Genomic DNA, 113,919 nt, shown 5'->3' on the forward strand with positions numbered 1-113,919 from the left:
AGAAGTGCCTTGGTACGTACCGCTCATTTTTTCCTTGAGTTGGGGACGCGCCTAGAGAAGGCGGATGCTGCAAAAAGCCATGGGTTTGAATGCCCCCTAACTCAATATGATCTCGCGGCCGCACTCGGGGTAACCCCGATCCATGTTAACCGGATGCTGCGCGAATTGAGACAGAGGAGCTATTTGGATTTCCGACAGGGTTCCGTTCATTTACTGAACAAAGAAGGCCTAGAGCACTTTGCAGATTTCGATCCAGGTTACCTCCGTTTGCCCGGTGAGACATGAAATGCGAATGCGAGATCAAATGTTTGCGATAACCCAAAATGGGTATAGTGCGAGCGGATTGTAAAATCGTATTAATCTGTAGAGTAGCCTGTAATTGCTCCATTTAGGTTAGATTTCCCATATATATACGAAATAATGGTGCATATTAACTTAGGTTAATGAACGATGACGTTTTAGGGCTTATTCTCGCTCACTATTGGGGATTGGCGCTTTACCGGCGCCCTTTCAAAAGTTGACATTTTTTTGTAGCGGGTGACGTGAACCGTTCAGCGCCACCTCATCATTTATTTGCGCCCGACTAATGTTGCGGTGGGGGTGTACCATGCATTCATTGACTCGAATTCACGAAAATGGCGCGCTTGAAGTCCACAGGCTGAGCTCACCTCTTCCTGGCAAGGCAATAAGTGAAACGCATAACAACACGGCAGCGGGCTCGGCTCTGCTCCTGCTGGACAACCGAACACTCGATAGGGAATGCCTGTCCCAATGTCTCGTGCTGCATGGTATCGGCATGCAAGTCTTAGCCTATGGTTCAGTTGATGAATGGCGCAAGGACAAAGAACCTCATCCGCCCATCGCGGCAATCCTGTTGAATATCGGTGGTCGAAAGGCTGTCGATACCACCAATTCGGCCGAAATCTCGGATCTGGTAAGGGAATTTGACCCGACCCCCGTCGTGCTCCTATCCGACTGGGATGAACTGCCTCAAATCCTCAAGGCACTTGAGTGCGGAGTCAGGGGCTATATACCATCCTCAATCGGGTTCGACGTCTGTGTGCAAGCCGTCAATCTCGCGCGAGCCGGCGGGATATTCGTCCCTGCCAGCAGTGTCCTGACCACACGAATGGACATGGTCGCTGGCGGGGAGGTGACACGGCCTCTGGGGGGGATGTTCACGCAGCGCCAGGAAGAAGTCATCCAAGCGCTCAGGCGCGGCAAGGCGAACAAGATCATTGCCTACGAGCTCAATCTGCGTGAGAGCACCGTAAAGGTCCACATCCGGAACATCATGAAAAAGCTGAAGGCTACGAACCGGACTGAGGTTGCTTACAAGCTCAGCGATATGTTCGTCGTCGAGGGCGGAGCACGGGACAAGCCGGGACTGCGGGAACCGCGATCCTGTTAATGGTTCCAACAATTGGCGGTGCGCGAGGCGGTGCAGATGAATTTTGCTCGTTTTGAATCGGCGTCGGCAAATGGGCGGGCCCAAGAATCCGGGCCCGACAAATTTACCTATGAGACGAGCCCGCTGATACGGGCGACGGGGTTTCGGGAATACGATGCGCGGTGGTGGTTCGGGCGCTCCGATGGCGGGACGGCGCCCGAACTTAACCTGATGGGCGCTCAGGCACTGGGCATGGGGCTTGGCACCTTCATCCAGCGCTCCGGCGCCGGTCCGGAGATCGTGACCGGGCACGACTTCCGTTCCTACTCGCTTAGCATCAAGCTGGCATTAGTTTGCGGGCTGATGGCCGCAGGCGCCCGGGTCAGGGACATCGGCCTGGCTTTGTCTCCGATGGCCTATTTCGCGCAGTTCGCACTCGACGTGCCGTCGGTCGCGATGGTGACGGCCTCGCACAACGAGAACGGCTGGACCGGCGTTAAGATGGGCATGGCCCGGCCGCTGACCTTCGGGCCGCAAGAGATGGCGGAGTTGAGAAGGATCGTACTGGAAGCTGACTTCGATCTGACCGGCGGCGGAGCCTATGAGTTTGTTCCCGACTTCCGTCGGCGCTATATCGACGATCTGACCCGCGGCAGGCGCATCGGCCGGAAGCTAAAGGTCGTTGCCGCCTGCGGCAACGGCACGGCCGGCGCTTTTGCGCCTGATGTGCTGCAACGGATCGGCTGCGAGGTGATCCCGCTCGACTGCGAGCTGGACCATTCCTTCCCCCGCTATAATCCCAATCCCGAGGACCTGAAGATGCTCCATGCCATCCGGGACAAGGTCTTGGAGAGCGGCGCCGATGTCGGCCTGGGCTTCGACGGCGATGGCGATCGCTGCGGGGTGGTCGACAACGAGGGCTGCGAGATCTTCGCCGACAAGATCGGTGTGATGTTGGCACGCGATATTTCCGCTTTGAATCCTGGTTCGGTTTTCGTGGTCGACGTCAAATCGACCGGGCTCTTCGCGAGCGATCCGGTGCTGAAGGCGAACGGTGCGCGCACCGACTACTGGAAGACCGGCCATTCCTACATTAAACGAAGGGTCGCTGAACTGGGTGCCATCGCGGGCTTCGAGAAGTCGGGCCACTTCTTCTTCAATCCGCCTCTCGGGCGCGGGTATGACGATGGGTTGATCACCGCGATGTCGATCTGTGAGATGCTCGACCGCAGTCCGAACAGAAGCATGGCCGACATCTACCGGGCGCTGCCGATGACCTGGAGTTCACCAACCATGTCGCCACCTTGCGCCGATGAGGTGAAGTATGCCGTGGTCGAACGGGTGGTGGAGCGGTTCCGGGCGATGCAGCGGGACGGAGTCCCTGTCGCAGGACAGATGATTGCCGATCTCGTCACCGTTAACGGCGTGCGCGTGGTGGCCGAGGACGGCACCTGGGGACTGGTGCGGGCATCCTCCAACAAGCCGGAGCTCGTCGTCGTGGTCGAAAGCCCGGTCTCGGAAGCACGCCAGCGCGTCATGTTCGAGGCGGTCGACTGCGTACTCAGGGAAAATCCGGAGGTCGGCGCCTACAACCAGACCTTCTAGCCGGAAGCGAGCAAGGGAAGAGGGCGAAGTTATGCCGGAACGGATTTCCTGCTTCGTAATGAGCGGCGGCGTCGGTTCGCGGCTTTGGCCACTTTCACGCGAGGACAATCCGAAGCAATTCCATGACCTTGCCGGCCACGGCTCGATGCTGGTCAACACCGTGCGGCGGCTGAAGGCTCGACCGGCTGGGGACACGCCAGTCCACGTGATCGCGTCGGAGCGCCATTCTGAGCGGATGCGTGCAGACCTGGCCGGCATCGATTTGGCGGGTGGTCACGCGATCTTCGAGCCGGTTGGCCGAAATACGGCTGCCGCGGTCGCTGTGGCTGCACTCCAGACGATTGCCGCTCACGGCGACGGACTGGTCTTGGTTGTGCCCTCCGACCACGAGATTTCGACCGAGGAGCAGTTCTGGAATACAGTGGAAAAGGGCGTGCCGGCGGCCGAAGCCGGCAGACTTGTTGTCTTCGGCATCCCGCCGGACCAGCCGGAAACTGGGTACGGCTACATTGAGTCGGTTGGTAAGGGCGATGTTCGTGATGTCGCCCGGTTTGTTGAGAAGCCTGGACTGGAGATGGCGAAGGCCTATGTCGCGTCCGGAACCTTTTTCTGGAACGCTGGCATTTTCCTGTTTCGCGCCGGCGCTATGCGCGCAGCCTTCCGCAAGCATCAGGCCGTGATCTGGCAAAAGACAGAGTGCGCCTTCGCGGCGGCAGCGACCGAGGTGTCGGGCACCTACCTTCCAATTGAGCAATATTCGACAATCCCCTCTGCCTCGATCGACTATGCGATCATGGAGCATGCGAGCGGCATCGCGATGGTGCCGGCGAGCTTCTGTTGGAGCGACCTCGGCTCCTGGCAGTCGCTGCTCGATATCAGCCCTACCGACGGGAACGGCAACGTGGTGATCGGCGACGTCGTCGCAATCGATTGCGAGCGCTCCTACCTGCGCAGCCAGGGTCGGCTGCTCTCGGTCATCGGTCTCCGAGACGTCGCGATCGTGTCCACGGCTGATGCCACCTTCGTGGCGCCGGTCGCCAAGAGCCAGGAGGTCAAGCGCATCGTCGAACAACTAGAGAAGAGCGGGCGTTTGGAGACGAAGTTCACCCCGGCTCACGGTCGCGTGCTTCAGCCCGGTGCCTGGCGTGAGCGGGTCGCTCACTGGCTGTTCGAGGAAACGCTGCCGCTGTGGTCTACGGTGGGTGTCGACGAGCGCCATGGCGGCTTCCACGAAGCCATGAGTTTCGAGGCTGCGCCGCTGATGAAGCCCAAGCGTATGCGCACCATGGCCCGTCAGGTCTACGCCTTTTCCGTGGCAAAGCTACGCGGCTGGGACGGCGATGCCGACCGGTTGATCGCGCATGGCATTGCGTTCATGGAGAAAGGACGTACTCAACGCGGCGGCTGGGCGCGGGTGCTTCAGGAAGACGGCACGATTGCCGATGCGTGTGAGGATGCTTACGATCATGCCTGTGTCCTGTTGATGCTCGCTCACGCACACCAAGCCGGCAATCCAGACGCTCTGCGGCTCGGCCAGGAGACCTTCGCCTTTCTCGACGAACACCTGGAGGACGACAGACTGACCGGTTTCCTCGAGACATCAGACGGTACCGAGCTGCGCCGGAGCAACCCGCATATGCATCTTCTCGAGGCTTTCCTCGCCTGGTACGCAGCAACGGGCGAGCGGGGTTATCTGCGCCGGGCTGCCCGCATCATCGATCTGTTCCGCAGCCATTTCTTCGATACCGAAAGCTGGACGCTCGGCGAATATTTCGACGAGGCCTGGAGGCCGGCCGCCGGTGAAAAGGGCCAGTGGACCGAGCCTGGCCACCATTTCGAATGGGCCTCGCTTCTCGTCGAGTTTGCCGCAAAAAGTAGGCAGACGGATCTGATTGCTTTTGCACGCAAGCTCTACGCTTCCGCGATAGCAACTGGGCTCAATCGATCCACAGGACTGGCTTACGGAGCGGTGTCGCGCGCCGCCCTCCCGCTTGACCTCATCTCGCGCAGTTGGCCGCAGGCCGAGGCGGTCAAAGCCGCGCTCGCGCTTGAAGGCACGGGTGGACCGGATCTCAAGCCGGAGATCGAGGCGCGTGTCGGTCGCCTGTTCCGGTGGCACATCGACCCGGCGCCGCTCGGCATGTGGATCGACCGTATCGACGGTAAGGGTAGGGCCGTTGCGACTGAAGTGCCAGCTTCCATATTCTATCACCTCGTGACCGCCCTTATGCAGTATCTCGATAAGACGGAAGAAGCTCTCTATCGATTGCCTTCATTTTCTCAAAGCGTCGGTGCCGCAGACCCTTCAGCCGCACTCAATAAGGAAACTGTGTCATGAAACCCCGAAGCGGCACCGACGTAGGTCGCTACCGGCATTCAACGGGTGGATGTTCTGTTGAGCTTTTCTTAGCGAGCGACTAGGCATTGTTGCCTCCCCGCGAAGATAATGTCCAAATCACAAGGGGTTTATGTCGTATAGACCTGCGCGCATATGTCCTGTTGATGCGGATGCTTATCACTGCCGCCAAAACGGTTCTCCGCAATCGGTGTGCTGGACCCAGGATTTGCCGTAGGTAACCGTGAGGCACCGCTGGGCTTCCCAACCCCACGCCAATCCGTTCAAGCCCAATCCATGCCGAAAGGTCGCCGATGCGACGCCGCTTCTGGTGCGCGCCAGATGCAAAGAAGCGCTACCGCTGTTCGACCTGATGATGATGGGAGGCGGAGGAGAAATCCCGCCTAGATCTGAGCAGCCGCAACCTCATGCCGCTGCCAGTACATCCGTGGTCAACGGCACGAGGGCACGAGGGAGGACTTGTAATCTGCGCGTTGATTGTGACGGTGGCAAGTTGAACGCAGTACGCAATTGTGCGTAGCCAGCGTTTCGCGATCGGAGAATGCCGCTAGCGACCACCTGATGAGTACCATCACCATTTCGGCGGCCCTGCTGCTCGCACCTTGGTGATGAAGCGTATTTCGCTTGCCCCAAAAGCTGAATAGTTTGGACGAGCTTCGGTTCTTCGGTTAGCGATATTGGTCACTTAGGCAACTTCGCACTCGTCTGTATCGGCTCGTCTTTCCCGGCTTTTGTTCGCCGCAGGCGGCCAGCAACTTCTCCAGCAAGTTGCAGCTCACTGCCTTCCTGCTCTTGCGCCGGCGTGGCCACATGGTGGGGCCAACGGCAAGCGCCAGGGCGGACTTGATAGGCGGTGCGCCGAAAGCGGCCGTGATCTCACGCCTTACATGAACCTTAGTGTCAGATAATAGACACTAATTCTGCGGTTTTCTTTGATGTGCGCTCAGCTTTAGTCTCTCAAATACGTCGGGACAGAACTCGAACTGCCTCGCAGTTCCGCGCCCCATGGAGTTCTTCACAATTGTCTCTGTAAGTATGCCTCGCTCAACGAGTGGATCGACCGATTCCGCCACGGCATTGCGCGTCAATCCGGTGATTTCAACGATATTTGAAAGCGTTAGCTTTTCGTGGCTCTGGTGCATCATGTAGAGGACCGTCATCATCCCAAGCTGCTTCAGCCGCGATTGCGGAGTCTCCCCGTCGATGGGTTTGTCGAGGACTTCTTGCAGGGCGTAGGCCGCAAATAACTGACTCTGCCAATGTGCGTTGAGTGCTCTTGCCATCTTTTATACTATCAGATATATGATTGTAAAACGAGTCGGGAAGCCGCAGAGCCTGCTAGGTTCCGCAAATGCTTGCGTCGGTGAAGGGTAGTGGTCATGGACAAGTCTCTCATGCAGGCAGTCATTGCTGCAGCCAGCTTAGCGTCATTCTATCTGGTTTTCGACGGTAAAGCGCGAGCGGATGAGTGGGGATGCCAGGTTATCCTGTGCCTTTCCGCGCCCGGCGGACCGACGCAGTATGCAGAGTGCCGGCCTCCGATCGAGAAGTTCTGGCGCGCGCTTGCAAAGGGACACTCTTTTCCGACCTGCAGCGGCGTTGGGTTCCAGGCCTCGCGCACCAGATACCAGCCGTATTACTGCAATGATGGCTACCGCCTGACGACGCGGTATGGAGATCGTGGGCGCGAGGCGAGCTGCGTCTCGACCACGCCACAAACCGTCTCAAGTGATGAATGCTATTCCGACAATGATCGGAGCACCTCGGCGATGTGGCGCCGGAGCGAGGGCCGCATGAAGTGCCAACGCTATGTGACGACGCGGCCGAACGTCCGCGCGCAACCCCATTATGTCGACGTGACCATCGACGGCGTCGGCAAACAAAGGGTGTGGTACTGAGCCATGCCTGTTGCGTTCCTCGATCTGGCGCAAACGTGCGCACCAATGGTTGCGGCCGAGACACTCGCCGGCGTCGTCAGTCTTGAGAGCAGATTCGAGCCGTTGGCCATCCGGATCAACAGCGGCGCCAAACTTTCGCAGCAGCCCGCGACCGAGGCGGAAGCGATCGACATCGCCACATCGCTGGTAGCCGAGCGGCAGGACATCCAACTCGGTCTCGGTGGTATTGGCACGGAGGAACTCCGGAACCTGAAGCTCTCGATCTCCGACGCCTCCGACCCGTGCCTCAACTTTCAGGCCACCGCGACGCTGCTCGACGGATATTACCGGCTCGCAGTGAAGGCCGGCGCGGATCCGTACCAGGCCGAACAGGTGATGCTGCAATCCTACTACGGCCGAGACGATCCGTCCGTTGGCGCGATGGTCCAGTACGACGAGCAGGTCCGCGAAGAAGTGAAGCGGCTCGGCAAAACCGTTGCGACTCTCGTGTTCGGAGATGGCGGACAGCAGAGGGAGGTCACCGAAGCTAGCGCCGGCGATGTGGCGGTCGCGGAGGCGGACGACGTCCGGCCCGTCGATGAGACGGCATCAGCGCCGTCCTGGGACGTTTTCAGTTCGCGGCGGAAGTCTTCCGTCCTCGTGTTTCAGAACTGTCAAATGGAGCAGAGTGAATGACTTTAAGTTCCCGTATCCGCCCAATAGCCGCCAGCGGTTTAATGGCCGTCGCCATTGTGGCCACTCTGGTCGAACCGGCCTTCGCGCAAGCCGCCGGAATCGAGACCGTACTGCAGAACATCGTCGACATGCTGACCGGCAACATCGCCAAGCTGCTGGCCGTCATCGCGGTGATCGTGATCTGCATCGCCTGGATGTTCGGCTACATGGATCTGAGACGGGCAGGGTTCTGGATCATCGGCATCGGCGGCATCTTCGGCGCCACCGAACTTGTGAACACCATCGTCGGAAGCTGATGTCATGGCGACCGCGCGGCCAACGCTCGAGGACGACACGCTGTTCATCGCCTGCACCCGGCCGGCGATGATCGCCGGCGTGACGATGGAAGCGATGGGCGTGAACATCATGCTGACGACCATTCTCTTCATCGTTGCCGGCTCGGTCGCCTACTTGGCTGTCGGCGTCGTCTTCCATCTGGTGTTTCGCGCGCTCGTCAAGCACGACCACAACATGTTTCGCATCCTGCTTGCCTGGGTGGAGACGCGCGGCCGGTCACGCAACGGCTCCTATTGGGGTGGGGCGACGCTTTCGCCACTGAGGCAGGCCCGGCGTTACGACGAAAAGGACCTCGGATTTGCCTAGTCTCGCCACACTCAGGTCTCGCGAGCTTGGCCCGGAGACCTTCATTCCCTATGTCCGCCACGTCGACGAATCCACGATCGCGCTCGATTCCCGCGCGCTCATGGTGATGATCGCGCTTGAGGGCGTCTCCTTCGAGACCGCGGACGTTCTCGACCTGAACGCGCTTCACCGCGATCTCAACACGCTTTATCGGAACATAGCCGACGAACGGCTTGCCCTTTGGACCCATCTCATCCGCCGTCGCGACAACAGCTATCCGGAAGGCACGTTCACCACGCCGTTCTCCGCCGCGCTCAATGACAAGTACCGCGCGCGCATGGTGGGCGAGGATCTGTTTCGCAACGATCTCTACCTGACGATCCTGTGGTCTCCGGCGCGCGATCCGGCCGACAAGGCGGCGAAACTGTTGTCCCGCCTGCGTCGGGCCCGCCGCGCCGGGGTCGAACTCGACGAGGAAGCTCTCAAGCATCTCCGCGACAAGGTCATCGACGTCACCGCGGCGTTGAAACGCTTCGAGCCGCGCGTGCTGTCCCTCTATGAGCATGACGGCCTCATGTTCTCCGAGCCGAGTGAAGTGCTGCATCAGCTCGTCGGCGGCCGACGCGAGCCGATCCCGCTGACCGAGGGCCGCATAGCGTCGGCGATCTACTCGGATCGTGTCATCGTCGGCCGCGAAACGATCGAAATCCGCCACGAGGCGACAAGCCGCTTTGCCGGCATGCTGAGTTTCAAAGAATATCCGGCCCGCACCAGGACCGGCATGCTCGACGGCGTGCTTACCAGTCCTTTCGAACTGATCCTGGCGCAGTCCTTCTCCTTCGTCTCGAAGGCGAACGCCCGCGTGATCATGGGCTGCAAGCAGAACCAGATGGTGAGCAGCGGCGACAAGGCCGCCTCGCAAGTCGAGGAACTTGATGACGCCCTGGATGATCTCGAGTCCAACCGGTTCGTACTCGGCGAGCATCATCTCTCGCTTTGCGTATTTGCCTCCTCCGTCAAGGAACTGACCGACAATCTCGCCAAGGCGCGCGCCAGTCTGACGAGCGGCGGCGCCGTCGTCGCGCGCGAGGACCTTGGTCTCGAGGCGGCCTGGTGGGCGCAGTTGCCGGGCAACTTCCGCTACCGCGCCCGGTCCGGCGCGATCACGTCACGAAACTTCGCCGCGCTGTCCCCCTTCCACTCCTACCCCATCGGCCAGAAGGACGGCAACGAGTGGGGGCCGGCCGTAGCCCTGCTCAAGACGGCGTCCGGGTCTCCGTATTATTTCAATTTCCACTATGGCGATCTCGGCAACACCTTCGTCTGCGGACCCTCCGGCACCGGTAAGACCGTGCTTCTCAACTTCATGCTGTCGCAGCTCGAAAAGCACGATCCGCATGTCGTGTTCTTCGACAAGGACAGAGGCGCCGACCTCTATGTGCGCGCCGCCGGCGGCACTTACCTGCCTCTCAAGAACGGCGTCCCGACCGGCTGCGCCCCCTTAAAGGCCATGGAGCTAACGCCGGAGAACAAGGTGTTCCTGACGCGCTGGGTCGGCAAGCTAGTCGGCTCGGCGACACGGGAACTGACCGTGACCGAACTCCGCGACATCGCCGCCGCCATCGACGGCCTCGCCGAACTGCCGGTGGAGAGCCGCACCATTGGCGCCCTTCGGACCTTTCTCAACAACACCGACCCGGAAGGGATCGCCGCGAGGCTTCGGCGATGGGAGAGGGGAGGGCCGCTCGGCTGGGTCTTCGACAACGTCATCGAGGATATCGGTTTCGGCGAATTCGGCATTGGCGGCAAGTTCGTCGGCTACGACATGACCGACTTCCTCGACAACGAGGAAATCCGGACCCCGTTGATGGCCTACCTCTTCCATCGCGTCGAGCAATTGATCGACGGCCGCAGGATCATCATCGTCATCGATGAGTTCTGGAAGGCGCTCCAAGACGAAGGCTTTCGCGACCTTGCCCAGAACAAGCTTAAGACGATTCGAAAGCAGAACGGACTCATGCTGTTCGCCACGCAGAGCCCGCGCGATGCGATCGTCTCGCCGATCGCCCATACCATCATCGAGCAATGCCCGACCCAGATTTTCCTGCCGAACGCCCGCGGCAACCACGCCGACTATGTCGACGGCTTCAAGCTGACGGAGCGCGAATACGAGCTGATCGCGCGCGAGCTCTCCCTCGAGAGTCGCCGGTTCGTGCTGAAGCAGGGGCACAACAGTGTCGTTGCCGAGCTGGATCTCAATGGCTTCGACGACGAGCTCGCTATCCTCTCCGGCCGGACCGCCAATATCGAACTCGCCGATGCAATTCGCGCGGAGGTGGGCGACGGTGCCAAGGACTGGCTTCCCGTTTTCCAACAACGAAGGAGTGCGAGCTGATGGCTTTCCATCGACTTCACGGTGCGGCAATCGCCGCGGCGCTGATCCTTTCCGCCGGCAGTGCGGCGGGGCAGGGAATCCCGGTGATCGACCAGACGGCGATCGCCAAGCACATCGAGAGCATTGCGCAGTTGAAGTCCCAGCTCGATGCCCTGCATCAGCAGATCGAGCAGGCGCAGCAGCTTTATGGTTCGTTGAATAAGCTGACCGACATGGGCGATGTCGCCAGCGTCCTGAACGATCCGGCGATCCGCAAGGCGCTGCCGGCAGATTTCAATGCCATTGAAGGATTGTTCAAGGGCAACGCCACCGGCCTCTTCGGCGATTCCGCGTCGAAATTCCTCGAAGGCAATACGACCTACCGGACCAGCGCCGACGACTTCTATGCGCAGGAGCTTTCCCGCATCCAGAACAGGAATGCCGGGCAGATGAGCCTTGGCGAGCAGATCTATGACGCCGCGACCAAGCGCATCGATGGTATCGACCAGTTGCGGCAAAAGATCTCCACGGCTGGCGACGCCAAGGATATCGCCGACCTTCAGGCGCGGCTTCAGGCCGAAACGGCTTTCCTCCAGACCGATGTGCTGCGGATGGAGGGGCTGCGGATGGTGCAGCAGGCTCAGGCGCAGGTGGACGAACAGCGTAAGGCCGAGGACTGGCGCCAACGCATGGACACGATGAAGGCGGCCCTGCAATGAGGAGACTGCTCCTTTTTCTGGCAATGCTTGGCCTGGCGGCCTGCTCGGAGCCGTCTGACCGGAGCTACACCGTCGATGAGTTGGTGGCCGACGAGGCGCTGCTTACCGACATCATCACGAAGTGCCGTAACAATCCAGGCGAGCTTCGCGACACCACGAACTGCAGGAACGCCGAAGCCGCCGACGGCAAGCTGCGGCTCCAGCGCATGCGTGACTCCTTGGGAGGCTGACGCGCATGTATGAGGTGTTCAGCTTTGTCGACGAGCAGTTCAAGACCCCCCTGGAGACCTTCATCTCCGACGGAACGTCGAACATCTCAGAGTGGGTCTCAGGCCCATTGACGGCGGCGGTCACCCTCTACATTGTACTCTACGGCTATCTCGTCCTTCGCGGTTCGATCCAGGAACCGATCCTCGACTTCGCCTTTCGGGCGATCAAGCTCGCCGTCATCGTCATGCTGGTGAAGAACGCCGGCGAGTATCAAACCTATGTCACGAACATCTTCTTCGATGTGCTTCCGCGTGAGGTGTCCCAGGCGCTGAACAGCGGCACGGCGCCGAGCGCATCGACCTTCGATAGCCTGCTCGACAAGGGACAGGCCTCAGCCACCGCTATCTGGTCACGTGCCTCCTGGCCGGTTGATATCGTCACCGGCGTTGGCGGCATGATGGTGATCGGCGCGAGCTTCATCGTCGCCGCCATCGGCTACGTCGTTTCGCTCTACGCGCGGCTGGCGCTCGCCATCGTGCTTGCGATCGGGCCGATCTTCGTGGCACTCGCCATGTTTCAGTCGACGCGTCGCTTCACCGAAGCTTGGATCGGGCAACTTGCGAACTTCGTAATCCTCCAGGTCCTCGTCGTCGCCGTCGGATCGCTGCTGATCACCTGCATAGACACCACGTTCACGGCGATCGAGGGATACAGCGATGTGCTGATGCGGCCAATCGCGCTTTGCGCCGTCTGCCTTGCCGCCCTCTATGTCTTTTACCAACTCCCCAACATCGCTTCGGCGCTGGCCGCCGGCGGGGCGTCGTTGACCTACGGCTACGGCGCCGCACGCGACGCCCACGAAAGCACGCTGGCTTGGGCAGCATCACACAGCGTCCGTGCGGCCGGGCGCGGTGTCCGAGCCGTTGGTCGAACCTTCGCCTCGAAAGGCTCGGGATCATGACGCCTTTCGCACGAACAAGAAAAAGGCTCTCCAGGAATGATCAGAATATTTTCGCTGTTCTGCATGGCGGCCGCCTTAAGCGGCTGCACATCGCTGACCTATCCGCTACCGAAATGCGACGGCTATTCGCGCCGGCCCCTTAATCGTTCGATGTGGCAGTGGGAAGACGATAGCAACCTCAACCAGAAGCATTCGAATACGCGGTCAACGACCTCCCAGCACGCGGCCACACCCTATGTCGAGGAAAGCAGGGAGCCGCCGGCTTTCGCACATCTCACCATTGATGCTTTTTACCGACGTTGCGAGGGGTGACGCCATGGTTTCAGGGGATGAACTCAAGACATATTTCGACAAGGCGCGGCGTTTCGATCAGGACCGTATGGCTCAGGTGGAACGATCGAACCGTATCGCCTGGACGATTGCCATCGTCGCCAGCATCATCGCCGGCGCCTCGATCTTTGCAGTCGCCGGTCTTACGCCGCTGAAGACGGTGGAGCCCTTTGTCGTGCGGGTCGACAATTCGACCGGAATCGTCGATGTCGTATCGGCGCTGACGTCGACGGCCGGGACCTACGACGAGGCGGTGACCAAATACTTCGCGGCCAAATATGTCCGTGCTCGCGAGGGTTATGTCTGGAGCGAGGCGGAGGAAAACTTCCGCACCGTCGCGCTTCTGTCGACCCAGCCGGAACAGTCCCGGTTCGCGGCCCTCTATCGCGGCGGCAATCCGGAATCGCCACAGAACGTCTATGGGCGCGGTGCCACGGCGCGCATCAGCATCGTCTCGATCTCGCTGATCAACTCGCACGTCGTCTCCGTCCGCTACATGCGGACGATTACCCGTGGCGAGGAAGTCCGTACAACCCACTGGGTCGCGACCCTCACCTATTCCTATGCCAACGCCCCTATGTCCTCGACAGACCGGCTGGTGAACCCCCTCGGCTTTGCGGTCAGCGAATACCGCGCCGATCCGGAGGCTATCAATTGATAAGAAAGACAATCTTCGTTACGGCTTTCCTTGTGGGAGCCGCCTCTACAGCCTTTGCACTCGACATCCCACGCGGCGCGTCACAGGACAGCCGTGTCCGGTTCGTGAACTACCAGCCGTACAACATTACCAGAATCGTCGGCACGCTGCGCTCCTCCGTACAGGTCGAGTTCGCGGCCGACGAGGAGATCGCCCATGTGGCGCTCGGCAACAGCGTTGCCTGGGAGGTGGCGCCGGCGGGAAACATCCTGTTCCTGAAACCGCGCGAGAACCAGCCGGTCACGAACATTTCCGTGGTGACGACGCGCCGGGATGGATCGACGCGCAGCTATCAGATGGAACTCACCGTGCGCGACGGCTCCGTCGCGGTCGGCCATAACACATACTTCTACGTGAAATTTCGCTATCCCGGTGATGAGGCGGAGCTCCGCCGCCGGCAGGCCGCCGCTCGCGCACTCGCCAATAAGGCGAAGGAAGCCGACAATGTGCTGGCTCTTCATGAAGCATTTGGGCCGCGCAACTGGCGCTATTCGGCACAAGGGGCGCAGGCGCTGGAACCGCAGAGCGTCTACGACAACGGCAAGATCACGACCTTCGCGTTCGTCGGCAACCAGGAGATGCCCGCCATTTACATGGAGAACTCCGACGGCTCCGAGAGCCTGGTGCCGAAGTCGGTCGATGGCAATCTGGTGATGGTTCACGCGATCAGCCGCAAGTTCATCCTGCGCCGCGGCAAGGATGTGCTGTGCGTTTTCAATGAGGCCTACGATCGTGTCGGCATCAACCCGGACACCAACACAACATCACCGTCGGTCGAGCGCGTCGTAAAAGCCGACGACGCTGTTCAATAGGGGAGGGGAATCATGGCTCAGGAAGACGAAATCCGCATTCCCGGAGAGCGTGCCGAAACGGTGACCGGCCGGCGCATCGACAATAGCCCCGTGTTCAAGCGCGGCGCGGTGGCGCTCGCCGCCCTGGCGTTCGTTGGTTTTGCCCTTTGGTCGACAACCGGGAAAGAAGCGAATGATGAGAACGCGCAACCCGAGCGCATCGTTATTCGGCAGACAAGCGACTTTGAGGCTGCCAAGGAGAAGGTCGAGTCGACGCAGGCGGTCCCGGAAGTGAAGCTGCCAACCCCGGTCGTAGAACCAGTCACCAAGGAGAAGGATGAACTGCTCGACTCTGCTCGTCGCGCGCCGGTCATGGCCTTCAGTGGTGGGCAGAAAAATGCGACGCAGCGCCGCGAGGCGGATAGTTCGGAGACGGCTGCGAAAAGCAATTTCCTGCCGTTCGATAGCAATATGATAGGGCAGAACCAGCAGAATAGCGACGAGCGTCGCTTCGACGGCCTGCTACGACCGACCAAGCTCGAAGGCTCGCGTGCCGGCACGCTTGGCAATCGGAATTACATTGTCGCCATGGGTACCTCGATACCCTGCGTGTTGGAAACGGCGATGGCGTCGGATCAGCCTGGCTTCACAAACTGCGTGATCAATCGCGACGTTCTTTCCGACAATGGCCGCGTCGTGCTGATGGAAAAAGGCACGCAGATCGTCGGCGAATACCGTGGCGGCTTACAGCGTGGGCAAAAGCGCCTGTTCGTGCTTTGGAACCGTGCGAAGACGCCGAACGGCGTCATCGTCACGCTGGCGTCACCGGCGACCGATGCGCTCGGCCGTGCCGGCGTTGACGGCGATGTCGACACCCATTGGTGGGAGCGCTTCGGCAGTGCCCTTCTCCTTTCCATAGTCGGAGACGCCACGAGTTATGCCAACAACCGCCTGCAGGACAGCGACGTCGATCCGCAGAACGCCACGAGCACGGCCCAGCAGGCCGCAGCGATTGCCGTGGAGCAGTCGATCAACATCCCGCCGACACTCCTGAAGAACCAAGGTGAGCTTGTATCGATCTTCGTCGCGCGCGACCTCGACTTTTCCGGCGTCTACACGCTTCGAATAACAGAACCGAAGAACAGAATACCTGACCGGGCGGTGCTCGGTGACTTCAGTCCGCAATCGGCGTTGGTGACAAAGTAGGGGTGGCAATATGACTGAGGGACCTGATGCAGCAGTCGTCCGCGAACTACTTGCTCCGTTTTCGCGGTTCCTAAAAGACACGTCCCTTTATGAGGTGATCGTAAATAGGCCCGGGCAGGTTTTGACCGAAGGCGCCGAAGGTTGGCGGACCCATGACACGCCGGAGCTGACCTTCGAGAAGCTGATGCGCCTTGCCCGGGCCGTGGCGTCGTTTTCCAATCAGTCCATCGACGAGAGGCGGCCGATCTTGTCAGCGACCCTGCCAGGAGACGAAAGGATCCAGATGGTCATTCCGCCGGCGACAAGTAACGGCATAGTCAGCATCACCATCCGGAAACCCTCTTCGGTGACACTGAGCCTCGAGGACCTCGAGAAGAATGGGCTGTTCGCGAACGTGACGCACGCTGGCAAAGGGGGTTCAGTGGACCGTAGAATTGTCGATCTTCATCGAAAGGGTGCTTATGCTGAGTTCCTGCGTGAGGCGGTGCTGGCGCGCAAGAACATCATAATTTCGGGAGCGACGGGGTCAGGTAAGACGACACTCTCCAAGGCGCTCATGCGTCATATTCCGATCCATGAGCGGATCATCTCTATCGAAGATACGCCGGAACTCATTATCCCGCAGCCGAACCATGTGCGGTTGTTCTATTCTAAGGGAGGGCAGGGGCTTGCCAACATCAGTGCGAAGGAGCTCCTCGAGTCCTGTCTGCGCATGCGGCCGGATCGTATTCTGCTTCAGGAACTGCGCGATGGAACCGCATTTTATTACATTCGCAACGTCAATTCCGGGCATCCAGGATCGATCACGACGGTCCACTCCGATTGCGCAGCGCTGGCGTTCGAGCAGCTAACGCTGCTCGTGAAGGAATCAGAGGGCGGCCGGGACCTCGGTAGGGATGATATTCATAAGCTTCTGAAGGTCGCAATCGACATAATTGTTCAATGCATGCGCATCGATGGGTGCTTCCGCGTGACGGAGATTTATTTCGACCCAGGCCATGCGGGGCATTGAGATAGCGGGTGCGGTCTGATTGTGTGAAGACCAGCCGCCCGCTGCAGCTGAAACCGACGACCGTGGACATCGGCGTGCCACGAATGCTGGCGCGGAAGTGGGGTCCGCGCCCGCGCGATGAGGCGCCCACCATAAGTCCTCAACGGTTCCGTCACCTCTCAGCACATCCGTCCTTTCCGAAGCTTCGAGCCGAAAAAAGATAGCGCACGCTTGTAATCTCCGTGGCGCTGATATCGCCGACGTCCTCTGTCGTTTGATCATTGAGCTGCAGTAGCGGCGGGACGGCGACACAAGCGCGTCCGTGAAGAGCAGCGAAGGGGGATAGACACTTCGGTCGCACTGGAATTGAGCAGAAAGGTAATTATCGCTGCCCTATATAGATTGGTATATTATAGAATGGCACCCTTAGATGGTATCCATAATGAGAAGTGTAGGTGTCTACATTTCTCGGAAGTGCTGACAATTGTGCAATACAATCAGCCGGTATTTCTCTCTTAGAGCAGAAATCATCTCGAAAACTCTGCAGCCGGCTGGAGCCGAGCAAGTGTGCAGCCGAGGTGCACAATGAAGGTCGCAAACCTTGCGATGGTCCTGATGACAGCTGCGTCCGATGCTCAGGCGTCTAAGAGTCGGACTCGAAAAGTGATCAACGATAGCAATATCTTGCAAGCCGCCTTGTGAGCATGCGGAGGTGGGCGATTGTGATCCAGGCCTGGGCTGAAGCGATGGACTTCTCGAAGTCTTTCGCCAGCCTGCGGCATCGCCCCAGCCACGCGAATGTGCGCTCGACAACCCACCGGCGGGGTAGGATCTCAAACGCCTTGGTCTTGTCGGAGCGCTTGATGATTTCGAGTGTCCACTTGCCGGTATTCTTCAGTCGGCTCTTCAGCTTTTCGCCCGCGTAGCCACCATCGGCAAAGACATGAAGCAGCCAAGGCCATCTGTGGCGGATGGACTTCAAGAGATCGGGCGCTCCGTCGCGATCCTGAACGTCAGCCCCGTGCACCATGAGGCCGACCATCAGGCCAAGCGTGTCGACGATGATATGGCGCTTGCGGCCCTTGATCTTCTTTCCCGCATCAAAGCCGCGAACGCCGCCGCTTTCGGTGGTTTTGACACTCTGGCTATCGATCACACCCGCTGTGGGAGAGGCCTGTCTTCCCTCCAATTCCCGTGTCTCCATGACGAGATGGTGGTTGATCCGGTTCCACAGGTCGGTCGCTCGCCATTCGTAGAAGTAGCCCTGGACAGTGGAAAATGGCGGGAAGTCCTTCGGCAGCATCCGCCATTGGCAACCGGTCGACGCGATGTAAAGCAGCGCGTTCACCACCTCACGCATATCGGTCTTGCGCGGTCTACCAAGCCGACGGGGCGGCGGCATGAACGGCGCGATTAAGGACCACTCGCGGTCCGTAAGATCACTTGCATATCGCTGCGCCCGTCGCGCATATTGCCGCCGGGTGAAATCAGTCCAAGCCATCGTGGCCTCCATCGAATCTTAGCAAATCCGACGGAATCACAACTTACTGATTTCACTCAACTCTTTTCCGGTCAGCCTCTAACGGCAATGAGATCAATCGGTGGTGTGAAAATGACCCTGCCATAGCACTGGCCTACGTCGACGGGATTATGGACGCATACGTCACGGTGGGACCTCCAATCGATTATTGCCCAGCCAGGGACGTGACTTATGGGCAAGTCCGCGACGTCGTCTGTAAATGGGTCAACAATAATCCAGAGGAGAGACATAGGTCAGGCGCCTTGCTGGTCCCTCTGGCGTTGAGCAAGGTTTGGCCCTGCCAGGACTAATCCCGAGCACTGAAAGCTGCCGACGCAGTCGCTGATAGCGACGAATTCATCCAGTATGTCAGCGACTTTAGCGCGGACAATGGCGCTCGAAGAGCCGCGGCCAGCACAGAAGCGAACCCCTCGATCAGACATGGCAATCCCTCGGCAACCTTGTCCCCTCACTCCAGTGCGACGAATGCAGCAACTACTTCGCCAACGTCCGGTATGCTTCCGTCAAAACCTGAGACTCCCTCGAGCTGGTTGGCGCGGCATCGCTGGACCGCTCCCGAAATGGTGAATTAGCTCCCGAAATGGGAAGCGGTTCTGGCGGCCACCGCTGCCGCCTCTGCTGCCCTTGGTATCACTGCCTGGTTGCAACAAACTCGCCTGATCAGCGATGAGCGACCCTCGCTTGCCGTGCTCCCGTTCCACAATCTCGGCGGTGACGCGAAGTGGGACAGTAGGACTGTCGGAAGACATCATCAGCGGGCTCTCCCACCCCCGAAGTCTCTTCTTGGTCGCGCGCACCTCTTCGGAGCATCAGGACACACGGCCGGCCCGCAAAAGGTCAGCAAGGAGCTTGGCGTGAAGTATCTCCTGCAGGGCAGCGTCAGTCTCGGACTAGATTAGATTGGCTAGTCCCCCGGTGTGCTCCGCGCTAAGCGGGGGCGGGGAGGAAGGATGAGCCGAATGGACTATACGCAAGTGGTGCCCTATTCGCGTATAGTGCTCCTCTGGAGACTGAACGCCGAGCAAGTTTGCTTCGTTCCGGAGCCCAGCCCTGCGGCGGGAGAGAGCGGCCATGTTCGATCAGCGGGAGAAGATCGCGCTCCTCATCGACGGCGCCAATCTGTTTGCCGCCGCGAAGGCGCTCGGCTTCGACATTGATTACCGCAAACTGCTCGGGGCTTTTCGCAAGCGAGCTTATCTGCTCCGGGCCAACTACTATTGCGCGCTGGCGGAGAACGAGGAAACGGCTACAATCCGGCCGCTGATAGACTGGCTCGACTACAATGGATACCAGGTGGTGACCAAACCTGTCAGAGAATTCACCGACTCGCTCGGACGTCGCAAGGTCAAGGGCAACATGGATGTGGAGCTAGCGATCGACGCCCTCGAAATGTCAAAGACGGCCGATCATATCGTGATTTTCTCAGGCGATGGCAACTTCACGAGTCTTGTCGTGGCATTGCAACGTAATGGGCGCAAGGTCTCGGTAGTGTCGACCATGGCGACGCGGCCACCAATGATTTCAGACGCACTGCGCCGCGAAGCCGATCACTTCATTGAGCTGGATAGGCTCCGGGGCGAGATAAGCCAGGCGCTTTCAGAAAGCGCCTCAAACGGCGGCGAAAATGGTCACGCAGTATCGGCACTTGGGGCGTGAGGAGCGTAGCGCGCTACCCCGCGCAGCGTACATAAAGTATGATTAAACAACAAACCCATTATTTTTTATTGTCTCTCTACGACTTTCGGATAATATCCTTGTTGCAGCGGCCCATCTTTCCTGAATTGCCCTTAGAACGTGATGTATTGGCGAGGGGGAAGAAGTATTGCGGAGTCGATGATTGATATTGCATCAGAATACAGTTTGAACATTGATTAAGCCCGGATCGCTACGATCCGGGCTTCTTTCGGCCTATTCTGAAGGAATAGGCAGGCAGCCATATACCACCCCGGACCGAACAACCGCCCATGTGAGATATAGATGTGAGATATAGCCGCCCCAAGGACCGCAAAAGCTTGTCGAACGCGCCGCCACCGGGCGAAGGCATGAGCGATGTGTGCCGGGAGTTCGGCATCTCGCGCAAGACCGGGTACAAGATCTTCAACCGCTACAAGGAAGACGGTCTGTATCCATCCGGCGAAGGCCACGGCACTTATGATTTCGGCTCGTCTGCCATGATGCGTTCGATCTTTTCGAAGAGGCGACTTGGCCTCGTTCATGACCTTCTTCCGGATTACCGTCTGGCTTATTATTTCAAGCATCTTCTGGATCACGGGAGGTCTGCCCGAACCGAATCTGCGCGTCGTCCTGTGGATCGTGGCACTTGCTCTGGAATACGTAGGTCCGATGGTCAGATACTGGGTACCGCGTCTCGGAGCTTCGCCGCGGGAAACGCTCGACATCGACGGGGAACTCCTCGCTGAACGCAGCGCGCTTTTTGTCATTATCGCGCTCGGCGGGGAGACCATACTGACGATCGGCAAACACACGTTTGAAAACCTGGACACTGAAGGTACGCCTCCGGTGCTGTGTCTTTCCTTCCTGACTACCGTTCTCATGTGGTGGATCTATTTTCACGACGGCCAGGAACGCGCTGCTGACAAGGCAGAGGACACGTCTAGCTAAACCGCAAACCACCGCGCAGTATCTCTTCACCTACGGTCACCTTCCGATCGTAGGCGGCATCATCTTTACCGCCTTCGCAGAAGACTTCAGACTTCAGCCTGGCGCATCCTCAATCCGGAACATACAATAGCGCGCTGGCGCAGCTCGGCGGACCGATCCTGTTCCTTGCAGGGACAATGTGGATGAAAGGGGTGCCTTCGCGCGTCCTGCCTTATTCGCATGCCTGTGGCATCGGCAAGCGCGAAATTCGACTTCGGCAAAAAGCAGCGGCACGGTAAATATCGCGTTGTTCCGCTTCAGTTAACAGTGGTTTCTTCGCGACGATCGCCTCGAGCAGCTTGCGTAACTCCGTCGACATCCGTCGCGAAAAGGCCGTACCGACTTCGCCGACATAGGCGAGCTCACCCCCTTGCGTGCTTCCATCCTGGTTCGGTTCAAAGGGGATCGCGCCCAGGCGGCTGGAGATATCGCTCGGTTGATCGCCATTGAAGAATTTAGGCATACGAGTATTATGGTACACCGTAATATCATTAGCGTCGGCAGACGAACCGATATTGAGGTAGAATGATGAACGCTGATTTGCGGGAGACCGACATCCGAGTAGAGCGTCCGGCCAAGACATTGAGGGAACTAGCACTCGAAAAGGTTCGGGATGCAATTGTAGACGGCTATTTCAAACCTGGCGAACGCCTCGTCGAGCGTGATCTCTGCGGTCAACTGGGCGTGAGCCGCACGGTCGTCCGTGAGGTGCTACGCCATCTCGAATCCGAGGGGCTCGTAGCGAGCTTACCGAACAAGGGACCGATCGTCGCGCTCCTCGACTTGGATGAGGCAAAGCAGATTTATGAAATCCGTGGTGCCCTCGAAGGAATGGCTGCGCGGCTGTGCGCGGAACGACGCGACCCGGCCATCGCGGAGGCTCTCCAAGCGTCGTTGAAGGGCATCCGCGAGAGCTATGCCGCCAAGGACATGCATGGCGTTCTCAACCAGACTTCCGCTTTCTATCAAACATTGTTCACCCGGGTTGATCGGCACGTCGCCTGGGGCGTCGTGAATCTTCTGACCGTCCGGATCAACCATCTGCGCTCCATGACGATCAAGACCAACAATCGCGACGTCGAAGGACCTGCGCAAATGGAAAAAATCGTCGATGCGATCAGAAGGGGCGACGGCGAAGCGGCCTGCAGAGCCGCCCTTGACCATGTCGCCCGCGCCGCTGCCATCGCGGAAACGCTCATCGCCGCTCAGCAGACGGGCGAGTGAATAGTTACGGTGGAAGGCAGAATGGCCCTGCCTTCCCGAGACGATGCTGTCGACCTGGCCCACTCCGGTTATCCGGGAGCTGGTCACCGATCGCTTCTGCCAAGGCGACGGCATTGTAATTGAGCCCGCGCACCTCCTTTTCCTGCAATAGCGCCCCACACACATCGGACGTCTGTGCAGCGGCCGCCGGCGACCAGTTTGGCGTTCGGCCCTGGGTCCATCTGACAGGCTTCGCGCACCCGCGCCGCGACAGGAGGTTGGCTTCTCTCCCGCCAGTCGCCGACGCAAGGCGATTTTCTTCAATGCCCATCCGTTGCTCCCGACGTTTCTGGCTCGGCTTCAAGGGACGCTTGACACTGCAATATTATGGTATACCATAAGACGTAATAGATATGGTTGGGAAGGATTTCCAATGCCCGTTCAGATCCGCAAAACGCTGCTCCAGATCGAAACGACCTTGATCGAAGGAGGCAAGGCCACCCCGCAGCCGTTGAAGCTGTTTTCGGCGCTGGCGGTGGTGAAAAATCCGTGGGCGGGGCGGGGCTTCGTGGAGGACCTCAAGCCGGAGATCCATGCGGCAGCACCTGTGCTTGGGGAGCTCCTGACCAGAATGATTATCGACGCCGTCGGCTCAGGCGAAGCGGTCGAAGGCTACGGCAAGGCCGCCGTTGTGGGGCTTGACGGTGAGATCGAGCATGCCTCGGCACTCATCCATACGCTGCGTTTCGGCAATCACTATCGCCAAGCGGTCGGCGCCAAGTCGTACCTCGCCTTCTGCAATACGCGCGGCCCCGCCAACGCCACCGTCATGATCCCACTGATGGACAAGAACGATGAGGGTCGCCGTTCTCACTACCTGACGATTCAGACGGCGATGCCCGATGCGCCGGCCGCCGATGAAATCGTCGTGGCTCTTGGCGCATCGGTTGGCGGACGCCCGCACCATCGGATAGGCGACCGCTATCAGGATCTGAAGGACCTCGGCCAGGACGCCGCCAATCCGGCCGGCGTGTAAACGGCAGGCACTTCGATGCAGACGGTCACATCAAATACGTCCGGGGAGGGCGGCACTGCGCTGCCGCGCAAGATGACTGTGCGCGGAGCCGCCTACCTCGAAGCCGGTGAGGGCGAGCCGTTGATCCTCATTCACGGCGTCGGCATGCGCCTCGAGGCCTGGGCGCCGCAGATCGAAGCCTTCGCCAAGACCCATCGCGTCATCGCGGTGGACATGCCCGGGCATGGCGGGAGCGAGAAAATCGCGGCGGGCAGCACGGTGCGCGACTTCGTCGACTGGTTCGGCCGCTTTCTGGACGATATCGGTATTGACCGTGCGAATCTCGCGGGGCACTCGATGGGTGCGCTGATTTCCGGCGGCGCGGCGGCAACCTTCGCCAACCGCATCACGCGTGTCGCTTATCTCAACGGCGTTTACCGCCGCGATCCCGCGGCAAAGGCGGCCGTTCTGGCCCGCGCAGCGGCAATCCGAACAAGCGGCGTGGACACGGCGGGACCGTTGCTGCGATGGTTCGGCGATGATCCGCAGAGCCAGCGAGCACGGGAATTGACCCGCGTGTGGTTAGAGGCGGTCGATCCGGAAGGCTACGCGACCGCCTATACCGCCTTTGCAAACGGCGACGAGGCCTATGCCGATTGCTGGCCTTCCGTCACTTGCCCCGCCCTTTTCCTCACGGGTTCGGGAGACCCGAATTCGACGCCGGAAATGGCTGAGCAGATGGCGTCGCTGACGCCGAACGGATGGGCTCGCGTCGTCGACGGTCACAGACATATGGTCAATCTGACCGCGCCGGAAAGTGTCAATGCGCTGATGGCGGAGTGGCTGAATTACCGGGAGGAGCCGGCATGAGTGTGGAAGATCCAAGAGCCTTGCGCGACGCCTTTGGCGCCTTTGCGACCGGAGTGACGGTGGTGACGGCGAACAATCCGGCGGGCCGGCCAATCGGTTTTACAGCCAATTCCTTTACGTCGGTCTCGTTGGATCCGCCCCTGCTGCTCGTGTGTATTGCCAAGACCTCGCGCAATTATGAGACGATGACCGGAGCGGAGCGTTTCGCCGTCAACGTCCTGTCCGAAACACAAAAAGACATCTCCAACACCTTCGCCCGGCCGGTGGAGGATCGGTTCGCGGCCGTCGACTGGAGGAAAGGGCCGAATGGTTGCCCGATCTTTTCCCAGGTCGCGGCCTGGTTCGAGTGTTCGAAGCAGGACCTCATAGAGGCTGGCGATCATGTGATAATGGTTGGGCGCGTAACGGCCTTCGAGAACAGCGGGCTAAATGGCCTCGGCTATGCCCGCGGCGGCTATTTCACGCCTAGGCTGGCGGGCAAGGCCGTTTCCGCGGCCGTCGGGGGCGAAATTCGTCTCGGCGCAGTGCTCGAGCAGCAGGGCTCAGTATATCTCGTGGGCGATGAAACGCTGTCGATCCCGAGTTGCACCGTCGAAGGCGATGACCCCGCCCGGACCCTGGCGGCGCATCTCGAGCAATTGACCGGACTAAACGTCACCATCGGCTTTCTCTATTCAGTCTATGAAGACAAGAGCGATGGACGGCAACACATCGTCTATCACGCACTGGCCAGCGACGGTGCCCCGCAAAGAGGCCGGTTCCTGAGGCCGGAGGACGCCGCCGCGGCGAAATTCAGCAGCACCGCGACCGCCGACATCATCAATCGTTTCGTGCTCGAAAGCTCCATCGGCAATTTCGGTATGTACTTCGGCGACGAGACCGGCGGCACGGTTCATCCGATCGCGAACAAGGACGCACGCACATGAAATTCTCGCTTTTCGTACACATGGAACGTCTCGATGCCTCGCAGGACCACAAGTCGCTCTACGAGGAATTCGTCGCGCTCTGCGAGATCGCAGACAAGGGTGGCATGCACGCGATCTGGACGGGTGAGCACCATGGCATGGAATTCACCATTGCGCCGAACCCGTTTGTAACGATTGCGGACCTTGCCCGCCGCACGAGGAATGTCCGCCTCGGCACCGGCACAGTGATTGCGCCGTTCTGGCACCCGATCAAGCTCGCGGGCGAGGCGGCGATGACGGATCTTATCTGTGACGGCCGCCTCGATATCGGGATCGCCCGCGGCGCGTACAGTTTCGAATACGAGCGGTTGTTGCCGGGCCTGGATGCCTGGAGTGCCGGACAACGGATGCGCGAACTCATTCCGGCCGTGAAGGGGATTTGGGCCGGTGACTACGCCCACGACGGTGAGTTCTGGAAGTTCCCCGCCACCACCTCGGCGCCGAAGCCGCTGCAAGATCCGCATCCACCGATCTGGGTTGCTGCCCGCGATCCGAATTCGCATGAGTTCGCTGTCGCGAACGGCTGCAACGTGCAAGTGACGCCGCTCTGGCAGGATGACGAGGAGGTCCGAAGCCTGATAGGTCGGTTCAACGACGCCTGCGCCAAGAGCCGTGGGGCCGAGCGGCCTAAGATCATGCTGCTGCGTCACACCTATGTCGGCTCCGACGAGGCAGATATCGCGCGAGCCGCTCATGAGATGAGCGTCTACTACAATTACTTTTTCGCGTGGTTCAAGAACGAACGACCGATCAAACAAGGCCTCATCGAACGGATTCCGGAAGAGGAAATTGCCGCCAACGCCATGCTCTCGGCCGAGGCAATGCGACGCAACAACGTCGTCGGCACGGCCGATGAGGTCATCGCCCGGCTGAAGACCTACGAGGCGATGGGGTATGATGAATACTCCTTCTGGATCGACACGGGTATGAGCTTCGAGCGCAAGAAGGCGTCGCTTGAACGCTTCATCGCCGAGGTCATGCCGGCGTTTGCGGAGTAGGGCAGATGCAGCGCTTCCAGTGTTACATCGATGGTGAATTCGGCGACGGCGAGGCCCGGTTCGAAAGCATCGACCCGGCGACGGGCCGTGCCTGGGCGGAGATGCCGGAGGCGCGCGAAGCCGATGTCGATCGCGCCGTTGGAGCGGCGCACAATGCCCTCTATGGCGGAGCATGGCCGAGGCTGACCGCGACGCAGCGAGGCAAGCTGCTGTACAAGCTCGCCGATCTGGTGGCCGCGAATGCCCAGAAACTGGCGGAACTCGAGACGCGCGACACGGGCAAGATCATCCGCGAAACCTCGGCACAGATCGCCTATGTCGCCGACTATTACCGCTATTACGCCGGGTTCGCCGACAAGATCGAAGGATCCTATCTGCCGATCGACAAGCCGGATATGGATGTCTGGCTCCGCCGCGAACCGATCGGCGTCGTCGCCATGGTCGTGCCCTGGAATAGCCAGCTTTTCCTCTCAGCGGTGAAGATCGGTCCGGCGCTTGCGGCCGGCTGCACCATGGTGGTGAAGGCTTCGGAGGATGGACCGGCACCGCTGCTCGAATTTGCGCGGCTGGTGCATGAGGCGGGCTTTCCCGCCGGTGTCGTCAACATCATCACCGGCTTCGGCCCCTCCTGCGGCGCGGCGCTCAGCCGACATCCTCAAGTGGACCACATCGCCTTCACCGGTGGGCCGGAGACCGCGCGCCATGTGGTGCGGAATTCGGCGGAGAATCTCGCCTCGACCTCGCTTGAGCTCGGTGGCAAGTCGCCCTTCATCGTCTTCGCCGACGCCGACCTCGAAAGTGCGGCAAACGCGCAGGTCGCCGGCATCTTCGCGGCGACCGGCCAGAGCTGCGTCGCCGGCTCCCGCCTCGTCGTCGAGCGAACCGTCAAGGACCGCTTCCTGGAGATTCTCAAGGCGAAGGCCGAGGCGGTGCGCCTCGGCAGCCCGCTCGACATGGCGACGGAAGTCGGGCCGTTGGCAACCCGGCGCCAGCGCGCGCACATTGAGGCCCTGATCGCCCGCTCGCTCGCCACCGGCGCCAAAGTGGTGACTGGAGCCAGCGCTCCCGAAGGCGACGGTTTCTACTACCGGCCGACCATTCTCGACTGCGACGGCGGCCGCTCGCCCGCGCTGGAGGAGGAATTCTTCGGGCCGGTCCTTTCAGTCGCCTCCTTCGAGACCGAAGAAGAGGCACTGGCGATCGCCAACGACACCCGTTACGGCCTTGCGGCCGGGCTGTTCACACGGGATCTCACGCGTGCGCACCGGCTGATGAAAAGCATCCGCGCCGGGATCGTCTGGGTCAACACCTATCGGGCGGTCTCGCCGATCGCGCCTTTCGGCGGCTTCGGGCTTTCCGGCCACGGCCGCGAGGGTGGCATGGCGGCGGTGCTCGACTACACTCGGACCAAGACCGTGTGGCTGAGGACCTCGGATGATCCGATCCCGGATCCCTTCGTGATGCGGTGACGGCGATGTTCTACGAGATCCGCACCTATCGGCTGAAGAATGGCGCGATCCCCGCCTACCTGCAGGCGGTGGAGGAGGAAGGGATCGCCATCCAGAAGAAGCATCTTGGCGAACTCGTCGCCTATTTCTTCTCCGAGATCGGACCGATCAACGAGATCGTTCACATCTGGGCCTATGCGAGCCTTGACGACCGAGAGAAGCGTCGCGCGGCGCTGATGGACGACCCGGACTGGCGGGCGTTCCTCCCCAAGATACGCGACCTCATCGAAGTCGCGGAGAACAAGATCATGAAGGCTACGCGCTTTTCGCCCACCGGCGGCGCATCACCAGAACAACCAATCAAGTAAAACCGGGAACAACGGAGCAAGGGAACATGAAGAGGATATTCGCTTTAACGATCGTCGCCGCCGCCATGGCAACATCCGCGCCGGCATCCGCCGCCGATCTCGTTTTTTCAAGCTGGGGCGGCACGACACAGGACGCGCAGAAGGCTGCTTGGGCTGACAAGTTCGCGGAGAAAACCGGCATCAACGTGCTGCAGGACGGGCCGACCGACTACGGCAAGCTCAAGGCCATGGTCGAGGCGAATGCCGTCACCTGGGACGTAGTCGACGTCGAGGGCGACTACGCCGCGCAGGCCGGCAAGAAAGGTCTGCTCGAAAAGCTCGACTTCTCAGTTATCGACAAATCGAAACTCGACCCGCGTTTCGTCACCGACTACTCGGTCGGCAGTTTCTATTATTCTTTCGTCATTGGCTGCAACAAGGACGTGGTCGATGCCTGCCCAAAGACGTGGGCCGACCTTTTCGATACGGAAAAGTTCCCCGGCAAGCGCACCTTCTACAAGTGGTCGGCGCCTGGCGTCATTGAAGCAGCGCTTCTCGCGGACGGCGTGCCGGCCGACAAACTCTATCCGCTCGATCTCGACCGCGCCTTCAAAAAGCTCGACACTATCAAGGGCGACATCATCTGGTGGTCCGGCGGCGCACAGTCGCAGCAACTCCTTGCCTCTGCTGAGGCACCCTTCGGCAGCCTCTGGAACGGTCGCATGACCGCACTAGCCCAAAGTGGCATCAATACCGAAACCTCCTGGGAGCAGAACATCACGGCCGCCGATTCACTCGTCGTGCCGAAGGGAGCGAAGAATAAGGAAGCGGCGATGAAGTTCATTGCACTTGCAACATCGGCCGAGGCTCAAGCTGAACTCGCCAGTTTAACCGGCTACGCGCCCATCAATCTGGATTCCCCAAAAGTGATGGACCCGGAAGTGGCCAAAACGCTGCCGGACGCGCAGACGGCGAGCCAGGTTAACGCCGACATGAACTACTGGGCAGAAAACCGCGATGCGATTGGTGAGCGCTGGTACGCCTGGCAGGCGAAATAACCACCGGGAACCACTGGGAGGACGGCTGTGGCGTTCTTCCGGTGCTCCGGCGGTCAGAGGGCTGCGTGCTGTCCCGTGACGGCGCATTGCCCTCTTAATGGGAGGAAAGACGACGATGGTTACGCAGACCGAAACCGAGAGCGGGAGACCGTTTGCGCCCGTACGCGCCCGGCGGCCGAGCGACTTTGATCTGACTTTGCCGGCGCTCGGCCTGCTGATCCTGTTCTTCGTGCTGCCGGTCGCCATCCTGCTGATGCGCAGCGTCACGGAACCAATGCCGGGCCTCGGCAACTACGTCGAACTGCTGGGCTCTTCGACCTATTTGCGCATATTTGTAAACACCTTCATCGTATCCGGCCTGGTGACGTTTGTCTCACTGCTGATCGGTTTTCCGGTCGCTTGGGCGCTCGCCATCATGCCCAGCCGCGTCGCTTCGATCGTCTTCGCCATTCTGCTCCTGTCCATGTGGACCAATCTGCTGGCACGCACCTATGCCTGGATGGTGCTACTGCAGCGCACCGGTGTCATCAACAAGCTGCTGATCGGGATGGGGCTCATCGACAAGCCGCTGCCGCTCGTCAACAATCTGACCGGTGTGACGATCGGCATGACCTACATCATGCTGCCCTTCATCATCCTGCCGCTCTATGGCGTCATTCGGAAGATCGACCCGGCCATCCTGCAGGCGGCCGCACTTTGTGGCGCCAACCGCTGGCAATCGCTCGTCCGCGTGCTCTTGCCGCTGGCGATGCCGGGCATGGCGGCGGGAGCGCTCATGGTCTTCGTCATGTCGCTCGGCTACTTCGTCACGCCGGCGCTGCTCGGCGGTACCGCGAACATGATGCTCGCCGAACTCATTGCGCAGTTCGTCCAGTCTCTCGTCAATTGGGGCATGGGTGGTGCCGCAGCCCTTGTGCTGCTGGTCGTCACGCTCGCACTTTATGCCGTCCAGCTCCGCTTCTTCGGCACCGATCGGATGGGAGGGCGCTGAGATGCTTTTGAACTTCGATCGCCTCGGCTGGTGGAAGCTCGTTCTCCTCGGCATCACGCTGCTGACTACGGCATTTCTGCTTCTGCCGATCCTGTTCATCGCGGCGCTGTCCTTCGGATCGTCGCAATGGCTGATCTTTCCGCCGCCCGGCTGGACGCTCAAATGGTATCAGGAGCTTCTCGCCGATCCGCGTTGGCTCGAGTCCGCCTGGACGAGCTTCCAGATCGCAATCATTGTCACTGTCCTCTCGGTTCTGCTAGGGCTCGTGACCTCGTTCGGCCTAACCCGCGGGCGTTTCCCGCTCCGAGAAGCCTTGAAGGCGCTGTTCCTGACGCCGATGATCTTGCCGGTCGTGGTACTTGCGGTCGCGCTCTACGCATTTTTCCTGCAGATCGGACTCAACGGGACCCTAACTGGCTTCGTCATCTCCCATCTGGTGCTGGCGCTTCCCTTCTCGATCCTGTCGATCACCAATGCGCTCGAAGGCTTCGACAAATCGATCGAGGATGCCGCCGTGTTGTGCGGCGCGTCTCCGCTCGAAGCCAAGCTCCGGGTGACGCTGCCGGCCATCAGCCACGGCATCTTCTCTGCAGCGATCTTCTCCTTCCTCACCTCCTGGGACGAAGTGGTCGTTGCAATCTTCATGTCGAGCCCGACGCTCCAGACGCTCCCCGTGAAAATTTGGGCGACGCTGCGGCAGGATCTGACACCGGTCGTTGCCGCGGCTTCCACACTTCTCATTCTCTTGACCGTGCTTTTGATGGTGCTCGTCGCTCTCGTTCGCAAAGGACTGAAATCATGAGCAAACCTTTTCTGCAAATCCGGGGTATTCGCAAAGAGTACGGGCCGGTGACCGCCGTGCAAGACGTCAATCTCGATGTCGCGCAGGGCGAGTTCCTGACATTTCTCGGCCCCTCGGGATCGGGCAAGAGCACCACGCTCTATATTCTCGCCGGCTTTGAGAACCCGACGCGCGGCGACATCCTTCTCAACGGGCAGACTCTGCTATCGACGCCCTCTCACAAGCGCAACATCGGCATGGTATTCCAGCGTTATACGCTGTTCCCCCACTTGTCCGTCGGCGAGAACATCGCCTTTCCGCTGAAGGTCCGCCGCCTGCCGAAGGCGGAGATCGACGCCAAGGTGCGCGAGATGCTGAAGCTCGTGCGGCTCGAAGGCTTCGAGGACCGCAAGCCCGCGCAGATGTCCGGTGGGCAGCAGCAGCGGGTTGCATTGGCGCGCGCACTCGCATATGACCCACCTGTGTTGTTGATGGACGAGCCGCTCTCGGCACTCGACAAGAAGCTACGCGAGGAGATCCAGCACGAGATCCGCCGGATTCACCAGCAGACGGAAGTGACCATCCTCTACGTTACGCACGACCAGGAGGAAGCGCTTCGCCTTTCCGATCGGATCGCCGTTTTTTCGAAGGGCGTGATCGACCAGATCGGTACCGGGCCGGAGCTCTACGCCAATCCCGCCACGCGGTTCGTCGCCGAGTTCATCGGAGACAGCGATTTCCTGCCCTGCAATGTGGTCTCCACGGCGAACGGCCGGGCAGAGGTCGCTATCTGTGACACAATGAGAGTCGCCAACGTTCCCCTGCATGGAACTGCCTCCTCCGGAGGCAAAGCCTCCCTCATGCTGAGGCCGGAACGCCTGCTCCTGTCTAAAACGCGATCGGACACCGGGTTGCCCGCCACGGTTAGCGATATCACCTTCCTCGGCAACAACGTGCACGTCGCAACAAAGACCAACAAGGGCAACGATCTGTCTGTCCGCCTTCCGTTCGGTCACGAGGCGATCTCGGGCCTCGCTCGCGGCGATGCCGTTTGGTTGAGGTTCGATGCCGGATCGGCGCACGTCTTCGGTCAATGACGGTAGCCGACGCGGCATCGGGACGACACAAATCTGGCTCTTCGGGAGCAAGACGCGCACGTTTGCGCCAGGAGGCCTGCGAATGACGATTTCGGAAACCCTGCTCGTCAAACTGAAGGATACCAGCCTTGCCGTTGACAAGGGGCTGGTGGGCGCCGAGTGGCTCGCGAGAAGCGACAGCGGCAAGACATTCGACGTCACCAATCCAGCGACAGGCGAGGCTATCGCGACATTGCCCGACATGGGCCGGGCCGAAACCGCGCATGCCATCGATGCGGCGCACGCAGCGCAAAAGGCATGGGCGAAAAAGACCGGCAAGGAACGCGCCGCGGTGCTGCGCAACCTCTACGACCTGATGGTTGCCAATGCCGACGACCTTGCTACCATCTTGACCATGGAAATGGGCAAGCCGCTCGCGGAGGCGAGGGGCGAAATCCTTTACGGGGCGTCCTACGTCGAATGGTTCGGCGAGGAAGCAAAGCGCGTCTATGGCGACACCATTCCGGGACACCAGCCAGACAAGCGCATCATCGTGATCAAGCAACCGGTCGGGGTCGTTGCCGCGATCACTCCATGGAATTTTCCGAACGCGATGCTCGCCCGCAAGATGTCGCCGGCGCTCGCAGCCGGTTGCGCCATGGTCTCAAAGCCGGCGGCGGAAACGCCGCTTTCGGCGCTGGCGATCGCGGTCTTGTCGGAGCGCGCCGGCCTGCCGGCGGGACTCTTCAACGTCGTCCTGTCGACCGACTCGGCCAGTGTTGGCCAGGAAATGTGTGCGAACGACAAGGTGCGCAAGCTGACCTTCACCGGTTCCACCAATGTCGGCAAGATCCTGATGCGCCAGGGCGCCGACCAGATCATGAAGCTGGGTCTGGAACTCGGCGGCAATGCCCCCTTTATCGTCTTCGATGACGCCGATCTCGACGCGGCGGTCGAAGGGGCCATGATCTCCAAGTACCGCAATAACGGCCAGACCTGCGTCTGCGCCAATCGGCTGTTCGTGCAGGCCGGGGTCTATGACGCCTTTGCCACGAAGCTCGCGGCCAAGGTGCGGGAGATGAAGATCGGCGACGGGTTTGAGCCGGGAATCGACGCCGGTCCACTGATCTCGGAAAAGGCGCTCGCCAAGGTCGAGGAACATATAGGCGACGCGGTGGCAAAGGGCGCGGAAGTGGTTCTCGGCGGCAATGCCCGAGGCGGTCTGTTTTTCGAGCCAACCGTGCTGACGGGTGTCACCATCGACATGAAGATCGCTCGCGAGGAAACTTTTGGACCTGTTGCGCCGCTCTTCAAATTCGAGACAGAGGAGGAGGTCATTGAAGCGGCCAGCAATACCGAGTTTGGCCTGGCGTCCTACTTCTACTCGAAGGATATGAGCAAGATCTTCCGCGTAGCGGAGGCGCTGGAATACGGCATGGTCGGCATCAACACCGGCCTGATCTCCACCGAGGCGGCCCCCTTCGGCGGCATCAAGCAGTCCGGCCAGGGCCGCGAGGGCTCCAAGTATGGCATTGATGACTATTTGGAGATTAAATACCTCTGCCTAAGCATCTGACCGTAGCGCAGGTTTCGCGCTGACCAATGCACCGGGGGCAAATCTCGACACGGAGTGTGCGTCAAGCTTCGCACTTGGATGGTGACGCGAGCCAACTCCTTCTTCAGCCGCCTGATCTCTTCGGCCTCGTTTTAGGGTCGATCTTTTGCGTTCGAAAGACAGCGCAAAGCGTCATGGAGGCCGTTCCTGCGCGGGCGTAGCCGCGATTTCTGCGATGTTCCGCTCTGTGCACAGACGTTCGCCGGGCTTCTGGCTGACACTACTGGATCAAAAGCAGACCGCGCTTGCGGTCGCCATCAAACGTGTCCATGGCTTTGAATAGGCGTTCGCGTTCGACAAGCCAAGGCTTGTATCGTTCATTGACGTCCAGAACGAAAACCATGTCTTCTTCTTCGAGATACCCTCCAATCGGTGAGTGATGGCCACTGCCGGCGGCGAAAATGCCTTCTCGATTGAAGTTGATGATGTAGCGACGACTTGGATCGTTTGACCGCTTCATGTGTTCCCGAAACTCGTCTGCGGTCAGGTCGCGGAGCACCGTCACGCTGCGTCTGGTCTTTAAACGTGTAAGCTCCGCGAGTTCGTCCAACGTCAGTCCGATGACACAGAAGCCTGTCCAGCAATATCCGGTATCATCGAGCACAGCCGCTTCCGTCGTTTCTTCTTCGCCGATCGAACGAAATGTATTGGCGATACTCGCCGGGCCACATCGCGAGGCATTGGACTGCCAGACGACTTGATGTTGAAAGGTCCACGCGACCGGTAGCGACCAGGCCCGTTGCAAAAGGTCGGGTGTTCTCGTCACCGATCGCTGAATCGTCTCGCTCGAAACGCCGGCAGGCATGCCAAGAAGGGTCACGGCCCCGGCACCGAGCACCGCCGCGACGGCAACGCCGGCAAGTACCCTAACCCACCTCATTCATCACCATTCGCTTGCCTGAATGCCACTGCGGAATTGCTGCTTTCCCCTCAGCGGCAAGGTGATCAACCACGTCGCGGAGACGGCCAGCAGCTGAGGTTCGAAATACGCGATACGTCGTCAACATTTCGCCAGAGGGTCAAGCTGAACTTGCCACCAAAATGCAGATCTGAAGGACGTGCGATGCGCATCGACACTGCCACCCAGTTGAAGTTCAGGGTAAACGAATATCCGTACAATCTAAAGGTCCGTGAGCGCCGATGGACGCTCTTTGCCCCTTTGTAAAGGGCAGGGGCCTTGGAGCCTGCGGATGGCTGAATTGTCGCGCGCGGCAGCACACAGCAGGAGGTGGATTCGCATGTGTACGTCACGAAACAATGCAGTTATGTATCAAAAGGCGAAGACCGATGGCTGGTCCAAGAACTTGTCTCGAAAGCGGTTGCGGCGGCTGATCACCCACAAATGCACAACAAATCCATTCCGTGAGGATGAATGCGTGATCGGCGGCGCGACCAGGGTTCCAGCGTAGTTACTGGCATTCTGGGCATCTAAGCAAGGCCGCAGCGCGCGCCGGGTTGTCGAGCCCTCGCGATGAATTATTGCCGGACTCTCGCACTCGTTGCCGCTATCGTCCCGCTCGTCATCGCCTCGAAGGCATCTACGCAGGGGCAACACGACCAACCTATGTAGGCACATGGGTCGCGGCCGATGGCCACGTGCGGTATGAGCTGCTGCCGGGTGGTCGCTACAACGAAGCGGCGGAAAGCGCGAAAGCGCCTATCGAGGGCGCCATGAAATCGCGGCAATTACGTCGACTCTGGGACGACACGGGCTTCACGGCCGACGGGGAATTCATCGACGGCGTCCTGTATCACGGTGGCATGATCCTTTACCCCGGAAGTGACCTCCATCTGCCACCGCAGGGACGTTCCTCGCAGAGCGTCCCTCACCCCGCAAAGCCACCCTCATTTAGAAATCGCTGCTCCTCCTCCTTCATCGTCCGCGCTAGGATCCCGTTCCGGTGCGGAAAGCGGCCGAAGCGGTGGATGATGTCGCGGTGACCCTTGGCGTGGGAAAGACTCGGTTCGCCGAGGCGTCCGGCAAGCTCGACCGATCGCTCCTGGTCAACGAGGTCCTCCGAATGGCCAAAGGGAAGATAGAAGAAGAGCTGCAGGTCGGCCGGCCCTCTGAGATCATAACCTGCGTTCACCGCGGCGCGTGCGATGCCGAGCGCCAGAGAGTCGGTCTGATACATGCGAGCCGTGCCGCGAAAGCCGTTGCGCGGGAACTGGTCGAGGAGAAGAAGGAGCGCCAGCGTCTTCTCCGGCGAAGTTGTCCAGTTCAGAAGCGCGCCGCGCGCCGCAGCCTCATGGGCAGCGATGAAGCGCTCGCAAAAGGCGCGGTCGAATTCGGGCTCCTTGGCAAACCATCGCGCAGGTCCCGCCTCCCGCCAGAAGGAGATGACGGCCGCCGCCTCATCCTCCCCGGCAAGCGCCTGGCGCAGCCGTGTGTTGAAGGCCGGATCGGCAGCCGCCGGCGCGCGGAATTGCGCCTCTGCGCGCTGCAAGCTGCGCAGCGCCAGGGCTTCTATGTACCCGATGAAATCGCTCATCTGTTCCTCCGTTTGGGTGTCGGAAGACCGTGTGGCCTCCATGACCTCGAAAAAACTAGGCATTTGCTCATGCTGAATGAAGTGATATGATTTCATCATTATGCTGAATGAGATTGATCTCTCGCGCGCGGACCTTAACCTGCTGGTGCTCTTCGAGACGGTGCTTGAGGAGCGGAATGTCGGCCGCGCCGCTGAAAGGCTGAACCTTTCCGCTTCCGCCGTCAGCCACGGTCTCGGCCGCTTGCGGCGGCTGCTCAACGATCCGCTGTTCCTGAAGACCCCGAAGGGCGTGGTACCGACCGAGCGCGCCAGGGAACTGGCGGCGCCGATCGGCGATATTCTCGCGCGGGTGCGAAGCGTCATCTCCACCGCTGAACCTTTCGAGCCGGCGCGCTCACGCCGCCGATTCACAATTGGCACGTCCGATGGCTTCTCGGTGTTCCTGCCGCCGCTGCTTGACGAAATCGCCCGCAAGGCGCCAAGCATTGATCTCGTCGTGCGGCACATGCAGATGGAGACGGCGTTTTCCGATCTCGACGGGCGGCTGATCGATATAGCGATCGCGCCTTTCTACGAACTGCCCGCCCGCTTCGCCGCGCAAAGGCTTTACGAGGAGGAGTTCGTGGTCGCGGCGCGCAGCGGCCATCCCTTTTCGAAGAAACCTACGCTCGAAAACTATTGCCGCATGCAGCACCTGCTCGTAGCACCGCGAGGCGATCCCTCGGGCGTCGTTGACGAACTGCTCGCAAGCCGCGGCCTTTCCCGCCGCGTGGCCCTGGCCGTCCCGAACTTCCTGCTGGCACTCGACCTCCTCACCAAGACTGAGCTCGTCTGCGTCCTGCCCAAGAGGTTTGTCGAGATGCATGCGGCGCGCTTTGCCGTCGGCACCGCAAAGCTGCCGCTGGATCTTGGCGCGTCAAACATCCAGGCGGTCGTGCCGAAGTCGGCGCTCATGGACGTAGGTCTCGTCTGGCTCCTCGATGTGCTCGGGTCCGACCAGCAATAAGGGTCTTGCTGCCGGTCAGCGCACCGCCTCTACGACAAGCGCCCTTATGCTCGTGCCATCTTCATTGGCACGCACACGACATCGATGAGCTCGTGCGGCTCATGCAGATAATCCGAAGGAGAAAGGCCGTGACCGCGAGCTCGTCTCAGAACGGGCGCATGAGGTCGCATACCGCATGAAAACGCCCAAAGTGACGCGGCAGAAAGCGGTCGAGGCGATCTGAGAAATCTGGGCCGCACCGACAAAAGGCGATGGCCTACCTCGGCAAGACATTAGCGCAACCGGGCTCGCCGACGGGCCCACTCCGTCTCGCCGTACTCGAAGCACTTAGCGTTCAAGGAGCGCTGTCTAACTAGAATGATCCCCCTCAAATTCCAGCACGCCGATTTTACGTGAGTTGGGAGGGGTTGGCGCTTAGTCTATCCGGGCTAGCTCGCCCGGACGACTCAGTGCAGCAGCGCCGGTCCGCAACAGTATTGAGACGTTTGCTGTGTTCGTCGGCTCGCTGCCATGCCATGAGTCTGGCATCCACGTCTCCAATCTTTTCTTCCACCTGGGCGTATCCCGCCGCCTGGCTCGCGAACACTTCCCGCGCCAGCTCAGGCACGGTCTCGTCGGACTGTATCCGTTCAAGCAGCAGGGGAATGTGCGCCAGCTCCTTGACGACGGAAATGCCGAATCAGCGGTGTACCCGCGGATCGCACTGGCGAGTTGGGTGCGGTTGCGGATCAAACGCTCCCGGACGCTGGCCAACACGGCGGCGGCTTGCTCATTGACGGCCTTGGCCGACACGAACCGCATCGTCGGGGCAGGCCTTGGCGGAGGGAGCGCATTTCGTTTCCCAGGATCAGAATGTCGCGCTTTATGGCATTCCGTTCGCGACTTGCTGGGTTCCTTTTGTCTCGTGATCACCGCCGGGCCTGGTTCCGCTACTAAGCCGGGTCCGATCGCTCGGATGGGGCGCGTGCCGCGATGTGCCTGGAGAACACCAACAGCGCAGATTGCCGGGCGCGGGGGGGAGTGGGGGACGATCACATATCGCTCACGCGAACGGCTTCATCAGGTGTTGCCGCGCCGGCTGCAGGCGGCGATACATTCGCCGCGTCTAACTCTCGGATCAACTTAAGGGGTAATATCGTTAGCGACGTGCTCACCCGCCTGCAGTAGCTGAGAGAGGGCGAGGGCATGGCGTTGACCGGCACGCGGACCAACGTATCAACGGATGCGCGGCCGATCTCCCGCGGCGTGGACCGGACAGCCATAATGGTTTGTCGCGTCCTTCAGTTGCCCCCGAACCATTCCCGTTTTGTGTCGCTCGTATAGACGACCGCCTGCTTTTGCGGCCAACCCCTAAAGGGGTAAGACTCGTCCGAAATTTTTGCAAAATTCGATTTCGGTTCTTTCGCCTGGCGGAAAATAGAATTTGGCAAAATTTTCGACCGAGCTGACCGCAGCAGGTCGGCCGTCTCTTCGTGCGACATCGGGAATGGTCCCGAGCAACTGAAGGAGACAGAATCATGGCCACCACGATCGCAACCCTGACGCAGAAGACCGATGGCATCCTCGAAGGCGTCTTCGCCACCATCCGGGTCAACGCCCCGATCGCCATCGTCCCGAACGCAAGCAAGTCGAGCGAAGAAGCCCCCGATTACCGCGTCATCAACCGCAAGACCGGCTTCGAAATCGGCGCGGGCTGGAACCGCGTCGCCCGCCAGACCGGCGAGGAATACCTCTCAGTGAAGCTGGAGGCTCCCGAGATCGGCGTGATCTTCGGCAACCTCGCACAGGCACCCGGCGGCGATCCGAGCAAGAAGGTGATCCTCTGGAACAATCCGGACTGACGAGCCAAGCGAGCGGCCCCGAGAAATCGGGGCCGACTTCGCCGTTACTCGGTTTGATCGTTAAACGCAGCACCGGGAACAAAAGCGGGCATCGAACCCGCTTTTGCTCCTCTCCCCTGCCACACGAGGCGAAAGCTTGTCTGATCAAATAGCCAAGTCTGCCATGAGGGCGCGCGCCGCCTCAAGGCCTTCGCGGCCCCTCCAATTTTCAGCCGCTGCCTTGAGGGCACCGCCAGAAAATCGGTTCCTCCGCTCGCCGCCTCCGGCGGTCGCTGACGCGATCCTTGACCCGGCCCGATCCTCTCGACCCCGTGGCGTCATCTTCACATTATCCAAGGAGAAGACGACGATGACGATTGCAACAGAAATTCAGGTTGAAGAACTGCGCGCCGAGCTCAGGAACGCGGACGCCGCCGAGCGCCGCCAGATCGAAGCCGAGCTGGAATTGGCTCAGGCCGAACTGGCGGCGACCGCCGAACAGGAGGGCACCTTCGACCCCGCGCCGCCCTTCTGAGGGCGGCGTTTGCCTTCCCGCCTGGGCCGACACGCGAAACGACCGACGCGTCGGCCGAAGCTCCGCTTTACCAATGATCACCGGCGACGATCAGGGCGCGCTCGCTGCGGGAAACCCCAGGCAATGTGTTCACGTCGAACGCGTGTTTTCGGTCTTTAGCCGCGCGCCTGTCTGGTCCGCAGCAGATCGATGATCATGTGCACAGCACCCTCTTCCTTGTCGAAGTGATGCACCATGGCCCGATGCGCTCCAACGCCGTGTCAGGCAGGGCGTGCCGGTCAGCGTCGGTTCGATCGGGAGCGTGTAGAAGCGCGCCACGGTTTTCGTCGCATCCGTGCGTTCGATGTAGAGCGGATAGGGCTGAGTGAGCATGACGGAAGAAACGCCCGTTCCGGCTTTTGAGTCCAACGACACATAGGAATCGATCGGCCCACACCGATTCATTTTCGTGATCGATCGTCGAGACTGGAGATCGTTGTTCGGGCGAGCCAGCCGACGGCCGACGGGTTGCTATTCTCTTCGCTCACCGGTCCCGCAAGCGGTCTCCGCCTGCGGTCACGCCCGCCTCTCGCTCGATGTTGCGACCCGGATCGGCCGCATTATCGCAAGAGGACTTCCTCGCTTGCCCTTGGGTGTGCGAACAGTATGACCATTTTGTTGCTTCGATCTGGGCTAGCGAATACCGAGGAGCCCGTCATGTCAACAGAGCCTCAAAACGCTTAACGCGAAACCGGCGCGATGAGCCGAAGCGGAGCTTTTCGCGCGCTTCGATTCATCGTCAGCCCTCCGTACGCGATTGCCTTCGGCGTCCTCAGGGCGGCGGTTTACAGCGCGTGGTATTTCGCCTTCTATACCCTTTGCATGTTCCCCCCGGCACAGGTTTCATGATGCTTACGGCGATCGTCGTGTGCCAATGTCGATTGTCGTCCATGCCCATCCCGACGCGGCCAACGGCATGCCCTTTTGGGCGTTTGGTCTAACAGTGCCCGGGCTCACTCCTTCGGCCATACACTCTTTCTAGACTGGTTCACGCCGCCAGGCGCGGAGGGCCCGTTCGCCCTGTATTGCCGCACCGAGCGATAGAGATTTTTTCCCGGCGTCATGTTGGCGGCCCATCACGGGATCGGCTTGACGAAGCGGTTTGCCTTCGCCGCCTCCTTCATGTCCTTTCGCCGGAAGTAGATCGCGCGCCCGCAGCGGATCGGGCTGTGCCCCTGGACGATGATGATCTGTTCGTCCTTTCGCATCGAGTGGGTGATTTCGTGCGGCATGATCAGCGGTCGCCGCTGGTAATTGACGCTCTCTGATTTGCGCGAGGCGGCGTTCTTCGTATCCCAGCCGATATTGCGGGAGCTTCCCTTCACCTCCACCGTCATCTCACCGCATTGCGCCGAGACATTGCGCGCCGTGTCGAACGCCTTGATCGCGGCATAGGAGGCCAAGGCGCAGCCATCAATCCATGACGTCGCGCCATCCCTCCCGAAATGCCGCTCCAACTGCCCCAGGGATTGGTACATCAGCATCATGCTGATGCCGTACTTGCGGCCGCGGTCGCGTGCCTCCTCGAGGACGCGCATGTAGCCGAGGAGATCGACCTCATCGAGCATGAAGAGTGCCCGGCGCTGGAAGGCACCATCGGCCTGGACCATGGCATTGATCAGCGAGCCGATGATGACGCGGCCGATTCCTGGATAGGAGCGCAGGATCGTTGCCGGAATATTCAGAAACACGTCCTTCTTGGCTGTAACGATGTCGCTCGACTTGAAGGCGCTGCCGCAGACGAGCGCGGCATAACTGTCGAGCGACAGCCACTGCGTGTCTTTCGAGGCGGTCGAATAGACGCCGCTGAACGTCTGCTCGGTCATGTTGGTGAAGACGCCGAGCGTTTCGCGGATGAAGGCAGAGTGCGAGTGCTCCTGAACGTCGCGCAGCATGGCGAGCACCGAGGGCTCAGGCTCCGAGACGATTTGCCGGAGACTGCGTAAGTTGCGCCGCCCTTCAAAGTCCGGCGAGAGTATGACGTGGGCAAGCAAGCCTGTCAGTAGATTGTGCGCCTGGTTCTGGAAGTAGGCGCCGCTCGAGCTTTCGAAGCGAGCGCTTTCCGACAGCAGCATATGCGCAAGGCCGACAATATCCTCTTCTTGTCTCTTCGACGCCTCGATCCCGTCGAGCACATTAAATCCCATAGTCGGGTTCGTTGGATCGAGCACCATCACCTCGCGTCCAAGGACGCGGCTTCGGTGCTCGACTACCATCGGCGCGACCTCGGTCGACGGGTCGAGGCAGATCAGTGGTCCGGTATAGCGCAGCGCCGTCGGAACAACGTTGCTCGTCGTTTTGTAGCCACCTGACCCGGCGAAGAAGAGCATATGGGTGGAGTCGAAGTCCTGCTTGTAAGTGAGCAAAGGGGCTTTGCCCCCCTGTCCCCAAGTACTGCGATCATTTGGATCGAAGGGCAGTCCATGAACGATATCCTTGTCGACTCGGTAGCGCTCACCGACAACGATCTCGCCCCCCGGCGAAAACAACTTTCCGGCGGCCGACATTGGCAGCCAGTCCGCGTCGCCGAAGGTGCCGCGCTTGGCGCGCTTCACCGGCTCGGGCACGACGGTGGAAATGCGCGCGGCCACCGCCGCCGCCACGAAGCCAGCGATTGCACTGAAAACGGCGACCATATCGAGATAGGAAAGGGCACGGTCCCATGTCACCACTCTGCTCTCCACCGACGGTGCGAGCCGGCCGAACTCCCGCAGCGCGTAAAAACCGGCGACCGCCAGAAAGCAGACGAGGCTCGCCATCGCGACCGGCCTTCGCCGGTGCAATGGCAGCGCCCAGACGCTCAACAGTCCTGCCAGTGGTCCGAACAGAAGCGCCGGCACAGGAGAAGCGCGTAGGAACCAATATTCCGCTTTCCCGGATAGGCCGCCGGCGAGTGTTGGCCAGCGCCAGCCGACCACATAGACGGCGACAGCCGTTACTGCGATAGGCACCAGGACGAGCAACAGGCTCGGATGCGGTTTTGCTCGCACGGTCATTCGGTGGCCTCCGGGATCCGCGTCGAATGACCGTCAAGCGCCGGTGCCTTGAACGCTTCCTCGCCGATATCGCGCAACCGCCGATGCTCCGATGAGCCCGGATCAAGCCTCGCCAGTTCGAGTAGACCGCCGAGCAGAAACGCCCGGTCGGCCTTCGTGAGACCCGCCCTGACGACGATGCCGCCGAGTAAAAACTTCTCACGCGCCTCGCGTTTGCGATCAGCTGTCATGAGAAACCTCCGCCGACGTTCCAGTCCCGCCAGCTGCTGGTCGACGCGGCGAAGTAGATACGCTGGCAGTCCCCTTCTTTTCCTCCTTACGAAATCGCGCGGCGATCTCTTCGAAAATCCGATCGACCTCCTCGTCAGCGATCTCCATTTCCGCCAGCCCCGATTTCGTTGCCGCGCGCGCAAAGCGTTCGGCGGACTTTGCGATCATCGCGCGTCTGCGCTCGCGTAGCTTCTCGATCTGGGCGTCGATGTCAGCGATCGATGATTTTGCGGCCATTCCGATGTCCTTTCCGGGTTCGAGCAATCTTCACGGGGCGAATTATACTATCTAGAATACGATAGTTAAATAGGCTAGCCTGCAACCGAGAAGGCGGCATCGGCCCTGGCGGGCCGATCGGTTTGAGGGCGCAATATACGTCGCTGGCGCGACGTGCTTGGACGATCGGAGACAGCCGTGGCGATCATGTTCGTCAGAGCGCAGGTGATCGGCAGGGGAGCGGGACGCAGCATCGTCTCGGCCGCCGCCTATCGCCATCGCACCCGGATGATGGACGAGCAGGCTGGGACGTCCTTTAGTTATCGCGGCGGATCGCGGGAACTGGTGCATGAGGAACTAGCGTTGCCGGACGATGTCCCGGCCTGGCTGAAGACTGCGATCAACGGGCAATTGGTCAGCAAGGCAATTGAGGCGCTCTGGAATGCGGTGGATGCCTTCGAGACGAGGGTCGACGCCCAGCTTGCGCGTGAGCTGATTATCGCCCTGCCGGAGGAGCTGACGCGGGCGGAGAACATCTCACTTGTCCGTGAATTTGTCCGCGACAATCTGACGTCGAAGGGAATGGTGGCTGATTGGGTTTATCATGAAAAAGACGGCAATCCGCACATCCATCTTATGATCCCGCTGCGTCCACTGACCGAAGAAGGGTTCGGGCCGAAGAAGGTGCCGGTGGTTGGCGAGGACGGCGAGCCGCTGCGCGTCGCCACGCCGGAGCGGCCGAACGGCAAGATCGTCTACAAGCTCTGGGCCGGCGACAAGGAAACGATGAAGGCCTGGAAGATCGCCTGGGCGGAGACCGCCAATCGGCATCTGGTGCTTGCCGGCCACGAGATCCGCCTCGACGGCCGCTCTTATGCCGAGCAGGGCCTCGACGGCATCGCACAGAAACATCTCGGGCCGGAGAAGGCGGCGCTCGCGCGCAAAGGCGTCGAGATGTATTTCGCGCCGGCCGATCTTGCACGCCGGCAGGAGATGGCCGACCGGCTGCTTGCCGATCCGGCGCTTCTGTTAAAGCAGCTTGGCAACGAACGCTCCACCTTCAACGAAAAGGATATCGCCAAGGCGCTGCATCGCTACGTCGACGATCCCGTCGACTTTGCCAACATCCGGGCGCGGCTGATGGCGTCCGACGATCTGGTGCTGCTGAAGCCGCAGCAGGTCGATGCCGAGACCGGCAAGGCGAAGCAGCCGGCGGTGTTCACCACGCGGGAGATGCTGCGCCTCGAATATGCCATGGCGCGGTCGGCTGAGGTGCTGTCAAGGCGCCGGGGCTTTGCTATTTCAGATGATGCCGTCGCGGCCGCGGTCGAAAAGGTCGAGACGCAGAATCCGCAAAAGTCCTTCCGACTCGATGCGGAGCAGGTCGATGCCGTCCGTTACGTCACGCGCGACAATGCCATCGCAGCCGTCGTTGGTCTTGCCGGCGCCGGCAAGTCGACGTTGCTTTCGGCGGCCCGCGTCGCATGGGAAGGTGAAGGCCGGCGGGTGATCGGCGCAGCACTTGCCGGCAAGGCGGCCGAGGGGCTGGAGGACGGTTCCGGCATCAGGTCGCGCACGCTGGCATCCTGGGAACTGGCCTGGGCGAGCGGGCGCGATCTGCTCCAGCGTGATGACGTGCTGGTCATCGACGAGGCCGGCATGGTGTCGTCGCAGCAGATGGCGCGCGTCCTGAAAGCGGTGGAAGACGCCGGCGCGAAAGCGGTGCTGGTCGGCGACGCCATGCAGCTGCAGCCGATCCAGGCGGGTGCCGCGTTCCGGGCGATTTCAGAGCGCGTCGGCTTTGCCGAACTGGCCGGCGTGCGGCGGCAGCGCGATGCGTGGGCGCGCGATGCCTCCCGACTGTTCGCCCGCGGTAAGATCGAAGAGGGCCTCGATGCCTATGCGCGGCATGGCCGTATTGTCGCGGCGGAAACGCGTGACGAAATCGTCGACCGCATCGTTGCCGACTGGGCCGATGCGCGCGAACAGGCGCTCGAGAACTCTGTCTCCGGCGGAAATGAAGTTCGGCTTCGCGGCGACGAGCTTCTGGTACTCGCCCACACCAAAGACGACGTCCGGAAGCTGAACGAGGCCCTGCGGAGCGTGATGGTGGAGAAGGGCGCGCTGACAGGGGCGCGCGCGTTCCAGACGGCGCGAGGCTTGCGCGAATTTGCCGCCGGCGACCGCATCATCTTCCTAGAGAACGCCCGTTTCGTGGAGCCACGCGCGCGGCGTCTTGGTCCGCAATACGTCAAGAACGGCATGCTCGGCACGGTCGTTTCCACCGGCGACAGACGCGGCGATGCGTTGCTGTCGGTCCGACTCGACAACGGCGGTGACATCGTCATCAGCAAGGACAGCTATCGCAACGTCGATCATGGATATGCCACGACCATTCATAAATCGCAGGGCGCCACCGTCGACCGAACCTTTGTGCTCGCCACCGGCATGATGGACCAGCATCTGACCTATGTGGCGATGACCAGGCATCGCGACCGCGCCGATCTCTATGCGGCGACAGAGGACTTCGAGGCGAGGCCGGAATGGAGTCGTAAGCCGCGCGTCGATCATGCCGCCGGCGTCACCGGCGAACTGGTCGAAGAAGGGATGGCGAAGTTGCGACCCACAGACGAGGATGCGGACGAAAGTCCCTATGCCGACATCCGGACGGACGACGGAACCGTCCATCGGCTCTGGGGCGTCAGCCTGCCGAAGGCGCTCGAGGCGGCGGGCGTCGCTGAAGGCGATACGGTGACGCTGCGAAAGGACGGCGTCGAGAAGGTCAAGGTCAGGGTGCCCGTCGTCGATAAGGAGACGGGCCGAAAGCGTTTCGAGGAACGGGAAGTCGATCGCAATGTCTGGACCGTCAGGCAGATCGAAACCGCAGACGCCCGCCGGGAGCGGATCGAGCGCGAGAGCCGCCGGCCGGAGCTGTTCAGTGAGCTTGTCGAGCGTCTCGGACGATCCGGCGCCAAGACGACGACGCTCGATTTCGAGAGCGAGGCCGGGTACTGGCCGCATGCAAAAGACTTCGCGCGGCGGCGCGGCATCGACACGGTCGCCGAGGTCGCGGCGGAAATAGAGGAGGGCGTTTCGCGGCGGCTGGCTTGGCTTATCGAAAAGAGGGCGCAGGTGTCCAAGCTCTGGGAGAGGGCGAGCGTTGCGCTCGGATTTGCGATCGAGCGCCAACGGCGCGTTTCCTACAGCGAGGAACGGACGGAATCTCTCTCGGCCCCAATCCCGTTGGTTGGGAAATATCTGATCCCGCCCACCACGAAATTCTTCCGCAGTGTCGAGGAGGACGCACGACTTGCTCAGCCCTCCTCCGAACGCTGGAAGGAGCGCGAGGCCATCCTGCGCCCGGTGCTGGCGAAAATCTATCGCGACCCTGATGGCGCGGTATCGACGCTTAATGCACTGGCGTCGGACGCCGCCATCGAACCCCGCAAGCTTGCCGACGATCTCGGCAAAGCACCGGACCGGCTTGGCCGACTTCGCGGGTCGGACCACATGGTTGACGGCCGGGCGGCTCGCGACGAGCGCGGCGTCGCCATGGTGTCCCTCCACGAATTGCTGCCCTTAGCCCGCGCCCATGCGACCGAGTTCCGCAGGAATGCCGCACGGTTCCGCGAGCGCGAGCAAACGCGGCGCGTCCATATGTCCCTGTCGGTCCCGGCGCTGTCGAAACAGGCCACGGCGCGCCTCGCCGAAATCGAGGCGGTGCGCAAGCAAGGGGGTTACGACGCCTGGAAGAGCGCCTTTGCCTTCGCCGCCGAGGATCGCTCGCTCGTGCAGGAGGTGAAGGCAGTGAGCGACGCGCTGACCGCCCGCTTCGGCTGGAGCGCCTTCACGCCGAAGGCCGACGCGATTGTCGAACGCAACATCGCCGAACGCATGCCGGACGATTTCACCGATGAACGGCGCGGGAAGCTGACGCGGCTCTTCGAGGTTGTCCGTCGCTTCGCTGAAGAACAGCATCTTGCCGAGAGGAAGGACCGTTCGAAGATCGTTGCCGGTGCAAGTGTCGAGTTCGGGAAAGAGGATAAAGCGGTGCTGCCGATGCTCGCCGCCGTGACGGAATTCAGGACGCCGGTGGACGAGGAGGCCGGCCAACGCGCGCTTTCCGCCCCGCACTATCGTCACAATCGCGCTGCGCTCGCCGAGATCGCCAAGCGCATCTGGCGCGATCCGGCCGGCGCCGTCGACAGAATAGAGGCGCTGATCGTCAAGGGTTTTGCGGCCGAGCGGATCGTCGCGGCCGTGGCTAATGACCCAGCCGCCTATGGTGCGCTGCGCGGTTCGGAACGCCTGATCGACCGCATGCTCGCCTCCGGCCGCGAACGGAAAGAGGCTTTGCGGGCCGTATCCGAGGCGTCCGTCTTTTTGCGCTCGCTCGGCGCGGCTCACGTCAGTGCCGTCGACTCGGAGCGCCAGGCCATCACGGAAGAACGACGCCGCATGGCGGTCGCCATTCCAGGATTGTCACAGGCAGCCGAAGACGCGCTGCTGCGGTTGGCAGCGGAGATGAAGAAGAAGGACGGCAAGCTCGACGTGGCCGCCGGCGCGCTTGCTCCCGCCGTCGCCCGAGAGTTCGCCGCGGTCAGCCGGGCGCTCGATGAACGCTTTGGCCGCAACGCCATCCTGCGCGGCGAGACGGACGTCATCAATCGCGTCCCGCCGCCGCACCGCCGTGCCTTCGAGGCAATGCAGGACAGGCTGAAGATCTTGCAGGAGACCGTCCGCATGCAGGCGAGCCAGCAAATCATATCGGAGCGTCAGCAGCGCATCATCGATCGCGCGCGCGGCGAACCACCCTATCAAATTTGATCGAGCATGGCAGGTGGTACAACCGCGTTTCATCCTGATCGGCGGTCAACCGGATACGGAGCGACCACCCGCATCGTCGCCGACGATCTTCGCTCCTATCATTCCTGGAAGGCCGAGCTATCGCTGGATCGCCCCCACTCAGCAAGTATACGACTGCTCATATCGTAAACGAGATGGTGGCGAATGAGGTGGTTGCCCAGACTTTCCGCCATTCGGCGACCAAATGCTAAGGGCGGGCCGTGATGGGTGGAAAGCGGCAGTTGCCGAATGAGGCCCGAATTGCAGGTTGACCGGCAAAACCGATGTTGACCTCGACACGGATCATTCCGGCTTTCTGACCACGATTGAGCCGAAGGCCTCTGAACACCTGGATCGTAGCCGGTAGGGCTACTCCCGCGAACCGCCCCAGATGATCCGTCCGCCATAAGCAAGTCGCTCAGCCCGGCGGCACCATGTCGATGGCGGCTGGTGTCCAGCAGGTCGGTCATAGAACCAGACGCGGCAGAGTCCCGGCGGAGGCAAATGCCCACGAATGCGATAAGAATAACGCCGATGGTTGTTCCAGCCACCGGTGATCTCTTAATGGCACAGTTTCATGTATGGCTTGAACACGCGCTGAACGGCAACAGCGCGCCAACAGCGCTACTCTCAGCTTTCCTCCGGCGGCCTAAGGTGTCGGAACTGCATCAGCAATAGCAGGTCATAGACTATTTTCAGCGTAGCACAGATGACGAGCGGCCAAGACCGGTAGGATGTTGCAAACAGCGCGCCCGCAAGGGCTGGGCTCGCCGCGGCGGCGAGACTGCATGGCACGAATGTGAAGCTCGCGGCCGCCGCCCGCTCCGACTCCGTGACGACGGCCATGACATAGGACGAGCGAGTCGGCACGTCCATCTGCGAGAGCGCCGCCCGAAGCAGTAGCAGGGCCAGCGCCAGCGGCAATGTCGGTGCGAACGTCGCCAGCATCAGGGCAACGCTTGACGGTATGGGGGTACCATGGTGTTGATGAGACCGATACGTCGCGACAGCCATGCAGCGACAGGAAACGACAACGCCGACAACACGCCCGACCAGAAGAAAAATACCCCAGCTTGTGCGAGCGATAGATCGAAACGCTCGAACAGCCAGAGGGCGAGCAGCGACTGGACCACGAAGCCTCGGCGAAGGCGTCGAGGCTGAACAGGGCCGCGAGCCTCAAGACGATGGCGCGTGACGGGCCGAGCGCCGCGGTCTCCACGGTTTCGTGGCTGACAATGCGCCTTGGTATGCGTGCATAAAGAAAGCCGGCGGCGAACCCGACTAGCGCGTAGAGCACGAACATCAGCTTGACGGCTGCCAATCGTTCGAGCCCCACGACAGCGATGAAATCGGAAGTGCGGCCGAAAGCGCACCGGCGGCACTAGGCTGTAGCGCGCGAACATCCTCGTCCGCTCCGCATCGCTTACTTCGCGGGTGAGCGCCGCGTGCTCCAGTGGCACGAACACACTCACGCTACCGGCCGACGGATTGACAGTCCCGGCGAACGCGATCACCAGCAGCGGCCAGTAATCGTGCGCCAGGGATATGGCGACACCTGCAGCCGTCATCAGGCTCGCGGCGGCGAGCAGCAACCAACGGACATCGTGGCGCGCGCCGAGAAACCCGACGGCAATCGTCAAGAGCGCCGAGCCAAAGAGGGACGCGGTCGCGATGATGCCGACTTGCGGCGGGGAAAAGCCGAGGAGGAGCAGATAGACCGGAAGGAGGATGACGACAAAGCCGTCGCCGAAATCGCGCAAGGCACGCGCAGCAAACAGATAGGTGCCCGGGTGGATGCCTGACACTTACGTCCCTTCTTTCGAGCTGCGTCTCGGCTTCAACCTGTCGGGCACGGACAGCGAGGGACCAACGAGAAGCCAGGCATCTAGCCAGAGCTCGCTACTGAGACGTCGCTGCCTTATAGAGGAGCCCCGTTGCATTTCTCTGTTTCGCAAAGCGGCCTACGTGCCCAACGTCCACACCATACCGGCCAAGGCGCAGGCGAGCAGCGTGACGATGATCGATGCCTTGTACCGGAATATTGCGGTTGCGGCTGTGATGGTCAGAACGAGTGAAGGGAGAACAAGGGAGCTCAGTACGGGAACGTCCAGCGTGAGACCTCCAATGTTCCGCGTGATCACCTCGGCAAACAGCGTGTGCAAACCAAACCAGACCGCGAGATTAAGGATTACACCGACGACCGCGGCGGTGATCGCCGACATCGCGCCGGTTAGCGCCACATTGCTCCGCAGCCTCTCGATGAAGGGTGCTCCGAGGAAGATCCAGAGGAAGCAGGGGACAAAGGTGACCCAAGTCGTCAGCACTGCCGCAAGCGTCGCCGCAGTCATCGGGTTGAGCGAGCCAGGATCGCGATAGGCGCCCATGAAGCCGACGAACTGGGTGACCATGATCAACGGCCCCGGTGTCGTCTCGGCCATGCCGAGACCGTCGAGCATCTCGCCCGGTTTCAGCCAACCATATTGCTGAACCGCTTCCTGGGCGACATAGGCAAGCACCGCATAGGCACCTCCGAAGGTCACAACCGCCATCTGGCTGAAGAACAGTCCGATCTTGGTGAAGACGTTGTCCGGCCCGAGAAAGATCAAAAGCAAGGCAAGCGGCACCAGCCACAGCGCGAGGAAAACCGCCGAGACTCGTAGTGACCAGGCCAGGTCGGGGCGCGCGTGAGCAGGGATGTCTTCTCCGAGAAGCGAGTCTTCATCCTTGAGAACTGGTCCAGTTCCCGCCTTGTGGCCGCCGCCGATCCGGAAGAGCGGCGACCCCGAGCGCCCACCGATATAGCCGATGATGCCGGCGCCCAGAATGATCAGCGGGAACGGCACCCCGAAGAAGAAGATGGTGACGAAGGCGGCCGCCGCAATGCCGATCATCAGCCGGTTTTTCAGCGCCCTGCTGCCAATCCGGAAGACGGCATGAATAACGACCGCAAGCACGGCCGCCTTCAGGCCGAAGAACAGCCCCTCGACGACAGTGACATTGCCGAAGGCCGCGTAGATGTAGCTCAGAGCAAGAATTGAAAGGAAGCCCGGAAGAACGAACAGAATGCCGGCGACGAGTCCTCCGACAGTTCTGTGCAGGAGCCAGCCAATATAGACCGCAAGCTGCTGCGCTTCCGGGCCGGGCAGCAGCATGCAGTAGTTGAGCGCGTGCAGGAAGCGGTGCTCGCCGATCCAACGCTTCTCGTCGACGAGGATACGGTGCATCACCGCGATCTGCCCGGCGGGGCCGCCGAAGCTCAAGGTCGCGATCCGCGCCCAGACGCGAAGTGCGTCGCCGAACGGTATGCCATGCCTCAATGCTTGGGGCTCTGACATAGTCGTGGCGTTCCGTGCGATGTCGGACAAGGTCATGCTCCCTTTTTCGGAGAAGGCCAGTTGTGCGTTTCGTCGGTCGCGTCCCGGCACCAGCGGTAAAACGCGTCATAGAGCGGCAGACCCGCCTCGAGCTGTTCGTTGTCGTCGGCATACATGCGCGACAGCCCAAGCGAGGCGGCTAACAGGCCGGGCGCCTGCGGCGCAAGATCAAGCCGCGCCGTGTCGGCAGCCCGAACGATTGTTGCGAGCCGCAACAGCGGTTCCGTTGCCAGCCCGAATTCCTGAACCATGACGTCAAAGGTGCAATGCTCGCCACGGTGGCTCCAGCGGACCGGCGCGTCGATGTCGAAAGGCGTGGCATTGAAACGCTCGGCGACCGTTTCGACCTCGGACGGCGAGACGAACAGGAACACGGCATTTGGATCAACAAAGCGGCGGATCAACCATGGGCAGGCGATGCGGTCGATCTTCGGACGCGAGCGCGTCACCCAGACGGTGCGCCCTTGCCCATCCCTCTCGGGCAAGCTGGAGGCGGGAACTGCCGGGTGTCCGGCCTTTGCCCAACTCTCGAAGCCGCCCTCGAGCACGTCGGCCGAAACGCCGGCCTGGCGGAGCCAGGCGGCTACGCCGTAGCTCAGTTTTTTGCCGCGGTGGCAGATGACGACGGCGGACCGGCCGTAAAGCTCATCACTCCAGAGCTGCACCTCACGGTAATCGCGCCGGACCGAGCCGGGGACCAGCCGTGGGTCGGCGTTGAAATCCTCGTCAATCCGCACGTCGATGAGAGCTGGGGATTTCGGGGTACCGATGAGGCGGGCGAGCTTGTCGGGGGAAATTTCAAGAAGTGACGGCATGGCGCGTCCTCCGTCTGACCGGTTGAAAAGGACGCGATTCTTCGGCTGTCGCCTCGTGGGGTGATCGCAACCCCATGGACTGTGTTTTCCGCTCTTTGCCCACGGCTGTCAAGCGGTGCGCCCGCACTTGTCACCGCACGAATAGCTCGTGAACGGCAACCGCGACGAGGATCATGCCGGCAACCGCCTCGACCGTCTGCGGGTGAAATGCTCAGCGCCATCGTCGGGCGTCCGCAATGGGCTCAAGCGAGCCGTTCACAGCGTCTGCTGCGGAAGAGAGGGAAGGGTCGCTCCCGGCCGCTGATCAGAAACTGTCGTGCGACTGCTTCTGGACAAACGAGGACGTACACGGTGCTTGCATGAACCTCGGCTCCCCCCAAAGAGGACGCTTAGCTCGGGGTGAGCATCCGCTTCACCTTCAGACGATTCCCAAGGCGGAGGCGCTCCGAGACCGCTGCGCCTCGCCTCCATGCACGCGGGGCGCTGGTGCAGTCAGCGAATCCACTCGTTCCAGCGCTGCAACATCATCGCAGCATTGGCGTTGATCCACTCCGCGTCGGGAAGAATGACGTGATCCCGAACGTCGTCACCTTGCGGCATCGTCTTGCGCGCCTCATCCGACATCATCGAGATCGCATCGCTACTCGGGGGCGTGCAGGAGAGAGCTTCGCACGCTTTGGCCTGCGCCGCGGGAGAGTCCAGCCAGAAGGCCATTAACTTCAGCGCGTTGTCACGGTGCGGCGCGCCCTTCAGCAGCGCTATCCGGTCGCCGACGAGGAAGGCGGCCTTGTAGGACCAGTCGATCGGCAGCCCCTCATTCTGCATCGCCTTTGCGCGCGTCAACCAGATCTGCCCGAGCGAGTACTCGCCATTGCGAAACCCTTGCACGCTCTGATCGCCCGTCTTCCACCACAGCGTGACGGAAGGCCTGATCTTGTCGAGCTTAGCCAACGCGCGATCGATGTCGAGCGGAAATAATTCGTCGCGCTTTACACCATCGGCGAGCAGTGCGGCCGCCATGACGCGCCAGGGATCATCGAAGTTCGGAAATGCGCGTTCACCCGGAAATTTCCCTGTGTCCCACATATCGGCCCATGTTGCGGGAACTGGTTCTCCGGGTTTTCCGGTTCTGTAGGCCAACAGCGTAGCCGTGGATTGCAGCAGGGCCCCGCCAGCGGAGCATGCATTGGCGCTGAGGTCCTCGCGATCGGCAAATTGGCGGCAGAACTCCGTCAGATCCTCTGTCACTTCGCGATGCGCCTTTGAGGCGGCCTGGATCTCGCCGTCGAGATAGAGGTCCCAATTGACGTTTCCCGTTTTCACCATGGCCGCAGCCTTGGCGCGCATTTCGGCGTTCGTCGCCGCGACGGTGACCACCTCGATGCCAGTAGCCTTCGTGAACGGATCGAACCAGGCCTCCCTTAGAGCCTTGTCATAAGCGCCGCCGGTCGACGCGATGATGACTTGCTCGCCGGCGAATGTCGGAAGCGACAAGGCTATCAAGGATAGAAATCCGGCGACAGTCGGCTTCATCACTGCTGTGGAACGGGAGAGGAGAGACGTCATGAAAGAATCCTTTGTTAATTCAGATGCTGAGAAGTGGGAGTCCTCGGTTTCACGAGCGAGGCTTACGGGCGTTCAGCAGGTGAACCGTGCCCATGAGCAGGAGGGAAGTGGCGACGAGCACGGTCGAGACCGCGGCAATGACCGGCGTCAGGTTGAAATCGATATCCTCGAACATCTTGCGCCCGATCGATTTGCCACCAATGTCCGATATGAAGAACGCGACGGTCGCTTCATCGAATGAGGCGAGAAAGGCGAACACGGCCGCCGCTGCGACACCTGGGACGATGTTCGGCAGAACGACGAGGAAGAATGCCTGCAGCCTGTTGGCCCCGCAGTTCAACGCCGCCAGCTCGAGCGTCGGATCGACGCGCTGCAGCGACGCCGTGACGGTGATGATCACATAGGGGATTGCCAACACGGTGTGCGCGATGAGGAATCCGAAAAAGCTGCCGGTGAGCTGCAGGGGCGAGAAGGCGAGGTAGAGCGCCACGCCCAGAATGATGTGGGGAACAATCATCGGCCCGAGCGCAAGCGCCTGCAATGTGGATCTGAACGGAAGGCATCCTCGCACAATCGCGAGCGCCGCCATGATTCCCACGACAGTCGCTGTCGCGGTTGTCGCCAGGGCGATCTTAAGACTGAACCACGTCGCTGCCATCCAGTCCGGATCATTGAAATAGGCGCTGTACCATTTGAGTGTCAGGCCCTGGGGCGGGAACTCAATATGGTCAGTTTCGCTGAGCGACATCGGTAGCACGATCAGCGTCGGCAACAGCAGGAAGAAGAGAATACATCCGATCCCCGCGCCGATGGCAATGATCCCCGCCGCCCTCGAATAGCCGCGGATCGTCGGAGAAGCGAAGATATCCATGGCCGCAGGAATCCGGCCCGGCATGTGTGCGTGATCAATAGACACTGTTCAATCCCTTGCTGAGCGATAGCGTCCTGCGGAACAGGAGAACAAAAAGGAGCGTAACGGCGAGGAGTACGGTCGAAAGTGCTGCCGCGAACGGCCAATCGAGCAGGACTGTTGTCTGCTGGCCGATGAGCGTCGCCATCAGCATCGAGCCGGGCCCACCAACCAGCGCCGGGGTGATGTAGAAGCCGAGCGCCAGTACGAAACACATGACGCTGCCGGCAAAAACACCCGGCAGACTGAGCGGAAGCGTTACGGCGACGAAGGTACGGATGGGCCCGGCGCCGAGATTGCGGGCGGCACGCACGTAGTCTGGGGGCAATGCGCGCAGTGCCGAATAAATCGGCAGGATCATGAAGGGCATCAGCACATGCGTCATCGCGAGGATGACCGCGCCCTGGGTATAGATCAGCTTTAACGGCCCTTCCGTAACCCCCGTATCGACGAGCAGCTTGTTGATGATGCCGTTGCGTTGGAGAAGGACGACCCACGCATAGGAGCGGATGAGGACGGAAGTCCACAAGGGGATGAAGACGCAGGCGGCGATCGCCATTGCCAAGCCCCTGCTCAGCCGCGCCATCATGTAGGCGACGGGAAAACCCAACAGCAGGCTCGCAAGCGTCACGACAAGGGCGACCTCGATCGTGCTGAAGAGAACGTCGAGATGAAGCGACTCGGTAAAAATACGCCGATAGTGGCTGAGTGTTCCCCCGGAAAAGCTCAGCGCGATCAGCCGCGCGACCGGATACAGGAACCCAGTCAGCAGGACCGCGAGGAGGGGCGTGACCAATGCCATGGACGCGGTGGGCGAATAAAAGCGCGCGGAGCTCGACCGGCGGGATGTCAATGAAGATGAGAGTGATGCCAGTGAACGCGTCATGCGGCACACCTCTCCGCTATGGAAAAGACGTGCGCGGCTGCGCCGTCAAGGACGATGTCCACGGCGTCGTCTCTTTGGAATGGCATGACGCAGTCAGCAGCGACCTGTACCTGCAGGCTTGCTTCCGGGCGATCGGCTAGGCGGACGAGAAAGATGTATGTCGAACCGATGAACACAGCGGCATCGATGACGCCCGGCAGCGCGTCGGCGCCACCATCGCCGCGCTTCGCAAGACGCATCCGTTCTGGACGGATTGCCACACGCAGAGCCGTTCCGGCATCATATTTGCGCGTACGCTCGCTTGCCGCAGAACGGAGGTTGAGCACCGTTCTCTCCGATAAACGAACAACCGTTTGCTCAGCCGTGCAGTCGAGGCAATCGCCATCAATAAAATTCATCCGGCCGATGAAGTCCGCGACGAACTCCGTCTTCGGCTGCCGGTAGAGCTCCGTCGGCGTACCCATCTGCATCAAGCGACCGTCGGACATTATGGCGACGCGATCCGACATCGTCAGCGCTTCGTCCTGATCATGGGTTACGTAGACGACCGTGGCACCAAGTCGCTCCTGTAGACGTTTGATCTCGAATTGCATCGCCTCTCGCAATTTCTTGTCGAGGGCGCCAAGTGGTTCATCCATCAGAAGGACGGGTGGCTCAAAGGCCAAAGCCCGCGCCACGGCGACCCGTTGCTGTTGGCCACCGGAAAGCTGGTTGGGATAGCGCTCCGCGTAGCCGGAGAGCTGGACGAGTTCCAGCATCTCCTCGACGCGCTGCACGATCGCGGTCTTCTGCATCCGCCCACGCATCCTGAGCGGAAATGCGATGTTCTGGTGGATCGTCAGGTGCGGAAAAAGCGCGTATTTCTGGAACACCATTCCGATGTTCCGGTGATTTGGCGCAAGGAAAGTCACGTCCTGGCCACCGATGGCGATCCTGCCGGCGCTCGGAGCCTCAAAGCCGGCTATCATCGTCAAGGCTGTTGTCTTGCCGGAGCCGGACGGCCCCAACAGCGAGACAAACTCCCCGGCTGCGACGTCGAGCGACAGCTCGCGAATCGCAAGGGCTTCGCCGTATCGTTTTTGAAGTCCCGCAAGGGACAGAGATTGACCGATCAAATCCGCCTTTCCTTTCAGCTGTTGGACGCTCTTCGGCGTCTTCCCCTGGATACGGCCGCTTCCGGCCGCAATGAAAAGCCTTCCTCCGACCCGGGACGAGTCAGGACGATGCGCTTATTGCCGAGGTTTCTGGTGCCCCGCGGGCCGCTTGTCGCCGGCCCGCGTGACGGAGCATGTGAAAGCTGCTAATAGCCGCTGGCGCGACAAAAGCTTTGCAAAACCTTCACACTTCATTTTTGTTGCATCAAAAATTCACAGTGTCAACCGATCGAGAGAGCAAAATGGCGGACAATGCAACCGAATCGCCAGATCTTGAGAGAGCCTCGAAACGGCTGGGGGATGCCGCCTATCGGGAAATGAAGGAGCGCATCATCCGTGGCGTCTATCTGCCAGGCCACAAGTTGACGGTGCGCGCAGTCGCCCAAGACCTCGATGTCAGCACAACGCCCGCGCGCGATGCGATCAATCGTCTGACGAGCGAAGGCGCGCTTGTTTATACCGGGCCGAAGACGGTTGTCGTCCCAATTCTCGACGCGGCCGACCTTCGAGAGATAACGCTCACTCGCCTGGCGCTTGAGGGGCTGGCTTCCGAACAGGCCGCCCAGCACGGAACGCCGGCAGACGTGGAAGAACTGGTGGCCTTACAAGAGCTTATCAATTCCGCCCTCGACGAAAACCGCTATGCGGAAGCGCTGTGGCACAACAAGGAATTCCACTTTACGATCTACCGTCTCTCGGGTCTTCCCCAGCTCGTTTCGATGATCGAAAGCTTATGGCTGAGGATCGGGCCGTCCTTGCACAATCTCTACCCAGAGTTTGCCGAGGAGAAATACGGTGTTCGCAACCACGAGATCGCCATGGAGGCTCTCGCGGAGCGTGACGCGGCAAGCCTCAGGGCGGCGATGGAAAATGATATTCGCGATGGATATCGACGGCTGAAGCGCGCCTCTCTGGAGAGGGGTGCGGGCTCCTTGGCTTAAGATTTTGTTGCATGGACTTGACGGGCTGCATTTTTGTTGCAACAAAATTGTGAAGCTCGTGCAAAGCGAGCGGTCGATTTCTCACCTCAGGAAGCCGGAACTATGCTCGTTCAAGCAACAAACAGGCTGCGGCAGACGTCTGCGCGTAGTCGGTCGAAACATTTATTCAACCGCGCCAAGGCGGTGTTCCCGGATGGAACCACCCGCGCCACGGTGGAGAGGAACCCGTTTCCGATCTATGTCCAGCGCGGCGAGGGGGCTTATCTCGTCGATGTCGACGGGAACCGGCTCCTCGATCTGAACAACAATTTTACCACGCTCATTCACGGGCACGGCTTCGCTCCGGCCACGGAGGCTGTCGTCGACCTGCTGCGCTCGGGAACCTGTTTCGCCAACCCGACGGAGCATGAAATCGCGCTCGCGGAACTTCTGACGACCCGCATTCCCGCAATGGAACGGGTCCGCTTCGTCAACAGCGGAACGGAAGCGGTCATGTTCGCGATCAAGGCCGCGCGCGCTTTCACCGGCAGGCCCGCGATCGCACGCATCGAAGGCGCCTATCACGGCGCCTATGACTGGGCAGAGGCTGGGCAGGAGGTTTCGCCCGGCAAAGGCGGCTGGGCGCCAATGTCCGTCGCAACTCCGGCCTATCGCGGCACTCCCTCAAGCGTCGCCGGCGGAGTCCATCTTTTGCGCTTCAACGACGTCGAGGGCCTTGAAGCGCGCTTGAGTGCGGCGAGCGACCGCGTTGCCTGTGTACTGATCGATCCCATGCCCAGCCGGGCGGGGTTGCTGCATCCGGAGCCCGCCTTCTTCGAGGCTTTGTCGGAAACGGCGCGCAAGTACGGAATCCTGATTGTCGCGGACGAGGTGCTCAATCTTCGGCAGGGCTATGCCGGGGCCTCAGCACGCTACGGTCTGAAACCCGATCTGACCACGGCCGGCAAAATCATCGGAGGCGGCTTCCCGATCGGTGCCATTGGCGGCCGCGAGGAAGTGATGCGCGTTTTCGGCACCGAAGATGGAAAACCGTTGTTGCCGCAGGGTGGCACGTTTTCCGCAAATCCGGTCTCAATGGCCGCTGGTCGGGCAGCGATGGAGGCGATGACCCCCGATGTGTTCGATCACCTCGAAGCGATGGGCGAGAGGTTGCGCGCGGGCTTGAGGGCAAGCATTGCAAAGCGCGACGCGCGCTTCTCCGTGACCGGCGCCGCCTCGCTCTTCCGCATCCATCCGAAGCGCATCGCGCCGCTCGAATATCGCGATGCCTATCTGAACGCCGAAGAGGCCTCGCTCATGCGAAGAATGAGCCGCTACTTGCTGGAAGCGGGCGTTCTTCTCCCCTATGGGGCCGCCGCCTGCCTTTCGACGGCAATGGTCGACAGCGACATCGACCTTGTCCTCAGTGCATTTGACGAATTTCTTCAGGCCGAAATCCAAAAGGAGTGCGCGCAATGACGCAACAGAACCCAAACGAAACCGTTGCGCAGCGTATCGCGACGATTCTTCGCCGGCACGATGTGGAGTTCATATTTGGCCAAAGCCTGCCATCGGCGGTCATCCTTGCAGCGGAAGCGATCGGCATTCGCCAGATCGCGTACCGGCAGGAGAACATGGGCGGTGCGATGGCCGACGGCTACGCCCGTCTTTCCGGCAAAGTCGCTGTGGTTGCCGCCCAAAACGGCCCCGCGGCAACTTTGCTTGTGCCGCCGCTGGCCGAGGCGTTGAAGGCTAGTGTGCCGATCGTGGCGCTTGTGCAGGATGTCGAGCGAGACCAAATGGACCGCAACGCCTTTCAGGACCTTGATCAGATTGCTCTCTTCCAGTCCTGCACTAAATGGGTGCGGCGTGTCACGGTTCCGGAGCGGATCGACGACTATGTGGACGCGGCATTTACGGCCGCGTCGTCAGGCCGTGCCGGCCCAGCCGCTCTGCTGCTTCCATCCGATCTCCTGCGTGCCGAGGCGAAATCTCCGGCGGTCGTACGTTCAAAGAACTTAGGCCACTGGCCCTTGGATCGCGTCCGCCCTTCGGATGAAGCACTAGCAGAGGTCGCGTCTCTGATCGCAGCGGCGCGAGCCCCGATCATTATCGCCGGCGGAGGCGTTCATTGCAGCGGCGCCGCGGCAGAACTTGCTGCGCTCCAGCAGGAAGCGTGCCTGCCGATTCTCACCACGAACATGGGGAAGGGGGCGGTGGACGAATTTCATCCGCTTTCGGCCGGAGTGTTAGGCTCGCTGGTCGGGCCGCGCTCGCTCGGTCGATACTCGTCCGCTTTGGTCGGAAGTGCGGACTTGGTCATTCTCATCGGAACGCGTACCAACCAGAACGGCACCGACAATTGGCGGCAAATTCCCTCCAGCGCGACGGTCGTGCACATTGACATCGATCCGGTGGAGATCGGACGCAACTACGAAGCCATTCGGCTGGTGGGCGATGCCAGGGAAACGCTTGCCGCCCTGAGAGCGGCGCTCACCCGCGTCGACCTCACGCGGCGGCATCGGGATCGCGCGCGACTGGAGGAATGTATCCATCAGAATTGGAAGCAGTTCGAGCTTGATCGCCACGACGTGGTGACATCGCGTTCCCGACCGATACGCCCAGAGCGGATTATGGCTGAACTCCAGGACCTGCTAACCGACGACGTAACGGTCGTCGCCGACGCGAGCTACTCGTCTATGTGGGTCCTGGGCCAACTCCGAGCGCGAGCGAGCGGAATGCGCTTTATCACGCCGCGCGGGCTGGCGGGGCTCGGTTGGGGGGTGCCGCTCGCGATCGGGGCCAAGGTTGCCCGACCGGATAAGCCGGTCATTGCGATTGTCGGTGACGGCGGCTTTGCTCACAGCTGGGCCGAGCTTGAGACCATGATGCGGATGAAGCTTCCTGTGGCGATCGTCGTCCTCAACAACGGCATCCTCGGTTTCCAGCGCGATGCGGAAACAGTGAAGTTCGGCAACTTCACATCGGCATGCCACTTTGCCGAGGTGGATCACGCGAAATTGGCGGAAGCCTGCGGCTGCCCAGCGGTTCGTGTGGAAGACCCGAGTGAGCTTGCCGATCACTTGCAGCGTGGCATGGACCAGGGGCCGCTATTGATCGAAGTGATGACCGACCCGGCGGCGCATCCCCCCCTCTCACTCTTCGCAAAGATGGACGAAGCGGCATGAGACGTGATTCTAAAGCAAGAATTGCCGTCGTCACCGGCGGCACTTCCGGTATCGGGTTGGCAACGTCCCGTCTCCTGTTGGAGCGTGGATGCCGGGTCGCCCTCTTCGGGCAAACGCTCGTCAATGTTGAAAGCGCCGCCCAAGCTCTTTGTCAGGATTTCGGCTCCGAGCGGGTGTTCGCGCGCGCTGTTGATCTCGGTGAGCCGGCGCAGATAACGGCATTCTTTCGGGAATTGGACGATTGCTGGGGCAGAGCAGACATTCTCGTTTGCAATGCCGGCATATCACCCAAGGGGCCCTACGGGCCGACCCCATTCCAAGAGATCACACTCCAAGAATGGAACACGGTTCTTTCCGTCAACCTGACCGGGACAATGCTTTGCTGCCAGGCGGTCTTGCCCGGCATGTGCGCGCAGGGTTTTGGCCGCGTTGTTCTTGTCGGGTCCATTGCCGGTCGTGCGCTCCCGAAAATCGCGGGCACCGCCTATGTCGCCTCGAAAGCCGCACTTGCGGGCTTTGCCCGCTCGCTGGTCTCACGGTACGCGGCGCACTCAATTACGGTGAATGTCGTTGCGCCAGGAAGGATTGCCACGGAGATGGCCGGTCCGCGTGACGGCGAGGTCAATCGCACAGCAGTTGCCCGCATTCCCGCGGGCCGCCTGGGGGAGCCTGAAGAAGTCGCGGCGGCCATCGGTTTCCTGACCTCCGACGGAGCAGCCTTCATCAATGGCGCGATAATAGACATCAATGGCGGAGAATACGCGCCACTTTGAAGTTGGAGACCGGGTGCGGAATGCATGCGGGTGTGCTGATTTATACGGGCAACGCGGAGCTCTTTCTTCTGCTCGAGTACATTCTCGAGACCGAGGGATTTACTGTCCAGCTTTGCTCCGATGCGAGCGAACTGATTAGTACAATCGAGACCGAAAGGCCGCTCGCTGTCCTGGTCGATTGTTCCGATCGGCGCCTGGAGGCGCCTGGCCTTTGCCGCCGCATAAAGGCAACCAGCGACCGCCCGCCAGTCGCCGTCTTTGCGAATGCACCGAGGAAGGATCTCAGCAGTCTCGGGATCGACGTGGTCATATGCAGTCCCTACGATCCGCGACACCTGCTCGCGTTCCTCAAGGGCATTCAAACGAACTTGCCCGACGACTCCCGCCCTGGCGTCTCACGCGAGATATTCCGGCACGCGGATATCGAGATGAATGTCGCCACGGTTCGTGTTACGCGAAACGGCCACACTGTAAGCCTTTCCGCGCTACAGTTCAGACTGCTTCTGCATCTTATGAAGATGCCAACTGTGGTGCACAGTCGTGACGATCTCATCGCCGCCGGCTGGCCGCCTGAAGCCGAAGTCGAGCTCCGCACTGTCGATATCCATATCGGTCACATCAGGCGCGCGCTGAACCACTATGGGCCTGATGTTATCCGCACCGTACGGTCCATTGGCTACGCGCTTGACGGGCTCGGCCGCCAGGGCGAAATTGAGCGTTTCCCAATTTAAGCCGGGAGCGCCTTGCTCGACCACTGACAGCCGCACGGCGCACCCTCTGAATAGATGAACTGCTAAATCAAGCGGTTTCTAAGTCGTAGGAATACCTCAAACCAGAAGCCGTAATCGCCGTGTCGGCGTTCGGTCCAGGCCTCGAGCGCGCAATAGGCGGCCGCAATTGCGGCTTCGTTGCCATAGAGGCCGATCGCCGCCTCCACCACTTCCTCCTGTTGATGCTTCTGCCAGAAGCCGTCTTTCCGGGGGCTTTGCTCCCCGATGGCGGGATTGCAAAAAATCTTGGACACGCTGAACCTCCTGCTGTCCGGCGCAGGGGATCAAAATGGGTTGCCGGACGTTGGAACTCAGCTTTCGCGAGCCACAGAACCATTTGGTTCTCATCGTGCCGTCCCTGGCAAATGTGTCTATCACAAGCGAAGACTGTGCCCTTTCCGGACTCAGTCGAGATCATCTTCTGCCTGTTTTCGAAGGCGATCTAGATGTTCGATGCAGATCGCTTCCACGTCGGCAATCAGCCGACAGGCTCTTTCAACGAGCCAGGCAAGGGCTTCTTCGCTGATTTCATAGCGCTTCGAGTACCGAGATTTGACATAAGCCTCATTCAAGATGTTGAACCACGCTAGATATTGATGCTGATGGCGCGGCCAAACCTCAGCAAGTCGTTGATCTCGTTCCTCGGCGAGGCTGCGCAGATGCCTCAGATTGTGGGATGCAGGGCTGTAGCTCGTCAGGACAAGCAAGAGTGCTGAATACGCCTGCTCGATCGATTGATGAAGCAAAAACACAGCCTCTTTCGGATCGCGCTCCTTCAGATAGAACGAGGCGCCCTTCGCGAATTTCCGAGCATGCGGCATACGGTCGTCGAAATACTCGGCCGCCATTCGCAGGGCGGGCCGACGTACGCGGTCTCGTTTCGGCCAGCGGCTCGTCGTCCCGCTCATAGAGGAGGATGCCATCGCGGCGGATTTCGGAGAAAAAATACTGTCCATCGTAGTGCCGTGTTCAATTCCCGTCTTGAATGAACGATGAGGCTTACTGGCGTCCGATCTCCGGCAAGTGCATGAGGTGCTCCTGCGCCTTGTGCCAGTAGGTCGAGAAATCTGTGAGCTTCCTGTGGTTGACGACGATCAGCAGATCGTAATCCAATTTGTATCCCTTCCTCGTGTGCGGCTCGTCGAGCCATCTTCCTCGGGCATTAGAACCGAAGAGGATGATCTTCAGAATGCGGTCAAACTTTTCGAAGTCGGCCATCCCCTCATAGAGGGCGTCCTCGAATTCCTCGTGCAGGACCTCGACGATGCGCGCGAGTTCGCGCTGTTTTCGAAGCGGAACATGGTCGAGGCTGGTCTTCATCGGTTCTGGCGCTTTCTCTGATGTCATGTGCATGAATAGCGAACCCGGTTCGCTGCATCCACAGAGTGCCCATCTCACATCGAAAATCAACAAAAATGTTGCAACAAAATAGGACGAATAGCGCGTGGAGTTTACACATTTATGGCTATTTCGCGCAATATCTCTAAAATTCTAGGGATTACGTAGGAGCTGCGACCATACTATTTCCGATTTTTGTGACATCAAACATCGGGAAGAGAACGGCGATGAGAAAGCTTGAAAGCACGAAGGCTCAGCACACAAAACACTTGGTCCTGATCTGCTCTGGTAATGCGAACTTCTACGTGTTGCTTGCACACATCCTCGCGTCGGAGGGCTTTCAGACGATGTTGGTGAGCGAAGAAGAGGTAGTGGATCAGGCTGTGCTAAGGCCGGCCACAGCAATCATCCTGGATTCAGCAGAGGATTCAGAGCTCACGGTGAGAACATGTGCCGCCATAAAGGCTAACGACGTAACCTCGCGTATCCCGACTATCGCCCTCGTTTCGTCCGGCAATGAGCGGTACTATCTGGCACTGTTGAAAGCGGGGGTTGACGAAAACTTCGTGCGCCCGGTCTCGCCGGCGAGGCTGCTTGCTTACCTTGGTTCTCTGCCGAACAATCGTGCGAATGATAAGCAGCCGACACATCCCGCTAGCGAAGAGGCCGCTGAGACCTTTGGCAAGTTAAGACTCGAGCCTGGGCGCCGTCTCGTCAGATATGGTGATGAAGACGTTCAATTCGGTGCCATCGAATTCAACCTGCTCCGATGCCTGCTTGAGGCACCGGGCCGGGTGCGGAGCCGTCTGGAACTGATCGAAGCGGCGTGGCCATCAAATCGCTACGTGCAGCCGCGCACCGTGGATGTGCATGTCGGTCGCTTGCGTCGGGAGCTCGAGCGCCTGACCGGCCATCCTCTTATTCGCACAATACGGGCCACCGGCTATGCGATCGACATTGATTATGGCTCCGATTGAGCTCGGATAGGTTTCACACTTCTCATATTTTTTTCAAAAGTGCAGGGAAAGGAAAATTCAACCGTAATTTTACGCCGAATGCAAAATTCAGCGTGAAAATATTTCGCAAATACTTCGTTGAGTTCAGCGACTAAACAAATAAATCTACCGTACATTCGCCGCTCAAGTATCGGGAGATTTCGGGATGGAAGAAAAAACGCCAGGGCAGGGAAGTATTTCTGGCAAGGGCGCCCAAAGGAACACCGCCAGCTTAATCCAGTACGCCCAAAGCCATTTCGATGCCGCGCATTTTCAGGGCTTGATGGCGATTTACGGGCGACCTCTGGAGCATCGTGCCGTGGCACTAACCCATGACCGCGGACGTCGGGTCGTCGACTTCGTGCGTTGCTCCTATCTCGGCTTGGACAACCATCCGCAGGTCGTTGCAGGTGCCGTCGACGCACTGAAAGATTACGGCGCGCTTCATTGGTCATGCGCAAGGACGCGTCTCAATTTCTCGATTCTCGGTGACTTGGAGGCGGCGCTGTCGGAGTTGTTCGATGCGCGGGTGATTACTTATACCACAGTGCTCGCAGCCAACATGAGCGCGTTGCCGCTGATTGCCTCCGGGCATCTCACGGGTGGCGTTAAGCCGCTGATGGTGTTCGATCGCTTTGCCCACGCGACGCTTGCCTTTCACAAGGGAACCATTGCCGCTGAAACTCGCGTCGAGACCATTCCTCACAACGATCTCAACGCGCTCGAGATGCTCTGCCGCGCGAACGAATCCGTCGCCTTCGTTTGCGACGGCGTTTATTCGATGGGAGGAAGCGCCGACATCGAGGACCTAAGGCGCCTGCAGGACCGCTATGGCCTCTTCCTCTATATAGATGACGCACATGGCATATCGATCTTCGGCAAGCACGGGGAAGGCTTTGCCAGATCGCAAATGAGCGGGCACCTGGGGGAGCGGACGATAATTGCGGCTTCGCTCGGCAAGGGCTTCGGCGCCTCAGGAGGCTTGATCATGCTTGGAACGGCGCGGCAGGAGGAACTGTTTCGAAGATTCGCGGTCGCTCATGCGTTTTCAGCGTCGCTGAATGTCGCGGCAATCGGCGCGGCGCGCGCGTCGCAGCAACTGCACCTAACGCAAGAACTCACGGAGCTACAACAGGGACTTCGAAGCAGAATCGCCTTGTTCGACAGCCTCGTTCCCACAGACCAGCAAGGCTCACCGTTGCCGATACGAACGGTCGAGATAGGCGACGAGATGACGGCCATCGAAGCCGCAAGAGCTTTGCTCGACCGCGGTTTCTATACGTCGGCGATCTTCTTTCCCACCGTTGCACGGGGGAGGGCAGGGTTGCGGCTTTGCCCCACGGCCGGACACTCTGAAGACGATATCCGCGCGGTGGGCACCGCGATCCAAGACGTGCTGACGAACAGATAAGAGCCTGTGCTGCACCAAGACCACGCCCAACATTGAATCTTAAAAGGAGCGAACATGTCTGAGCACCTCTCGGAGTGCTGTGTCTCCGTCCCCAGTTCAAGGAACCTCATCGAGACTGTCTCCCAACGGTTTGCCGAATTTTGCGTCTCAATCGTGGACGACGGAATGGAAAAGACCTTCAAGTTCATCGATGGCGAGGCCGTTGTGAGAGCTGTCGGTAGAGGGATTTTGATGCGGGTCGTCGCGACAGACGTCATCTCTTACTATGGAATACGAACGGCATTGGAGGGCAGCATTCTGAAGTTGACGGCATTGGAGCCCGAGGAATTCGCTTGGTACCCGGCCGGTGAATCACCATTTGCAGCGGTCGGACGTGTACATCCGAGCCAAGATGAAGTGCATGAACGCGAGAAACTCGCCACGGCTGAGGTTCACCACAAACGACTAACCGCAGGAACGTTGGACACGCACAGCAATCACCAGCATTGAGAACATGACCTACGCGAACTTCCACATGAATAATGCTCGCAGGTCGCTGAATGCCGGCACGCAGGCGCAGGCGACAAAGGTCAAGCTGATTTGGAGCCCGTGAATACATCACGAATCGAGCAGACTCTAGCCAACGTGCTCTACCGATAGCGTGCCTACCGGAAGGGGTTTGATCAACGACTTCGCAGAAACACTCGGGTTCAGCCAGTCAGTCCATAGATCGCGCTCAAGGATCACGATCTGTCGATCGTGGTACGGAGCGATGTCGGGCCCCGGCGCCATCGTCAGCATGGTGAAGGCTTGCCCGACCTCCGGCGTGTTGCGCCAGATGCCGGCGATGCAGAAGATCGGCTCGTCATTCTTGGTGAACAGCCACTTGTCCTTGCGCTTCTTGCTCGGATCCTTCGGATAGGTGAACTCGTAAAAGCCGTCGGCAAGAATCAGGCAGCGGTTGGAAATGAACTCCCGTCCCTCTGATCGGAAGTTATACACCGGCCGCTTGTTCGGCCCCGGCCAACTCCAGCGTCGCTGTACGAGCTCGGCCTCATCGGGCACTCCGTCGACCGCCCTGACGATCGGCCCATCATCGGTGATCTTGATGTCCTCACGGGCTTCGAGATTCGGGGTGCTTTCGCCGAAACGGATCTTGATCTTGAGCTCGGCAAAGTCCTCGACGATCGAGGCGACATCCGTCATCAGCCGATAATCATTGCACATGCATCCTCCGTCTCAGGTCCGATTGTCTCCAGTCCGACGCCCGCTCGACGAGCGCCGCGTTATAAGGCGCCATGACGGCGAAGTGGAGATGGTGGAGCGGCCGTGTGGCCTGCGTCCGCGCGACGTTAGCGGGCGCCGTGAAGGTCGTCCGGTCGGAAGGCCGGACGTTCCCCGCCCGCCGCTGCCTGGTGCCCGCGTCCGATTTTCGCCATTGAAACTTTTCTCGCTCACCAATGGTGACTGTTTCTATTTCGCGGGGATTTGGCCGCCGGCGACCCGGCCTGGCCGGAGACATATGCCATCCTGACGATGGAGCCGAATGCCGATCTCGCGCCGTACCACGCCCGCCAGATGGCGGTACTCACCCTCGATCAACGCGTGGCCTGGCTCGACGGACTTTTCCGCGAAGACGAAATCCTGCGGCCGCAGCCGGCAGGGACTTTCCAGGTCTTGCGACACCCAACCTCTCCGGTTCAGTCGATGCTGGACGGGTCTGCGTCCCGTTGGGCTTGTTCTGGCCAGATGCCATCTTGGACAGAAACTTGTTGCAGGAAATGCCGCGGAGCCGGTGGGGCCTGTAGCGTGATGCGCATGCGCGGCATTCCGAGCGCCTCTCGATGGCGCCAGCGCGTCTCCAATCCGTGCAGGTATCGCCAGTGCTTTCGTTGCTTCATTCCGGCAGTCAGCTGCGCCATGCAGCGGACGTCGTCCCTTTTGCAGCTTGTCAGGACACCTATATTTGAATTAAGTCTTCAAATAAGAAGACACTATTTTTGTCCGACAGTCATCCGCATCGCGTTGCCGCTGCATGAGGGAAGAGTAACCACGCATGACAACAGAATCCGAACTGCCGCTTTCCGGCCTGGTGGTCGTCGACATGAGCCAGTTTCTTTCCGGCCCCTATTGTTCGCTGCGGCTGATGGATCTCGGGGCGCGGGTGATCAAGATCGAGCGGCCAGATGGCGGCGATCTTTCCCGCCGGCTTTATCTGAGCGACACGGAAATCGGCGGCGACTCGACCATTTTCCACGCGATCAACCGCGCCAAGGAAAGCCTTGCGATAGACCTCAAGAACGAGGCCGATCTTGCCGCACTGAAGCGGCTTCTCGCGCGGGCCGACGTCGTGATCCAGAACTTCCGGCCGGGCGTCATCGAAAGGCTGGGGCTGGACTATGAGGCGGTCAGGGCTATCAATCCGCGCATCGTCTATGCCTCGATCAGCGGTTATGGCGAGGAGGGCCCCTGGGTGAAGCGTCCCGGCCAGGATCTGCTGGCGCAGGCGCGCTCGGGCGTCATGTGGCTGAACGGCGACGAAGGGCAGGGGCCGGTTCCCTTCGGGCTCGCCATCGGCGACATGCTGGCCGGCGCCGCCGCCGCTCAAGGAATTCTCGCGGCGCTGGTGCGGCGCGGTATTTCCGGCAAGGGAAGCCTCGTCGAAACGAGCCTCCTGGAGGCGCTTGTCGATTTCCAGTTCGAGGTATTGACCACGCATCTCAATGACGGCGGCCGTCTGCCGAAGCGGTCGGCATTCCGGAGCGCCCATGCTTATCTCGCCGCACCCTACGGCGTTTATGCGGCGAGCGACGGCTATCTTGCGATCGCCATGACGCCGATCCCGAAGCTTGCGGATTTGCTTCAGATCGACGAACTCGCCCCCTATCGCGACGACCCGTCCTCGTGGTTCACCGAGCGCGACCGCATCAAGGCGCTGATTGCTGACCGCATCGCGCTCAGCACCGTCGACGAATGGCTGGCCGTGCTGGAGCCGGCCGACATCTGGTGCGCGCGCGTGCTCGACTGGAACGAGCTTCTGGAAAGCGAAGGTTTCCTGGTGCTCGACATGCTGCAGACGGTGATGCGCGAAGACGACGTATCGATCACCACCACGCGCTCGCCGCTGAGGATCAACGGCCGCCGCCCGCGCGTCGAGCGCGCCGCCCCGCGGATCGGTGAGCATGGCCGCTCGATCAGGGAGGAGTTCGGCCTATGAGCGTCGTCCTCAAGGGAATGACCTGGAATCACCCGCGCGGCTATGATCCGATGGTGGCCTGCTCGCAATCCTGGCAGGAAAAGACGGGCGTCGAGATCCGGTGGGAGAAGCGGTCGCTGCAGGATTTCGAAACCTTTCCGGTGGAGACCCTGGCAAGGAACTATGACCTGATCGTCATCGACCATCCGCATGTGGGGCAGATCACCGGCGAGAATTGCCTGCTGCCCCTGGACGTGCCGGGCCGCGAGGCGGAGCGGCAGGCGCTCTCGGCGGCAAGCGTCGGCCCGTCCTATCGGAGCTACGCGTGGAACGAACGGCAATGGGCCTTTCCGATCGACGCGGCGACCCAGGTGCAGGCCTGGCGGCCGGATCGCACGGATCGCCTTCAGACCTGGCGGGATATGCTCGCGCTCGCGCGCAGCGGCGGCGTCCTCCTGCCGCTCAGGCCGCCGCATTCGCTGATGAGTTTTTACACGCTCTGCGGCAATCTCGGCCGTCCCTGCCGCAGCGCCGGTAAGGGCGATCTCGTCGACGCCGAAACCGGCGCCATGGCGGTCGAGCTGCTGCAGGAAATCTCGGCACTCATCGACCCCGCATGCTTCGGAATGGACCCGATCGCGGTGCTCGAGGTCATGGCGGCCGAGGCCTCGCCCGCCGTCTGCGCGCCGCTTATCTACGGCTATGTCAGCTATTCCCTTACCGGCTTTCGCCCGGCGCTCGTCCGCTTCGGCGATTTCCCGACCGTCGGCGCCGCCGGGCCGGTCGGCTCGGCGCTCGGCGGGACGGGCATAGCCGTCTCGGCCTTTTCGCAGGCGCCGGAACAGGCGATCGATTTCGCCTATTGGCTTGCGGGCGGCGGCGTGCAGCGCGGCCTCTATGCGGCATCCGGCGGCCAGCCCGGCCACGGGGACGCCTGGCAGGACGATACGGTCAATGAGGCGACCCATGATTTCTACCGCGCGACGCGGGCGACGCTCGAAGGCGCCTGGCTCCGGCCACGCCACGACGGCTACATGACCTTCCAGCAGGCGGGCTCGGACCGCCTGAACGAGGGGCTGCGGAGCAGGGAAAGGCCGAGGCTCGTGGTCGAAGAGCTCAACCGGCTGTTTCTTGCGAGTTTTCGCTGACGGCGAAATCGCTCGCAACTCTGCCCGCGTAAAGATTGGATTCAATCTTTCTTGGTAATTTCCCGTTAGCAAGTCTCGTCAGTGGGGCCTGACGGCGCGGTTGCCGTCGGTTTTTGTATTGCGTGCGGGTCCTCATGCGTCCTTTTTCGGCTGTCTCAGCGATCGTCATAACCTGCCTGGCTCTAACGAGCTGCGGCTTCGGGGGGAGCAGGCCCTCGCGCGAGACGACGAGCTCCGTCGTCCGTCCGGCAAGTCCGGTTCCTTCGGCGGAGGTCAGTGCCGCTCCTGCGCAAGCGGCGCCTCAGCCGGAGGCGCTTGCCTGGGCGGGAACCGTTCCCGAGCCGCAGGCCTTCATGCCGGCGGAAAGGACGGTGGGCATGCCGGTTCCGGCCGAGCGACCCATTGCAATGCTCGCTCCCGAAAATCCCGCGCGCGAGCCGCGCGGCCGCTCGCGCGTCTACAGCCACAGCTTCCGCGATGCCCATCCGATCAATTTCGGTACCCGGTCGCCGCGCAAACTCGCCGTTCACGGCGTCGACGTTTCGCGCTGGCAGGGCGAAATCAACTGGGCGAAGCTGCGCACGCAAGGCGCCAACTTCGCCTATATCAAGGCGACCGACGGCGGCGATCACCTCGATCCCATGTTCAAGAAGAACTGGCGCCGGGCCGACGAGGCCGGGCTCAAACGCGGCGCCTACCACTTCTTCTATTGGTGCCGCACGGCCGGCGAGCAGGCGGACTGGTTCATCCGCAACGTGCCCCGGGATCCGACCGCGCTTCCGCCCGTCATCGATGTCGAGTGGAACGGCGAGTCGAGCTGCAAGCGGCGTCCGTCGCCGGAACGGGTGCGGGAAAAGATGCAGGTCTTCATGGACAAGCTGGAGCGCCACTACGGCCAGCGCCCGATTATCTATACCGCGCCGGACTTCTACCGCGACAATCTGCAGGGCGCGTTCCCCAATCATCCCTTCTGGCTGCGCTCGGTCGCGGCGCACCCGTCCAAGGTTTATCCCGGGCGCAAATGGATCTTCTGGCAATATTCGGGCTCGGGCCTGTCCCACGGCGTCGACGGGCGGATCGACCTCAACGTCTTCAACGGCAGCGAGGAAGACTGGCACAACTGGGTGGCGGCGCGCTCGAGCTGAGGGAACAGAAGTGACGCCGATCCGCCTGTTGCAGGCCCATGACGCAGCCTTCCCCGCAATTGCGGCCCTCATGGAGGAAATGCAGGCGCACTACCGCGTGGCCTGTCCGCCGCGCGCCGAGATAATCGCGGGGCTTGAAGCCATGCCGCCGGGCGCGGAGATCCTCGTCGCCGAGGAGCATGGTTCGGTGCTCGGTCTCGCCGCCTTCTCCGCGATTTACCCCGGGCCGGGCCTGAAGCCGGGCATCTTTCTGAAGGAACTCTACGTCAGCGGATCACAGCGGGGCCGCGGCCTCGGCCGGGCCTTGATGCAGAAGCTGGCCAGCCTGGCGAAGGAGCGCGGGCTCACGCGCATCGATTGGACCGCGGAGGCGGAAAACACTCGTCTCTTTTCCTTCTATGAAGACCTGGGCGGCGCACGCAAACCGGACAAGGTCTTCTTCCGGCTCGACGGAGAGGCGCTCGCGCGGCTGGCGGACTGAGATAGCGCGCCACGGCCCGGGCCGGCCGCCCTCAGTCGCCCATGCCTTCGGCTTCCGCCATCAGCCATGCCTCGAACGTCCGCATGGAAGCACTCGGCGCGATGTCCCGCGGTTTCGCGAACCAGTAGCCATGGTCGCTTCGATATCCGAAGCCGTTCGGATTGACGAGCTTTCCCGCCGCAAGGTCATCGAGGATGAGGCCGCGCGGGATCAAGGCCATTCCCTGTCCGGCAAGTGCTGCCCGGATCACCATCGTATAATAGCCGAAGCGCGTGGTGTGCCGGACCGCGAGGTCGTCCTTGCCATGGCCTTTGGCGAAATAATTCCAGTGCAGCGGCGTCTGCGGGTGCTCCAGCATGATGCCGTCGGCGAGATCTTCGATCGTCTCCGGAGCGCCGTTCTTCTCCCAGTAGGAAGGGGCGCTGACGACGAGAACCTCGCGCCCGAAGAGATAGCTGGTCTCCTCGTCCGGCAGCGGTTCGCTCAGGAAACGGAATATCGCATCGGGCGTCTGGGACTGTGTCGGAGAAACGAACGTCGTGAACTGCACCTCGATCTCCGGGTGCTGCTCGGTAAAGCGAAGGAAGCGCGGCAGCAGCCACCGGTCCCCGAAAATGGGCGGCACCTGCAATCTCAGCACGCGCGGGCCCGGTTTCAGGCGGGCGACCCGAAGGGCGGCGTCCTCCATCGCCTTCAATGCGGTGCGCGCCTGTTCGATATAGATCGTGCCCACTTCCGTCGGGATCATTCCGCGCGGTGTCCGGACGAAGACGGGGCTGCCGATCAGCTCTTCGAGCGACAGCAATTGCTTGCTGACGGCGCTCTGCGACAGCGACGTGCTTTCGGCGGCAGCGCTCGTCGATCCCCTTTCGGCCACCGCAAGCAGCACCTGAAGCGCGGTCGTCGAAGGCAAGCGCCGCCGTCCCGAAGCCATGAAAATTCCTCCGCCAAATTCAGCCGATGCGCGTCCGCTCCGCCCCGTTCTTTGCGCAGACCCTAAATAAGTGCCCGGAGCAAGGCTAGTCGTTTTTGTCATAGCTTGGTGAAATAACTTCGCTTGCCGGGATATGCCACCCGTGGGAGCTTCTTCGAAAGAATGACAAATAAAGGGAACGAAGATGACCGAGCCCACTCAGCTTTGGGGTGGACGATTCAAGTCCGGACCGTCCGAAGCGCTTGCCAATCTGTCCCGCGCGCCCCGATCTTACTTTCGACTGTACAGGGAAGATATTGCAGGTTCACGCGCCCATGCTTCCGAGTTGAAGCGCGCCGGCGTCCTGGACGAGGGTGAATTCTCCGCGATACGCGCGGCCCTGGAAGGCATCGAAGCCGATATCGGTGCCGGCCGCGAAGAACCTATTGCGGCTGATGAGGATCTGCATACCTTTCTCGAGCGTCTGTTGATGGCGCGCCTCGGCACGCTTGGCGGCAAGCTTCGCGCCGGGCGGTCGCGCAACGACCAGACGGCCAACAATACGCGCCTCTATCTGCGGCGCATGGCGCGGGAGCTTTCCCGGGGCGTGATCGCCATCGAAGAAGCACTGATGGAGCAGGCATCCCGGCATACGGAGACCGTGATGCCCGGCTTTACCCATCTTCAGCCGGCCCAGCCGGTCGTGCTCGGCCACCACCTCATGGCGCACGCGCAGTCGCTGCTGCGCGACCTGCAGCGTTTTGCCGATTGGGACCGCCGCTTCGATCGCTCGCCTCTGGGTGCGGCCGCACTGGCCGGCTCCGGCATTGCGCGCCGCCCCGATCTCTCCGCCATCGATCTCGGCTATTCGGCCGCTTGCGAGAACTCCATCGATGCCGTCGCCGCGCGCGATCACGTCGCCGAATTCCTCTTCATCTGCTCGCTGGTGGCGGTGGATCTCTCGCGGCTTGCGGAGGAAATCTGCCTCTGGAGCTCCAAGCAGTTCAGCTGGGTACGGCTGCATGATTCCTATTCCACCGGCTCCTCGATCATGCCGCAGAAGAAGAATCCCGACGTCGCCGAGCTGACGCGCGGCATGTCGGGCACGCTGATCGGCAACATCGCCGGCTTCCTCGCCACCATGAAGGCGATGCCGCTCGCCTATAATCGCGATCTCGCCGAGGACAAGCGCAGCCTGTTCGAGACGATCGACGTTCTCGAACTGGTCCTGCCCGCCTTTGCCGGCATGGTGGGAACGCTGGAATTCGACGTGGAGAAGCTGCGCGAGGAGGCGCCGAAGGGCTTCACGCTCGCGACCGAAGTGGCCGACTGGCTGGTGGGCCGGGACGTGCCTTTCGCCGAAGCGCACGAGATCACCGGCGCCGTGGTGCGCTATTGCGAAGAGCGCGGCCACGATCTATCCGGCCTGACGGCTGAGGATCTGCCGGGGATCGATCCGCGGCTTCAGCCGGAGATGCTTGCGGCACTCGCGCTCGAAAAGGCGCTTGCCAGCAGAAACGGCTTCGGTGCAACGGCGCCGGAGCGGGTTCGCGAGCAGATCGCCCGCTTCGAAACGGCGCTTGCCGGCTGCCGCGCCTTTGCCGGCGGCCCGACCGGCGGGGCCTTAGCGGTCGCGAAGAACGGCGCAGAGGAGGCGCGACGCCGATGAATGTGGCAAGCCTCGCAACTCCGCCTGCGGATTCCAAATACGAGATCGCCCATCTGAAACTGGTGCCGAAGCGCCATATCGGGCGGATGATTGCGGCGGGGATCGTGCTCCTGCTGTTTGTGGGTCTTGTGCGGGCCTTCAGCGTCGGGCAGATCGAATGGAGCTATGTCCGCGATTTTCTCTTCGCACCCGCAATCCTCGCCGGCCTCTACAACACCCTGCTGATGACCGTTGCCGCCATGGGGCTCGGCATCGTCCTCGGCGTCGTCATCGCCATCATGCGGATATCCGGCAATCCGGTGCTGTCGTCGATCGCGATCGGCTATATCTGGGTCTTTCGCGGCGCCCCGGCGCTGCTGCAGTTGATGCTGTGGTTCAACCTGGCGCTCATCTTCCCGACGCTCGGCATTCCGGGACTGTTCGAGTTCAGGACGGTCGACGTCATGACGCCCTTCGTCGCCGCCGTGCTCGGGCTCGGCATATCCCAAGGCGCCTATACTTCGGAGGTCGTGCGAAGCGGGCTTCTGTCCGTCGACAGCGGCCAGTACGAGGCTGCGCGCACGATCGGCATGACGCAGATGATGATGCTGCGCCGTATCGTCCTGCCGCAGGCGATGCGCGTCATGGTGCCGCCGGTCGGCAACGAGGTGATCGGCATGGTGAAGCTGACGTCGCTCGCCAGCGTCATCCAGTATTCCGAGATCCTCCACAACGCGCAGATCATCTATTTCGCCAATACCCGCGTCCTCGAACTGCTGCTGGTCGCGAGCTTCTGGTACCTGCTCGTCGTCTCCGTGCTCTCGATAGGGCAGCACTATATCGAGCGCTATTTCGGCCGCGGTTCGAAATCGATCCGCTCGTCCATGTGAGGTCGGTCATGAACCAGGATATTCTCGTCAAGGCTATCGACGTCACGAAGAATTACGGCACGTTCCGCGCTCTCGACAAGGTCAGCCTGGACGTCGCCCGCGGAGAGGTGAGCTGCATCATCGGTCCTTCGGGCTCGGGCAAGAGCACGCTTCTGCGCTGCATCAATCTTTTGGAGCGGATGGACGGCGGAGCGATCTGGGTCGAGGACGAACTGATCGGCTACCGCCGCGACGGCAACAATCTCCACGAAATCAGCGATGCGGAGATTTCGCGCCAGCGGCGCCGGATCGGCATGGTCTTCCAGCGCTTCAACCTGTTCCCGCACAAGACCGCCCTGGAAAACATCACCGAGGGCCCCGTGCAGGTGCTCGGCGAGCCGGTGAAGGAAGCGCGCGACAGGGCCTCGGCATTGCTGGAGCGGGTGGGCCTCGCGGACAAGGCGAACCATTACCCTTCCGAGCTTTCCGGGGGCCAGCAGCAGCGCGTCGCGATCGCCCGCGCCATGGGGATGCGGCCGGACCTCATTCTCTTCGACGAACCCACATCGGCGCTCGACCCTGAACTGGTGTCGGAAGTGCTCGATGTGATGCGGGACCTTGCCGCCTCCGGCATGACGATGATCGTCGTCACCCATGAGCTCGGCTTCGCCCGCAACGTGGCGAATACCGTCACCTTCATGGAAACCGGCAAGGTGGTCGAAACCGGCTTGGCATCGGAGGTTCTCAGCACCCCGAAAAGCGCCCGAACGGCGGAGTTCATCAAAGCCGTTCACAGCTGAGGAACAGAAAAACGGCGGCAGACGAAGCCGCCGGCTCGAACCAGGACAAGATGGGGAACCACATGAACAAGCATATCGCAGCGCTCACGGTCGCATGCCTTGCCGCAACCTCCGCCAATGCCGCCGGCCTGCCCGAGCGGGTGAAGTCGGCCGGCAAGGTCGTCGTCGCCAACCAGCCGAACTATCCGCCGATGGAATATGTCGACCCGGCGACCAACGAGCTTAAGGGTGTCGACATCGATCTCGGCGTCGCGCTCGCCAAAGAGCTCGGCACCACGGTCGAGTGGTCGAATATCGGCTTCGAGCAGATGATCTCGTCGCTTCAGACCGGCCGCGTCGACCTTATCCATAGCGGCATGAGCGATCTTCCGAAGCGCCGGGATACGCTCGATTTCATCGATTACATGAAATCCGGCGCGCAGTTCTACACGTCCTTTGCCCGCAAGGACGAGTTCAAGACGCTCACCGATTTCTGCGGCAAGACCGTCGGCATGAGCCGCCGCACCTCCTTCCCGGACGAGACGGCGAAATGGAGTGCTGCCAATTGCGAAGCCAAGGGGCTGCCAGCCATCAAGGTCGTCGGGACGGAAGGCTCCGCCGATGCCCGCGCCCAGCTCAAGCAAGGCCGGCTCGACGCCGCCGTCCAGGGTTCCGAAACGCTGCCCTATCTGATGGATCTCGAGAAGGACACCTACGCCGTCGTGGGCGAGCCCTTCACCGTGGTCTATCAGGGCATCGGGTTTGCCAAGAAGGACACGGAACTGCGCGACGCCTATGCCGCAGCGCTGAAGGCCCTGATGGAATCAGGCGAATACAAGGCGATTTTCGCCAAATTCGGCCTCGAGGGCACCTTGCTCGATGGCATTTACGTCAATGGCGAAGCGGTGAAGTAATCCGCCGCGTTGCGGCCCCGCCGAACAGGCCGGGCCGCAAAATGCGCCGTCGCCGACCGATTCTCGACAAACCATGAGCAGTTCCATGCCCCGCGTTGCCGCCGACGCGCCGGTCGACAGGCTGGCATCCTTTCTTGCAGCCCTTAAGTTCGAAGCGCTTCCCCCCGATGTCGTCGAAAAGACCAAAGTCCACATCGCGGACACGATCGGCGCGGCACTGGCTGGCGCGCGCTCGGCGGAAGCCGGCATCGCCCGCAGGGCCGCCGGTGCGCCCGGTAGCGCGCTGATCTGGGGCACCGGCGTTCGCGCGGCAGCGCGTGAGGCCGCGCTCATAAACGGGGTCGCGGCCCACGCTTTCGAACTCGACGATTCCGGCGGGTGCGACCATTCGGGCGCCGTCGTCATTCCCGCCGTTCTGGCCGCAATTGCCGAAGCGAAGCGGCCGGTGATGGGCAGGGAACTCATCGCCAGCGTGGTCGCGGGCTACGAGACCGGCCGGCGCGTCCTCGAAGCGGCGGGCGGATACGACAGCCACAACGGGCTCGGCTGGCATTCCACGGGCACCTGCGGCACGCTTGCGGCTGCGGCGGCCGTTGCCAGGCTTTCCGGTTTCGACGATCGTGCCACGCGCGATGCGATCACGCTCGCCACCAGCTTCTCCTCCGGTCTCTGGGCCTTCATCCATGACGGATCGCAGGCGAAGAAGGTCCATGCAGGCCGCGCGGCCGAGGGCGGGCTGCTCGCGGCGCGGTTGGCAGGGGAGGGCCTTGCCGGCCCCTCCAGGGTCTTCGACGACGTCTGGGGCGGCTTTTTCCGGTCGTTCAACAAGGATGTCTGCGAGCCGCAGAAGCTATGCGAAAGACTGGGCCACGACTGGAAGGTGAGGCGTGCGGTCCTCAAGCCTTACGCCTCCTGCCGGGGCGCCCATTCGGCGATCGATGCGCTGGACGACCTGCTTTCGGAATCGGGACGTGATGCAGCTGAGATCGACCGGATCGAGTTGCGGTTGAGCGCCTTGCTGATGGGCATGTGCGGCGCCCGGGAGAGCGGCGCCATGGCGCCCACGCAGATGAGCCTGCCCTATGCGCTTGCGGCACGCTGCGTGTTCCTGACGGCCGGGCTCCAGGCCTATGCCGCCGACCGACGTGCCGATCCCCGCCTGCGGGCCGTCATGGAACGCATGCTGCTCACGGTGGACGATGGGATGCAGCCGCTCGACGAGCCGGTCGTCACGCTTCTCTTCAAGGACGGCGCCCGTCTGGCACGAATGGTGCCCCGCGCGACCGGCTCTGCCGAAAGGCCGATGCGCTCCGCCGCCATCCACGCCAAGTTCGAAGAGCTCGCCGCGATGAGCATCGAAACGGAGCAGGCGGACGGGCTCTGGCGGATGCTCGCCGAGCTCGAACACGTCGAGGATTGCCGCGCTCTGGAGCCCCTGCTTGCCGGCGACGGCGACAAGCGTCCCGTCTTTTGCTGAGGATTTCGTCATGACCTACGACCTGACGCCCCGTCCGCTCAATCCGGCGCCGCAAACGCCGGCGATGACTTGGCCGAACGGCGCGAAGAGCGCCGTCTTCATCGGCTTCGACGTGGATGCCGAAACCGCGTGGATCGGCAACAATCCTTCGAATGTCGATCGGATGGTGACCACCTCCCATGGCGGCTACGATGCGCGCGTCGGCATTGCCAGGATCGTCGAACTGATGGACGAGCTGGCGATGAAGGCGACGTTCTTCACGCCCGGATGGACGGCGCTTGCCCATCCCGCGGCCTGCGAGAAGATTGTCGCGGCCGGACACGAGATCGGTCACCACGGCTATCTTCACAAGATGCCGGATCGCGATCGGCTCGACGAGACGTTCGAGGAGATCGACCGCGGCTTCGAGGCGCTGCAGCGGGCATTCGGCATTCGTCCCGTCGGTTACCGCGCACCCGCCGGAGAGAACTTTCCCGAGCTCATCGCCTATCTTGCCAAAACGGGCATCCGCTATTCCAGCTCGTTTCGCGACGACATCCTGCCCTACCGGCACGCGTCGGCGGACGGCGTGCCGGGCCCGGTGGAGATTCCGGTCAATTTCGCATTCGACGACTGGAATTTCGGGATGTCCAGCCGCTCGAGCGCGCGACCGCTCTTCGGCCGCGAAGCCGTCCTTTCGCTCTGGATCGACGAATTCGAGGCCACCCATGCCTGGGGCGGCGTCACGACGCTCGTTTTGCACCCGCAAGTGTCCGGCCGTCCGATGCGCTGGCACCTCCTTCGCGACTTCCTGCGGCACGTTCAGGCAAAAGGCGACGTTTGGATCGCGACCGGCAAGGAGATCGCCGACCATTTCGAGACGCTGGAACGGCAACGCGGCGCATAAGAATCGTCAGGGCAGGTTCCAGATCCTCCGCGCATTGCCGGAGAGCAGCTTCCTCCGTTCCTCGGGACTGCAGCCTTCGATGAGAGCCTGGGTGGCCGCGACCCAGGTGGAGAGGTTGCCGCCGAGGGTGCAGACCGGCCAGTCGCTGCCCCAGACGACGCGGTCCCATCCGAAGACCGAGATCGTGTGCTCGACATACGGGCGGATGGAATCGAGCCCCCAGCCTTCCTCCGCATAGGCGACCACTCCGGAGATCTTGGCGACGACATTGGGGCGGCGGGCGATCTCGGTCATATGATCGCGCCAGGGATGCTCCGCGTGACCCTTTATGTCGGGAACGCCGCAATGGTCGAGAATGAACTGTACGTCGGGCGCGAGGTCGACGAGTGCCATGGCTTTCGGAATCTGATGCGGCAGGACGCAGAGATCGAAGGTGAAGCGGGTGCCGGAGAGCCGCTTGATGTTCTGGCGAAAGAGAGATTGCTCGGAGAGATCGTCGGCAACGACGTGCAGCACCCGCCTGAAACCCTTGACGAAGGCGTTTTCCTCCTGCCGCGCGAGATAGGCGGCGAAGCCTTCCTCTTCCGGGCGGCAGGCGGCAATTGCGCCTTTGAGGAGGCTTCCGGGCTCACCCGCAAGACGCGCGACCTCGCGCGTTTCGAGTTCGATCTCAGCCGGGTCGACGTCCACTTCCATATGCAGCGAGGCGGCAATGCCCACGCGCTTTGCCTCCGCCGCATAGGTCGAATAGAGAAAATCGCGATCGAGCGCGGGAACGCCGGCGAGCCACGGATAGTTGAGCGCGGATTTGTCGATCCGATGCAGATGCGTGTCGATGATCAAGGCTGCTCCTCCTCTTCATTCAAATAGGAAGTCTGTTTTTCCGGCGCGGATCAACCCTGCGCGACATCGGCGCCGGCGAGCGCCGAGAGCTGCGATGCGGTCTTGAGCAGGAGCGATATGGTCTCGGTGATATCAGGGGCCGAAGGATTGTTGACCAGGGAGATATAGGGGCAGGTGAGCGCTGCGATGCTGCGTCCGTCGGGCCCAAGGATCGGGGCGGAGAGGTTGTAGACACCGGCGGTCTGGGCACTTGCCATCATCTCGTAGCCGCGCTCGCGGATCTGGTCGAGACGGGCGTAGAATTCCGGGGTGAGGTTGATCTCGTCCCTGCTGCGCACATGTTCGGAGATCATCAATTCCCGTTCCTCCGGCGAACGGAATGCAAGCAGCACGTGGCCCGATCCGGTGTCGAACAGGCTGATATGCGAGCCCACCCGGATCGAAATGCCCCAATAGTCCGGCGCCTCCTGCTGCGCGATCACGACGGCGGAGCCGCGGTCGAAGACGGCGAGTTGGTTGGCCTGCTTAGACCGCTGGGCGAGGTCACGCATCAACGGCGTGGCGAAGGAAGCGAGCCGGCGCACGGGCGCATGCAACTGAGCCAATCCGAAGAGCTTCAGGGTCAGCGAATAGAGATCGCCGTCGATACGGGTCACGTAGCCGCGGCGCACGAGACGGTCGAGCATGCGGTAGAACTCGTTCGGACTGCGGTTCAGCCTCTTCGAAATCTCCGCCTGCGTGAGGCCGCCGTCGACGCTGGCAAGCAGCTCCAGTATGTCCAGGCCCTTGTCGAGTGCCGGCGCGCGATACTTGTCGGACTCTTCATTGTCCATCCGCGTCTCTCCCAGATGAATATTCCTCTCCATATACGCATGAAAAGCGGAAGACGGAAGGGAATGGCCCTTGACCATCCATAAATTTATCGTTTGTATATAAATTAGTTTCTCACGGATGAGGACTCATGCTCTCGGAGAAGGGCGTGTTCAGCGGAGGAAGTACAATGAACAGGCTGCTTTCCGGCGTATCGGCCGGAGTGATCATGCTTGCTTGCGCAATGGGGGCGGCAAATGCCGCGGACCTGCCCGGCAAGTTCGAAGGCGTGACCATCGACGCCAAGCTGATCGGTGGACAGCAGTACGAGAAACTCTATGAGCGCATCGGCGAATGGGAGAAGGCGACCGGCGCCAAGGTCAATATCCTGTCGAAGAAGAACCACTTCGAACTGGACAAGGAGATCAAATCCGATATCGCCACCGGCGGCCTCACCTGGTGCGTCGGTTCGAACCACTCCTCCTTCGCTCCGCAGTATCCGGACATCTATGCGGACCTTTTCGGCCTCATCCCTTCCGAGGAAGTGGCCAAATTCGTACCGGCCGTAATCGACGCCTCGACGCTCGACGGCAAGCTCGTCATGCTGCCGCGGGCGCAGTTCGACGTCTCCGCGCTCTATTTCCAAAAGAGCCTATACCAGGACGAGGCGAAGAAGACCGAATTCAAGGCCAAATACGGCTATGACCTCGCGCCGCCGGACACCTGGGCTCAGGTGAGCGACCAGGCAGAATTCTTCGCCGCTCCGCCGAATTTCTACGGCACCCAGTTTGCCGGCAAGGAGGAAGCGATCAACGGCCGCTTCTACGAAATGCTGGTCGCCGAGGGTGGGGAATATCTCGACAAGGACGGCCGCCCCGCCTTCAATTCGGAAGCGGGCGTGCGCGCGCTCGAATGGTTCGTCAAGCTCTACAAGGACAAGGCGGTACCGCCGGGCACCACCAACTATCTCTGGGACGATCTCGGACAGGGCTTCGCCTCGGGCTCGATCGCGGTCAATCTCGACTGGCCCGGCTGGGCATCCTTCTTCAACGATCCGAAATCGTCGAAGGTCGCCGGGAATGTCGGCGTCAAGGTTCAGCCGGCCGGCTCCTCCGGCAAGCGCACCGGCTGGTCCGGGCATCACGGCTTCTCGGTGACCGAATCCTGCGCCGACAAGGAAGCAGCCGCCTCGCTCGTCTGGTGGCTGACGAATGAGGACAGCCAGAAGCTCGAATCCGCCGCCGGCCCGCTGCCGACGCGAAGCGCCGTCTGGGACTACAATATCAAGGCCGCGGAAGGCGACGCCTACAAGACCGAGGTCCTGCAGGCGTTCCAGGAAGCGGCAAAGCATGCTTTCCCGGTGCCGCAGACGGCTGAGTGGATCGAGATCTCCAACGCAGTCTATCCGGAACTGCAGGCAGCGATCCTCGGCGACAAGACGTCGAAGGAAGCGCTCGACGCCGCCGCCGAAAAGGCGACCGGCATCCTCGAAGACGCCGGCAAGCTCTGATCCCGATTGAAAGGCGGCGCCGGACCGTTTCGGCGCCGCCACGCATGTGAACTCTTCCCAGGATCTCCGATGAAGCTCTCGAAACTGTCGGCACCCACGCTTCTGCTGCTTCCGGCCTTCATCGTCCTGGCAGTGTTCATCGTGCTGCCGCTCGTCTTCTCGCTTTATTCGAGTTTCACCCCGTTCCGTCTGACGAAGCCGGACTCGCTTTGGGTCTTCATCGGTTTTCGCAACTATGTGAACGTCCTTACCAATGCCGAATTCTGGGTCGCTTTCGGCCGGACGGTGCTCCTTCTCACCGTCGCGCTCAACGCCGAGATGTTCCTCGGTCTTGGCTTGGCGCTGCTGGTCAACAAGGCGACTTACGGCCAGCGGGCGTTGCGGACCGCGATGATGTTTCCGATGATGTTCTCGCCGGTGCTGGTGGGCTTCCAGTTCAAGTTCCTGTTCAACGACAATATCGGCTTCGTCAACAACGCGCTGCAGTCGCTGGGCCTCACCGATCGTGCCATCCCCTGGCTGATCGACGGCAATCTCGCGCTCTTCTCGATCATCGTCGCAGAGGTCTGGTCTTCGACCGCGGTTTTCGCGATCCTCATTCTCGCCGGGCTGCTTGCCATGCCCAAGGATCCGGTCGAAGCGGCCCATGTCGACGGCTGCACGCCCTGGCAGACCTTCCGCTATGTCACCTGGCCCTACCTGATGCCCTTCGCCTTCATCGCGATGACGATCCGTTCGCTCGATGTCGCGCGCGCCTACGACATCGTCAAGATCATGACGGATGGCGGCCCGGCAAAGCGCACCGAACTGCTCTGGACGCTTATCGGACGCACCGCCTATGGCGACGCCCGCATGGGCATGGCCAACGCAATGGCCTACGTCGCCATCCTGTTGTCGATCGTCTTCACTGTCTATTTCTTCCGCAAGCTCGCCGCGGCGCGCCAGCAGATCGGAGCCGAGTGGTAATGGATACGAACGCGTCTCATCGCCTGCGGCGGCGGTTGCTGAAGGTGGCACACCTCGTGGGGCTCTTTCTCGCCATGCTTGTCATCTGCCTGCCGGGCCTCTGGATCGTGCTGTCATCGCTGCGGCCGACGGTCGAGATCATGGCCAAGCCGCCGGTCTGGATCCCGGAGACGCTCTCGTTCGACGCCTACCGGGCGATGTTCTCGGGCGCAGGGCAGGGGGGCGTCCCGGTCTGGGACTATTTCCGCAATTCGCTCATCGTATCGGTCACCTCGACGGTCATCGCCCTGGCGATCGGCCTTGCCGGCGGCTATGCCTTCGCGCGCTACCGGTTCAAGGCGAAGTCGGCCATCTTCCTCGGCTTCATGCTGACGCGCGCGGTGCCGGGCATCGCGCTGTCGCTGCCGCTCTTCATGCTCTATGCGCGCACCGGCATCATCGATACGCATTTCTCGCTCATCCTCACCTATGTCGCGCTCAACGTTCCCTTCACGATCTGGCTGATCGACGGATTCTTCCGCCAGGTGCCGAAAGATCTCGCGGAAGCCGCGCAGATCGACGGCTGCACCCCTTGGCAGGCCTTCTGGCAGGTGGAGTTTCCGCTTGCCGGCCCGGGCATTGCGTCGGCCGGTATCTTCGCTTTCCTGACGTCCTGGAACGAATATGCACTCGCTTCGCAGATTACCCGCTCCGTCAATTCCAAGACCTTGCCCGTGGGGCTCCTCGACTACACCGCCGAATTCACCATCGACTGGCGCGGCATGTGCGCGCTTGCGGTCGTCATGATCGTTCCGGCGTTGACCCTCACCTTCATCATTCAGAAGCACCTCGTCTCGGGCCTGACCTTCGGCGCGGTGAAAGGATAATCGTTCATGGCGCCCGTTACGCTCAAGAAACTCGTCAAGCGCTACGGCGCTCTGGAAGTCGTGCACGGCATCGATCTCGAAGTGAAGGATCGCGAATTCATTGCGCTCGTCGGACCTTCGGGCTGCGGCAAGTCGACGACGCTGCGCATGATCGCGGGGCTCGAGGAGGTCAGCGGCGGCGCGATTGAGATCGGCGGGCGAACGGTCAACGATCTGCCGCCTCGGGCGCGCAACATCTCGATGGTCTTTCAGTCCTATGCACTCTACCCGCATATGACGGTTGCCGAGAATATGGGTTTCTCGCTGAAAATCGCCGGGCGTCCGGCGGAAGAGATCAAGACGCGCGTTGCCGAGGCGGCGGCGATCCTCGATCTCGGCCATCTTCTCGAACGTCGCCCTTCGCAACTGTCGGGCGGCCAGCGCCAGCGCGTCGCCATGGGACGCGCGATCGTGCGGCAGCCGGACGTCTTTCTTTTCGATGAGCCTTTGTCGAACCTCGACGCGAAGCTCAGGACCCAGGTGCGCACCGAGATCAAGAAACTGCACGCCCGCATGCAGGCGACGATGATCTACGTCACCCATGATCAGGTGGAGGCGATGACGCTCTCCGACCGCATCGTCATCATGCGCGACGGGCATATCGAGCAGGTGGGCACGCCGGAGGATGTCTTCCGCCGCCCGGCGACCAAGTTCGTCGCCGGCTTCATCGGCTCGCCGCCGATGAACATGGAGGAGGCGGTCCTGACGGACGGAAAGCTCGCCTTTGCAAGCGGAGCGACCCTGCCGCTTCCGCCACGCTTCCGTTCCTCGGTTCGCGAGGGCCAGAAAGTGACCTTCGGGCTTAGGCCGGACGATGTCTATCCTTCGGGGCACGGCCTCCATGCGGGCGATGCGGACGCCGTCCACGAGATCGAGCTTCCGGTCACGATCACAGAACCGCTGGGCAACGAAACCCTGGTTTTCACTCAGTTCAACGGGCGGGATTGGGTCTCGCGCATGCTCAACCCGCGGCCGCTGCGCCCGGGCGAGGCGGTGCGCATGAGCCTCGATCTGTCCCGGGCGCATCTCTTCGACGGCGAGACCGGAAAGGCTTTGGCAGGCTGACATGGCAAGGATCGAGAAAATAGAACTGCGGATGGTGGATCTTCCGCCGAAGGTCAAGCGGACCGACGCCATCCAGAGCTTCGTGAGCCAGGAAACGCCGATCGTCACGATCACGGATGCGGACGGTGCGACCGGCACCGGCTACAGCTACACGATCGGAACAGGCGGATCGTCCGTCATGCGGCTGCTCTCCGATCATCTGGTTCCGATCCTGCTCGGGGAAGACGCGGACTGCATCGAGGCGCTTTGGCACAAGATGGAGTTTGCGACGCATGCGACGACCATCGGCGCCATAACGGCTTTGGCGCTCGCCGCCGTCGATACGGCGCTATGGGACCTGCGGGCGAAGAAGCAGAAGCTGCCGCTCTGGAAACTGGCGGGCGGGGCGAAGGAAAGCTGCCCGCTTTACACCACCGAGGGCGGCTGGCTGCACATCGAAAAGCAGGCCCTCGTAGACGACGCGTTGCAGGCGAAGGCCAAGTGCTTCTCCGGATCGAAGGTCAAGATCGGCAAGCCGAGCGGGGCGGAGGATTACGACAGGCTCTCGGCCATGCGCGCAGCACTTGGCGACGGCTTCGAAATCATGACGGATTGCAATCAGGGCTTCACCGTCGACGAGGCGATCCGCCGCGCCGCCCGGCTCCGCGAACTCGATCTCGCCTGGATCGAGGAACCGCTGCCGGCCGACGATCTCGACGGCCACATCCGCCTGACGCGGTCGACGCCGACGCCGATCGCCGTCGGCGAGTCCGTCTATTCCATCCGCCATTTTCGCGAATATATGCAAAAGGGCGCCTGCTCGATCGTCCAGGTGGACGTGGCGCGGATCGGCGGCATCACCCCTTGGCTGAAAGTGGCTCACGCGGCGGAGGCCTTCGACATTCCCGTCTGCCCGCATTTCCTGATGGAACTGCATGTGAGCCTCGTTTGCGCGGTGCCCAACGGGAAATATGTGGAATACATTCCGCAGCTCGACGATCTGACGCAAAAGGGAATGGAGATCCGGGAGGGCAGGGCGATCGCGCCTTCCGATCCGGGCATCGGCATCGCCTGGGATTGGGAGGCTGTCCAGGCGCGCTCGGTCGCCGAGTTCACCCGCGAGTTCCGCCGGTAGAAGGGAACGGTCATGCAGAGAATGGGAATGGTGATCGGGCTCGAACCGCCGAAAGTGGCGGAATACAAACGGCTGCATGCGGCCGTCTGGCCGGAAATTCTCGCGCTGATCAGCGAGTGCAACATCACCAATTACTCGATCTTCCTGAAGGAGCCGGAAAACCTTCTCTTCGGCTACTGGGAATATGTCGGGGAGGACTTCGAAGCCGACATGGCGAAGATGGCGGCACATCCGAAAAACCAGGAATGGTGGTCGGTGTGCATGCCCTGTCAGAAGCCTCTCGAAGGCCGCCGGCAAGGCGAGTGGTGGGCTATGATGGAGGAAGTCTTCCACCATGACTGAGACGTTCGATCCCTCGTCGCTGCGGCAATGGTGGCCGAAGCCGGCTACGCCACGCCCCATCGTCATCTTCGGTGCGGGCAGCATCGTCGGCGACGCCCATCTTCCGGCCTACAGGAACGCAGGCTTCCCGGTGGCCGGCATCTTCGATCCGGATGCGGAGAAGGCGGCGGCGCTCGCGCGGCAATGGGATGTCAGGGCGTTTACGAGCGAAGGGGAGGCTCTTTCGGCGGAGAACGCGATCTTCGATCTCGCGACGCCGCCGGCCGCGCATGCCTCGATTCTCTCGAAACTGCCGAAGGGCTCCTTTGCGCTGATACAGAAGCCGATGGGCAGCGATCTTGCGGCGGCGACCGGAATTCTCGAAATCTGCCGTGAGCGGAACATCAGGGCGGCGGTGAACTTTCAGCTCCGCTTCGCGCCGATGATGCTCGCGCTCAAGGACGCGATCGCCAGGGGCTATCTCGGCGAGGTCGTCGATTTCGACGCCTGGCTGGCGCTTGCGACGCCCTGGGGGCTCTGGCCGTTCCTGAAGGGACTGCCGCGCATCGAGATCGCGATGCATTCCATCCACTACCTGGACCTCGTGCGCAGTCTCCTAGGCGATCCCCAGGGTGTTCACGCCAAGACCATCGGCCATCCGAACCACGAGGTGGCTCAAACCCGCACCGCCGCGATCCTCGATTATGGCGATGCCGTGCGCTGCGTGCTTTCCGTCAATCACGACCACGATTTCGGGCGGAGGTTCCAGGCCTGCGAATTCCGCATCTGCGGGACGAGGGGTGCCGCCTATGTCAAGCTCGGCGTCAATCTCGACTATCCGCGCGGTGAGCCGGACGAGCTGTGGATTCGTCCCTCGGGGGAGAGCGAATGGATTTCGGTGCCGCTTGAAGGTTCGTGGTTCCCCGACGCCTTCGCCAACCGGATGGCCAATCTGCAACGCCATGCCTGCGGCGAGGACGATGAACTCATCGGGTCGGTCGAGGACGCATGGCGGACGATGGCCCTGGTGGAGGCCGCCTATCAATCGAGCGCGCGCCCGGCAACGCCGATCGCAGCGCTTCCATCGGAAAAGTGAAATGAGCGAGCAGACGATCTACTACGAGGACTACGAACAGGGCCATGTGCGGCTGACGAGCGGACGCACGATCACGGAAACGGACTTCGTCGTCCATGCCGGGCATACGGGTGATTTCTTCCCGCACCACATGGATGCGGAGTTCGCCAAAACGCTGCCCGGCGGTCAGCGCATTGCCCACGGCACGATGATCTTCTCAATCGGAGTCGGGCTCACCGCCTCCTTGATCAACCCGGTCGCCTTCTCTTACGGTTACGACCGTCTGCGATTCGTCCGCCCTGTCCATATCGGCGATACGATCCGCACCCGCGTCACCATCGCCGCCAAGGAAGACGATCCGAAGCGACCGAGGGCCGGCCGGGTCATCGAGCGGTGCGAGGTCATCAACCAGCGCGGCGAGGTCGTTCTTGCCGCGGATCACATTCTGATCGTCGAACGCAAACTTGAGGGAACCATCCAATGACAGCGAACCTTGCCGGAAAGGTCGTCCTCGTCACAGCTGCGGCGCAGGGCATAGGACGCGCAACCGCACTTGCCTTCGCCAAGGCCGGCGCCAAGGTCCATGCGACCGATATCAATGCGGACGCCGTCGGCAGCCTCGAAGGCGAGGCGGGCATCAGCACCCACCGGCTGGACGTCCTCGACACCGCTGCGGTCGAAGCGCTGGTCGCAGAAATCGGGGCGGTGGACGTGCTCTTCAATTGCGCCGGTTTCGTGCATGCAGGCTCGGTGCTGACGATGAAGGACGAGGACCTCGATTTCGCCTTCGACCTCAACGTCAAGTCGATGATCCGCACCATCCGCGCGGTGCTGCCCGGCATGATCGCCCGCAAGGACGGGTCGATCGTCAATATGGCCTCGGTGGCCTCCAGCATCAAAGGCGTGCCGAACCGCTTCGCCTATGGGGTGACCAAGGCAGCCGTCATCGGACTGACGAAAGCCGTTGCGGCGGACTATGTGGGCGACGGCATTCGCTGCAATGCGATCTGCCCGGGAACGGTCGAAAGCCCGTCGCTCGAAAGCCGCATGCGGGCACAGGGAGACTACGAAACGGCGCGCGCGGCCTTTATCTCCCGCCAGCCGATGGGCCGCCTCGGCACGCCCGAAGAGATCGCCGACCTCGCCGTCTATCTCGCCGGCGCCACCTACACCTCCGGCCAGGCCTACGCCATCGACGGCGGCTGGACCATTTGAACGCTTCATCAGGGAAAAAGCACATGAAATTTCTTCGTTATGGCGAACCGGGCCAGGAAAAGCCGGGTCTTCTCGGTTCCGACGGCATCATCCGCGATATTTCCGGCCACGTTCCCGATCTCGCCGCAGGCGCGCTCGACCCCGGCAAGCTTGACGAACTCGCGAAGCTCGATGTCGCGGCGCTGCCTGCCGTGTCCGGCAATCCGAGGCTTGGTCCCTGCGTCGCAGGTACGGGCAAGTTCATCTGCATCGGCCTCAACTATTCCGATCATGCTGCCGAGACGGGCGCGACCGTGCCGCCGGAGCCGATCATCTTCATGAAGGCGACTTCCGCCATCGTCGGGCCGAACGACGATCTGATCCTGCCGCGGGGTTCGGAGAAGACCGACTGGGAAGTGGAACTCGGCATCGTCATCGGAAAGACGGCGAAATATGTGAGCGAAGCCGAGGCGCTCGACTACGTCGCCGGCTACTGCACGGTCCACGATGTCTCCGAACGCGCTTTCCAGACGGAACGGCACGGTCAGTGGACGAAGGGCAAGTCCTGCGACACTTTCGGGCCGACCGGACCGTGGCTCGTCACCAAGGACGAGGTGGCGGATCCGCAGGATCTCGCAATGTGGCTGAAGGTCAACGGCGAGACGATGCAGGACGGCTCGACCAAGACGATGGTCTACGGCGCCGCCTATCTCGTCTCTTATCTCTCGCAGTTCATGTCGCTGCGCCCCGGTGATATCATCTCGACGGGCACGCCGCCGGGCGTCGGCATGGGCATGAAGCCGCCGCGCTATCTGAAGGCCGGCGACATCGTCGAACTCGGCATAGAGGGCCTCGGCAGTCAGAAGCAGCGCGTTCGCGCCGACACCTGAGCTACTCGCATGTTTCCTTCGGTCAATTCGACTGAAGGACACGAACAGGCAGCATCAAAGTGCCGCAGTGTTCTCCGCGCGTCCGAAAAGGCGCGCGGCGCTGTAGGTATTGGAGCAAACATGACCCGCGTTACCGACCTTCGCGTCTTCGACCTTCGCTTCCCGACCTCGGCGAGCCTCGACGGTTCGGACGCCATGAACCCGGATCCGGACTATTCGGCGGCTTACGTCATCCTCGACACGGATCGGCCGGGGCTGGCGGGTCACGGCCTCACCTTCACCATAGGGCGCGGCAACGACATATGCTGCATGGCGATCCAGGCCATGCGGCATCTCGTGGTGGGCCAGGACATCGGCGGCATTTTGAAACATCCCGGCCACTTCTGGCGTCACCTGACGAGCGACAGCCAGCTGCGCTGGATCGGCCCGGAAAAGGGCGCGATCCATCTTGCGACCGGGGCCATCGTCAACGCCGTCTGGGATCTCCTCGCAAAGGATGCCGGCAAACCGGTGTGGCGTCTCGTCGCCGACATGTCGGCGGAAGAGATCGCCGATATCGTCGATTACCGCTACTTGACGGATGTTCTCACCCGCGACGAGGCGGTCGAGATCCTGCGGCGGGCCGAGCCCGGCAAAGCCGAGCGGATCGCCAGGCTCGAAAAGGAGGGCTACCCCTGCTACACCACTTCTGCAGGCTGGCTCGGCTATGACGACGAAAAGCTCCGGCGGCTTGCGCAGGAGGCGGTCGACGCAGGTTTCGACCACATCAAGATGAAGGTCGGGCGTGACCTCGACGACGACATCCGCCGGCTGAGGATTGCCCGCGAAGTGATCGGCCCCGACAGGTACCTGATGATCGATGCGAACCAGGTCTGGGAAGTGGGCGAGGCAATCGAATGGGTGCAAAAGCTCGCCTTTGCCAAGCCCTTCTTCATCGAGGAGCCGACGAGCCCGGACGACGTCGCCGGACACCGTAAGATCCGCGAGGCGATCGGCCCGGTCAAGGTCGCGACCGGCGAGATGTGCCAGAACCGCATCATGTTCAAGCAGTTCATCGCCGAGGGCGCGATCGACATCGTGCAGATCGATTCCTGCCGCATGGGTGGCCTGAACGAGGTACTGGCGGTGCTGCTGATCGCCACCAAATACGGACTGCCCGTCTGGCCGCACGCCGGCGGCGTCGGCCTCTGCGAATATGTGCAGCACCTTTCCATGATCGATTACGTTGCCGTTTCCGGCACGAAGGACGGTCGGGTGATCGAATATGTCGACCACCTGCACGAACATTTCCTGGATCCGTGCGTGATCCGTAACGCCGCTTACATGCCGCCCGAGCGGCCTGGTTTCTCGATCGAAATGAAGCAGCAATCGATCGAGGACTACACGTTTGAAGGCTGATGTGAGCGCTCTGTCTTTGTCAGGCTCGCATGTGGATTCTCGGGCCAAGCCCGGGCCAGACACGAGGATGGCGACCGCCCGGGGATTGACGAAGGAGCCCGAGGTCACGACCGAAGGGAGGCGAGATTTACTGCGACGCCACAGAAATTCTCGAGGTGTGCCACCCGCGGCCGTTTGTCGATTTCCTCATTCCTGTGCTCGTCACAGGAATCCAGCCAGACCAGGTCCTTGGGCTGAAAGAACGCCTCCCGCGCCGCAGACGCGGCGCTGCTCTCATCCCTGTAACGAGCACAGGGACGAGGTAAAAGGAGAGATTGCAGTCCTCCGATACGCCTCCTGCAGCGCCGCGCGTCTCATGAGACGCGCACGCTCGGTACTCAATGACTCAAGCGCATCGCCCTGCGTGCCGACAAAACCGACCAGAGCTTCGACGCCATTATCCATCTCGCAGCAGCCGTCATCTCAACAGGCCTTAGTCTAGCTCAGATATCATCGCCCGGGTGCTGCACCCCGCCATTGCCCCCGACGGTAAAGGACCTGATATAGTCGTCGATCCTGCCCGGATCGAAGACGTGGCCGTCCATGAAACGATCGCCGTCGGTTGCTCCTTCGAGCCTGCCGTCCGCGTCGGCCGGCAAGGCACCCTTGCCCAGCGCCTCGCGATAGAGGTCCGGACGATAGGCGGAGATGGCCGCGCCAATTCCCTGCCTCGACAAGGATGTCTGTCCCCAGCGCACCATTTGACTGTAGGTCCAGAGCGCCTGGCTGGGACGCGGGAAGTTGGCAAAGTCTGCGTGGAAGACGAGATAGTTCTCGACGACGCGGCGGTTTCTTTCCGGGTCGACTGCGAATTCGCCCGCAAGCACCCGGCGGATGATGTCGGCCGGTGCTGCCACGTGACGTTCCTCTGCCAGCACTTCCGCAAGGCGGCCGCGATTGCCCGGCTCGTCCGACCAGCGGGCGGCGCGGTCGAGCGCGACGATCAGGCGCGAGACCGTGTCCCTGTTGGCTTCCGCCCATTCGGGACGCATACCGATGACCTTTTCCGGTGCGGAGGGCCAGATGTCCTGCTTGGTCGCGACGATGCGGCCGACGCCGCGTTCGGATGCGACCATGTTCCAGGGCGCCCCGACGCAAAAGCCGTCGATGGCGCCCGCGGCCAGCGCGTCGGAGGTCATTGGCGGCGGCACCACGATCAGCTTGACGTCGCGGTCGGGATCGATGCCGCCGGCCGCGAGCCAGTAGCGGAACTCGTAGTTATGGGACGAGAAGGGGTAGGTGACGCCGAGCGTCAGCGGCGGCTTGCCGGCTGCCTGCGCGCTGCGGATGACCGCCGCCAGGGCCTTGGCATTCTTCAATGCATCTTCGCCTGCGCCGAGCCCTTCTGCCTCCTGCATAAGGCCGTAGAGCCGCGTCGACAGCGTGATTGCGTTGCCGCCGCGCCCCAGGGAAAAGGGCGCTATCGTCGGCGACGGATTGGAGCCGAGGCCGAGCATGGCGGCAACCGGCATGGGTGAAAGCATGTGGACCACGTCGAACTGTCGAAAGGCAAGCCTGTCACGTACATTCGCCCAGGAGACGTCCTTGACGAGTTCGAGGGTGATGCCTTCGCGCTGTGCAAAGCCGAATTCGGCGGCGGCGATCAGCACGGCCGCGTCCACGAGGGGGATGAATCCTGCGCGGACGGTGCGCGATCCCTCGTGGCGGATGCGACCTGGCGCCGGCCTGGCACCGCCGGCGGCGAGCTTCTTGCCGGTGAGTTCACTTTTGTTCGTCAATATGTTCACTCCGGTGTCTCCCGAGGTGCCGCAGCAGAAGAGCGGCCGGTCACCGGATCAGCAATCCGGCGGCGGTCACGACGCTTTGCGCGATCTCCGAAATCTTTTTCTTCTCGTTCATCGCCGTCTGACGCAGCAGCGCGAAGGCTTCCTCTTCGGAAAGACTGCGCATTTTCATGAGGATGCCTTTGGCGCGCTCGACGAGCTTGCGCTCTTCGAGTGCGGATTTGGCTTCCGCCAGTTCGCGCTGAAGCCGGCTGAACGCCTTGAAGCGGCTGACGGCCATGTCGAGGATCGGCTTGACGCGCTCCTTCTTCAATCCGTCGACGATATAGGCCGAGACGCCTGCCTCGACGGCCGCTTCGATAGAGGCCGTGTCGGAGCGGTCCACGAACATCGCGATCGGGCGACCGACCGTGCGGGTCAGCTGGAAAAGATGTTCCATCATGTCCCGGTTGGGGTTTTCGATGTCTATGACGATCACGTCCGGGCGGAGCGTCTCGATGACCCGGGCGACGCCATGAACCTCATGGATCACGGTGACTTTGCCGTGTCCTGCTTCGCGCAATCCTTCCTCGATGATCGAGGCGCGGATGGCGTTCTCGTCAATCACAAGAATGGTGAGGTCGCGATGGGTCATGCCGTATCATGATGCGATGCAGCAATTTCCGCAATATGGATATGCCCAAATATTTTGCGATATACTGTGGTGCCTAAATAATAGGCTAATGACCGTCGGTCTGGCGTAAATTCAGGCAGGCTTATTTGTCGAAGTCGGCAACGGGTCAAGCGCTCTCGCCCAGAGGCTGGTCGCATGAAACGTCCATTGGCATTGCGCGTGCTGTCGTTCGCCTGTGTGGCTGCGCAGCGTTTCCAGAAGCTCGAGGCCGTCGGCCCGCTTCTGATCCACATAGCCCGCCCGCAGCTTCCCGATCAGTGCATCGCCGTTCGTTACCAGCCGGGCGCGCGCAGCGATCGCACCCCAGCTCCGTTCCTTGTAGAACATGGAGGAGGCGGCTTCCTCGACGTCAGCGGCATCTTCGACGGACAACGATTGCAGTTCCAGGAGTCGGCGGAGGGTTGCCCTGACATTGACGAGGGGAATGGTCAGGGGCGCGTAGCCGAGTTCCTCGGGAGCGTGGAGCAGTGCTACGTCGGAATCGTCTTCGGCCTCGCCGCTTGCATATTGGCGAAAGATCTCGCCGATGCCGGCCATTCCGAAATCGGCGCATTCGGCCGCGCGCAGAGCACCCATGCTCGCTGCGCCGAAGACGGCCACGCCCTCGGAAAGGGCGAAGAGAATTTCCTTGTGCCAAACGGGGGCGACATGTTCGAAGTTGCCGTCGATCAGGCCGATGGCCGCAGCGCCGTCGCGCACCGCCCGGAGAACATCGCCCTGCCTGGCAGGCGGGCGGATCGTGAGCGTGTCGCCGGCCAACCGCACAGCATCCGGAACGGTCGGGCCAACGAATACGACTTTCATTCCGCCTCAGTGGATTTGAAAACGGCGGAGGCAGTCTGTCCGCCGCCAATCGTCTTCATGGACAGCCATGTTCATGGCGATCTTCAGCCATGGAGGGATTCCGCGTGGCGGGTTCCGGATTGGGCGGGGGTCTGATCCGACTCGGGCGTCTGCGCCATCGCCGCGACGAGAGAGATGATCTTCTTGCGAAGCACCGGGTCGGTGATCTTCAGGAAGGCCCGGTTGAGTGCGATACCCTCCTTCGAGGCGACGAAGGATGAAATCTCCTGGGATTCGTGAACATCTGCAGCGGGCTTGCCCGTTTGGGCGCTGCCCTCGTCCTGCTGGAAGAAAAAGCTCGGATGAACACCGAGTATGTCGGCGATCGCCTGCAACCGGCTGGCGCCGATGCGGTTGGTGCCTTTTTCATATTTCTGGACTTGCTGAAAGGTGATGCCGAGCCCGTCGGCGAGCTTTTCCTGGCTCAGACCTATCATCAGCCTGCGCATGCGAACACGCGAGCCGACAAAGGCATCGATCGGGTTAGGATCCTTCTTGTTCATCTGGTAGTCTCCTCGCGAGTTCGATTCAGCTTATGGCATATAAGTTTGCTTGAATGAACGCCGCGATGCAATCAGCACGCGTCGCTTTCTGTGGCAAAACGCAAGTTTCCAATGATTGTCGGGTTCGAAACGCCGGTCGGCAGAGAACTTGCCGCACCAGGGGCAAGTCGCAGCATTCATAACCGAAACGTTGTCGTCGAATCGGATAGGATTTAAGGGAACATCAGTAATGAGTGGAAGCCTGCGACATGAGTGTTGAGTACAAATCAGAAGCAACCCCGCCACGGCGCTTTGCCGGCTCGATTGTCGTCATGGGCGTCTCCGGCAGCGGCAAATCGTCGGTGGGGGAGGCGATCTCCCAAGCTTGCGGATATCCCTTCATCGAAGGCGACGCGCTCCATCCTCCGGAAAACATCAGGAAAATGTCCGAGGGGATTCCGCTCACCGACGACGACCGCTGGCCGTGGCTCGCTGCGATCGGAGAGCAGCTGGCGAGCCGGGAGCCCGTTGTCGTTTCCTGCTCCGCCCTCAAGCGCAGCTACAGGGACAAGCTTCGCGAAAGTACACCCGGTGGCCTGGCCTTCGTCTTCCTCCACGGCAGCGAGTCCGTGCTTGCGGAGCGGATGCACCACCGCACAGGGCATTTCATGCCGTCCTCTTTGCTGCAGACGCAGCTTGCGACGCTCGAGGATCCGACAGGGGAGGTGAGGACGGTCGCCGTAGACGTCGCCCAACCGCTGGCGGAGATCGTCCGCGAGGCGCTTGCAGGCCTCGCCCGTCTTTAAGGTTGCGTTTCGCAATGCCCGCCGCGGTCTTTGCAGATCGTGCTTGGCACGCCGGCTCTTTGGAAGGAAATTAGCCGGCGGCGATGTTATCGTTCGCGAGGTGGACGTGCGGCGACACATCGCAGCGGCTCACTTCTGCTCGGCGATGGGGAGATCGTGGAGCGGGCGTCGGGAGGAGATGGAAATGTTTGAAGCTGGATTGAACTTCGCGCTTGGCGAGGAGATCGATGCGCTGCGCGAGAGCGTGCGCCGCTTCGCAGTGGAGCGAATCGCGCCGCTTGCGGACGATGTGGATCGCAAAAACGCCTTTCCGATGTCGCTCTGGCGGGAGATGGGGGAGATCGGCCTGCTCGGCGTTACCGCCGACGAGGCTCATGGCGGTGCGGGACTCGGCTATCTCGCCCATTGCGTGGCGATGGAAGAGATCAGCCGCGCCTCGGCTTCGGTGGGCCTGAGCTACGGCGCCCACTCCAATCTCTGCGTCAATCAGATCAACCGCAACGGCAAACCGGCACAGAAGAGCAGATATCTGCCGAAGCTCATTTCAGGCGAGCATGTCGGGGCGCTTGCCATGTCCGAGCCCGGCGCCGGCTCCGATGTCGTTTCGATGAAACTCAGGGCCGACAAGCGCGGCGACCGTTACGTCCTGAACGGCAGCAAAATGTGGATCACCAACGGCCCTGACGCCGATGTCCTGGTCGTCTACGCCAAGACCGATCCGGCAGCCGGACCGCGCGGCATCACCGCTTTCCTGGTGGAAAAGGCATTCCCCGGCTTTTCGGCCGGCCAGAAGCTCGACAAGCTCGGCATGCGCGGATCGAACACGTCGGAACTCATCTTCACGGATTGCGAGGTGCCGGAGGAAAACGTGCTCGGCGGCGTGGGCGAGGGCGTCAAGGTGCTGATGTCCGGCCTCGATTACGAGCGGGTCGTGCTTTCTGCCGGACCGCTCGGGATCATGGCCGCTTGCCTCGATGTCGTCGTCCCCTATCTCCATGAGCGCAAGCAGTTCGGGCAACCGATCGGCGAGTTCCAGTTGATGCAGGGAAAGCTTGCCGACATGTATGTGACGACGAATGCCGCGCGGGCCTATGTCTATGCCGTGGCGGCCGCATGCGACCGTGGTGAGACTGCGCGCAAGGACGCGGCCGGCTGTATTCTCTATGCGGCGGAAAAGGCGACGGCCATGGCGCTGGAGGCGATACAGGCGCTGGGCGGCAATGGCTACACCAACGATTATCCGGCAGGCCGGCTGCTGCGCGACGCCAAGCTGTATGAGATCGGTGCGGGCACGAGCGAGATCCGTCGCATGCTGATCGGACGGGAGCTCTTCGCCGAAACGAAATAGGCCGAATAGGTAACGCTTGGGGGGAGCATGACAGTATTGCGTTCGCATATTTCGCCGTCCTCGGAGGAGTTCAAGGCGAACCGCGCGGCCATGACGGAGGCCATCGCGACGGTCGAGGACGCGGTGCGCCTGGCCGCAGCCGGTGGCGGCGAGACGGCGCGCGAGCGCCACGTCAGCCGCGGCAAGCTCCTGCCGCGGGATCGGCTCGCTACTCTCATCGATCCGGGCACGCCTTTTCTGGAGGTCGGAGCGACCGCCGCCCATGGAATGTACAACGACGATGCGCCGGGCGCGGGCCTGATCACCGGCATCGGCCGGATTTCCGGCCGCGAGTGCATGATCGTCTGCAACGATCCGACGGTCAAAGGCGGCACCTATTATCCGCTGACGGTCAAGAAGCATTTGCGCGCGCAGGAGATCGCGGCGGAGAACCGGCTCCCCTGCGTCTATCTTGTCGACTCCGGCGGCGCGAACCTGCCGAACCAGGACGAGGTCTTTCCGGACCGGGACCATTTCGGCCGCATCTTCTACAATCAGGCCAACATGTCGGCGGCCGGCATCCCCCAGATCGCGGTGGTCATGGGATCCTGCACGGCGGGCGGCGCCTATGTGCCGGCCATGTCCGACGAAGCGATCATCGTCGAAAAGCAGGGCACCATCTTTCTCGCAGGGCCGCCGCTCGTTCGCGCGGCGACCGGCGAGGTAGTCTCGGCCGAAGACCTTGGCGGCGCCGACGTCCACACGCGTCTTTCGGGCGTTGCCGATCACCTTGCGCGCGACGATGCGCATGCGCTGGCCTTGGCGCGCCGGGCCGTTTCGGCCTTGAACCGTGAGAAGCCGTGGCCGGTCGAGCGCATCGAGCCGGAGCCGCCACTCTACGATCCGGAGGAGATCGCCGGCATCGTCCCCGCCGACCTCAAGACACCCTACGAGATCCGCGAGGTGGTCGCCCGGCTTGTCGACGGTTCCCGTTTCGACGAGTTCAAGGCGCGCTTCGGCACCACGCTCGTTTGCGGTTTCGCCCATTTCCACGGAATTCCCGTCGGCATCGTCGCCAATAATGGCGTGCTCTTCTCGGAATCGGCCGTCAAGGGAGCCCATTTCGTGGAGCTTTGCGCCCAGCGCAGGATTCCGCTGGTCTTTCTGCAAAACATCACCGGCTTCATGGTCGGCCGCAAATACGAGACGGAGGGAATTGCCAAGCACGGCGCCAAGCTGGTGACCGCAGTGGCCACTGTGAAGGTGCCGAAGATCACCATGCTGGTCGGCGGCTCGTTCGGGGCAGGCAATTACGGGATGTGCGGGCGCGCCTTCTCGCCGCGGTTTCTCTGGACGTGGCCGAACAGCCGCATTTCGGTCATGGGCGGCGAACAGGCGGCAGGCGTCCTCTCCTCGGTGCGCGGCGAAGCCTTGAGGCGGTCGGGGAAACCGTGGAGCGAAGAGGAGGAGGCACGCTTTCGCCAGCCGGTGCTCGATCTGTTCGAACGGCAGAGCCATCCGCTCTATGCATCGGCAAGGCTTTGGGATGACGGCGTGATCGATCCGCGCAAGAGCCGCGACGTGCTGGCGCTGTCTCTGTCGGCGGCTTTGAACGCGCCGATCGAGGAGACGCGCTTCGGACTGTTCAGAATGTGACGAGAGGTCCCGAGATGAAACGCGACAACATCAATGCCCTGAATGCACCGCAGCCGCGCGGCGGTTATTCGCAGGCTGTCAGCGTCGAGGATTTCCGGCGGATGCTTTTCGTCAGCGGCCAAATTCCGGTGACGTCGGACGACGTCGTGCCGGAAGGTTTCGAAGCGCAGGCGCGCCAGGTCTGGCTGAACGTCGATGCGCAGCTCAAGGCGGCCGGCATGTCCAAGACCGACATCGTCAAGGTCACGACCTATCTCGCCGACAGGCAGCATGTCGTGGCAAACCGTGAAATCCGCAACGACTATCTCGGCTCGCTGGCGCCGGCGATAACGGTGGTGATCACCGGCATTTTCGATTCGGCCTGGCTCATGGAAGTCGAAGTGGTAGCGGCGCAATAGCACCGGAAAAGAGGCGCATGTTTTCGAAGCTCCTGATTGCCAATCGCGGTGAGATTGCCTGCCGCATCATCCGCACCGCGCGACGGCTCGGCATTCGCACCGTCGCCGTCTATTCCGACGCAGACGGAGACGCGCTGCATGTGGCGCTCGCCGACGAAGCGATCCGGATCGGGGGAGCGCCCGCCGCCGAAAGCTATCTGGCGATTGCGCCCATCGTTCAAGCGGCAAGAAGCGTCGGCGCACAAGCCATTCATCCGGGCTATGGTTTTCTCTCGGAGAACGCCGATTTCGCCGAGGCTGTCGAAGAAGCAGGCATGATATTCGTCGGGCCGCCGCCGGCCGCGATCCGCGCCATGGGTCTCAAGGACGCGGCCAAGGCGCTCATGGAACGATCCGGAGTACCGGTCGTGCCCGGCTACCACGGCGATGAGCAGGATGCATCCTTTCTTGCCGAGAGGGCACGGGAGATCGGATATCCGGTGCTGATCAAGGCGCGGGCGGGCGGCGGCGGCAGAGGCATGCGCCGGGTCGAGCGGCAGGAGGATTTCGGCCCGGCGCTGGAGGCCGCACGACGGGAGGCCGAATCCGCCTTCGGCGACGGTTCGGTGCTTATCGAGCGCTATCTGACGAAGCCGCGTCACATCGAGATGCAGGTCTTCGGCGACCGGCACGGCAATATCGTTCACCTCTTCGAGCGCGACTGCTCGCTGCAACGGCGACATCAGAAAGTGATAGAGGAGGCGCCGGCGCCCGGCATGACGGCCGAGGTCCGCCGTGCGATGGGCGATGCGGCGGTCAGAGCCGCCCAGGCGATCGGCTATGTCGGCGCCGGCACGGTGGAATTCATCGCCGATGTGACCAACGGTCTCTGGCCGGATCACTTCTATTTCATGGAGATGAACACGCGGCTGCAGGTGGAGCATCCGGTCACGGAAGCGATCACCGGCATCGATCTCGTGGAATGGCAGTTGCGGGTCGCCAGCGGCGAGCCGCTGCCGAAGAAGCAGGCCGATATTTCCATGAACGGCTGGGCCTTCGAGGCGCGCCTCTATGCGGAGGATCCGGCCCGGGGCTTCCTGCCGGCGACCGGCCGGCTGACGCAATTGAGCTTTCCCGAGGATACTGCGCGGATCGATTCCGGCGTCCGGCAGGGGGATACGATCACGCCCTATTACGATCCGCTGATTGCCAAGGTGATCGTGCATGGCCAGAACCGTTCGGCGGCGCTCGGCCGTTTGCAGGACGCTCTCAAGGAATGCCGCATCGGCGGCACCGTTACCAACCGCGATTTTCTCATCCGCCTGACGGAAGAGCACGACTTCCGCTCCGGCCATCCGGATACGGGGCTGATCGACCGCGAGATCGAGCGCCTGACCGCGCCGGTCGCACCCGGCGACGAGGCGCTGGCGCTGGCGGCGATCATATCGACCGGCGCGCTCGATCCGAACAAGTCGAGCGATCCATGGTCGTCGCTCGGCTCCTGGCAAATCTGGGGCGACGCGCACCGCATGGTGGTGATCGAGCATGCGGACGACCGCGTAACCGTGACCTTGGCTTCGCGCGGCCGCGACCAGTTCGCCGTGCGTGCCGGCGCGAGCACGCTGCCCGTCCTGGTGCTCGACCGCTTCGAGGGTGGTGCCCGGCTCGAGGTGGCCGGACAGAAGCGCCTGATCCGTTTCTCGCGGGATCGCGAGGCGTTGACGCTCTTCCATGGCGGGCGCAACCTGGTGTTCCAGCTGCCGGACGGATTGACCGGCGGGCAGAGCAGCGAAATTGCCGACGACGAGTTGGTCGCGCCGATGCCGGGTCTCGTGAAGCTGGTGCGGGTCGGCGCCGGCGACGCGGTGACAAAGGGACAGGCACTCGTCGTGATGGAGGCGATGAAGATGGAACTGACGCTCTCGGCCTCACGCGAGGGCACGATCGCCAATGTGCATGTGGCGGAAGGCGCTCAGGTCAGCGAGGGCACGCTGCTCGTGACGCTGACGGAGGAGGCTGCGCAATGACGTCGCCGGCAAAGGAGCGCGTCACGATTGTCGAGGTGGCGCCGCGCGACGGTCTTCAAAACGAGTCGCGGCTCGTCGCCACCGAGGACAAGGTCAGGCTCATCGATCTGCTGTCCGACTGCGGTTACGAGCGCATCGAAGTCACGAGCTTCGTCAGTCCGCGCTGGGTACCGCAATTGGCCGATGCGCCGGCTGTCATGGCTGACATCGTCCGGCGTCCGGGCACGCGTTACGCGGCATTGACGCCCAATATGCGCGGCTTCGAGGCGGCGCTTGCGGCTGGCGCCGACGAGGTCGCGATCTTTGCCTCGGCGTCGGAAAGCTTCTCCGAGAAGAACATCAACTGCTCGATCGTCGAAAGCATCGAGCGTTTTCGGCCGGTCGCCGAAGCAAGCCGGCGCCAAGGCATTCCCCTGCGCGGCTATGTGAGCTGTGTCGTCGAATGTCCCTATGAGGGCGCGATCGCGCCGGCGCAGACCGCCCGCGTCGCGCGGCTGCTTGCCGACCTCGGCTGCTACGAAATCAGTCTCGGCGACACGATCGGGCGCGGCACGCCGGAAGCGGTCGATGCCATGCTGACAGCGGCGCTCCGCGAGATCGATGTCAAGAAACTCGCCGGGCATTTCCACGACACGTCCGGCCTGGCGCTGGAGAATATCGCGGTAGCACTGGAGCGCGGTATCCGGGTTTTCGACGCTTCGGCCGGCGGGCTCGGCGGTTGTCCCTATGCGCCGGGAGCGGCCGGCAATGTCGATACGCTTGCGGTGAACGCCTTTCTCGATGCGCGGGGTTTTGCCACCGGCCTCGACTCGAACAAACTTGAGCGCGCCGCTGCTTTTGCACTATCGCTGAGGAGCGCAGCATGACCTTCGATACGATCCGCTGTGCCATCGACCAGCGCGGCGTCGCCCGGGTGACGCTTGCCCGCTCAGCAAAGCACAATGCGCTTTCTGCAACCATGATCGGCGAATTGACGGCCGTCGCAGGCCGGCTCGCAACTGACACATCGATCAGGGCAGTCATTCTCGACGCCGAAGGCAAGAGTTTCTGTGCCGGCGGCGATCTCGAATGGATGCGTCAGCAGTTTTCCGCCGACCGGCCGACGCGGATCGCCGAGGCGACGCGGCTTGCGATGATGTTGAAGGCGCTGAACGATCTGCCGAAGCCGCTGATTGCGCGCGTGCATGGGAACGCCTTCGGCGGCGGCGTCGGGCTGATCAGCGTCTGCGACACGGTGATCGCCGCTTCCGGCGCCCAATTCGGCCTGACCGAGACGCGCCTCGGGCTGATCCCGGCGACGATCAGCCCCTATGTCGTTGCCCGGACAGGCGAGGCGCGGGCGCGGCCGCTGTTCATGTCGGCGCGGATCTTCGGTGCGGAGGAGGCGAAGGTCGCCGGTTTCGTGACGACGGTCGTCGACGGCACCATGCTGGACGGGGCCGTCGATGCCGCGGTGACGGCCTATCTCGTCGCGGCTCCGGGCGCCGCCGGGCGGGCGAAGCGGCTTGCGCGGTCGCTGGGTCTTCCCATCACCGACGCCGTCATCGCCGCGACGATAGAACAGCTTGCCGATAGCTGGGAAACGGACGAAGCACGGGAGGGCGTGTCGGCCTTCTTTGAACGGCGCAATCCCTCCTGGCGGCTATGAGCCGAGATTGCGCTTGAATTGACGGGAAATCGATCCTATTTTTATAGGGACCCGATCAAAACAGGATCGATTTCTCATGATTGCCCTCGATTTCCAGATCCCTGCAGCCCGTTTCGGGGACGATCATTCCCCGTTTCTTTCGGCCCGCCTGGTCGCGGACCGATTGGGCGTCACGCTCGCCGAACTCGCCAAGCTGATCGGTGTCGCCCGCAATACGCTGACGGCCAAATCCGGCGCCCGGAAGGTCGACAGCGCCTTGAGCAAGGTCGTCCGCATCCTGGCCATGGCTTCCGAAATGGCGGGCGACGAAGCCCGCGCCGTCATCTGGTTCAAGCACCAGCCTATTCCCGGCTGGGCCGGCAAGACGGCATTCGACCTGGTCGGTGAAGGCAAGGCCGACAAGGTGCTCGCCTATCTCGAATCGGTACGCGCCGGCGTCTACGCTTAAGACGGGATGAGGAAACACATTCCGCCCGCATCGCGGCCCGATCCGGAACCGACGGCGTCGGTCGAGCCGATAACGCTCTGGCGCGCCTTCGTTCCACGCTGGGCACATATGCCGCTATCCGGCGCGGGTGCTGCTCGCTTCGGTGGCCGCTGGAACCCGATCGGCGTGCCTGCGATCTATGGCGCGCGCGAGCTTTCCACCGCCTGGGCCGAATACAATCAGGGTTTCGTCCAGCATCCGGCGCTGATCGTGCAGCTCGAGTTGCGCGGGGCGAGGCTCGCGGACCTCACGGATGTCAGGCTTCTTGTGGAGCTTGGTGTGGATGAGGCGATCCATCGCTGCGAATGGCGTGATGCGCTCGACAAGGGCGCGGTGCCTGAGACCCACAGGCTCCAGTCGGAGCTTCTGGCGCGCGACTTCCATGGGGTGATCTATCCATCCTTCATGTCGCCCGGCGGCACCTGTGTTGCGCTCTGGCGTTGGAACGGTCCGCAAGAACCGCGTCTCGGCGTCATCGACCCCGATGGCCGGCTGCCGAAATCGCCCGCCTCATGGGTTTGAAGATTCGGGCCAGCCGCCGCCGCTTGTTTGATTTCCTCATTCCTGTGCTTGTCGCAGGAATCCAGCCAGACCAAGTCCTTGGGCTGAAAGAACGCTTCGCGTCGCAGACGCGGCGCTGCTGGATCCCTGTGACGAGCACAGGGATGAGAACGGAGGAGAGATTTGCCGTCCTCTGAACAGTTTCCTACAGCGCCGCGTGTCTTATGAGACGCGCAAAGGTCGCTGGAGCACTTTGAGCTGCATCGCCATGCATGCCGACAAACCGACAGAGCTTCAACGCCATTATCCATCTCGCAGCAGCCGTCATAAACTCGAAATGAATTTCAACAGGCCTTAGGCTACGACCTTGCCGGCATTGAGAATACCGTTCGGATCGAAGGCATTCTTGATGCGCCGCATGAGTTCGAGTTCCGCCGAACTGCGGGAGCGATCGAGAAAGTCGCGCTTCAGGAGGCCGATCCCGTGCTCGGCGGAAACCGAGCCGCTATAGGTGCCGACCAGTCCGTAGACGACGGCGTCGACCGCGTGGGCCGTTTCCTCGGTTGCGCCTGGAACGGAAAAGGCGATGTGAAGGTTGCTGTCGCCGACATGGCCGAAGAACGACACGTGCGCTTCGGGGAACTTGGCCCGGAGCGCCGTGCCGCAATCCTCGGCGAAGCTGCCGATCGCGCCGATCGGCAGGCTGACATCGAAATTGAGAAGCAGGGGCAGCCGATCCAGCGCGTGACCCTCGCGGATACGCCAGAGGGTTTGAGCCTCTTTTTGCGATTGCGCGATCAGCGCGTCGCCGATCACACCGTCCTCCAGGGCTCGCCCGAGAAACATTTCGAACCGTTCGCGTTCCGCTTCATGGCCTTGCAGGTCCTCTTCGACGATGACGGCGAAAGCGGGAGTGGCTTCGAAAAGCCTGAGCTTTTCAGCCTCGCAGTTGAAACGGAAATAGCTTTCCCACATCGCCTCATAGGCGGAGAGGCCGGCGAGTTCCTTCTGTGCCCGCTTGAGCAGAGCGACGACATTCTCATAGCTGTCGAGCGCGCAGAGCGCCGTCAGCCGCCCGGCCGGTAGCGGGCGCAGGCGCAATACCGCCCGCGTGATGATGCCGAGCGTGCCTTCCGAACCGATGAAGAGCTGCCGCAGGTCGTAGCCCGTGTTGTTCTTGATCATCTTGTTCATCGACGAAATCACGGTTCCGTCCGCAAGAACGGCCTCGAGCCCCAGCACATTGTCGCGTGCCACACCGTTGCGGATCACCCGGATGCCGCCGGCATTCGTGGCCAGATTGCCGCCGATCTGGCAGGAGCCGCGCGCCCCCAGATCGATCGGCAACAGGAAACCGGCATCCTCGGCCGCGCGCTGGGCGACTTCGAGGGGTGTTCCGGCGAGCACCGTCATCGTCCCTGCCGCAGCATCGATCTCCTCAATGCCGGAAAGTCTCTCCAGCGAAATGGCAACGTCGCCAGCGCACGGATTGGCGCCGCCGGCGAGCCCGGTCAAGCCACCCTGCGGCACCACGGCCTGGCGATGCGCGTTGCAGATCCTCAGCGCGTCGGCGACCTCGGCAACGCTTGCCGGGCGAACGACCGCCAGGGGGAGGATCCGGCCCGTGAGGCTTGCATCGCCGCGGTGACGTTCGGCGATCCGGTCGCCGGTGAGAACGGCATCGCCGAGTGCGCTCGTGAGATCATCGATAACAGACATTGGACGGTTTCTACCGCAGGATTCATTTGATCGGAACGATTAATTCGGCAGATCAACGCCCGGCGTCCAGACCGGGCGAATCCGCGCTTCCACAGCCCGGGTTCACCGCCTCACGTGCCGGTGGCCGCGAGCACCGGCGCCTCCGCCTCTATCGGCGGTGCTTCCTTTTGTCCGCCCTTGCGGAATAGCTTCCATCGCGTCGGCCGGAAGGCGATGCGCGTGTGGTCCGTGGAGGCGGTCCGTTCCGGCGGTAGCTCGATCTCGACCGGAGGGTGCGTACGTCCGAGGTCGAGTTCCAGATGCCGGGTGCCCGCCACGCGCCGGCTGGCCGTGACGAGGCCGGCGAGGCAACCGCCGCAGCCGTCGATGAGTTCCACGTCGTGCGGGCGGAAATAGAGGGTTGCGGCGCCGTCCGGTTCGTTCCCGGCACGAAGGCCGATCGGGCGGTCCTCATGCCAGATTTCGCCATTGGCGAGGGTGACGTTGAGGCAGTTGGACTGGCCGATGAAGCCGTAGACGAAGGGCGAGACCGGATGGTCATAGATCTCGTCGGGCGTGCCGACCTGCTCGATCGCGCCCTTGCTCATCACGACGACGCGGTCGGCAAGCTCGAGTGCTTCCTCCTGGTCGTGAGTGACGAAGATCGTGGTGTGGCCGGTGCGATCGTGGATTTCGCGCAGCCACCGCCTCAGCTCCTTGCGCACCTGCGCATCGAGCGCGCCGAAGGGCTCGTCGAGGAGCAGAACGTTGGGCTCGACTGCCATGGCGCGGGCGAGTGCGACGCGTTGGCGCTGCCCGCCCGAAAGCTGGGCCGGGTAGCGTTTCTCCAGCCCGGAGAGTTGCACGAGTTCCAGCAGGTCGAGCGCCCTGCGGCGGATGTCGGCAGCCGCCGGCCGCCGTTTGGCGGGCCGCACCTTCAGACCGAAAGCGACGTTGTCGAGCACCGTCATGTGGCGGAAAAGCGCATAGTGCTGGAAAACGAAGCCGATGTTGCGCTCCTGCACGGTCTTCTTCGACGCATCCTCGTCGCCGAAGAAAATCGTGCCTTCGGTCGGGCTTTCGAGCCCGGCGACCAGCCTGAGCAGCGTGGTCTTGCCGGAGCCGGAGGGGCCGAGGAGCGCGATCAGTTCACCCGAGCGGATGTCGAGGGAAACGTCCTCGAGCGCGGGAAAACGGCCAAATTCCTTGCGAATATTCTGGACGCGGACTTCCATGGAGGTCTGGACCTTTCAGTGCCTGCGGCTGGCAGCGATCTCGTCGCTGTAGCGAAGTTCAAGAGCAGTCTTCAAAACGAGCGTTACCAGCGCCAGGAGCGCCAGGAGCGCCGCCACCGCGAAGGCGGCGACGAAATTATATTCATTGTAGAGGATTTCGACCTGCAACGGCATGGTGTTCGTTTGCCCGCGAATATGGCCGGACACGACCGAGACCGCCCCGAATTCGCCCATGGCGCGGGCATTGCAGAGAAGCACGCCGTAGAGCAGGCCCCATTTTATATTGGGAAGCGTCACATGCCAGAAGGTCTGCCAGCCGGTGGCGCCGAGCGAGAGTGCCGCTTCCTCGTCGGCCGTTCCCTGTTCCTGCATCAGCGGGATCAATTCACGCGCGACGAAGGGGAAGGTCACGAATACGGTGGCGAGCACGAGACCCGGAACGGCAAAGAGGATCTGGATGCCGTAGCTCTGCAGGATCGGCCCGAGCGCGCTGTGAGAGCTGAATAGCAGCACGAAAACGAGACCGGAGATCACTGGCGAGACGGAGAAGGGCAGGTCGATCAGCGTCGTCAGGAACGCCTTGCCCTTGAACTCGAATTTCGCGATGGCCCAGGCGGCCGCCACCCCGAAGACGAGATTGAGCGGCACGGCGATCCCCGCGACGAGCAGTGTCAGACGGATCGCGGAAAAGGTCTCGGGATCGCCAAGCGCCGTGAAGAACTCCATCGCTCCTTTGCGGAACGCCTCGATGAACACCGTGGCGAGCGGCAGAAGCAGGAAGAGCGCGACGAAACCGAGCGCAACGGCGGTCAGGATCACGCGCCAAAGCGGCGTTTCCGAGGTTGCGGCCGTCACAAGCGTATTGGAAGCGTAGCCGGCATCATGCGCCATAACCATATCTCCGTCTGCTCCACGCCTGGATCACATTGATGACCAGCAGCATCATGAAGGAAAGCAGGAGCATTACCGCGGCGATCGCGGTTGCTGCCGGATAGTTGAATTCCTCGAGGCGGATAACGATCAGAAGCGGCGCGATCTCCGAGACATAGGGAAGGTTGCCGGCGATGAAGATCACCGAACCATATTCGCCGACGCCGCGGGCAAAGGCGAGTGCGAAGCCGGTCAACCCCGCAGGCAGGAGACCCGGCAACAGGACCCGGCTGATCGTCTGGAAGCGGGTGGCGCCGAGGGTCGCAGCCGCCTCTTCGACTTCCTTGTCGATCTCTTCCATGATCGGCTGCACGGTACGCACGACGAAGGGCAAGCCGACGAAGATCAGCGCCACGACGATCCCGGCCGGAGTGAAGGCGATCTTGATGCCGAGCGGAGCGAGCAGCGAGCCGATCCAGCCGTTCGGCGCATAAAGCGTCGTGAGCGCAATGCCGGCGACCGCGGTCGGCAGGGCGAAGGGCAGATCGACCATGGCGTCGATCACGCGCTTGCCGGGGAAGCGATAGCGCACGAGAACCCAGGCGAGGAGCACGCCGAAGACGAGGTTGACAACGGCGGCGATGAAGGCCGTGCCGAAGCTGATCGTCAATGCGTTGACCGTGCGCTCGTCAAGCGCCAGTTCCACGAATTTCGACCATCCGAGGCCGCTCGAGCGCCACAGCAGTCCGGAGAGAGGAATGAGAACGATGATGGTGAGCCATGCCAGCGTCACGCCGAGTGCCAATCCGAAACCCGGAATGACGCTCGGCTGCCGAAACCGCCACCGCGTGTTGCTGCGAGCGGCCATCGATATCATTGCCCCGGCCTGTAGATCTGATCGAAGACCCCGCCATCCCCGAAGAATTTCGGCTGAGCTTCCTTCCAGCCGCCGAAATCGTCGATCGTGACGAGCTTCAATTCGGCGAAGCGCGCGGTGTCCTTGGGATCCGCCAGTTCAGGCTTGAACGGCCGGTAGTAGTGTTTGGCCGCGATCTTCTGCCCGACATCGCTGTAGAGATAGTCGAGATAGGCCTCGGCGACCTTGCGGGTACCCTTGCTGTCGACGTTGCCATCGACCAGCGCAACGGGGGGCTCCGCCTTGATCGAGATCGACGGCGTGACGATGTCGAAATTGTCGGGGCCCAGTTCTTCCAGTGACAGATAGGCTTCGTTTTCCCAGGCCAGCAACACATCGCCAAGGCCGCGCTGGACGAAGGTGGTCGTCGCGCCGCGCGCGCCGGTGTCGAGAACCGGCACATGCTTGAAGAGCTGCGCCACATATTCCTGCGCCTTCGCATCGTCCCCGTTATTGGCGGCACGTGCCCAGGCCCAGGCGGCCAGGAAGTTCCAGCGAGCGCCGCCCGAAGTCTTCGGGTTGGGCGTAATTACCTGCACATCCTCCCTGACGAGATCGCCCCAATCCTTGATGCCTTTGGGGTTGCCCTTGCGGACGAGGAAGACGATGGTCGAGGTGTAGGGCGCACTGTTGTTATCGAAGCGGGACTTCCAATCGGCGGGAATTTTGCCGCTTTCCTTGGCGATCGCGTCGATATCCGCTTCGAGGGCCAGCGTCACGACGTCGGCCTCCAGTCCGTCGATGACCGAACGGGCCTGCTTGCCGGAACCGCCATGCGATGTCTGGATCGTCACGGTTTCGCCGGTGTCGGCCTGCCATTTTTCGGCAAAGGCCGCGTTGAATTCCTTGTAAAGTTCCCTAGTCGGGTCGTAGGACACGTTCAGGATCGTAGTGTCCGCAGCCGCGGGGCCAATCGAGCCAAGCTGCAGGCTTCCGACGATAAGCGCTAATTTGACTATTCCGGCAAGACTATTCGAGCTCATTTCGACCTCCATCTTTTGCCAGATAAAGCTATCGATTTGGTAGACTACTTCAACGCAAACTTATGACGCCTGGAGGCGGTTTCTTGAAAAGTCCTGTCAATATGCGAGCTGCTGAAAGAATGCCGTGCCCGTTATCGGTCTTGGCTCTCTGCCGCCGATAAAATAGCACGACATTCTAGAAATGCACTAAAATTGTGGACTAATGGTTTTCGGGTCCCCGGCGGGCTCTCAGAGCGCCATCATCGTGACGGGGAGCCCGGTCAAAGGACGTGGCCGCGGGCGACGACCGTCCATGTTCCTTTTGGCATGCCGCTCTCGATGACGTGGACCGCGTCGACCATGTTGGTCACGACGCAGGCATGGTTCGGAACGATGCGGACCTGTTCGCCGACCTTTAGCCCGATAGGACCGTCCGAGACGAGGCGGCCATGCTCCTCGGAGAGCTGATCGATACGTATGTCGTCGCGGCCGAGCACGTGGCCGTAGCCGGTGAGACCCAGCAGGTCGGACGTCAGGACCTTGCTCCCGGCATCGATGATCGCCCGGTTTTCGCTGGGAACCGACACCACGGTCGCGAGAACGGTGAGGGCGCAGTCGTCCCATGACGCCACGTCACGGGCAACCAGCGACCGGTCGTTATAGATATACGTACCCGGCCTGTGCTCGCTCGCTACCGGCGCCTCGGCTGCCTGCATCATACCGGGCGTGCCCCCTGATGTAATGCAGGGAACTTCGAGCCCCTCTGCCTCGATCAGCCGCTTCGCATCGCTCATGAAGGTCTGGACGCGCGCGGCGCCATCGGCCGGCGGATAGGTCATCAATCCGCCGAAGCGCAGTCCCGGTGCCTCGGCTATGCGCCGGGCAAGGCGCGCCGCCTCGGACGGTGTCCCGACGCCGCAACGATCTGCCCCGGTGTTGCATTCGACAAGTACGGTCAAGGGCTTGCCGGCATCGGCGAAGAAAGCTGCGAGCCCGTCGACGACGGTCCCATTGTCCGCGACGACGCTGACCGTCACCTTTTCGTTGAGTCGCGCGAGCCGCGCGAGCTTCTCGGTCCCGAGGAGGTTGTAGGTGATCAGCACATCCTCGATCCGGGCGCTGCCGTCGACCATCGCCTCCGCCTCCGTCACCTTCTGGCAGGTGATGCCGATCGCCCCTGCATCGAGCTGCAGCTCGGCCATCTGCGGAAGCTTGTGGGTCTTTATGTGCGGGCGCACGCGGATGCCGTTCCGGTCGGCATAGGCTTGAAACGCAAGGACATTGCGCCGGGCGATATCGAGATCGACCAGCACGGCGGGGGTTTCGATCGGCAGTGTCATGCGGGCGTTTCCTCGATGCGAAGTGGATCGGCGGCGAATGTAGCCGATCCTGCTTGACAAGTAATGGCCCAAGGCATTTGATGGGTCAATCCGTTATTGAGGACGAATGTCCATTATACCGGAATATGTGAGTGGGAGCGAAAGGGGAGGTCTTTCAATGATCAGCAAATTCACGGTCGCCGCGAGCGTCATCGCGGCGGTGCTGGCGGCCATGCCGGCGCAAGCACAACAGGCATCGAGCAAGCTCGACGAAATTCTGAGCCGCGGCCATCTGATACTCGGCACCGGCAGCACCAACGCGCCGTGGCATTTCAAGAGCGCCGAAGACAAGCTCCAGGGTTTCGACGTCGATATGGGCCGCATCATCGCAAAGGCGCTCTTCGGGGACCCGGAGAAGATCGAGTTCGTCAACCAGTCGTCCGATGCTCGTATTCCGAACATCACCACCGGTAAGGTGGATATCACCTGCCAATTCATGACGGTTACCGGGGAACGCGCTCAGCAGATCGCCTTCACGATCCCTTACTACCGTGAAGGCGTCGGCCTGATGCTGAAGGCGGACGGCGAGTATGCCGATTATGAAGCGCTGAAAGCTGCCGGCTCTTCGGTGACGATTTCCGTATTGCAGAACGTCTATGCCGAGGACATGGTCCATGCGGCCTTGCCGGAGGCGACGGTCGACCAGTACGAGTCCGTCGACCTGATCTATCAGGCGCTCGAATCCGGCCGCGCCGATGCCGCCGCGACCGACCAGTCCTCGCTCGCCTGGTACATGACCCAGAACTCGGGGCGCTATAAGGACGCCGGCTATGGCTGGAACCCGCAGACCTACGCCTGCGGCGTCCGGCGCGGTGATCAGGACTGGCTGAACTTCGTCAACACGGCGCTGCACGAAGCCATGACCGGTGTCGAATTCGATTTTTATGCGAAGTCGTTCAAGACCTGGTTCGGCAAGGACCTCACCCCGCCGCAGATCGGTTTCCCCATCGAATACAAGTGAGCCCTGCCAATGGCGGCTCCGCCTCTTGGCGGAGCCGCCTTGTTCCATGAAACGGCTTCTTCCATGACATATTCCTTGAACTTCGCGGCCGTCTGGCGCTCGTTCGACCTGCTTCTCGAAGGTCTGGCGCTCAGCCTCGGCCTCGCATTTGTCGCGATCCTCGCGGGTTGCGTGATCGGGTTGATCACGGCCTTTGGGCTCGTTTCCAGGAGGGCATTGCTGCGCAAGCCTGCCGGGCTCTACGTCACCGTGATCCGCAACACGCCGATCCTCGTTCTCGTCCTCTTCAGCTATTTCGCGCTTCCTGAACTCGGAGTCCGTCTGGGCAAGATCGAGAGCTTCGTCGCGACGCTTGCCATCTACTCGGGGGCCTACCTTGCCGAAGTGTTTCGCGGCGGCCTCATCGCCATACCGCCGGGCCAGCGCGAGGCGGGGCTCGCGATCGGGCTTACGGAGATGCAGATACGCACGTCGATCATCATTCCGCTGATGCTGCGCAGCGTCCTGCCGTCGCTTAGCAGTACGATGATCTCGCTCTTCAAGGACACCTCGCTCGCCGCCGCGATCGCGGTTCCGGAACTCACTTTCGAGGCACGCAAGATCAACGTCGAGACCTTCCGCGTCATCGAGACCTGGATCGTTGCGAGTTGCCTCTATGTCGCGACCTGCTCGTTGCTGGCCGCCCTTATGCGCGCCGCCGAGCGGCGTCTTGCAGTGCCGAGGTGACCGTCATGGATTTCTCGTTTCTCGACCAGCTCTGGCTTGCCCGGATACCGCTCCTCAAAGGGCTCGGCGTCTCCGTCTCGATATCGCTTCTCTCGATCGCCGTCGGCACCGTGCTGGGCGTCTTCGTCGGTCTGGCGCTCGTCTACGGGTTCCGTCCCTTCAAATGGCTCGTGCGCGGTTACACCGATTTCATCCGCGGCACGCCGGTGCTCGTCCTGGTGCTCGCGAGCTACTACGTCCTGAGCACGATCGGCATCGATCTCGGGCCGTTCCAGGCCGGTGTTCTGGCCCTCGCCGTCTTCTGCAGCTCGCATGTCGGCGAACTGGTGCGCGGCGCGCTGCAGTCGATCCCAAAGGGACAGACCGAAGCCGCCAAGGCGATCGGCCTGACCTTTGCGCAAACCTTCGCCTATGTGCTTGCCCCGCAGGCTTTGCGGCAGGCACTTCCTGCCTGGGTCAACACAGCGGCCGAGATGGTCAAGGCATCGACGCTGCTTTCCATCATCGGCGTGAGCGAGTTGCTGCTGCGGACGCAGGAAGTGATTTCCCGCACCTTCATGAGCCTCGAATTCTATTTCTTCGCAGGCTTTCTCTATTTCGTCATCAATTACGGCATCGAGCGCTTTGGCCGTTACGTCGAGCGCAAGACCGCCGTTCCATCGTGAGGCTCGCAATCCCATGACCAATCTTCTCGAAATCCGCGATCTTCACAAACGCTACGGCACGGTCGAGGTGCTGAAGGGCGTCGATTGCTCGATGCGCCAGGGGGAGGTGATCAGCATCATCGGCTCCAGCGGTTCGGGCAAGACGACGATGCTCCGCTGCATCAACATGCTTGAGGAGTTTCAGGGCGGCACGATCGCCATCGACGGCCAGGAGATCGGCTACGAGACGGCAGGAGGCGCCCGCCGACGCAAGCCCGAGCGGGAGATCGCCCGCCAGCGCGCACTGACCGGCATGGCCTTCCAGCAGTTCAACCTGTTTCCGCATATGACCGCCGCGGCCAATGTCATGCTCGGGCTTGTCAAAGTGAAAAAGATGAGCCGCGACGAGGCGAGGGTGCTTGCCGAGAAATGGCTCGACCGGGTCGGCCTGCTCTCGCGCAAGGATCATTATCCGGGGCAGCTTTCCGGCGGCCAGCAGCAACGCGTGGCGATCGCCCGTGCCATCGCCATGAATCCGAAGCTCATGCTCTTCGACGAGGTCACTTCGGCGCTCGATCCGGAACTCGTCAACGAGGTCTTGCAGGTCATCAAGGGTCTCGCCGAGGATGGGATGAGCATGCTGATCGTCACTCACGAGATGCGCTTCGCCTACGAGGTCT

General features: G+C 61.7%; 108 protein-coding genes and 8 pseudogenes (2 of these 116 running past the window's edge). 84 read left to right on the forward strand and 32 right to left on the reverse strand.

Annotated features, from left to right (window positions below; all coding sequences use genetic code 11):
* The 4 genes from CN933_RS21150 to CN933_RS21165 all read left to right on the forward strand — a co-directional run.
* A protein-coding gene (locus CN933_RS21150) for a Crp/Fnr family transcriptional regulator (protein ID WP_102762263.1) crosses the window boundary here: on the forward strand, positions 1–285 show its final stretch. The gene continues 447 nt to the left of window position 1, outside the view; the window shows 285 of its 732 coding nt (coding positions 448–732); its start codon lies beyond the left edge, outside the window; its stop codon occupies positions 283–285.
* Positions 286–586: 301 nt separating this feature from the next.
* Complete coding sequence (locus CN933_RS21155) at positions 587–1,411, forward strand: response regulator transcription factor (RefSeq protein WP_102762264.1); 825 nt, start codon at positions 587–589, stop codon at positions 1,409–1,411.
* A gap of 36 nt (positions 1,412–1,447) precedes the next feature.
* Complete coding sequence (locus CN933_RS21160; protein WP_102762441.1) at positions 1,448–2,995, forward strand: phosphomannomutase/phosphoglucomutase; 1,548 nt, start codon at positions 1,448–1,450, stop codon at positions 2,993–2,995.
* Between the two features lie 31 nt (positions 2,996–3,026).
* On the forward strand, positions 3,027–5,333 hold the full coding sequence (locus tag CN933_RS21165; protein ID WP_102762265.1) for an AGE family epimerase/isomerase: 2,307 nt from the start codon (positions 3,027–3,029) through the stop codon (positions 5,331–5,333).
* 932 nt (positions 5,334–6,265) lie between these two features.
* On the opposite strand, the gene CN933_RS21170 is transcribed toward CN933_RS21165, so the two are convergent.
* Positions 6,266–6,634 (reverse strand): MarR family transcriptional regulator, encoded by a 369-nt coding sequence (locus CN933_RS21170; protein WP_102762266.1) that lies wholly within the window; start codon positions 6,632–6,634, stop codon positions 6,266–6,268.
* Between the two features lie 96 nt (positions 6,635–6,730).
* On the opposite strand from CN933_RS21170, the gene CN933_RS21175 reads away from it, so the two are divergent.
* From CN933_RS21175 to virB11, 13 genes are read left to right on the forward strand one after another with little or no spacing between them, the layout of a single operon-like run.
* Positions 6,731–7,249 (forward strand): hypothetical protein, encoded by a 519-nt coding sequence (locus CN933_RS21175; protein ID WP_102762267.1) that lies wholly within the window; start codon positions 6,731–6,733, stop codon positions 7,247–7,249.
* 3 nt (positions 7,250–7,252) lie between these two features.
* The gene (locus CN933_RS21180) at positions 7,253–7,924 is read left to right on the forward strand and encodes a lysozyme family protein (protein ID WP_102762268.1); all 672 of its coding nucleotides are present in this window, start codon (positions 7,253–7,255) and stop codon (positions 7,922–7,924) included.
* Entirely contained in the window at positions 7,921–8,220 is a 300-nt protein-coding gene (locus CN933_RS21185) for a TrbC/VirB2 family protein (RefSeq protein ID WP_102762269.1), read from the forward strand. Before CN933_RS21180 ends, CN933_RS21185 begins: the two co-directional genes overlap by 4 nt.
* Positions 8,221–8,224: 4 nt before the next feature.
* The gene (locus tag CN933_RS21190; RefSeq protein ID WP_102762270.1) at positions 8,225–8,566 is read left to right on the forward strand and encodes a VirB3 family type IV secretion system protein; all 342 of its coding nucleotides are present in this window, start codon (positions 8,225–8,227) and stop codon (positions 8,564–8,566) included.
* Positions 8,559–10,940, forward strand: coding sequence for a VirB4 family type IV secretion/conjugal transfer ATPase (locus CN933_RS21195; RefSeq protein WP_102762271.1), 2,382 nt, complete (start codon positions 8,559–8,561; stop codon positions 10,938–10,940). Before CN933_RS21190 ends, CN933_RS21195 begins: the two co-directional genes overlap by 8 nt.
* The gene (gene virB5, locus CN933_RS21200) at positions 10,940–11,638 is read left to right on the forward strand and encodes a P-type DNA transfer protein VirB5 (RefSeq protein WP_102762272.1); all 699 of its coding nucleotides are present in this window, start codon (positions 10,940–10,942) and stop codon (positions 11,636–11,638) included. The genes CN933_RS21195 and virB5 overlap by 1 nt, the downstream gene beginning before the upstream one ends.
* Positions 11,635–11,868 (forward strand): EexN family lipoprotein, encoded by a 234-nt coding sequence (locus CN933_RS21205; RefSeq protein ID WP_102762273.1) that lies wholly within the window; start codon positions 11,635–11,637, stop codon positions 11,866–11,868. The genes virB5 and CN933_RS21205 overlap by 4 nt, the downstream gene beginning before the upstream one ends.
* A gap of 5 nt (positions 11,869–11,873) precedes the next feature.
* Entirely contained in the window at positions 11,874–12,809 is a 936-nt protein-coding gene (locus tag CN933_RS21210) for a TrbL/VirB6 family protein (protein WP_102762274.1), read from the forward strand.
* A 36-nt stretch (positions 12,810–12,845) separates the two neighbouring features.
* Complete coding sequence (locus tag CN933_RS31915) at positions 12,846–13,121, forward strand: hypothetical protein (RefSeq protein ID WP_102762275.1); 276 nt, start codon at positions 12,846–12,848, stop codon at positions 13,119–13,121.
* Positions 13,122–13,125: 4 nt separating this feature from the next.
* The gene (locus tag CN933_RS21220; protein ID WP_102762276.1) at positions 13,126–13,797 is read left to right on the forward strand and encodes a VirB8 family type IV secretion system protein; all 672 of its coding nucleotides are present in this window, start codon (positions 13,126–13,128) and stop codon (positions 13,795–13,797) included.
* Positions 13,797–14,648, forward strand: a complete 852-nt coding sequence (virB9, locus tag CN933_RS21225; protein WP_102762442.1) for a P-type conjugative transfer protein VirB9 — start codon at positions 13,797–13,799, stop codon at positions 14,646–14,648. The genes CN933_RS21220 and virB9 overlap by 1 nt, the downstream gene beginning before the upstream one ends.
* A gap of 12 nt (positions 14,649–14,660) precedes the next feature.
* Positions 14,661–15,833, forward strand: a complete 1,173-nt coding sequence (gene virB10 / locus CN933_RS21230; RefSeq protein WP_102762277.1) for a type IV secretion system protein VirB10 — start codon at positions 14,661–14,663, stop codon at positions 15,831–15,833.
* A gap of 10 nt (positions 15,834–15,843) precedes the next feature.
* Positions 15,844–16,845: a P-type DNA transfer ATPase VirB11 gene (gene virB11 / locus CN933_RS21235; protein ID WP_102762278.1), complete on the forward strand. Its 1,002-nt coding sequence runs from the start codon at positions 15,844–15,846 to the stop codon at positions 16,843–16,845.
* A gap of 646 nt (positions 16,846–17,491) precedes the next feature.
* On the opposite strand, the gene CN933_RS21240 is transcribed toward virB11, so the two are convergent.
* Positions 17,492–18,325, reverse strand: coding sequence for an IS5 family transposase (locus CN933_RS21240; RefSeq protein WP_102762279.1), 834 nt, complete (start codon positions 18,323–18,325; stop codon positions 17,492–17,494).
* Between the two features lie 92 nt (positions 18,326–18,417).
* On the opposite strand from CN933_RS21240, the gene CN933_RS21245 reads away from it, so the two are divergent.
* The 4 genes and pseudogenes from CN933_RS21245 to CN933_RS32425 all read left to right on the forward strand — a co-directional run.
* The gene (locus tag CN933_RS21245) at positions 18,418–18,654 is read left to right on the forward strand and encodes a Rap1a/Tai family immunity protein (RefSeq protein ID WP_280951615.1); all 237 of its coding nucleotides are present in this window, start codon (positions 18,418–18,420) and stop codon (positions 18,652–18,654) included.
* Positions 18,655–19,435: 781 nt separating this feature from the next.
* Positions 19,436–20,020, forward strand: coding sequence for a LabA-like NYN domain-containing protein (locus CN933_RS21250; RefSeq protein WP_102762280.1), 585 nt, complete (start codon positions 19,436–19,438; stop codon positions 20,018–20,020).
* Between the two features lie 317 nt (positions 20,021–20,337).
* Positions 20,338–20,487, forward strand: a pseudogene (locus CN933_RS32580) (helix-turn-helix domain-containing protein); the annotation flags it as partial.
* A 61-nt stretch (positions 20,488–20,548) separates the two neighbouring features.
* Positions 20,549–21,219, forward strand: a pseudogene (locus tag CN933_RS32425) (low temperature requirement protein A); the annotation flags it as partial.
* On the opposite strand, the gene CN933_RS31575 reads toward CN933_RS32425, so the two are convergent.
* Entirely contained in the window at positions 21,198–21,488 is a 291-nt protein-coding gene (locus tag CN933_RS31575; RefSeq protein WP_180980786.1) for a hypothetical protein, read from the reverse strand. The pseudogene CN933_RS32425 and the gene CN933_RS31575 overlap by 22 nt on opposite strands.
* Positions 21,489–21,553: 65 nt before the next feature.
* On the opposite strand from CN933_RS31575, the gene CN933_RS21265 reads away from it, so the two are divergent.
* The 12 genes from CN933_RS21265 (at position 21,554) to CN933_RS21320 (ending at position 33,353) form a co-directional block, all read left to right on the forward strand.
* The gene (locus tag CN933_RS21265; RefSeq protein WP_026168832.1) at positions 21,554–22,249 is read left to right on the forward strand and encodes a GntR family transcriptional regulator; all 696 of its coding nucleotides are present in this window, start codon (positions 21,554–21,556) and stop codon (positions 22,247–22,249) included.
* A 412-nt stretch (positions 22,250–22,661) separates the two neighbouring features.
* Positions 22,662–23,264 (forward strand): amino acid synthesis family protein, encoded by a 603-nt coding sequence (locus CN933_RS21270; RefSeq protein WP_102762281.1) that lies wholly within the window; start codon positions 22,662–22,664, stop codon positions 23,262–23,264.
* 15 nt (positions 23,265–23,279) lie between these two features.
* Positions 23,280–24,113, forward strand: a complete 834-nt coding sequence (locus tag CN933_RS21275; RefSeq protein WP_018097226.1) for an alpha/beta fold hydrolase — start codon at positions 23,280–23,282, stop codon at positions 24,111–24,113.
* The gene (locus CN933_RS21280) at positions 24,110–25,039 is read left to right on the forward strand and encodes a flavin reductase family protein (protein WP_102762282.1); all 930 of its coding nucleotides are present in this window, start codon (positions 24,110–24,112) and stop codon (positions 25,037–25,039) included. The genes CN933_RS21275 and CN933_RS21280 overlap by 4 nt, the downstream gene beginning before the upstream one ends.
* On the forward strand, positions 25,036–26,076 hold the full coding sequence (locus CN933_RS21285) for an LLM class flavin-dependent oxidoreductase (protein ID WP_018097224.1): 1,041 nt from the start codon (positions 25,036–25,038) through the stop codon (positions 26,074–26,076). Before CN933_RS21280 ends, CN933_RS21285 begins: the two co-directional genes overlap by 4 nt.
* Positions 26,077–26,081: 5 nt before the next feature.
* Positions 26,082–27,545 (forward strand): aldehyde dehydrogenase, encoded by a 1,464-nt coding sequence (locus CN933_RS21290; protein WP_102762283.1) that lies wholly within the window; start codon positions 26,082–26,084, stop codon positions 27,543–27,545.
* Positions 27,546–27,550: 5 nt separating this feature from the next.
* On the forward strand, positions 27,551–27,892 hold the full coding sequence (locus CN933_RS21295; RefSeq protein ID WP_102762443.1) for an NIPSNAP family protein: 342 nt from the start codon (positions 27,551–27,553) through the stop codon (positions 27,890–27,892).
* A 26-nt stretch (positions 27,893–27,918) separates the two neighbouring features.
* Positions 27,919–28,929, forward strand: coding sequence for a polyamine ABC transporter substrate-binding protein (locus CN933_RS21300; protein WP_102762284.1), 1,011 nt, complete (start codon positions 27,919–27,921; stop codon positions 28,927–28,929).
* Between the two features lie 115 nt (positions 28,930–29,044).
* A complete protein-coding gene (locus tag CN933_RS21305) occupies positions 29,045–29,920 on the forward strand; it encodes an ABC transporter permease (RefSeq protein ID WP_102762285.1) in 876 nt (291 codons plus the stop codon).
* Between the two features lies 1 nt (position 29,921).
* On the forward strand, positions 29,922–30,722 hold the full coding sequence (locus tag CN933_RS21310) for an ABC transporter permease (RefSeq protein ID WP_102762286.1): 801 nt from the start codon (positions 29,922–29,924) through the stop codon (positions 30,720–30,722).
* Positions 30,719–31,798, forward strand: a complete 1,080-nt coding sequence (locus tag CN933_RS21315; protein WP_018097218.1) for an ABC transporter ATP-binding protein — start codon at positions 30,719–30,721, stop codon at positions 31,796–31,798. The genes CN933_RS21310 and CN933_RS21315 overlap by 4 nt, the downstream gene beginning before the upstream one ends.
* An 82-nt stretch (positions 31,799–31,880) precedes the next feature.
* Positions 31,881–33,353, forward strand: coding sequence for an NAD-dependent succinate-semialdehyde dehydrogenase (locus CN933_RS21320; RefSeq protein WP_018097217.1), 1,473 nt, complete (start codon positions 31,881–31,883; stop codon positions 33,351–33,353).
* A gap of 259 nt (positions 33,354–33,612) precedes the next feature.
* Here CN933_RS21320 and CN933_RS21325 read toward each other — a convergent pair whose 3' ends face one another.
* A complete protein-coding gene (locus tag CN933_RS21325) occupies positions 33,613–34,272 on the reverse strand; it encodes a phytochelatin synthase family protein (RefSeq protein WP_018097216.1) in 660 nt (219 codons plus the stop codon).
* Positions 34,273–34,871: 599 nt separating this feature from the next.
* On the opposite strand from CN933_RS21325, the gene CN933_RS21330 reads away from it, so the two are divergent.
* Positions 34,872–35,333, forward strand: a complete 462-nt coding sequence (locus CN933_RS21330) for an Atu4866 domain-containing protein (RefSeq protein WP_522954417.1) — start codon at positions 34,872–34,874, stop codon at positions 35,331–35,333.
* Here the strand turns inward: CN933_RS21330 and CN933_RS21335 are convergent.
* Positions 35,219–35,884 carry a DUF924 family protein gene (locus CN933_RS21335; RefSeq protein WP_018097215.1) on the reverse strand — a complete coding sequence of 222 codons (666 nt, stop codon included), beginning with the start codon at positions 35,882–35,884 and terminating at the stop codon, positions 35,219–35,221. The two genes, CN933_RS21330 and CN933_RS21335, sit on opposite strands and share 115 nt — an antisense overlap.
* 100 nt (positions 35,885–35,984) lie before the next feature.
* Here CN933_RS21335 and CN933_RS21340 point away from each other — a divergent pair, with 100 nt between their 5' ends.
* The 5 genes and pseudogenes from CN933_RS21340 to CN933_RS31580 all read left to right on the forward strand — a co-directional run bounded on the left by CN933_RS21340 (position 35,985) and on the right by CN933_RS31580 (position 39,245).
* Positions 35,985–36,890, forward strand: coding sequence for a LysR family transcriptional regulator (locus tag CN933_RS21340; RefSeq protein WP_018097214.1), 906 nt, complete (start codon positions 35,985–35,987; stop codon positions 36,888–36,890).
* A 103-nt stretch (positions 36,891–36,993) separates the two neighbouring features.
* Positions 36,994–37,153: pseudogene (locus CN933_RS31935) on the forward strand (DUF3606 domain-containing protein); the annotation flags it as partial.
* A 546-nt stretch (positions 37,154–37,699) separates the two neighbouring features.
* Positions 37,700–37,798: pseudogene (locus tag CN933_RS31940) on the forward strand (type II toxin-antitoxin system VapC family toxin); the annotation flags it as partial.
* Between the two features lie 609 nt (positions 37,799–38,407).
* On the forward strand, positions 38,408–38,731 hold the full coding sequence (locus CN933_RS21365) for a DUF736 domain-containing protein (RefSeq protein ID WP_018097213.1): 324 nt from the start codon (positions 38,408–38,410) through the stop codon (positions 38,729–38,731).
* Between the two features lie 349 nt (positions 38,732–39,080).
* Complete coding sequence (locus CN933_RS31580) at positions 39,081–39,245, forward strand: hypothetical protein (protein ID WP_164866870.1); 165 nt, start codon at positions 39,081–39,083, stop codon at positions 39,243–39,245.
* A gap of 129 nt (positions 39,246–39,374) precedes the next feature.
* Here CN933_RS31580 and CN933_RS21370 read toward each other — a convergent pair whose 3' ends face one another.
* The 4 genes from CN933_RS21370 to CN933_RS21390 all read right to left on the reverse strand — a co-directional run bounded on the left by CN933_RS21370 (position 39,375) and on the right by CN933_RS21390 (position 42,787).
* Entirely contained in the window at positions 39,375–39,689 is a 315-nt protein-coding gene (locus tag CN933_RS21370) for a WGR domain-containing protein (RefSeq protein WP_498324088.1), read from the reverse strand.
* 671 nt (positions 39,690–40,360) lie between these two features.
* Positions 40,361–42,280, reverse strand: a complete 1,920-nt coding sequence (traG, locus tag CN933_RS21380) for a Ti-type conjugative transfer system protein TraG (protein WP_018097211.1) — start codon at positions 42,278–42,280, stop codon at positions 40,361–40,363.
* Positions 42,277–42,510, reverse strand: coding sequence for a conjugal transfer protein TraD (locus tag CN933_RS21385; protein ID WP_018097210.1), 234 nt, complete (start codon positions 42,508–42,510; stop codon positions 42,277–42,279). Before CN933_RS21385 ends, traG begins: the two co-directional genes overlap by 4 nt.
* The gene (locus tag CN933_RS21390; RefSeq protein WP_018097209.1) at positions 42,500–42,787 is read right to left on the reverse strand and encodes a TraC family protein; all 288 of its coding nucleotides are present in this window, start codon (positions 42,785–42,787) and stop codon (positions 42,500–42,502) included. Before CN933_RS21390 ends, CN933_RS21385 begins: the two co-directional genes overlap by 11 nt.
* 177 nt (positions 42,788–42,964) lie before the next feature.
* On the opposite strand from CN933_RS21390, the gene traA reads away from it, so the two are divergent.
* On the forward strand, positions 42,965–47,593 hold the full coding sequence (traA, locus tag CN933_RS21395) for a Ti-type conjugative transfer relaxase TraA (protein ID WP_102762287.1): 4,629 nt from the start codon (positions 42,965–42,967) through the stop codon (positions 47,591–47,593).
* A 648-nt stretch (positions 47,594–48,241) separates the two neighbouring features.
* Here the strand turns inward: traA and CN933_RS21400 are convergent.
* The 7 genes and pseudogenes from CN933_RS21400 to CN933_RS21435 all read right to left on the reverse strand — a co-directional run bounded on the left by CN933_RS21400 (position 48,242) and on the right by CN933_RS21435 (position 56,277).
* A pseudogene (locus tag CN933_RS21400) lies at positions 48,242–49,416 on the reverse strand (MFS transporter).
* Between the two features lie 156 nt (positions 49,417–49,572).
* A complete protein-coding gene (gene chrA / locus CN933_RS21405; protein ID WP_180980769.1) occupies positions 49,573–50,982 on the reverse strand; it encodes a chromate efflux transporter in 1,410 nt (469 codons plus the stop codon).
* A complete protein-coding gene (locus tag CN933_RS21410; RefSeq protein WP_102762288.1) occupies positions 50,979–51,800 on the reverse strand; it encodes a chromate resistance protein ChrB domain-containing protein in 822 nt (273 codons plus the stop codon). The genes chrA and CN933_RS21410 overlap by 4 nt, the downstream gene beginning before the upstream one ends.
* A 492-nt stretch (positions 51,801–52,292) precedes the next feature.
* Positions 52,293–53,366, reverse strand: coding sequence for an ABC transporter substrate-binding protein (locus tag CN933_RS21420; protein ID WP_102762290.1), 1,074 nt, complete (start codon positions 53,364–53,366; stop codon positions 52,293–52,295).
* Between the two features lie 49 nt (positions 53,367–53,415).
* On the reverse strand, positions 53,416–54,237 hold the full coding sequence (locus tag CN933_RS21425; RefSeq protein ID WP_245425125.1) for an ABC transporter permease: 822 nt from the start codon (positions 54,235–54,237) through the stop codon (positions 53,416–53,418).
* Between the two features lie 34 nt (positions 54,238–54,271).
* Positions 54,272–55,162, reverse strand: a complete 891-nt coding sequence (locus CN933_RS21430) for an ABC transporter permease (RefSeq protein ID WP_102762292.1) — start codon at positions 55,160–55,162, stop codon at positions 54,272–54,274.
* Positions 55,159–56,277, reverse strand: coding sequence for an ABC transporter ATP-binding protein (locus CN933_RS21435; RefSeq protein ID WP_102762293.1), 1,119 nt, complete (start codon positions 56,275–56,277; stop codon positions 55,159–55,161). Before CN933_RS21435 ends, CN933_RS21430 begins: the two co-directional genes overlap by 4 nt.
* A gap of 281 nt (positions 56,278–56,558) precedes the next feature.
* Here CN933_RS21435 and CN933_RS21440 point away from each other — a divergent pair, with 281 nt between their 5' ends.
* From CN933_RS21440 to CN933_RS21460, 5 genes are all read left to right on the forward strand, one after another.
* Complete coding sequence (locus CN933_RS21440; protein WP_018097199.1) at positions 56,559–57,257, forward strand: GntR family transcriptional regulator; 699 nt, start codon at positions 56,559–56,561, stop codon at positions 57,255–57,257.
* A gap of 102 nt (positions 57,258–57,359) precedes the next feature.
* The gene (locus tag CN933_RS21445) at positions 57,360–58,715 is read left to right on the forward strand and encodes an aspartate aminotransferase family protein (protein WP_102762294.1); all 1,356 of its coding nucleotides are present in this window, start codon (positions 57,360–57,362) and stop codon (positions 58,713–58,715) included.
* Complete coding sequence (locus CN933_RS21450; RefSeq protein ID WP_102762295.1) at positions 58,712–60,424, forward strand: acetolactate synthase catalytic subunit; 1,713 nt, start codon at positions 58,712–58,714, stop codon at positions 60,422–60,424. Before CN933_RS21445 ends, CN933_RS21450 begins: the two co-directional genes overlap by 4 nt.
* Positions 60,421–61,197: an SDR family oxidoreductase gene (locus CN933_RS21455; protein WP_102762296.1), complete on the forward strand. Its 777-nt coding sequence runs from the start codon at positions 60,421–60,423 to the stop codon at positions 61,195–61,197. The genes CN933_RS21450 and CN933_RS21455 overlap by 4 nt, the downstream gene beginning before the upstream one ends.
* A 20-nt stretch (positions 61,198–61,217) precedes the next feature.
* Positions 61,218–61,928: a response regulator transcription factor gene (locus CN933_RS21460; RefSeq protein ID WP_102762445.1), complete on the forward strand. Its 711-nt coding sequence runs from the start codon at positions 61,218–61,220 to the stop codon at positions 61,926–61,928.
* A 62-nt stretch (positions 61,929–61,990) separates the two neighbouring features.
* Here CN933_RS21460 and CN933_RS21465 read toward each other — a convergent pair whose 3' ends face one another.
* Positions 61,991–62,221 carry a Y4oE-related protein gene (locus CN933_RS21465; RefSeq protein ID WP_100670675.1) on the reverse strand — a complete coding sequence of 77 codons (231 nt, stop codon included), beginning with the start codon at positions 62,219–62,221 and terminating at the stop codon, positions 61,991–61,993.
* A 150-nt stretch (positions 62,222–62,371) separates the two neighbouring features.
* Positions 62,372–63,287, reverse strand: a pseudogene (locus CN933_RS21470) (nucleotidyltransferase and HEPN domain-containing protein).
* 245 nt (positions 63,288–63,532) lie between these two features.
* Between CN933_RS21470 and CN933_RS21475 the strand changes: the two are divergent.
* From CN933_RS21475 to CN933_RS32585, 4 genes and pseudogenes are all read left to right on the forward strand, one after another.
* Positions 63,533–64,282, forward strand: a complete 750-nt coding sequence (locus tag CN933_RS21475; protein ID WP_102762297.1) for a winged helix-turn-helix transcriptional regulator — start codon at positions 63,533–63,535, stop codon at positions 64,280–64,282.
* A gap of 184 nt (positions 64,283–64,466) precedes the next feature.
* Positions 64,467–65,711: an 8-amino-7-oxononanoate synthase family protein gene (locus tag CN933_RS21480; protein WP_102762298.1), complete on the forward strand. Its 1,245-nt coding sequence runs from the start codon at positions 64,467–64,469 to the stop codon at positions 65,709–65,711.
* 54 nt (positions 65,712–65,765) lie between these two features.
* Complete coding sequence (rctB, locus tag CN933_RS31945; RefSeq protein ID WP_437408717.1) at positions 65,766–66,200, forward strand: SMa0974 family conjugal transfer regulator; 435 nt, start codon at positions 65,766–65,768, stop codon at positions 66,198–66,200.
* Positions 66,187–66,303, forward strand: a pseudogene (locus CN933_RS32585) (autoinducer-binding protein); the annotation flags it as partial. The gene rctB and the pseudogene CN933_RS32585, both read left to right, overlap by 14 nt.
* Positions 66,304–66,326: 23 nt before the next feature.
* On the opposite strand, the gene CN933_RS21495 reads toward CN933_RS32585, so the two are convergent.
* Positions 66,327–66,917: an SOS response-associated peptidase gene (locus CN933_RS21495; RefSeq protein ID WP_102762299.1), complete on the reverse strand. Its 591-nt coding sequence runs from the start codon at positions 66,915–66,917 to the stop codon at positions 66,327–66,329.
* On the opposite strand from CN933_RS21495, the pseudogene CN933_RS31950 reads away from it, so the two are divergent.
* The 5 genes and pseudogenes from CN933_RS31950 to CN933_RS21525 all read left to right on the forward strand — a co-directional run.
* Positions 66,916–67,403, forward strand: a pseudogene (locus CN933_RS31950) (SOS response-associated peptidase family protein); the annotation flags it as partial. The gene CN933_RS21495 and the pseudogene CN933_RS31950 overlap by 2 nt on opposite strands.
* A gap of 343 nt (positions 67,404–67,746) precedes the next feature.
* A complete protein-coding gene (locus CN933_RS21510; protein ID WP_018097189.1) occupies positions 67,747–68,907 on the forward strand; it encodes a CaiB/BaiF CoA transferase family protein in 1,161 nt (386 codons plus the stop codon).
* Positions 68,904–70,034: an ABC transporter substrate-binding protein gene (locus tag CN933_RS21515; protein ID WP_102762301.1), complete on the forward strand. Its 1,131-nt coding sequence runs from the start codon at positions 68,904–68,906 to the stop codon at positions 70,032–70,034. The genes CN933_RS21510 and CN933_RS21515 overlap by 4 nt, the downstream gene beginning before the upstream one ends.
* A gap of 134 nt (positions 70,035–70,168) precedes the next feature.
* Positions 70,169–71,179 carry a glycoside hydrolase family 25 protein gene (locus CN933_RS21520; protein WP_102762302.1) on the forward strand — a complete coding sequence of 337 codons (1,011 nt, stop codon included), beginning with the start codon at positions 70,169–70,171 and terminating at the stop codon, positions 71,177–71,179.
* A 10-nt stretch (positions 71,180–71,189) separates the two neighbouring features.
* Complete coding sequence (locus CN933_RS21525; RefSeq protein ID WP_026168826.1) at positions 71,190–71,660, forward strand: GNAT family N-acetyltransferase; 471 nt, start codon at positions 71,190–71,192, stop codon at positions 71,658–71,660.
* A 31-nt stretch (positions 71,661–71,691) separates the two neighbouring features.
* Here CN933_RS21525 and CN933_RS21530 read toward each other — a convergent pair whose 3' ends face one another.
* Positions 71,692–72,594, reverse strand: coding sequence for a LysR substrate-binding domain-containing protein (locus CN933_RS21530; protein ID WP_018097186.1), 903 nt, complete (start codon positions 72,592–72,594; stop codon positions 71,692–71,694).
* Positions 72,595–72,778: 184 nt separating this feature from the next.
* On the opposite strand from CN933_RS21530, the gene argH reads away from it, so the two are divergent.
* The 6 genes from argH (at position 72,779) to CN933_RS21560 (ending at position 79,146) form a co-directional block, all read left to right on the forward strand.
* Entirely contained in the window at positions 72,779–74,242 is a 1,464-nt protein-coding gene (gene argH / locus CN933_RS21535; protein WP_102762303.1) for an argininosuccinate lyase, read from the forward strand.
* Positions 74,239–75,111, forward strand: coding sequence for an amino acid ABC transporter permease (locus CN933_RS21540; protein WP_102762304.1), 873 nt, complete (start codon positions 74,239–74,241; stop codon positions 75,109–75,111). Before argH ends, CN933_RS21540 begins: the two co-directional genes overlap by 4 nt.
* Positions 75,112–75,119: 8 nt before the next feature.
* Positions 75,120–75,890, forward strand: coding sequence for an amino acid ABC transporter ATP-binding protein (locus CN933_RS21545; RefSeq protein ID WP_018097183.1), 771 nt, complete (start codon positions 75,120–75,122; stop codon positions 75,888–75,890).
* A gap of 62 nt (positions 75,891–75,952) precedes the next feature.
* Positions 75,953–76,783, forward strand: coding sequence for an ABC transporter substrate-binding protein (locus CN933_RS21550; protein WP_245425129.1), 831 nt, complete (start codon positions 75,953–75,955; stop codon positions 76,781–76,783).
* Positions 76,784–76,868: 85 nt separating this feature from the next.
* Positions 76,869–78,260: an MmgE/PrpD family protein gene (locus CN933_RS21555; RefSeq protein WP_180980770.1), complete on the forward strand. Its 1,392-nt coding sequence runs from the start codon at positions 76,869–76,871 to the stop codon at positions 78,258–78,260.
* 10 nt (positions 78,261–78,270) lie between these two features.
* On the forward strand, positions 78,271–79,146 hold the full coding sequence (locus tag CN933_RS21560) for a polysaccharide deacetylase family protein (RefSeq protein WP_102762307.1): 876 nt from the start codon (positions 78,271–78,273) through the stop codon (positions 79,144–79,146).
* Between the two features lie 6 nt (positions 79,147–79,152).
* Here the strand turns inward: CN933_RS21560 and CN933_RS21565 are convergent, their stop codons facing one another.
* Together CN933_RS21565 and CN933_RS21570 are read right to left on the reverse strand one after the other, a co-directional pair.
* Positions 79,153–79,989: an amidohydrolase family protein gene (locus CN933_RS21565; protein WP_102762308.1), complete on the reverse strand. Its 837-nt coding sequence runs from the start codon at positions 79,987–79,989 to the stop codon at positions 79,153–79,155.
* A gap of 50 nt (positions 79,990–80,039) precedes the next feature.
* A complete protein-coding gene (locus tag CN933_RS21570; RefSeq protein ID WP_102762446.1) occupies positions 80,040–80,822 on the reverse strand; it encodes an IclR family transcriptional regulator in 783 nt (260 codons plus the stop codon).
* Between the two features lie 167 nt (positions 80,823–80,989).
* Between CN933_RS21570 and CN933_RS21575 the strand changes: the two genes are divergently transcribed.
* From CN933_RS21575 to CN933_RS21625, 11 genes are all read left to right on the forward strand, one after another.
* Positions 80,990–82,309 (forward strand): ABC transporter substrate-binding protein, encoded by a 1,320-nt coding sequence (locus tag CN933_RS21575; protein WP_018097178.1) that lies wholly within the window; start codon positions 80,990–80,992, stop codon positions 82,307–82,309.
* Between the two features lie 69 nt (positions 82,310–82,378).
* Complete coding sequence (locus tag CN933_RS21580; RefSeq protein WP_018097177.1) at positions 82,379–83,275, forward strand: carbohydrate ABC transporter permease; 897 nt, start codon at positions 82,379–82,381, stop codon at positions 83,273–83,275.
* Positions 83,275–84,141, forward strand: a complete 867-nt coding sequence (locus CN933_RS21585; protein ID WP_018097176.1) for a carbohydrate ABC transporter permease — start codon at positions 83,275–83,277, stop codon at positions 84,139–84,141. Before CN933_RS21580 ends, CN933_RS21585 begins: the two co-directional genes overlap by 1 nt.
* Before the next feature lie 6 nt (positions 84,142–84,147).
* Complete coding sequence (locus CN933_RS21590; RefSeq protein ID WP_018097175.1) at positions 84,148–85,245, forward strand: ABC transporter ATP-binding protein; 1,098 nt, start codon at positions 84,148–84,150, stop codon at positions 85,243–85,245.
* Position 85,246: 1 nt separating this feature from the next.
* The gene (locus CN933_RS21595; protein WP_102762309.1) at positions 85,247–86,359 is read left to right on the forward strand and encodes a mandelate racemase/muconate lactonizing enzyme family protein; all 1,113 of its coding nucleotides are present in this window, start codon (positions 85,247–85,249) and stop codon (positions 86,357–86,359) included.
* A 12-nt stretch (positions 86,360–86,371) separates the two neighbouring features.
* Positions 86,372–86,701, forward strand: coding sequence for an L-rhamnose mutarotase (locus tag CN933_RS21600; RefSeq protein WP_102762310.1), 330 nt, complete (start codon positions 86,372–86,374; stop codon positions 86,699–86,701).
* Positions 86,694–87,776 carry a Gfo/Idh/MocA family protein gene (locus CN933_RS21605; RefSeq protein WP_102762311.1) on the forward strand — a complete coding sequence of 361 codons (1,083 nt, stop codon included), beginning with the start codon at positions 86,694–86,696 and terminating at the stop codon, positions 87,774–87,776. The genes CN933_RS21600 and CN933_RS21605 overlap by 8 nt, the downstream gene beginning before the upstream one ends.
* A 1-nt stretch (position 87,777) precedes the next feature.
* A complete protein-coding gene (locus CN933_RS21610) occupies positions 87,778–88,239 on the forward strand; it encodes a MaoC/PaaZ C-terminal domain-containing protein (RefSeq protein ID WP_102762312.1) in 462 nt (153 codons plus the stop codon).
* A complete protein-coding gene (locus CN933_RS21615) occupies positions 88,236–88,970 on the forward strand; it encodes an SDR family oxidoreductase (RefSeq protein WP_003534628.1) in 735 nt (244 codons plus the stop codon). The genes CN933_RS21610 and CN933_RS21615 overlap by 4 nt, the downstream gene beginning before the upstream one ends.
* A gap of 23 nt (positions 88,971–88,993) precedes the next feature.
* Positions 88,994–89,839 carry a fumarylacetoacetate hydrolase family protein gene (locus CN933_RS21620; RefSeq protein ID WP_018097170.1) on the forward strand — a complete coding sequence of 282 codons (846 nt, stop codon included), beginning with the start codon at positions 88,994–88,996 and terminating at the stop codon, positions 89,837–89,839.
* 120 nt (positions 89,840–89,959) lie between these two features.
* Positions 89,960–91,237: an L-fuconate dehydratase gene (locus CN933_RS21625; protein WP_102762313.1), complete on the forward strand. Its 1,278-nt coding sequence runs from the start codon at positions 89,960–89,962 to the stop codon at positions 91,235–91,237.
* Between the two features lie 482 nt (positions 91,238–91,719).
* On the opposite strand, the gene CN933_RS21635 is transcribed toward CN933_RS21625, so the two are convergent.
* The 4 genes from CN933_RS21635 to CN933_RS21650 form a co-directional block, all read right to left on the reverse strand.
* Positions 91,720–93,024 (reverse strand): CmpA/NrtA family ABC transporter substrate-binding protein, encoded by a 1,305-nt coding sequence (locus tag CN933_RS21635; RefSeq protein WP_102762314.1) that lies wholly within the window; start codon positions 93,022–93,024, stop codon positions 91,720–91,722.
* Between the two features lie 40 nt (positions 93,025–93,064).
* The gene (locus tag CN933_RS21640; protein ID WP_100670625.1) at positions 93,065–93,655 is read right to left on the reverse strand and encodes an ANTAR domain-containing response regulator; all 591 of its coding nucleotides are present in this window, start codon (positions 93,653–93,655) and stop codon (positions 93,065–93,067) included.
* Between the two features lie 111 nt (positions 93,656–93,766).
* Positions 93,767–94,498, reverse strand: a complete 732-nt coding sequence (locus tag CN933_RS21645; RefSeq protein ID WP_018097166.1) for a TfuA-like protein — start codon at positions 94,496–94,498, stop codon at positions 93,767–93,769.
* Between the two features lie 83 nt (positions 94,499–94,581).
* Entirely contained in the window at positions 94,582–95,040 is a 459-nt protein-coding gene (locus CN933_RS21650; RefSeq protein WP_018097165.1) for a helix-turn-helix domain-containing protein, read from the reverse strand.
* A 248-nt stretch (positions 95,041–95,288) separates the two neighbouring features.
* Between CN933_RS21650 and CN933_RS21655 the strand changes: the two genes are divergently transcribed.
* The 9 genes from CN933_RS21655 to CN933_RS21700 all read left to right on the forward strand — a co-directional run bounded on the left by CN933_RS21655 (position 95,289) and on the right by CN933_RS21700 (position 103,869).
* Positions 95,289–95,825, forward strand: a complete 537-nt coding sequence (locus CN933_RS21655) for a gluconokinase (RefSeq protein WP_102762315.1) — start codon at positions 95,289–95,291, stop codon at positions 95,823–95,825.
* Positions 95,826–96,009: 184 nt separating this feature from the next.
* Entirely contained in the window at positions 96,010–97,173 is a 1,164-nt protein-coding gene (locus tag CN933_RS21665) for an isovaleryl-CoA dehydrogenase (RefSeq protein WP_102762316.1), read from the forward strand.
* A gap of 27 nt (positions 97,174–97,200) precedes the next feature.
* The gene (locus tag CN933_RS21670; protein ID WP_102762317.1) at positions 97,201–98,808 is read left to right on the forward strand and encodes a carboxyl transferase domain-containing protein; all 1,608 of its coding nucleotides are present in this window, start codon (positions 97,201–97,203) and stop codon (positions 98,806–98,808) included.
* 14 nt (positions 98,809–98,822) lie between these two features.
* Positions 98,823–99,206, forward strand: a complete 384-nt coding sequence (locus CN933_RS21675; RefSeq protein WP_018097161.1) for a RidA family protein — start codon at positions 98,823–98,825, stop codon at positions 99,204–99,206.
* Between the two features lie 17 nt (positions 99,207–99,223).
* A complete protein-coding gene (locus CN933_RS21680) occupies positions 99,224–101,212 on the forward strand; it encodes an acetyl/propionyl/methylcrotonyl-CoA carboxylase subunit alpha (RefSeq protein ID WP_102762318.1) in 1,989 nt (662 codons plus the stop codon).
* A complete protein-coding gene (locus CN933_RS21685; RefSeq protein ID WP_102762319.1) occupies positions 101,209–102,078 on the forward strand; it encodes a hydroxymethylglutaryl-CoA lyase in 870 nt (289 codons plus the stop codon). The genes CN933_RS21680 and CN933_RS21685 overlap by 4 nt, the downstream gene beginning before the upstream one ends.
* A complete protein-coding gene (locus CN933_RS21690) occupies positions 102,075–102,860 on the forward strand; it encodes a crotonase/enoyl-CoA hydratase family protein (RefSeq protein ID WP_102762320.1) in 786 nt (261 codons plus the stop codon). The genes CN933_RS21685 and CN933_RS21690 overlap by 4 nt, the downstream gene beginning before the upstream one ends.
* A gap of 76 nt (positions 102,861–102,936) precedes the next feature.
* Entirely contained in the window at positions 102,937–103,308 is a 372-nt protein-coding gene (locus tag CN933_RS21695; protein WP_018097157.1) for an antitoxin Xre/MbcA/ParS toxin-binding domain-containing protein, read from the forward strand.
* A gap of 6 nt (positions 103,309–103,314) precedes the next feature.
* Positions 103,315–103,869 carry an RES family NAD+ phosphorylase gene (locus CN933_RS21700; RefSeq protein ID WP_102762321.1) on the forward strand — a complete coding sequence of 185 codons (555 nt, stop codon included), beginning with the start codon at positions 103,315–103,317 and terminating at the stop codon, positions 103,867–103,869.
* A gap of 333 nt (positions 103,870–104,202) precedes the next feature.
* On the opposite strand, the gene CN933_RS21705 is transcribed toward CN933_RS21700, so the two are convergent.
* From CN933_RS21705 to CN933_RS21730, 6 genes are all read right to left on the reverse strand, one after another.
* Entirely contained in the window at positions 104,203–105,567 is a 1,365-nt protein-coding gene (locus CN933_RS21705) for an FAD-binding oxidoreductase (RefSeq protein ID WP_102762322.1), read from the reverse strand.
* Between the two features lie 110 nt (positions 105,568–105,677).
* Entirely contained in the window at positions 105,678–106,781 is a 1,104-nt protein-coding gene (locus tag CN933_RS21710; protein ID WP_102762323.1) for a sulfate/molybdate ABC transporter ATP-binding protein, read from the reverse strand.
* 15 nt (positions 106,782–106,796) lie between these two features.
* Entirely contained in the window at positions 106,797–107,672 is an 876-nt protein-coding gene (gene cysW, locus CN933_RS21715) for a sulfate ABC transporter permease subunit CysW (RefSeq protein WP_102762324.1), read from the reverse strand.
* On the reverse strand, positions 107,662–108,528 hold the full coding sequence (gene cysT / locus CN933_RS21720; RefSeq protein ID WP_180980771.1) for a sulfate ABC transporter permease subunit CysT: 867 nt from the start codon (positions 108,526–108,528) through the stop codon (positions 107,662–107,664). Before cysT ends, cysW begins: the two co-directional genes overlap by 11 nt.
* Positions 108,525–109,550 (reverse strand): sulfate ABC transporter substrate-binding protein, encoded by a 1,026-nt coding sequence (locus CN933_RS21725; RefSeq protein WP_102762448.1) that lies wholly within the window; start codon positions 109,548–109,550, stop codon positions 108,525–108,527. Before CN933_RS21725 ends, cysT begins: the two co-directional genes overlap by 4 nt.
* A 260-nt stretch (positions 109,551–109,810) precedes the next feature.
* Positions 109,811–110,869: a D-TA family PLP-dependent enzyme gene (locus CN933_RS21730; protein WP_102762325.1), complete on the reverse strand. Its 1,059-nt coding sequence runs from the start codon at positions 110,867–110,869 to the stop codon at positions 109,811–109,813.
* A 157-nt stretch (positions 110,870–111,026) separates the two neighbouring features.
* Between CN933_RS21730 and CN933_RS21735 the strand changes: the two genes are divergently transcribed.
* The 4 genes from CN933_RS21735 to CN933_RS21750 all read left to right on the forward strand — a co-directional run.
* Positions 111,027–111,869, forward strand: coding sequence for a transporter substrate-binding protein (locus tag CN933_RS21735; protein ID WP_102762326.1), 843 nt, complete (start codon positions 111,027–111,029; stop codon positions 111,867–111,869).
* Between the two features lie 63 nt (positions 111,870–111,932).
* Entirely contained in the window at positions 111,933–112,595 is a 663-nt protein-coding gene (locus CN933_RS21740; RefSeq protein ID WP_026168824.1) for an amino acid ABC transporter permease, read from the forward strand.
* Between the two features lie 5 nt (positions 112,596–112,600).
* Positions 112,601–113,260 (forward strand): amino acid ABC transporter permease, encoded by a 660-nt coding sequence (locus tag CN933_RS21745; protein WP_102762327.1) that lies wholly within the window; start codon positions 112,601–112,603, stop codon positions 113,258–113,260.
* 13 nt (positions 113,261–113,273) lie between these two features.
* Positions 113,274–113,919 carry the 5' portion of an amino acid ABC transporter ATP-binding protein gene (locus CN933_RS21750; RefSeq protein ID WP_018097145.1) on the forward strand. It continues 122 nt past the right edge of the window, so the window shows 646 of its 768 coding nt (coding positions 1–646); its start codon is at positions 113,274–113,276; its stop codon lies beyond the right edge, outside the window.

This window comes from Sinorhizobium sp. M4_45, assembly GCF_002885915.1.
GTDB lineage: Bacteria > Pseudomonadota > Alphaproteobacteria > Rhizobiales > Rhizobiaceae > Sinorhizobium > Sinorhizobium meliloti_A.

Coding starts and splice junctions, on each gene's coding strand:
- CN933_RS21155 (WP_102762264.1), top strand. CDS start 587: ATGTTGCGGTGGGGGTGTACCATGCATTCATTGACTCGAATTCACGAA.
- CN933_RS21160 (WP_102762441.1), top strand. CDS start 1,448: ATGAATTTTGCTCGTTTTGAATCGGCGTCGGCAAATGGGCGGGCCCAA.
- CN933_RS21165 (WP_102762265.1), top strand. CDS start 3,027: ATGCCGGAACGGATTTCCTGCTTCGTAATGAGCGGCGGCGTCGGTTCG.
- CN933_RS21170 (WP_102762266.1), bottom strand. CDS start 6,634: ATGGCAAGAGCACTCAACGCACATTGGCAGAGTCAGTTATTTGCGGCC.
- CN933_RS21175 (WP_102762267.1), top strand. CDS start 6,731: ATGGACAAGTCTCTCATGCAGGCAGTCATTGCTGCAGCCAGCTTAGCG.
- CN933_RS21180 (WP_102762268.1), top strand. CDS start 7,253: ATGCCTGTTGCGTTCCTCGATCTGGCGCAAACGTGCGCACCAATGGTT.
- CN933_RS21185 (WP_102762269.1), top strand. CDS start 7,921: ATGACTTTAAGTTCCCGTATCCGCCCAATAGCCGCCAGCGGTTTAATG.
- CN933_RS21190 (WP_102762270.1), top strand. CDS start 8,225: ATGGCGACCGCGCGGCCAACGCTCGAGGACGACACGCTGTTCATCGCC.
- virB5 (WP_102762272.1), top strand. CDS start 10,940: ATGGCTTTCCATCGACTTCACGGTGCGGCAATCGCCGCGGCGCTGATC.
- CN933_RS21205 (WP_102762273.1), top strand. CDS start 11,635: ATGAGGAGACTGCTCCTTTTTCTGGCAATGCTTGGCCTGGCGGCCTGC.
- CN933_RS21210 (WP_102762274.1), top strand. CDS start 11,874: ATGTATGAGGTGTTCAGCTTTGTCGACGAGCAGTTCAAGACCCCCCTG.
- CN933_RS31915 (WP_102762275.1), top strand. CDS start 12,846: ATGATCAGAATATTTTCGCTGTTCTGCATGGCGGCCGCCTTAAGCGGC.
- CN933_RS21220 (WP_102762276.1), top strand. CDS start 13,126: ATGGTTTCAGGGGATGAACTCAAGACATATTTCGACAAGGCGCGGCGT.
- virB10 (WP_102762277.1), top strand. CDS start 14,661: ATGGCTCAGGAAGACGAAATCCGCATTCCCGGAGAGCGTGCCGAAACG.
- virB11 (WP_102762278.1), top strand. CDS start 15,844: ATGACTGAGGGACCTGATGCAGCAGTCGTCCGCGAACTACTTGCTCCG.
- CN933_RS21240 (WP_102762279.1), bottom strand. CDS start 18,325: ATGGCTTGGACTGATTTCACCCGGCGGCAATATGCGCGACGGGCGCAG.
- CN933_RS21250 (WP_102762280.1), top strand. CDS start 19,436: ATGTTCGATCAGCGGGAGAAGATCGCGCTCCTCATCGACGGCGCCAAT.
- CN933_RS31575 (WP_180980786.1), bottom strand. CDS start 21,488: ATGCCTAAATTCTTCAATGGCGATCAACCGAGCGATATCTCCAGCCGC.
- CN933_RS21265 (WP_026168832.1), top strand. CDS start 21,554: ATGAACGCTGATTTGCGGGAGACCGACATCCGAGTAGAGCGTCCGGCC.
- CN933_RS21270 (WP_102762281.1), top strand. CDS start 22,662: ATGCCCGTTCAGATCCGCAAAACGCTGCTCCAGATCGAAACGACCTTG.
- CN933_RS21275 (WP_018097226.1), top strand. CDS start 23,280: ATGCAGACGGTCACATCAAATACGTCCGGGGAGGGCGGCACTGCGCTG.
- CN933_RS21280 (WP_102762282.1), top strand. CDS start 24,110: ATGAGTGTGGAAGATCCAAGAGCCTTGCGCGACGCCTTTGGCGCCTTT.
- CN933_RS21285 (WP_018097224.1), top strand. CDS start 25,036: ATGAAATTCTCGCTTTTCGTACACATGGAACGTCTCGATGCCTCGCAG.
- CN933_RS21290 (WP_102762283.1), top strand. CDS start 26,082: ATGCAGCGCTTCCAGTGTTACATCGATGGTGAATTCGGCGACGGCGAG.
- CN933_RS21295 (WP_102762443.1), top strand. CDS start 27,551: ATGTTCTACGAGATCCGCACCTATCGGCTGAAGAATGGCGCGATCCCC.
- CN933_RS21300 (WP_102762284.1), top strand. CDS start 27,919: ATGAAGAGGATATTCGCTTTAACGATCGTCGCCGCCGCCATGGCAACA.
- CN933_RS21305 (WP_102762285.1), top strand. CDS start 29,045: ATGGTTACGCAGACCGAAACCGAGAGCGGGAGACCGTTTGCGCCCGTA.
- CN933_RS21310 (WP_102762286.1), top strand. CDS start 29,922: ATGCTTTTGAACTTCGATCGCCTCGGCTGGTGGAAGCTCGTTCTCCTC.
- CN933_RS21315 (WP_018097218.1), top strand. CDS start 30,719: ATGAGCAAACCTTTTCTGCAAATCCGGGGTATTCGCAAAGAGTACGGG.
- CN933_RS21320 (WP_018097217.1), top strand. CDS start 31,881: ATGACGATTTCGGAAACCCTGCTCGTCAAACTGAAGGATACCAGCCTT.
- CN933_RS21325 (WP_018097216.1), bottom strand. CDS start 34,272: ATGAGGTGGGTTAGGGTACTTGCCGGCGTTGCCGTCGCGGCGGTGCTC.
- CN933_RS21335 (WP_018097215.1), bottom strand. CDS start 35,884: ATGAGCGATTTCATCGGGTACATAGAAGCCCTGGCGCTGCGCAGCTTG.
- CN933_RS21340 (WP_018097214.1), top strand. CDS start 35,985: ATGCTGAATGAGATTGATCTCTCGCGCGCGGACCTTAACCTGCTGGTG.
- CN933_RS21365 (WP_018097213.1), top strand. CDS start 38,408: ATGGCCACCACGATCGCAACCCTGACGCAGAAGACCGATGGCATCCTC.
- CN933_RS31580 (WP_164866870.1), top strand. CDS start 39,081: ATGACGATTGCAACAGAAATTCAGGTTGAAGAACTGCGCGCCGAGCTC.
- CN933_RS21370 (WP_498324088.1), bottom strand. CDS start 39,689: ATGAATCGGTGTGGGCCGATCGATTCCTATGTGTCGTTGGACTCAAAA.
- traG (WP_018097211.1), bottom strand. CDS start 42,280: ATGACCGTGCGAGCAAAACCGCATCCGAGCCTGTTGCTCGTCCTGGTG.
- CN933_RS21385 (WP_018097210.1), bottom strand. CDS start 42,510: ATGACAGCTGATCGCAAACGCGAGGCGCGTGAGAAGTTTTTACTCGGC.
- CN933_RS21390 (WP_018097209.1), bottom strand. CDS start 42,787: ATGGCCGCAAAATCATCGATCGCTGACATCGACGCCCAGATCGAGAAG.
- chrA (WP_180980769.1), bottom strand. CDS start 50,982: ATGACCTTGTCCGACATCGCACGGAACGCCACGACTATGTCAGAGCCC.
- CN933_RS21410 (WP_102762288.1), bottom strand. CDS start 51,800: ATGCCGTCACTTCTTGAAATTTCCCCCGACAAGCTCGCCCGCCTCATC.
- CN933_RS21420 (WP_102762290.1), bottom strand. CDS start 53,366: ATGACGTCTCTCCTCTCCCGTTCCACAGCAGTGATGAAGCCGACTGTC.
- CN933_RS21425 (WP_245425125.1), bottom strand. CDS start 54,237: ATGGATATCTTCGCTTCTCCGACGATCCGCGGCTATTCGAGGGCGGCG.
- CN933_RS21430 (WP_102762292.1), bottom strand. CDS start 55,162: ATGACGCGTTCACTGGCATCACTCTCATCTTCATTGACATCCCGCCGG.
- CN933_RS21440 (WP_018097199.1), top strand. CDS start 56,559: ATGGCGGACAATGCAACCGAATCGCCAGATCTTGAGAGAGCCTCGAAA.
- CN933_RS21445 (WP_102762294.1), top strand. CDS start 57,360: ATGCTCGTTCAAGCAACAAACAGGCTGCGGCAGACGTCTGCGCGTAGT.
- CN933_RS21450 (WP_102762295.1), top strand. CDS start 58,712: ATGACGCAACAGAACCCAAACGAAACCGTTGCGCAGCGTATCGCGACG.
- CN933_RS21455 (WP_102762296.1), top strand. CDS start 60,421: ATGAGACGTGATTCTAAAGCAAGAATTGCCGTCGTCACCGGCGGCACT.
- CN933_RS21460 (WP_102762445.1), top strand. CDS start 61,218: ATGCATGCGGGTGTGCTGATTTATACGGGCAACGCGGAGCTCTTTCTT.
- CN933_RS21475 (WP_102762297.1), top strand. CDS start 63,533: ATGAGAAAGCTTGAAAGCACGAAGGCTCAGCACACAAAACACTTGGTC.
- CN933_RS21480 (WP_102762298.1), top strand. CDS start 64,467: ATGGAAGAAAAAACGCCAGGGCAGGGAAGTATTTCTGGCAAGGGCGCC.
- rctB (WP_437408717.1), top strand. CDS start 65,766: ATGTCTGAGCACCTCTCGGAGTGCTGTGTCTCCGTCCCCAGTTCAAGG.
- CN933_RS21495 (WP_102762299.1), bottom strand. CDS start 66,917: ATGTGCAATGATTATCGGCTGATGACGGATGTCGCCTCGATCGTCGAG.
- CN933_RS21510 (WP_018097189.1), top strand. CDS start 67,747: ATGACAACAGAATCCGAACTGCCGCTTTCCGGCCTGGTGGTCGTCGAC.
- CN933_RS21515 (WP_102762301.1), top strand. CDS start 68,904: ATGAGCGTCGTCCTCAAGGGAATGACCTGGAATCACCCGCGCGGCTAT.
- CN933_RS21520 (WP_102762302.1), top strand. CDS start 70,169: ATGCGTCCTTTTTCGGCTGTCTCAGCGATCGTCATAACCTGCCTGGCT.
- CN933_RS21530 (WP_018097186.1), bottom strand. CDS start 72,594: ATGGCTTCGGGACGGCGGCGCTTGCCTTCGACGACCGCGCTTCAGGTG.
- argH (WP_102762303.1), top strand. CDS start 72,779: ATGACCGAGCCCACTCAGCTTTGGGGTGGACGATTCAAGTCCGGACCG.
- CN933_RS21540 (WP_102762304.1), top strand. CDS start 74,239: ATGAATGTGGCAAGCCTCGCAACTCCGCCTGCGGATTCCAAATACGAG.
- CN933_RS21545 (WP_018097183.1), top strand. CDS start 75,120: ATGAACCAGGATATTCTCGTCAAGGCTATCGACGTCACGAAGAATTAC.
- CN933_RS21550 (WP_245425129.1), top strand. CDS start 75,953: ATGAACAAGCATATCGCAGCGCTCACGGTCGCATGCCTTGCCGCAACC.
- CN933_RS21555 (WP_180980770.1), top strand. CDS start 76,869: ATGCCCCGCGTTGCCGCCGACGCGCCGGTCGACAGGCTGGCATCCTTT.
- CN933_RS21560 (WP_102762307.1), top strand. CDS start 78,271: ATGACCTACGACCTGACGCCCCGTCCGCTCAATCCGGCGCCGCAAACG.
- CN933_RS21570 (WP_102762446.1), bottom strand. CDS start 80,822: ATGGACAATGAAGAGTCCGACAAGTATCGCGCGCCGGCACTCGACAAG.
- CN933_RS21575 (WP_018097178.1), top strand. CDS start 80,990: ATGAACAGGCTGCTTTCCGGCGTATCGGCCGGAGTGATCATGCTTGCT.
- CN933_RS21580 (WP_018097177.1), top strand. CDS start 82,379: ATGAAGCTCTCGAAACTGTCGGCACCCACGCTTCTGCTGCTTCCGGCC.
- CN933_RS21585 (WP_018097176.1), top strand. CDS start 83,275: ATGGATACGAACGCGTCTCATCGCCTGCGGCGGCGGTTGCTGAAGGTG.
- CN933_RS21590 (WP_018097175.1), top strand. CDS start 84,148: ATGGCGCCCGTTACGCTCAAGAAACTCGTCAAGCGCTACGGCGCTCTG.
- CN933_RS21595 (WP_102762309.1), top strand. CDS start 85,247: ATGGCAAGGATCGAGAAAATAGAACTGCGGATGGTGGATCTTCCGCCG.
- CN933_RS21600 (WP_102762310.1), top strand. CDS start 86,372: ATGCAGAGAATGGGAATGGTGATCGGGCTCGAACCGCCGAAAGTGGCG.
- CN933_RS21605 (WP_102762311.1), top strand. CDS start 86,694: ATGACTGAGACGTTCGATCCCTCGTCGCTGCGGCAATGGTGGCCGAAG.
- CN933_RS21610 (WP_102762312.1), top strand. CDS start 87,778: ATGAGCGAGCAGACGATCTACTACGAGGACTACGAACAGGGCCATGTG.
- CN933_RS21615 (WP_003534628.1), top strand. CDS start 88,236: ATGACAGCGAACCTTGCCGGAAAGGTCGTCCTCGTCACAGCTGCGGCG.
- CN933_RS21620 (WP_018097170.1), top strand. CDS start 88,994: ATGAAATTTCTTCGTTATGGCGAACCGGGCCAGGAAAAGCCGGGTCTT.
- CN933_RS21625 (WP_102762313.1), top strand. CDS start 89,960: ATGACCCGCGTTACCGACCTTCGCGTCTTCGACCTTCGCTTCCCGACC.
- CN933_RS21640 (WP_100670625.1), bottom strand. CDS start 93,655: ATGACCCATCGCGACCTCACCATTCTTGTGATTGACGAGAACGCCATC.
- CN933_RS21645 (WP_018097166.1), bottom strand. CDS start 94,498: ATGAAAGTCGTATTCGTTGGCCCGACCGTTCCGGATGCTGTGCGGTTG.
- CN933_RS21650 (WP_018097165.1), bottom strand. CDS start 95,040: ATGAACAAGAAGGATCCTAACCCGATCGATGCCTTTGTCGGCTCGCGT.
- CN933_RS21655 (WP_102762315.1), top strand. CDS start 95,289: ATGAGTGTTGAGTACAAATCAGAAGCAACCCCGCCACGGCGCTTTGCC.
- CN933_RS21665 (WP_102762316.1), top strand. CDS start 96,010: ATGTTTGAAGCTGGATTGAACTTCGCGCTTGGCGAGGAGATCGATGCG.
- CN933_RS21670 (WP_102762317.1), top strand. CDS start 97,201: ATGACAGTATTGCGTTCGCATATTTCGCCGTCCTCGGAGGAGTTCAAG.
- CN933_RS21675 (WP_018097161.1), top strand. CDS start 98,823: ATGAAACGCGACAACATCAATGCCCTGAATGCACCGCAGCCGCGCGGC.
- CN933_RS21680 (WP_102762318.1), top strand. CDS start 99,224: ATGTTTTCGAAGCTCCTGATTGCCAATCGCGGTGAGATTGCCTGCCGC.
- CN933_RS21685 (WP_102762319.1), top strand. CDS start 101,209: ATGACGTCGCCGGCAAAGGAGCGCGTCACGATTGTCGAGGTGGCGCCG.
- CN933_RS21690 (WP_102762320.1), top strand. CDS start 102,075: ATGACCTTCGATACGATCCGCTGTGCCATCGACCAGCGCGGCGTCGCC.
- CN933_RS21695 (WP_018097157.1), top strand. CDS start 102,937: ATGATTGCCCTCGATTTCCAGATCCCTGCAGCCCGTTTCGGGGACGAT.
- CN933_RS21700 (WP_102762321.1), top strand. CDS start 103,315: ATGAGGAAACACATTCCGCCCGCATCGCGGCCCGATCCGGAACCGACG.
- CN933_RS21705 (WP_102762322.1), bottom strand. CDS start 105,567: ATGTCTGTTATCGATGATCTCACGAGCGCACTCGGCGATGCCGTTCTC.
- CN933_RS21710 (WP_102762323.1), bottom strand. CDS start 106,781: ATGGAAGTCCGCGTCCAGAATATTCGCAAGGAATTTGGCCGTTTTCCC.
- cysW (WP_102762324.1), bottom strand. CDS start 107,672: ATGGCGCATGATGCCGGCTACGCTTCCAATACGCTTGTGACGGCCGCA.
- cysT (WP_180980771.1), bottom strand. CDS start 108,528: ATGATATCGATGGCCGCTCGCAGCAACACGCGGTGGCGGTTTCGGCAG.
- CN933_RS21725 (WP_102762448.1), bottom strand. CDS start 109,550: ATGAGCTCGAATAGTCTTGCCGGAATAGTCAAATTAGCGCTTATCGTC.
- CN933_RS21730 (WP_102762325.1), bottom strand. CDS start 110,869: ATGACACTGCCGATCGAAACCCCCGCCGTGCTGGTCGATCTCGATATC.
- CN933_RS21735 (WP_102762326.1), top strand. CDS start 111,027: ATGATCAGCAAATTCACGGTCGCCGCGAGCGTCATCGCGGCGGTGCTG.
- CN933_RS21740 (WP_026168824.1), top strand. CDS start 111,933: ATGACATATTCCTTGAACTTCGCGGCCGTCTGGCGCTCGTTCGACCTG.
- CN933_RS21745 (WP_102762327.1), top strand. CDS start 112,601: ATGGATTTCTCGTTTCTCGACCAGCTCTGGCTTGCCCGGATACCGCTC.